Annotated in this window: 88 protein-coding genes and 1 tRNA gene (1 of these 89 cut by a window edge); 60 read left to right on the forward strand and 29 right to left on the reverse strand. The window is 36.3% G+C overall.

The genetic code is table 11. From position 1 onward, the window contains the following. The 7 genes from OMO38_RS14450 to OMO38_RS14480 form a co-directional block, all read right to left on the reverse strand. On the reverse strand, positions 1–42 hold the beginning of the coding sequence (locus tag OMO38_RS14450) for a hypothetical protein (RefSeq protein WP_264750901.1). The gene continues 417 nt to the left of window position 1, outside the view; only the first 42 of its 459 coding nucleotides appear in the window; it begins with the start codon at positions 40–42; its stop codon lies beyond the left edge, outside the window. Next, positions 39–650, reverse strand: coding sequence for a DUF4254 domain-containing protein (locus tag OMO38_RS14455; RefSeq protein ID WP_264750902.1), 612 nt, complete (start codon positions 648–650; stop codon positions 39–41). Before OMO38_RS14455 ends, OMO38_RS14450 begins: the two co-directional genes overlap by 4 nt. Positions 651–663: 13 nt before the next feature. Further along, a complete protein-coding gene (locus OMO38_RS14460; RefSeq protein ID WP_264750903.1) occupies positions 664–876 on the reverse strand; it encodes a twin-arginine translocase TatA/TatE family subunit in 213 nt (70 codons plus the stop codon). A gap of 29 nt (positions 877–905) precedes the next feature. Next, a complete protein-coding gene (locus OMO38_RS14465) occupies positions 906–2,459 on the reverse strand; it encodes a peptidoglycan DD-metalloendopeptidase family protein (protein WP_264750904.1) in 1,554 nt (517 codons plus the stop codon). Beyond that, a complete protein-coding gene (locus tag OMO38_RS14470) occupies positions 2,456–3,301 on the reverse strand; it encodes a DUF4292 domain-containing protein (RefSeq protein WP_264750905.1) in 846 nt (281 codons plus the stop codon). Before OMO38_RS14470 ends, OMO38_RS14465 begins: the two co-directional genes overlap by 4 nt. Positions 3,302–3,389: 88 nt before the next feature. Beyond that, positions 3,390–4,409 carry a sugar phosphate nucleotidyltransferase gene (locus OMO38_RS14475; RefSeq protein ID WP_264750906.1) on the reverse strand — a complete coding sequence of 340 codons (1,020 nt, stop codon included), beginning with the start codon at positions 4,407–4,409 and terminating at the stop codon, positions 3,390–3,392. Positions 4,410–4,425: 16 nt separating this feature from the next. Beyond that, complete coding sequence (locus tag OMO38_RS14480) at positions 4,426–5,880, reverse strand: lipopolysaccharide biosynthesis protein (RefSeq protein WP_264750907.1); 1,455 nt, start codon at positions 5,878–5,880, stop codon at positions 4,426–4,428. Between the two features lie 122 nt (positions 5,881–6,002). Here OMO38_RS14480 and OMO38_RS14485 point away from each other — a divergent pair, with 122 nt between their 5' ends. Beyond that, positions 6,003–7,340, forward strand: a complete 1,338-nt coding sequence (locus OMO38_RS14485; RefSeq protein ID WP_264750908.1) for a dihydroorotase — start codon at positions 6,003–6,005, stop codon at positions 7,338–7,340. Between the two features lie 183 nt (positions 7,341–7,523). On the opposite strand, the gene OMO38_RS14490 is transcribed toward OMO38_RS14485, so the two are convergent. After that, positions 7,524–8,126: an FMN-dependent NADH-azoreductase gene (locus OMO38_RS14490; protein ID WP_264750909.1), complete on the reverse strand. Its 603-nt coding sequence runs from the start codon at positions 8,124–8,126 to the stop codon at positions 7,524–7,526. Positions 8,127–8,235: 109 nt separating this feature from the next. Here OMO38_RS14490 and OMO38_RS14495 point away from each other — a divergent pair, with 109 nt between their 5' ends. Continuing rightward, positions 8,236–8,613, forward strand: a complete 378-nt coding sequence (locus OMO38_RS14495; RefSeq protein ID WP_264750910.1) for a winged helix-turn-helix transcriptional regulator — start codon at positions 8,236–8,238, stop codon at positions 8,611–8,613. Positions 8,614–8,753: 140 nt separating this feature from the next. On the opposite strand, the gene OMO38_RS14500 is transcribed toward OMO38_RS14495, so the two are convergent. From OMO38_RS14500 to OMO38_RS14510, 3 genes are all read right to left on the reverse strand, one after another. Continuing rightward, positions 8,754–11,051, reverse strand: coding sequence for a GH92 family glycosyl hydrolase (locus OMO38_RS14500; RefSeq protein ID WP_264750911.1), 2,298 nt, complete (start codon positions 11,049–11,051; stop codon positions 8,754–8,756). Positions 11,052–11,143: 92 nt separating this feature from the next. Beyond that, on the reverse strand, positions 11,144–11,824 hold the full coding sequence (locus tag OMO38_RS14505; protein ID WP_264750912.1) for a response regulator transcription factor: 681 nt from the start codon (positions 11,822–11,824) through the stop codon (positions 11,144–11,146). A gap of 18 nt (positions 11,825–11,842) precedes the next feature. Beyond that, on the reverse strand, positions 11,843–13,090 hold the full coding sequence (locus tag OMO38_RS14510) for a sensor histidine kinase (RefSeq protein WP_264750913.1): 1,248 nt from the start codon (positions 13,088–13,090) through the stop codon (positions 11,843–11,845). A gap of 172 nt (positions 13,091–13,262) precedes the next feature. Here OMO38_RS14510 and OMO38_RS14515 point away from each other — a divergent pair, with 172 nt between their 5' ends. The 8 genes from OMO38_RS14515 (at position 13,263) to OMO38_RS14550 (ending at position 19,431) form a co-directional block, all read left to right on the forward strand. Beyond that, on the forward strand, positions 13,263–13,676 hold the full coding sequence (locus tag OMO38_RS14515; RefSeq protein ID WP_264750914.1) for a DUF1573 domain-containing protein: 414 nt from the start codon (positions 13,263–13,265) through the stop codon (positions 13,674–13,676). 152 nt (positions 13,677–13,828) lie between these two features. Continuing rightward, entirely contained in the window at positions 13,829–14,710 is an 882-nt protein-coding gene (locus OMO38_RS14520; protein WP_264750915.1) for an SDR family oxidoreductase, read from the forward strand. A gap of 169 nt (positions 14,711–14,879) precedes the next feature. Continuing rightward, positions 14,880–15,764, forward strand: a complete 885-nt coding sequence (locus tag OMO38_RS14525) for a DUF2589 domain-containing protein (RefSeq protein ID WP_264750916.1) — start codon at positions 14,880–14,882, stop codon at positions 15,762–15,764. 18 nt (positions 15,765–15,782) lie between these two features. Next, positions 15,783–16,481, forward strand: coding sequence for a hypothetical protein (locus tag OMO38_RS14530; protein ID WP_264750917.1), 699 nt, complete (start codon positions 15,783–15,785; stop codon positions 16,479–16,481). Next, positions 16,481–17,059 carry a hypothetical protein gene (locus tag OMO38_RS14535; RefSeq protein WP_264750918.1) on the forward strand — a complete coding sequence of 193 codons (579 nt, stop codon included), beginning with the start codon at positions 16,481–16,483 and terminating at the stop codon, positions 17,057–17,059. The genes OMO38_RS14530 and OMO38_RS14535 overlap by 1 nt, the downstream gene beginning before the upstream one ends. Positions 17,060–17,070: 11 nt before the next feature. After that, on the forward strand, positions 17,071–18,327 hold the full coding sequence (locus OMO38_RS14540; protein ID WP_264750919.1) for a S8 family peptidase: 1,257 nt from the start codon (positions 17,071–17,073) through the stop codon (positions 18,325–18,327). 3 nt (positions 18,328–18,330) lie between these two features. Further along, complete coding sequence (locus OMO38_RS14545; protein WP_264750920.1) at positions 18,331–18,534, forward strand: hypothetical protein; 204 nt, start codon at positions 18,331–18,333, stop codon at positions 18,532–18,534. A gap of 69 nt (positions 18,535–18,603) precedes the next feature. Continuing rightward, positions 18,604–19,431, forward strand: a complete 828-nt coding sequence (locus OMO38_RS14550) for an endonuclease/exonuclease/phosphatase family protein (protein ID WP_264750921.1) — start codon at positions 18,604–18,606, stop codon at positions 19,429–19,431. A gap of 51 nt (positions 19,432–19,482) precedes the next feature. Here OMO38_RS14550 and OMO38_RS14555 read toward each other — a convergent pair whose 3' ends face one another. After that, complete coding sequence (locus OMO38_RS14555; RefSeq protein ID WP_264750922.1) at positions 19,483–20,286, reverse strand: DUF1835 domain-containing protein; 804 nt, start codon at positions 20,284–20,286, stop codon at positions 19,483–19,485. Between the two features lie 121 nt (positions 20,287–20,407). Here OMO38_RS14555 and OMO38_RS14560 point away from each other — a divergent pair, with 121 nt between their 5' ends. Together OMO38_RS14560 and OMO38_RS14565 are read left to right on the forward strand one after the other, a co-directional pair. Then, complete coding sequence (locus tag OMO38_RS14560) at positions 20,408–22,270, forward strand: M1 family metallopeptidase (protein WP_264750923.1); 1,863 nt, start codon at positions 20,408–20,410, stop codon at positions 22,268–22,270. Between the two features lie 91 nt (positions 22,271–22,361). Further along, positions 22,362–23,066: an FKBP-type peptidyl-prolyl cis-trans isomerase gene (locus tag OMO38_RS14565; RefSeq protein WP_264750924.1), complete on the forward strand. Its 705-nt coding sequence runs from the start codon at positions 22,362–22,364 to the stop codon at positions 23,064–23,066. A 113-nt stretch (positions 23,067–23,179) separates the two neighbouring features. On the opposite strand, the gene OMO38_RS14570 is transcribed toward OMO38_RS14565, so the two are convergent. The 5 genes from OMO38_RS14570 to clpB all read right to left on the reverse strand — a co-directional run bounded on the left by OMO38_RS14570 (position 23,180) and on the right by clpB (position 28,521). Further along, complete coding sequence (locus OMO38_RS14570; RefSeq protein WP_264750925.1) at positions 23,180–23,824, reverse strand: response regulator transcription factor; 645 nt, start codon at positions 23,822–23,824, stop codon at positions 23,180–23,182. Continuing rightward, a complete protein-coding gene (locus OMO38_RS14575; RefSeq protein WP_264750926.1) occupies positions 23,821–24,606 on the reverse strand; it encodes a sensor histidine kinase in 786 nt (261 codons plus the stop codon). Before OMO38_RS14575 ends, OMO38_RS14570 begins: the two co-directional genes overlap by 4 nt. After that, a complete protein-coding gene (locus OMO38_RS14580) occupies positions 24,582–25,235 on the reverse strand; it encodes a hypothetical protein (RefSeq protein WP_264750927.1) in 654 nt (217 codons plus the stop codon). Before OMO38_RS14580 ends, OMO38_RS14575 begins: the two co-directional genes overlap by 25 nt. 9 nt (positions 25,236–25,244) lie before the next feature. After that, on the reverse strand, positions 25,245–25,751 hold the full coding sequence (locus OMO38_RS14585) for a hypothetical protein (RefSeq protein WP_264750928.1): 507 nt from the start codon (positions 25,749–25,751) through the stop codon (positions 25,245–25,247). A 175-nt stretch (positions 25,752–25,926) separates the two neighbouring features. Beyond that, entirely contained in the window at positions 25,927–28,521 is a 2,595-nt protein-coding gene (gene clpB, locus OMO38_RS14590; protein ID WP_264750929.1) for an ATP-dependent chaperone ClpB, read from the reverse strand. 360 nt (positions 28,522–28,881) lie between these two features. On the opposite strand from clpB, the gene OMO38_RS14595 reads away from it, so the two are divergent. From OMO38_RS14595 to OMO38_RS14690, 20 genes are all read left to right on the forward strand, one after another. After that, a complete protein-coding gene (locus tag OMO38_RS14595) occupies positions 28,882–29,457 on the forward strand; it encodes a TetR/AcrR family transcriptional regulator (protein ID WP_264750930.1) in 576 nt (191 codons plus the stop codon). A gap of 242 nt (positions 29,458–29,699) precedes the next feature. Beyond that, positions 29,700–31,019 carry a phenylacetate--CoA ligase family protein gene (locus OMO38_RS14600; RefSeq protein ID WP_264750931.1) on the forward strand — a complete coding sequence of 440 codons (1,320 nt, stop codon included), beginning with the start codon at positions 29,700–29,702 and terminating at the stop codon, positions 31,017–31,019. Beyond that, the gene (locus tag OMO38_RS14605; RefSeq protein WP_056076329.1) at positions 31,016–32,101 is read left to right on the forward strand and encodes a 2Fe-2S iron-sulfur cluster-binding protein; all 1,086 of its coding nucleotides are present in this window, start codon (positions 31,016–31,018) and stop codon (positions 32,099–32,101) included. The genes OMO38_RS14600 and OMO38_RS14605 overlap by 4 nt, the downstream gene beginning before the upstream one ends. Positions 32,102–32,188: 87 nt before the next feature. Further along, positions 32,189–33,127, forward strand: coding sequence for a 1,2-phenylacetyl-CoA epoxidase subunit PaaA (gene paaA, locus OMO38_RS14610; protein ID WP_264750932.1), 939 nt, complete (start codon positions 32,189–32,191; stop codon positions 33,125–33,127). Positions 33,128–33,249: 122 nt separating this feature from the next. Continuing rightward, positions 33,250–33,531 (forward strand): 1,2-phenylacetyl-CoA epoxidase subunit PaaB, encoded by a 282-nt coding sequence (gene paaB, locus OMO38_RS14615; RefSeq protein WP_034679196.1) that lies wholly within the window; start codon positions 33,250–33,252, stop codon positions 33,529–33,531. A 12-nt stretch (positions 33,532–33,543) separates the two neighbouring features. Beyond that, positions 33,544–34,350, forward strand: a complete 807-nt coding sequence (gene paaC, locus OMO38_RS14620) for a 1,2-phenylacetyl-CoA epoxidase subunit PaaC (RefSeq protein WP_264750982.1) — start codon at positions 33,544–33,546, stop codon at positions 34,348–34,350. A gap of 94 nt (positions 34,351–34,444) precedes the next feature. Further along, positions 34,445–34,909, forward strand: coding sequence for a 1,2-phenylacetyl-CoA epoxidase subunit PaaD (paaD, locus tag OMO38_RS14625; RefSeq protein WP_047446914.1), 465 nt, complete (start codon positions 34,445–34,447; stop codon positions 34,907–34,909). 94 nt (positions 34,910–35,003) lie between these two features. Continuing rightward, on the forward strand, positions 35,004–35,804 hold the full coding sequence (locus OMO38_RS14630) for an enoyl-CoA hydratase/isomerase family protein (RefSeq protein ID WP_264750933.1): 801 nt from the start codon (positions 35,004–35,006) through the stop codon (positions 35,802–35,804). An 81-nt stretch (positions 35,805–35,885) separates the two neighbouring features. Then, positions 35,886–37,022 carry a 3-hydroxyacyl-CoA dehydrogenase NAD-binding domain-containing protein gene (locus OMO38_RS14635; RefSeq protein WP_264750983.1) on the forward strand — a complete coding sequence of 379 codons (1,137 nt, stop codon included), beginning with the start codon at positions 35,886–35,888 and terminating at the stop codon, positions 37,020–37,022. Positions 37,023–37,111: 89 nt separating this feature from the next. Further along, positions 37,112–37,531 (forward strand): hydroxyphenylacetyl-CoA thioesterase PaaI, encoded by a 420-nt coding sequence (gene paaI, locus OMO38_RS14640; RefSeq protein WP_264750934.1) that lies wholly within the window; start codon positions 37,112–37,114, stop codon positions 37,529–37,531. 92 nt (positions 37,532–37,623) lie between these two features. Continuing rightward, positions 37,624–38,832, forward strand: a complete 1,209-nt coding sequence (pcaF, locus tag OMO38_RS14645; protein WP_264750935.1) for a 3-oxoadipyl-CoA thiolase — start codon at positions 37,624–37,626, stop codon at positions 38,830–38,832. Positions 38,833–38,949: 117 nt separating this feature from the next. Continuing rightward, entirely contained in the window at positions 38,950–39,543 is a 594-nt protein-coding gene (locus OMO38_RS14650) for an acyltransferase (protein WP_264750936.1), read from the forward strand. 73 nt (positions 39,544–39,616) lie between these two features. Beyond that, positions 39,617–40,195: a transposase gene (locus OMO38_RS14655; protein WP_264750937.1), complete on the forward strand. Its 579-nt coding sequence runs from the start codon at positions 39,617–39,619 to the stop codon at positions 40,193–40,195. Between the two features lie 100 nt (positions 40,196–40,295). After that, on the forward strand, positions 40,296–41,123 hold the full coding sequence (locus OMO38_RS14660; RefSeq protein ID WP_264750938.1) for an alpha/beta hydrolase: 828 nt from the start codon (positions 40,296–40,298) through the stop codon (positions 41,121–41,123). 27 nt (positions 41,124–41,150) lie between these two features. Further along, positions 41,151–41,981, forward strand: a complete 831-nt coding sequence (locus OMO38_RS14665) for an alpha/beta hydrolase (RefSeq protein WP_264750939.1) — start codon at positions 41,151–41,153, stop codon at positions 41,979–41,981. A gap of 74 nt (positions 41,982–42,055) precedes the next feature. Next, on the forward strand, positions 42,056–44,551 hold the full coding sequence (paaZ, locus tag OMO38_RS14670; protein ID WP_264750940.1) for a phenylacetic acid degradation bifunctional protein PaaZ: 2,496 nt from the start codon (positions 42,056–42,058) through the stop codon (positions 44,549–44,551). A gap of 343 nt (positions 44,552–44,894) precedes the next feature. Beyond that, positions 44,895–45,431 carry an SMI1/KNR4 family protein gene (locus tag OMO38_RS14675; RefSeq protein ID WP_264750941.1) on the forward strand — a complete coding sequence of 179 codons (537 nt, stop codon included), beginning with the start codon at positions 44,895–44,897 and terminating at the stop codon, positions 45,429–45,431. 39 nt (positions 45,432–45,470) lie between these two features. After that, positions 45,471–46,205 (forward strand): DUF4241 domain-containing protein, encoded by a 735-nt coding sequence (locus tag OMO38_RS14680; RefSeq protein WP_264750942.1) that lies wholly within the window; start codon positions 45,471–45,473, stop codon positions 46,203–46,205. Continuing rightward, positions 46,206–46,910, forward strand: coding sequence for an SMUG2 DNA glycosylase family protein (locus OMO38_RS14685; RefSeq protein ID WP_264750943.1), 705 nt, complete (start codon positions 46,206–46,208; stop codon positions 46,908–46,910). 75 nt (positions 46,911–46,985) lie between these two features. Further along, the gene (locus OMO38_RS14690; RefSeq protein WP_264750944.1) at positions 46,986–47,750 is read left to right on the forward strand and encodes a methyltransferase domain-containing protein; all 765 of its coding nucleotides are present in this window, start codon (positions 46,986–46,988) and stop codon (positions 47,748–47,750) included. Between the two features lie 281 nt (positions 47,751–48,031). On the opposite strand, the gene OMO38_RS14695 is transcribed toward OMO38_RS14690, so the two are convergent. From OMO38_RS14695 to OMO38_RS14705, 3 genes are read right to left on the reverse strand one after another with little or no spacing between them, the layout of a single operon-like run. Next, a complete protein-coding gene (locus OMO38_RS14695) occupies positions 48,032–48,712 on the reverse strand; it encodes a response regulator transcription factor (protein ID WP_264750945.1) in 681 nt (226 codons plus the stop codon). Beyond that, the gene (locus OMO38_RS14700) at positions 48,709–49,428 is read right to left on the reverse strand and encodes a sensor histidine kinase (protein WP_264750946.1); all 720 of its coding nucleotides are present in this window, start codon (positions 49,426–49,428) and stop codon (positions 48,709–48,711) included. The genes OMO38_RS14695 and OMO38_RS14700 overlap by 4 nt, the downstream gene beginning before the upstream one ends. A 38-nt stretch (positions 49,429–49,466) precedes the next feature. Beyond that, positions 49,467–50,087 (reverse strand): hypothetical protein, encoded by a 621-nt coding sequence (locus OMO38_RS14705; RefSeq protein ID WP_264750947.1) that lies wholly within the window; start codon positions 50,085–50,087, stop codon positions 49,467–49,469. A gap of 282 nt (positions 50,088–50,369) precedes the next feature. On the opposite strand from OMO38_RS14705, the gene OMO38_RS14710 reads away from it, so the two are divergent. Continuing rightward, positions 50,370–51,134, forward strand: a complete 765-nt coding sequence (locus OMO38_RS14710) for an enoyl-CoA hydratase/isomerase family protein (protein ID WP_264750948.1) — start codon at positions 50,370–50,372, stop codon at positions 51,132–51,134. 135 nt (positions 51,135–51,269) lie between these two features. Further along, complete coding sequence (locus OMO38_RS14715; RefSeq protein ID WP_264750949.1) at positions 51,270–52,001, forward strand: hypothetical protein; 732 nt, start codon at positions 51,270–51,272, stop codon at positions 51,999–52,001. Positions 52,002–52,138: 137 nt separating this feature from the next. Here the strand turns inward: OMO38_RS14715 and OMO38_RS14720 are convergent, their stop codons facing one another. Together OMO38_RS14720 and OMO38_RS14725 are read right to left on the reverse strand one after the other, a co-directional pair. Continuing rightward, positions 52,139–52,681: a GNAT family N-acetyltransferase gene (locus OMO38_RS14720; RefSeq protein WP_264750950.1), complete on the reverse strand. Its 543-nt coding sequence runs from the start codon at positions 52,679–52,681 to the stop codon at positions 52,139–52,141. A 222-nt stretch (positions 52,682–52,903) separates the two neighbouring features. Further along, the gene (locus OMO38_RS14725) at positions 52,904–54,505 is read right to left on the reverse strand and encodes a class I SAM-dependent methyltransferase (protein WP_264750951.1); all 1,602 of its coding nucleotides are present in this window, start codon (positions 54,503–54,505) and stop codon (positions 52,904–52,906) included. Between the two features lie 101 nt (positions 54,506–54,606). Here OMO38_RS14725 and OMO38_RS14730 point away from each other — a divergent pair, with 101 nt between their 5' ends. The 13 genes from OMO38_RS14730 (at position 54,607) to OMO38_RS14785 (ending at position 61,599) form a co-directional block, all read left to right on the forward strand. Next, the gene (locus OMO38_RS14730) at positions 54,607–55,224 is read left to right on the forward strand and encodes a hypothetical protein (protein ID WP_264750952.1); all 618 of its coding nucleotides are present in this window, start codon (positions 54,607–54,609) and stop codon (positions 55,222–55,224) included. 85 nt (positions 55,225–55,309) lie between these two features. Further along, positions 55,310–55,693, forward strand: coding sequence for a hypothetical protein (locus OMO38_RS14735; RefSeq protein ID WP_264750953.1), 384 nt, complete (start codon positions 55,310–55,312; stop codon positions 55,691–55,693). Positions 55,694–55,708: 15 nt separating this feature from the next. Then, positions 55,709–55,999 (forward strand): winged helix-turn-helix domain-containing protein, encoded by a 291-nt coding sequence (locus OMO38_RS14740; RefSeq protein ID WP_056076403.1) that lies wholly within the window; start codon positions 55,709–55,711, stop codon positions 55,997–55,999. Between the two features lie 66 nt (positions 56,000–56,065). Beyond that, entirely contained in the window at positions 56,066–56,356 is a 291-nt protein-coding gene (locus tag OMO38_RS14745) for a hypothetical protein (RefSeq protein WP_264750954.1), read from the forward strand. A gap of 198 nt (positions 56,357–56,554) precedes the next feature. After that, the gene (locus OMO38_RS14750) at positions 56,555–57,403 is read left to right on the forward strand and encodes a metallophosphoesterase (protein ID WP_264750955.1); all 849 of its coding nucleotides are present in this window, start codon (positions 56,555–56,557) and stop codon (positions 57,401–57,403) included. Continuing rightward, entirely contained in the window at positions 57,390–57,680 is a 291-nt protein-coding gene (locus OMO38_RS14755) for a hypothetical protein (RefSeq protein WP_264750956.1), read from the forward strand. Before OMO38_RS14750 ends, OMO38_RS14755 begins: the two co-directional genes overlap by 14 nt. A 10-nt stretch (positions 57,681–57,690) precedes the next feature. Beyond that, positions 57,691–57,990: a hypothetical protein gene (locus OMO38_RS14760; protein WP_264750957.1), complete on the forward strand. Its 300-nt coding sequence runs from the start codon at positions 57,691–57,693 to the stop codon at positions 57,988–57,990. Positions 57,991–58,142: 152 nt separating this feature from the next. Next, the gene (locus tag OMO38_RS14765; RefSeq protein WP_264750958.1) at positions 58,143–58,532 is read left to right on the forward strand and encodes a hypothetical protein; all 390 of its coding nucleotides are present in this window, start codon (positions 58,143–58,145) and stop codon (positions 58,530–58,532) included. Positions 58,533–58,543: 11 nt separating this feature from the next. Continuing rightward, positions 58,544–59,029, forward strand: coding sequence for a ubiquinone biosynthesis protein COQ4 (locus OMO38_RS14770; protein ID WP_264750959.1), 486 nt, complete (start codon positions 58,544–58,546; stop codon positions 59,027–59,029). Positions 59,030–59,074: 45 nt separating this feature from the next. After that, positions 59,075–59,983 (forward strand): DUF4153 domain-containing protein, encoded by a 909-nt coding sequence (locus OMO38_RS14775; protein WP_319804251.1) that lies wholly within the window; start codon positions 59,075–59,077, stop codon positions 59,981–59,983. A gap of 56 nt (positions 59,984–60,039) precedes the next feature. Then, on the forward strand, positions 60,040–60,450 hold the full coding sequence (locus OMO38_RS20280; protein WP_319804252.1) for a DUF4153 domain-containing protein: 411 nt from the start codon (positions 60,040–60,042) through the stop codon (positions 60,448–60,450). 46 nt (positions 60,451–60,496) lie between these two features. Then, on the forward strand, positions 60,497–61,039 hold the full coding sequence (locus OMO38_RS14780; RefSeq protein ID WP_264750960.1) for a hypothetical protein: 543 nt from the start codon (positions 60,497–60,499) through the stop codon (positions 61,037–61,039). A 44-nt stretch (positions 61,040–61,083) separates the two neighbouring features. Then, on the forward strand, positions 61,084–61,599 hold the full coding sequence (locus tag OMO38_RS14785; protein WP_264750961.1) for a hypothetical protein: 516 nt from the start codon (positions 61,084–61,086) through the stop codon (positions 61,597–61,599). A 78-nt stretch (positions 61,600–61,677) separates the two neighbouring features. On the opposite strand, the gene OMO38_RS14790 is transcribed toward OMO38_RS14785, so the two are convergent. The 3 genes from OMO38_RS14790 to OMO38_RS14800 all read right to left on the reverse strand — a co-directional run bounded on the left by OMO38_RS14790 (position 61,678) and on the right by OMO38_RS14800 (position 63,695). After that, on the reverse strand, positions 61,678–62,565 hold the full coding sequence (locus OMO38_RS14790) for a hypothetical protein (protein ID WP_264750962.1): 888 nt from the start codon (positions 62,563–62,565) through the stop codon (positions 61,678–61,680). Positions 62,566–62,786: 221 nt separating this feature from the next. Next, entirely contained in the window at positions 62,787–63,236 is a 450-nt protein-coding gene (gene dtd / locus OMO38_RS14795; RefSeq protein ID WP_264750963.1) for a D-aminoacyl-tRNA deacylase, read from the reverse strand. Continuing rightward, positions 63,237–63,695: a hypothetical protein gene (locus OMO38_RS14800; RefSeq protein ID WP_264750964.1), complete on the reverse strand. Its 459-nt coding sequence runs from the start codon at positions 63,693–63,695 to the stop codon at positions 63,237–63,239. It abuts the gene before it with no gap. A gap of 108 nt (positions 63,696–63,803) precedes the next feature. Here OMO38_RS14800 and greA point away from each other — a divergent pair, with 108 nt between their 5' ends. The 6 genes from greA to OMO38_RS14830 all read left to right on the forward strand — a co-directional run bounded on the left by greA (position 63,804) and on the right by OMO38_RS14830 (position 69,715). Continuing rightward, on the forward strand, positions 63,804–64,277 hold the full coding sequence (greA, locus tag OMO38_RS14805; RefSeq protein ID WP_047446862.1) for a transcription elongation factor GreA: 474 nt from the start codon (positions 63,804–63,806) through the stop codon (positions 64,275–64,277). Positions 64,278–64,306: 29 nt separating this feature from the next. Further along, positions 64,307–64,696, forward strand: coding sequence for an HIT family protein (locus OMO38_RS14810; RefSeq protein ID WP_264750965.1), 390 nt, complete (start codon positions 64,307–64,309; stop codon positions 64,694–64,696). A gap of 63 nt (positions 64,697–64,759) precedes the next feature. Further along, the gene (clpX, locus tag OMO38_RS14815; protein ID WP_264750966.1) at positions 64,760–65,947 is read left to right on the forward strand and encodes an ATP-dependent Clp protease ATP-binding subunit ClpX; all 1,188 of its coding nucleotides are present in this window, start codon (positions 64,760–64,762) and stop codon (positions 65,945–65,947) included. 74 nt (positions 65,948–66,021) lie between these two features. Next, entirely contained in the window at positions 66,022–68,034 is a 2,013-nt protein-coding gene (locus tag OMO38_RS14820; protein ID WP_264750967.1) for a T9SS type A sorting domain-containing protein, read from the forward strand. A 279-nt stretch (positions 68,035–68,313) separates the two neighbouring features. Next, positions 68,314–69,597: a TlpA family protein disulfide reductase gene (locus tag OMO38_RS14825; RefSeq protein ID WP_264750968.1), complete on the forward strand. Its 1,284-nt coding sequence runs from the start codon at positions 68,314–68,316 to the stop codon at positions 69,595–69,597. A gap of 44 nt (positions 69,598–69,641) precedes the next feature. Continuing rightward, positions 69,642–69,715: transfer RNA gene (locus tag OMO38_RS14830), tRNA-Met, on the forward strand. A gap of 668 nt (positions 69,716–70,383) precedes the next feature. Here OMO38_RS14830 and OMO38_RS14835 read toward each other — a convergent pair. The 4 genes from OMO38_RS14835 to OMO38_RS14850 form a co-directional block, all read right to left on the reverse strand. Beyond that, positions 70,384–71,367 carry a DUF3810 domain-containing protein gene (locus tag OMO38_RS14835; RefSeq protein WP_264750969.1) on the reverse strand — a complete coding sequence of 328 codons (984 nt, stop codon included), beginning with the start codon at positions 71,365–71,367 and terminating at the stop codon, positions 70,384–70,386. Between the two features lie 61 nt (positions 71,368–71,428). Further along, entirely contained in the window at positions 71,429–73,198 is a 1,770-nt protein-coding gene (locus OMO38_RS14840) for an MFS transporter (protein WP_264750970.1), read from the reverse strand. Positions 73,199–73,246: 48 nt separating this feature from the next. Then, positions 73,247–73,972, reverse strand: a complete 726-nt coding sequence (locus OMO38_RS14845) for a lysophospholipid acyltransferase family protein (protein WP_264750971.1) — start codon at positions 73,970–73,972, stop codon at positions 73,247–73,249. A 3-nt stretch (positions 73,973–73,975) separates the two neighbouring features. Then, positions 73,976–74,434 carry a GtrA family protein gene (locus tag OMO38_RS14850; RefSeq protein ID WP_264750972.1) on the reverse strand — a complete coding sequence of 153 codons (459 nt, stop codon included), beginning with the start codon at positions 74,432–74,434 and terminating at the stop codon, positions 73,976–73,978. Between the two features lie 230 nt (positions 74,435–74,664). Here OMO38_RS14850 and OMO38_RS14855 point away from each other — a divergent pair, with 230 nt between their 5' ends. The 7 genes from OMO38_RS14855 (at position 74,665) to OMO38_RS14885 (ending at position 87,120) form a co-directional block, all read left to right on the forward strand. Then, a complete protein-coding gene (locus OMO38_RS14855) occupies positions 74,665–74,928 on the forward strand; it encodes a hypothetical protein (RefSeq protein ID WP_264750973.1) in 264 nt (87 codons plus the stop codon). Between the two features lie 86 nt (positions 74,929–75,014). Beyond that, positions 75,015–75,866, forward strand: a complete 852-nt coding sequence (locus tag OMO38_RS14860) for a BadF/BadG/BcrA/BcrD ATPase family protein (protein WP_264750974.1) — start codon at positions 75,015–75,017, stop codon at positions 75,864–75,866. A gap of 14 nt (positions 75,867–75,880) precedes the next feature. Continuing rightward, the gene (locus tag OMO38_RS14865) at positions 75,881–78,169 is read left to right on the forward strand and encodes an NADP-dependent malic enzyme (protein ID WP_264750975.1); all 2,289 of its coding nucleotides are present in this window, start codon (positions 75,881–75,883) and stop codon (positions 78,167–78,169) included. A 282-nt stretch (positions 78,170–78,451) separates the two neighbouring features. Continuing rightward, positions 78,452–79,036: a Holliday junction branch migration protein RuvA gene (gene ruvA / locus OMO38_RS14870; RefSeq protein ID WP_264750976.1), complete on the forward strand. Its 585-nt coding sequence runs from the start codon at positions 78,452–78,454 to the stop codon at positions 79,034–79,036. 6 nt (positions 79,037–79,042) lie between these two features. After that, positions 79,043–86,131, forward strand: a complete 7,089-nt coding sequence (sov, locus tag OMO38_RS14875) for a T9SS outer membrane translocon Sov/SprA (protein ID WP_264750977.1) — start codon at positions 79,043–79,045, stop codon at positions 86,129–86,131. A 259-nt stretch (positions 86,132–86,390) separates the two neighbouring features. After that, entirely contained in the window at positions 86,391–86,768 is a 378-nt protein-coding gene (gene gcvH, locus OMO38_RS14880) for a glycine cleavage system protein GcvH (RefSeq protein WP_264750978.1), read from the forward strand. Continuing rightward, positions 86,761–87,120, forward strand: coding sequence for a VanZ family protein (locus OMO38_RS14885; RefSeq protein ID WP_264750979.1), 360 nt, complete (start codon positions 86,761–86,763; stop codon positions 87,118–87,120). Before gcvH ends, OMO38_RS14885 begins: the two co-directional genes overlap by 8 nt. Positions 87,121–87,381: the final 261 nt, after the last annotated feature.

Consider the following 87,381-nt stretch of genomic DNA (forward strand, 5'->3'; position numbering starts at 1 on the left):
AATAGTTAATATGAGTAATCCGAAAAAATATTGTCGTTTCATTTTTGCTCCTTTTGATAAAGGATTGGGTTAAGACTTTCATCATTGTACATTTTCATCTGTTTGTACACTTTCATCTTAACATCACCGTTTTCAATATCAGTAAGCAATTGGCTTATCGAGGTAGATAAATCCTGCTTCTGATCTAAAAGTACATCTAATTTTTTTTGACAATTAAAACGATGCTCTTCAGAAGCCGATTCTCTGTTGGCTTCCAATGACATATGGTAAACTTTGAGCGCAAGTATAGATAATCTGTCGACTGCCCATGCAGGAGTTTCAGTATTTATTTTTGCGTCAGTTTTTGGAGTAATATGGTTATATTTATCTAGAAACCAACTGTCTATATACTCTACCAGATCTGTTCTCTGTTGATTAGAAGCATCAATTCTTCTTTTCAGTTTAAGAGCTTCCACCGGATCTATATTTTCATCTCTTATAATATCTTCAAAATGCCATTGAACGGTATCAATCCAGTTTTTAGCATACAAAATTCGTTCCAAACTGTCAGTTGGGAAAGCGTTATTTATTGGGGTATCAACATTGTCTAAAACGTGGTAGTCTTCAATTGATGTATTGAAGACTTTCCATGCAGTTTCGGTAAAACTCATACTTTTCTAAGAATTAGTTGCCTGTATTATTTGTTGTTGAAGATTGATTGTCGGTTTTTGGAGCCGGCTTATCTTCTTCTTTTACAGCATCTTTAAATTCTTTGATCCCAGAGCCCATACCTCTCATCAGTTCCGGAATTTTTTTTCCGCCAAAAAGAAGGAGAAGGATAATCGCAACGATCAAAATGTGTTGCCAAGATAATGACAGTATTGTAAGTGTGTACATTTTAAAAAATTTTTACAAAGTTAATATTTTTAATTTGAAACCCAACCTAATGGATCTACCGGTGTGTCTCCTCTCCAAATCTGGAAGTCTAAGGTAAAAGTACCGTCAAAATCCTGAGCTACAGTACCAACGGTTGTTCCAGCTGAAACCTGCTGCCCTTTAGAAACTGTGTTGCTACTTAGGTTTGAATAAATAGAGAAATAATCTCCATGTTTTATTAAAACTGTTTTCGTGCCATCCGCAGCTGGCATCACCTGCGATACCACACCAGGAAAAACGGCTTTTGCGTTAGTTCCTTTTGCTACAGAGATTTTAATTCCGTTGTTTTCTTCAACAATATTTTTAAATACTGGATGTGGCTGTCTTCCAAAACGGTGGGTAATTGTACCGTAAGCAGGCATTGCCAATCTTCCTTTATTTGCAGCGAAATTATTTCCTGCCGATGTAGAAACTCCATAATTTGTCATGGCTTTTGTTTCTGCAGCTTTTTTATCTTCGCCTGTTCTCTTTTCTAATGCTGCCTCAGCTGCCCTTGCGGCTGCTAACTTCGCAGTAGCTTCTCTCGATCTTAATGCAGCTTCATCTGAAGCTTTTTTAGCAGCGATTTTTCTGGCTTCATCTTTAGCGCTAGCTTCATTTTTTGCTGCTTCTTCATTACGTTTTCTTTCATCTTCAGCTCTTTTAGCTGCAAATTCTGCAGCCTTTTTAGCTTCAGCTTCAGCTAATTTTCTTTCTCTTTCAAGGGCCTCTGCTCTTGCTTTATTTTCAGCGTCAATTCTAGCTTTTTCTCTCTCAGCAGCTATTTTAGCCAAACGAATTTTTTCTGCTTCAGCTTTTCTTCGAGATTCCTCTTCAGCCTTAGCTTTTCTGATTTCCTCTGCAATGATCGATCTAATCTGTCCTTCAAGGGCTTTAGACTGTGTTTGTTTCTGTCTTAATTCTCCGGCAAGTTTGGTTTCGTTCTTTTTAAACTCATTTACTAACTGCTCCTTCTGCGCTCTTTCAGCACTAATTGTTGTAAGATCTTTCTGCTGATTAACCAACAAGTTATCTTTTTCGATCGCAGATTTTCGTTTCTTATCTACAGATTTTTTTAACTCTACTGCAGCGTTGGTAATTTCAGCTGCTTTTTTATCCTGGTAGTCAGAATACTGTTTGAGATACTGAACCCTTCTTAAAGCTTCTCCAAAACCTTTGGAAGAGAGAATAAATGTAACTTTATTCTGTACTCCTTTGTTCTTGTACGCATTGACCAAGACCTGAGCGTAGTTTTTTCTTAACACAGACAGCTCACGGTTTTGTCTGTTGATTTCGAGCTGACGAAGATAAATTTCGTCTTCTATAAATCTTTTTTCTTTCTGAGTGTTATTATAAACCTTTTCTCTTAAGGCCAGCTTCTGATTAACACTTGTGAGATAAGAAATTGAAAGTTTAGATTCATTTCTTGTTTTTGCTAAATCAGAATTTATTTTTGCAATTTGTTTTTTAAGCTCGGCATTTTGTTGCTGTAACTGCTCTTTCTTTTGCCCAAAGTGCAACGAGAACAGCAAAATTCCTATTAAAAAGCTAAATTTTTTAATCATTTAATCTCAATTTTCTTATAATTGGCTGGAACTGAATAAGGTGTTTCCATTTTAGTGAAGCCAAATTTCGTGTTTTCTAGCACAATCTGACTCGTTTTTGAACCTTTTATAATTATTTTAACATTTTGTGGCAATCTGAGATTATTGTCGAAGCTCTCCCATTGATCATATACGATTTCTACAGCATCATCGGATTTCACATCCTGCAATTTAACGTAAATTAAATCATAATCGTTAGAATAACGCATATTGAGTTTATATTCTCGCTCAACTCCGTTGGTTACTATTTTTTGTTTAGTGATCGATGAGAGCTGATATCCATCTTCATTTTTTTTGATCTCAGAGTTTCTGTTACTAACTAAAAGAAACGTCCTTCCTAATAAGATTTTTTCTAAAGTTTTATAATCAATGAAATTAATATTGAGTAAATTATTTAAATATTCGAAATCAGAATCTATGTAATTTTTATTGTATTTATCAACGGCTTTAATACCTTCAGGTGTTATAATGGCTCTCGCAGCATTGAAAAAAAGAAAATTAATGTTTGACCATATTTTTTTGTCGCTTTCAATGTAGATCGTTGCATCCAAGGGGCTTACCCTGAGATTATCTGCGGTAATTTTGCTGTTGATTTTCATCTGATTAAATTCCGGATGTATATAGATATTTTCGTAAAAAGTCAATCGGTCTGAAATGTTTTTTCCATCATCTGTTTTATCCTGATCACCTGCGTTTTCTATTTTGATACTGTCATTGTCAGAAGCGTTTTGCATCGCATTTTTTCTGGTTTTACAGGATAGTATAACCGTAGTGACCAGCAATAACGAGATCCATTTTTTCATAAATTCTTTTATATATACTTTACAATATTAACGCCAAACCACACAAAACATTTTGTGTGGTCTGAAGTCAGTTTATTTGTTAATGCAATTAATCTTTATTAAGGAAATCCAAAACAGAGTAATCTCCCAGTGAAATTTCTCTTGCCACACCAAAATACTGTGCAGAATTTCCAATCATTGAGTTGGAGAGATTTCCGTGATTGATCTTTGTATTTTCCTGAATTAATGAGTTTTCAATATTTGAATTGATAATCACCGTATTATTTCCAACAGAAACTCCCGGGCCGATTTTCGAATTCATAATCTTTACATTTTCACCTATAAAGCATGGTGGAATGATTAATGAATTTTCTACAACAGCAGTTGATGCGAAATGAGACATTTCTTCGGTTTCGTACGCAAGGATTTTGCAATTGGTTTCTACCGTAGCATTTTTATTTCCGCAGTCCATCCAGTCATTTACTTGTCCGGAACTGAATTTTGCTCCTTTGGCTTTTAGGTTTTCAAGTGCGAGCGTCAATTGATATTCCCCACCATTTTTGATGTCATTTGAGATGATGTAATTAATTTCATCCATCAATTTCTCAGCACTGTTGAAATAGTAGATACCAATAATCGCTAAATCCGAAACAAAAGTTTCCGGTTTTTCAATAAAATCTGTAATAAAACCTTTTTCATCTAACTTTACAACCCCAAAAGCAGATGGATCTTCAACGCTTTTTACCCAGATAACACCATCGGACTCTTTATCTAAAACGAAATCTGCACGAAACAGTGTATCAGCAAATGCGACAACAACATTTCCTTGCATAGATTCTTCAGCACATTTTATAGCATGAGCAGTTCCAAGAGGCTCCAATTGATGATAAATACTTCCTTTCGCGCCTAATCTTTCTGCGATCTGCAACAATGATTTTTCTACCTCATCACCGAAATCACCAATAATAAAAGCAACTTCCTCTATTTCCTCTCCGGCAACTTTAGCAATATCTTCTACCAGTCTCTGAACAATTGGTTTTCCTGCAATAGGAATCAATGGTTTTGGAACTGTTAAAGTATGTGGACGTAATCTGGAACCACGCCCAGCCATTGGAACAATAATTTTCATATATAGTTTAATTAAATTATGATTTTCTAAGAATTTTATTGATCATCGTTCTTTCGTTGTAGACTAAAAATGCGATGAACAGTATAAACATTCCGTTTCCTATTAAGTAATTGTGTCTGAAACAATAAAACGAAATCATGGAAATAGCGATCGATAATACCAAATATACTGCGATCTTTTTTATGTTGTAATGAATGGGATATTGTATTTTCCCCCAAATATAGGAGATTATCATCATACTTGTGTAAGTAATTAAAGCTGCAAAGGCACTTGCCCAATATCCGTAAACAGGAATAAAAGTAAAGTTAATGAATATCGTAATTGCCGCTCCAATCAGTGAAATGTATAAGCCAACTCTTGTCTGATCTGATAACTTGTACCAGATTGAAAGATTGAGATAAATTCCTAAAAATAAAGCTCCGAGCATGACGAAAGGAATAATTTCAATTCCTTCAAAATAGAGTGGGTTTTTTAAATATTTTTCTGAAATCCACTGCAGATTAACCATCAATCCGATGTAGATTAAACAGTTGCAGATGACAAAAACATCCATTAAAACAGCATACGTTTTGTGATTGCTCTTGTCTTTGAAACTTGAGAAAAAATACGGTTCGATTCCAAGTTGATAAGCCTGTCGAAAGACCGTAATAAACGTTGCGATCTTATAAACTGCACCATAGACTCCAATCTGATGTTTGGCTTCTTCTTTGGGAAGTAAGTATTTTAAAAACTGTCGGTCCAGTGTCTGATTAATAATTCCAGCCAATCCAGCAATCATGACCGGCCATGAGTAACTCATTATTCTTTTCCAAAGTTTAAAATCAAATCTCCGGATGCTGAAATTCACAAATTCTTTTCCTACAATTGCTAATGTGATGATGCTCTGTACCAAATTGGCAATGAAAACATATCCGACCCCGATTCCGGGATCATATTTAAGTCCAAAAATGCCTTCGGGATAATGAGGAAGCCATTTGATGAAAAAGACAACCAAGAAATAATATACTAATGATCCTATTACTTTAGAAAGCATGTATGTTACCGGTTTTCCTTCTAATCTCAAAACGGCTGAAGGAATGGTTGCAAATGCATCAAAAGATAGTATAAAAAGGAAAATTACAAGATAGTTAACCTGATCCGGTGTTTCAAAGGCGTTGGCAAGATCCTGTCTGAAGACGTAGCCTAAGATAAGATAAATAAAACCGATCCCTAAAATGCTGAGTGCCGAAGTAGAAACTAAAGTTTTTTTATCTATATCACCTTCCTGAGCAAAACGGAAAAAGGAAGTTTCCATTCCGTGGGTAAGAAAAACGGTAATAACTCCCGCAATAGAATACCAATCCACAAAAGGTGAGGATGCAGAAGGTCCGAATGCCTTGGTAACGATTGGTGCAATAAGGAAAGGGAAGATCCTCACCAATACTGAACTCAAACCATAAACAGCGGTTTGCCCTAATAATTTCTTGTACAAATTAATTTTTTTAAAGTGCAAATGTAAATATTAGAATTCACAATTTTCTGATTGATGTCTAAAAATCATTGTTGAAAATATTAAATTTGTGCAATACAAATCTTTATTTCTAAAAAATAAAAATGAAAATTCTTATAAAAAATGTAAAAATCGTTAACGAAGGACAGATTGTCGAAAGCGATATTCTTATTGAAAATGATTTGATTTCTAAAATAGAAGCTCATATTTCTGAGGAAGCAGATCAGATCATCGATGGTTCAGGAAAATATCTTCTGCCGGGCGTCATTGATGATCAGGTTCATTTCCGCGATCCGGGTTTGACTCATAAAGGTGATATCGAAACCGAATCAAGAGCTGCAATTGCCGGTGGAATTACAAGCTTTATCGACCAGCCCAATACAGTGCCTAATGCGGTGACTCAGGAGTTATTGGCTGATAAATATGAAATTGGCTCTCAAAAAGCTTATGCCAACTACGGCTTCATGATGGGAGGAACTAATGATAATTTAGATGAAGTTTTAAAAACAAATCCAAGAAATGTTCCCGGAATTAAACTGTTTTTAGGTTCTTCCACAGGAAATATGTTGGTCGACAATCCTGAAACTCTGGAAAATATTTTCAGCAATACCAAAATGCTGATCGCTGTTCATTGCGAAGATGAAGCAACAATTAAAGCAAATACTCAAAAATATGTTGATCAATACGGCGAAGATATTCCAGTAAAATTTCACCATTTGATCAGAAGTGAGGAAGCCTGTTATACATCTTCTTCAAAAGCAGTTGAGCTGGCTAAAAAAACAGGGGCAAGACTTCATGTATTTCATTTGTCAACTGCAAAAGAAATGGAACTGTTCACAAATGAGATTCCTTTAAAAGATAAAAAAATCACAGCAGAAGTCTGTGTCCATCACTTGACTTTCACTAACGAAGACTACGGTACAAAAGGCGGATTGATCAAATGGAATCCGGCAGTAAAAACTCAAAAAGATAAAGATGGACTTTGGGAAGCGCTTTTAGATGACAGAATAGATGTGATTGCAACAGATCATGCACCTCATACATGGGAAGAAAAGCAGAATGTGTATACAAAATGTCCGTCAGGGGCACCTTTAGTTCAGCATTCTTTAGTGGTGATGTTGGAAAATTACATCAACGGGAAAATTTCTTTGGAAAAGATCGTTGAAAAAATGGCTCACAATCCTGCAATTCTTTTCAGAGTTGAAAAAAGAGGTTTTGTGAGAGAAGGGTACAAAGCTGATTTGGTTTTGGTTGATTTAAATGAAAACTGGACGGTCGCCAAAGAAAATATTCTGTACAAGTGTGGCTGGAGTCCTTTAGAAGGGACGAATTTTCACTCTAAAGTCACGCATACTTTTGTTAATGGAAATCTAGTGTACGACAACGGAAAAATTAACGAAGAAAAATTCGGGGAGCGATTGCTTTTTGAAGTTCAGGAATAAATTATTACGAAATAAATTAATAATAGGAACGGGCTTTAGCCCGTTTTATTATTTTAAGAATTAATCTTGTCTTTAGCCAAAATTTAAATCTCGCTGATTGTGCAGATGAAGCAGATTTTAAACATATCTATCCACAAAATTTGCTCAATCCGCGAGAGTAAATTATCTAACAATCATCAAAAATTAATCAATCACAATACTTTCAATCCCTTTTTCCAAAGCATTTTCCATTACTCCCGGAATCGATAAACCTTCTGCGCGGAAAACGCTCACGTCGGTAACTCCATAAAATCCAAAAACATTTTTCACATAAGGAACATTGGAGTCGTAAGCCTGATACGGACCTTCAGAATAAATGTTACCTGAAGAAAATGCAATATATAATTTCTTGTTTTTCAGCAATCCTTCAGGACCTTTTTCGCTGTACTGAAAAGTATAGCCTGCTCTTGACGTATAATCAAAATAGGCGCGGAGAGTTGCAGGAACGGAAAAGTTATACATCGGAGATTCAATAATGATAATGTCAGCTTCCTGTAATTCTGAAATTAATCCTTCGGAATACTGGTTGATAGTTTCCTGTTCAGGCGAGCGGCTTTCTGCTGGTGTAAAGAAGGAATTGATATGAACGTCTTCCAAAAGCGGAACCAGATTTTTTGTCAAATCGCGTTCTTTAACCACGCTATCAGGATATTTCTCCTGAATCTTTTCAAGAACAGAATTTCCTAATTTTCTACTGGCTGACACTTCTATTCTCGGACTTGAGATAATGTGCAAAATTTGTTTCATTTTTTTAAATTTTAAATTCTCTGACAAAATTATGTACATTTGCTTGTGAAAAGTTAGTAGTGAACAAAAGGTTAGTAGTAACCTTTATATTAGTTATAAATTTAAAATAATGGAAAAATGTACTGATTTTGAAGAGCCTTTTACAGCTCAACGGTGTTCTCAAAGTCTTTCGTCGGTTGAAGATGCACTTTATGTGATCGGTGGCAAATGGAAGCTGAAGATCATTATTGCTTTGCAGGAACATGGAAATATCCGGTTTAATGAGCTTCAAAGAATTGTTGCCGGAATATCTGCAAGGGTACTTTCGAACGAGTTGAAAGATTTGGAATTAAATGGTTTTGTTAAAAGAATTGTTCACGCTGAGCAAACTCCCGTCGTAGTCGAATATATTTCAACTGATTACAGCAAAACTCTGAAAACCGTTATCATGTCACTTTCCGAATGGGGAAGGACACACAAACGTAATATCAGAGAAGATGTGTTTTAGAATTTAAGCTGAAAACAGTTTTTAAAGGAAAAAATAGGCGACATCTGCAAGAGATTTCCTGTCCTATATTTGTTTTTTCGAAGGAATCTCAACAGAGCAGACATCTAATTTAGATTCTTTCAGAATGACAGACTGTATGTTTATTTTTTAGGTTTAGCACTCATGTGAAAAATCAATTTTCCGCCATTCATAATCTCTGAATGTTTTAAAGTAAAATTCTTAATTTCTTTTCCATTCAAAATAATTTTCTCAACATATACATTTTTTGGACTTTGGTTGATGACTTCAATTTCAAAAGTTTTCCCGTTTTCTAAATTTAAAACTGCGTTGTCAATTGCAGGACTTCCAATCGCATAATCTTCCGAACCTGGAGCGACAGGATAAAAGCCAAGTGAACTCAAAATATACCATGCACTCATTTGGCCGGCATCATCGTTTCCGCCTAATCCATCGGGAGTAGCTTTATACTGCATTTCTAAAATTCGTCTGATCTGTGCCTGTGTTTTCCATGGTTGTCCCGCCCAATTATAAAAATAGGCAACATGGTGAGCAGGCTCGTTGCCGTGTACATAACCACCAATTATTCCTTCTCTCGTAATATCTTCAGTATCTGCGAAAAATTCATCGGGTAAATGCATCGTAAATAATTCGTCCAGTTTTGAAGCAAATTTTTTCTTTCCGCCCATCTGTTGAATCAACTCATCAGGATTTTGTGGAACGAAGAAACTGTAATTCCAAGAATTTCCTTCGATGAAACCCTGTCCATGAGTACTGAGCGCATTAAAATCTTTTTTAAAACTTCCGTCAGCCAGACGTGGGCGCATAAATCCTACAGTTTTATCAAAATTATTTTTCCAGTTGCCTGAACGTTTGATAAATTGACTGTAAATTTCGGTTTCTCCTAAATGTTTTGCCAATTGAGCAATGGCCCAGTCATCATAAGCATATTCCAAAGTATTGGAAACCGAAGTTCCACTTTTCTCCGCGGGAATAAATCCTTTGTCAATGTACAATCCGATTCCTTCGTAATCTCTTTTGTTGGCAGTTTCTACACAGGCCAGCAGCGCTGCTTTTGCATCTCCGTTATAATTACCTTTAATAATTGCATCTGCAACCACGCTTACACCGTGATATCCGCTCATACACCAATTATCATTTGCATAATGTGACCAAATAGGTAACATTTTCATCGAAAACTGATTATAATGTGCCATCATTGATTTCACCATGTCATTATTTCTTTTCGGCTGAATGATATTAAAAAATGGGTGAAGTGCACGGTAAGTGTCCCAAATTGAGAATGTGGTGTAATTGGTGAAACCTTCCGCTTTATGAACGTTTTGATCTAAACCTTTAAACTCTCCGTTGACGTCTGTGTAAGTTGTCGGGCTGATAAAAGTGTGATACATTGCGGTGTAAAAATTTGTTTTTTCAGTTTCAGATCCTTTTACGACAATTTTATTTAATTCTTTGTTCCAGATTTCCTGAGTCTGTGTTCTTACTTGGTCAAAAGATAAATTGCCGGTTTCGGTTTCCAGATTTTCTAAGGCATTGGTCTGACTTACCGGTGAAATAGCGAGTTTTACTTCAATCGTTTCGTTTTCAGCGGTGTCAAAATCAAAATACATTTTCAGATTTTTTCCTGCGATCTCGGGAAAGTTTTTTGTTTGGTCAAATTTTCTCCAGAATCCATTGTAAAACTGTTTCCCGTCATAATTTTTCTGACCGTAAGATTTAAAAGGCTTTGAAAATTTCATTGCAAAATAAACTGTTCTGGTTCTTGCCCAACCGTTGGTCTGCCGGTATCCTGTAATGGTGTTTCCGTTTTCTACACGAACATACGTCCAAACGTTTTTACCATCATAATTGTAAATTCCTGCCATTAAATCTAAAATAATGTGCGCCTGATCTGATTTTGGAAAAGTGTAACGGTGAACGCCAACTCTTGTTGTCGCCGTAAGTTCCGCTAAAATATTGTGGTCATCGAGTTTCACTTTGTAATATCCAGCCTCCGCTTTTTCATTTTGGTGCGAGAATCTACTTCTGTATCCACTTTCAGGATTGGAAGCTGTTCCTGGATTCAACTGCAATTTTCCCACGGTCGGCATCACAAGAAAATCACCTAGATCTGAATGTCCTGTTCCGCTGAAGTGTGTAGAGCTGAAGCCTACAATTGTTTTGTCTTCGTATCGGTAACCCGCACAATATTTATAGACTTCACCATTATATTTTCCGTTCAGTTCATAAGAAATGGTATCTGTTTCTGGGCTCAACTGAATGGCTCCGAAAGGGGCAGTTGCTCCGGGATACGTATGTCCCATTTTTTCGGTACCGATTAGAGGGTTGACGTATTGCACTAATTTTTCAGACTGTTGAGCTTTACCGTTTAAACTGAAAAATATTGCAATGATCAAAAATGAAATTCCCGGGTTCTTCATGAAGGATAGATTTTGAAAACGATAAATTTAATCAAAATCAAAAGATATTTGTTGATCAGAAAATTTTAATAAAAGATTATTGTGAAATCTGTTTATTTCTCAGAAAACCGAAAACCAATTCCATGGATGTTTTCAATGACGATATTTTCCTCATTTGCAAATACTTTACGCAATCGGGAAATGAAAACATCCAGACTTCTTCCCATAAAATAATCATCATCTCCCCAGATGGCTTTCAGAATATCCTGTCTTTTTAAGACTGAATTTTTATGACGGATGAAGTATAAGAGCAGTTCAGATTCTCTCTGAGTAAGTGTTGTTGTATTTCCGGAGTCCTGCAGAGTGTAATTTTTAGGATCGAAATGATATTTTCCGATTTTATATTTTGGTGATGAGGATTCTGTTTTTTTAGAACGTTTTAAGAATACTTCAATTTTCAGAATCAGTTCTTCAATGCTGAAAGGTTTTACCAAGTAATCATCGGCTCCGATTTTTAAGCCTTTAATTCTATCTTCTTTTAAAGCTTTAGCAGAAATAAAGATAATGGGAATTTCTGTGTTTTTACTGCGGATTTTTTCAGCAAGATCAAAACCATTCATTTCGGGCATCATAATGTCTAAAAGGCAAATGTCGAAATTTTTACAGTCAAAGGCTTCAAGTGCAGATTTTCCGTCACCATAATGTTCAATTTCATAATATGCTTCAAGGCTGTCCTGAATAAGAAAAGCGATTGTTTTATCATCTTCGGCATATAAAATTTTAGATTTTTCCATTATTTACACTTATTAAATTTAAAACGGAAAAAACAGAGTTGTGGTAATTCCTGCATCTTTATTGTTCTCAACAGATATTTTCCAGTGATGTTGCTGAACGATTTTTTTTACATAAAAAAGTCCTAACCCAAAACCGTTGATTTCATCGCTTTTATTGGTATTGACTCTGTAAAATTTATCAAAAATATAAGGTATACTTTTAGCGGGAATTCCCATTCCGTTGTCTTTAAACTTTAAATATAATCCTTTTGAATCTTTTTCTGTCGAAATAATGATGTGCGGTTTCGTTTCGCAATACTTGATTGAGTTGTCTAAGATGTTGTAAATGATGTTGGTAAAGTGAAAATGATCTGCAATCACAGAAGTATTCGGTTCAATATTGATTTCGATTTTGAGGTTTTCATTTTTCTGCTTCATATTCTCGGCAATTTCTTCAACGAACTGCAGCAGCATGATTTTTTCGGTTTTTAAAGAAAGTCCGGCCGAATCATTTTTAGCGATATTCAAAATCTTTTCGATGTGATTGTTAAGCTTATGACTTTGGTCAATAATAATCGATGTATAGGTTTGCAGTTTGGAATTCTGCTGAACGATTTCCTGCTTGTTCAGCGACTCTGTTGCCAAAAGAATAGAAGACAGAGGAGTCTTAAACTCATGGGTCATATTGTTGATGAAATCCCGCTGCAGTTCAGAAAACTTTTTCTGCTGAATAATGGTATAAATAGAGTATACGTACACCAGTAAAATAATAATGAGCGCAAATGTAAGAACATACCAAAAACGAAGTGAGCTAATCAGATAAGTAGTTTTGTCGGGAAAGCGAATGGAAAAATAGTAAGTGAGATTTTTATGTTTAGGAAATTTGATCACTTTTTCGCTGGGTTCTTCCTGATGACTGCTCATGTATTTTCCGTAGATCATTTGATCGCTGTGGCAGTTGTACAAAGCGTAGACATAATCTGTATTGATCTGAAATCTTGTAAATTCTGTCTTGAGATAATGCTCAAGAACGGTAGGGTGAAATTCATTATTAATATTGACGACATAGTAATCGTTAGCAACAATTTGCACAGGGTTTTCTGTAAAAGAAGTTTTTCCTTCAGACATTTTGTCGACAACCTCCATCAGGGCGATGTTAACTTTTTGGTTAAACTTGGTGTCCTCTAATTTATATGCCTGTCTGGTCCATAAAAGCTGAGCTATTAATATTCCGATAATAGCCACCAGACCAAGAGTAATAATAATATTGAGTTTCTTTATTTCCATTTACAGGAGCAATATTATCCAAAAATATCTATTTATCTTTGATTATTAACAACTCGTTAACAAATGTTTGATAGCAGTTAACAATTTGTTTGGCTAATCGGGTTTACCTTTGAATTATCAAAAAAGGAACGGTAAGTTTCTCTACATTTTATTTAACATTAAAATTATATTCATGAAAAATTTAAAAATTACAGCGTTGTTGGCAGTGATGGCATTTTCACCATTTTATGCAAATGTTTTTCCAGTTGAAGGAACTACATTGGTAAAGGCAGTTGCAGAAGCAATCAAATGGAAATCAGAATCTATTGACGTTGGAAACATTCCTCAGGGGAAAGCTAAATTAATCAGATTCGAATTCACCAATACATCTGCTAAACCAATAATTATCGAAAACGTAGCACCATCTTGTGGATGTACTACAGCAGATTATACAAAAACTCCAATTCAGCCTGGTAAAAAAGGATTTGTTGAAGCGAGCTACAATGCAGCAAATGCAGGTGCTTTTGTGAAAACTGTAAATGTTACTACAAGCGACAGCAAAACTCCAAAAACTCTTTCTTTCAAAGGAACAGTTCTTGCGTCATAATTAGATTTACATAAATAAAAAAGCAGTCAATATTAATTTATTGGCTGCTTTTTTTTGATCTGAACTAAAGAATAGTATTTGTAACATTATTTATCATTAAATTTTCAATCTTATCCATTTAATATTTATTATTTTTAGGAAAAATAAAACATATGAATCAGTATACTCAACCAATGTTGCGGGAAGATGCCCTGAAAGGTAAAGTTGCAATTGTAACCGGCGGCGGAAGCGGTCTTGGAAAAGCAATGACCAAATATTTTCTTCAGTTGGGCGCAAAAGTGGTGATTACTTCAAGAAATTTAGAAAAACTTTATGGGACAGCAAAAGAACTGGAAGATCAAACCGGCGGACGAGTACTTTGTGTTGCCTGTGATGTGAGAAATTGGGATGAGGTAGAGGCCATGAAGGAAGCAACCCTGAAAGAATTTGGTAGAATTGATATTTTATTAAACAATGCTGCGGGAAATTTTATTTCTCCAACAGAAAGGTTGACGCACTCTGCATTTGATTCTATTCTGGACATTGTTTTAAAAGGAACAAAAAACTGCACACTTTCCATCGGAAAACACTGGATTGATACAAAAACACCGGGAACGGTTTTAAACATTGTGACTACTTACGCCTGGACAGGCTCTGCATACGTCGTTCCGTCAGCCTGTGCTAAAGCCGGAGTTTTGGCAATGACCAGATCTCTGGCCGTGGAGTGGGGGAAATATAATATTCGTTTTAATGCAATTGCACCGGGGCCATTTCCTACTAAGGGTGCCTGGGACAGACTGTTGCCCGGAGATATGAAAGATCAGTTTGATTTAGCTAAAAAGAATCCGCTTAAAAGAGTAGGGGAACATCAGGAATTGGCAAATCTTGCCGCTTATCTGGTTTCAGATTTTTCATCTTTTGTAAACGGTGAAGTCGTTACAATCGACGGAGGAGAATGGCTTCAGGGAGCAGGAGAATTTAATATGCTGGAAGATATTCCGCAGGAAATGTGGGATGCTTTGGAAGCAATGATTAAGGCTAAGAAATCGAACTAAAGAAATCAAGTAAATTTATAAAATATAGAAGTAGGTTTTCCACAGGGAGAATCTGCTTTTTTATTTAGGGTGATTTCACCTTTTGTTATTAGTGTAATTCCTGTAATATTTTCATAATTAGTGATATAGATTTGTATTGCAAATTATTATTAACCAAAAACAAAATCAAATGGAAACATTAAAATCGGTATTGGAAGCTAACCATACCAAGAAAACAAAAAGTGAACTGATCGACCTTTTATCAGGAGTAGAAAAAGTGCTTAGCCCAAACGTCTATGACAAGATCTCGGGAATACAGATTTCTGAACTTGATAAGCTTCAGGAAAATGAACTTCTTGCCATTGTAGAGCAATTTAAGAAAAGCTATAATCAAAAATGGGAAAAATCTTTGGTAAGCGCATCAGCTGAGGTTCTCAAAATGCTTTCTCTAAAAATGGCAGCAGACGATGAGATTTTCAAAACTTCTGATGCAGCCAATGCAGATTTCGCAGCAGAGTTGGGCAGTATAGATTTTGCAACCATTATCGGCGGACCTTTGGATGCCTGTGTGAAAGCACAGTCGAACGCTTCAATCGCGACTGTAAGTTTTATCAACGAAGTTGGTTTTGAGCTTTCTGATCCTAATGATCCAGCAAGTGCAAAAAAACTGAGAATGGCAGATTTTAAATACAAAAAAAATGCGCCGAATCCTGATTACATTAATGAAACTGAAACTCCGGACGAAGAACCGATGATTCCCACAGATGTAGAACTTTCTGTTCCTTTTATCGCTTTGCTCAATGTTCCGAGTTTTAGAATAGAATCTTGTGAAGTTGATTTCAATGTTAAACTAAATTCTACTTATACCAAAAATGTAAGTGATGAATTTGGTTTGAAAGTTGGCGCTTCAGGTGGTTGGGGACCCGTGAAACTGAGTGTTGATGTTTCTTACAAAAGATCTTCAAGCACCGGAATTAAAGTTGAAAAAGAATATTCTCTGGGAGTGAAAGTAAGAGCAACCAATGACGAAATGCCAGCCGGACTGGAGAAAGTTTTAGGAATATTGGCTCAGTAAATTCCAAATTTTACGATCATGATTAAATTATCAGATTACCTGGATTATCTCAACAATGAGATAATTCAGGCTCGTAAAAAAGCAGACGAAAATGCAGTAGCGATCGCAAAAGAATATGCCAAGCATCCATATCTTAAATATTTTACAGCTCCAAGATATGCTTTGCCCAGCGTAAAAATGGACATTCCTCTCAAGATTACCGATATAGATTCTGATTCGAAATATAATTTTAAATTTAATGAAGATCAGCTGGTTGGTGAGTTGAATGACAGAATTCGTTTGGTCAACAGAGAAAAGAAACTGAATATTGCTGAGATTACAAAGAAGCAGATTCAAAATAATGATTTTAAAACACTGTTTCAAAAACTGGAGTCTAATGATCAGAAATTTGGAAAACTTCCTACGACCGAAGTCATTAAGATTGATTTGAAAACCAAAATTCAGACTTTAAATTCAGGGATTTTCAGACCTCAGGACGGAACTACGGATGCAGAAGTCGATGAGCTGAAGGATATTTTTTCTACTGTTTTGCTGAATAATTATAAGCTCGTCAATGCCAAGCTGAATAACATCTACATTGATCCCAACACTACAGCTGCAGAAGATAAAGACAAGCTTTTCATCAATCTGCATGTGTCGATGGAAGCAGAAGGCATAAAAATCATGTCGTACAAAGACAAAGATGGAAACGAGGTTGAACAGATAACTTTTGAGTAATGCAGGAACTTGTACACCACAGCAGGCAGACTTTAGAGTTGCATTTAGATCAACTCAATAAAGTTCAGGAGTTGTATCTGTCTAAATCTTTTGATTTTGATGCTCATTTCGACGCCTTCCTTCACAGTCTCTTAGATTATTTTAAAGCAAAAGGAAATACGACTTACGAATCTGAAGTTCTGAAGATTATGAGCATGATTTCAACAGTAAAGCGTGGTTTTAATCCTGTGAAACTAGAGAAAGTGAACTTCGGTAAAAGAGATCTTGTGTCTGGCTTTTCCTTCAGCGGAATTGAAAATATTCATGGTTTGCTTACTGATCTGCTTTCGAAAGAACAGAGGAAATTGGACGAGGCCGAAGAATTGCTTTCCGGTTTGATGATTTCAATGTACCAGAACGGAATCTTAGACGATGCAAAGATAAAAGATCTCAATTCAATCGTAAAAATTGAGACGTTTTGGAACCAACTGCTTCCGCAGAACACTACAATTGCCGGAATCAATAAAAAGCTGAGACTTACCCTTTTGGGAGAAGATATTTATCTGATTCTCGAAAAAATATACACCAAACTTTTATAAACTCAATTATCATGAAAAAAGAAAGATACATCGTCCTGCTTAGAAATCAGGAGGAAACATCAGTTAAAAAAGTAGAAAAAGAACTTCAGGTAAACGTTACTTCATCAGAATTTCTGTCAAAAGATAACCGTTCTTTTCAGGTTATCGATCAGGATAACGCAGTTTTGTATAAAAATCTGGGGGTAATTGTGGTAGAAAATACCGATGAAGATCAGCTTAACAAAGCGGTGAAAAACGATTCAAACCCAATCATTTATTTTGAAAAAGAGCGCGATTTTTTTCCGGCAGATGAAATGAAAATCATCAGTGAACTAAAGAAGCAGTCTGCTGAAATTTCAGATAAAATCAATGAACTTGAGCAGTACCTCAACAACAAACCCATCCCGCCTAAAAATTTTCTGGAAATGGAATGGGGAATGAAAGCCATCGGAATGGGAAAAGCTCTGTACACCGGAAAAGGTATTGATGTCTGTATTTTAGATACAGGTTTGGAAATCACACATCCTGATTTTGCTTCCAGGGAGATTGAAGGTAAATCATTCATCGAAGGAGAAGACTGGAATAAAGATCCCAACGGCCACGGAACACATTGCGCGGGTGTATCCACAGGAAATTTGAGAGCCGACACCGGAAAGAGATATGGAATTGCCAAAGACTGCAATCTCAAAATCGCCAAAGTGCTTTCTAACAAAGGAAAAGGTACAACGAGCAGCGTTATTGATGCCATTGATTGGGCGATTTCAAAACAGTTTAAAATATTATCACTTTCTTTGGCAGCGCCTGTAGAACTCAACGAAAAACCTTCAGTGCTTTTTGAAACTGTAGGAATGAGAGCACTTGAAAATAACTGTCTGATTATCGCAGCAGCGGGAAATGACAGCAGCAGACCTTCTATTCCGAAACCTGTTTCTGCGCCGGCAAATTCTCCGTCAATAATGGCTGTTGCTGCAATCGACGGACAAATGAGAATTGCTGCTTTTTCAAATGCGGGTTTAAATCCATCCACAGGAGGAAATATCAATGTCTGCGCTCCGGGAGTTGATGTTTTCAGCAGCTATCCGAAAAACACAAAAAACAAAAATAATTATTACGCATTAAGCGGAACCAGTATGGCAACTCCGCACGTTTCCGGACTTGCCGCTTTATACATGGAACAGTTTCCTGATAAGAATGCAAAAGAAATTTGGGAAATGATAGAGACGCATGCAAAACCTATTGAAGGTATGAAGTACAGAGATATCGGAAGCGGTTTAATTCAAATAATTTAAAATATGAAAATCTATCTGGCTGTTCTGAAAAATGATGTTGATTTAGAAAAATTTAAAAAGATTCTCAAGGAGAAAAAAATTAAATTTCTGGAGCATTATAAAAGTTTAGGGATTGTAAAATTGCAAAGTGAAAAGAAAATTTCAGAAAAAGATTTTGAAGAATTTTGTGCAAGCATTGAACAAGATAAAGATAATTTAACAATATAATCATCACAATAAAGCTTTTCTGTAAGGGAGAAGTTTTATTTTTGTTTTTTTAAGTTTAAATAAAATAGAATGAGTTTCAGATTTTCAATCGTATTGATGATGTTTTTTGCATTAGGCTTATCTCAGGATCTTAAAGTAATGAGTTTCAACATCAGACTGAATGTAGATTCAGATAAAGAAAATGCGTGGCCCAAGAGAACACAGGATGTTGCAGATTTGTTGACTTATTATCATCCGGATTTCTTCGGAGTGCAGGAAGCGCTTCCTGAGCAGATGAAAGATATTAAAACAGGTTTAAAAAATTACGATTACGTCGGAGTCGGACGAGATGACGGTAAAGAAAAAGGCGAGTTTTCTGCGATATTTTATGACACTCAAAAACTTCAGATTGTAAAATCAGGGACGTTCTGGCTTTCTGAAACTCCGGAAAAACCATCAAAAGGTTGGGATGCTGCTCTAAACCGAATCTGTACTTATGCTGTTTTTAAAGACAAAAAATCGAAGAAAGAATTTCTGGCAATGAATATTCATTTTGATCACGTTGGAAATGTAGCAAGAGTAAAATCGTCTGAATTGATTCTGAAAAAAGCGAAAGAGATAAATCCTAAAAACCTGCCTTTGGTCTTAACTGGAGATTTTAATTTAACTGAAGATTCTGAACCGGTAAAAATTCTCTCAGAAAATTTAGACGACACTTTTTACAAGTCAGAGAAAAAACATTATGGTCCGGTGGCGACATTTACAGGATTTAATGTGAATGAAGTTCCGAAAGACAGAATTGACTATATTTTCACAAAAGGTTTTAAGATAAAATCTCACAGACACATCAATGACAGACGCGAAAATCTGCTTTATCCATCAGATCATTTTCCAGTATTGGCTGATTTGCAGTTTTAAATTTCTATTTGAAATAAAAAAGATAGCAAGCTTCGTTCATTGGGATGAAGCTTATTTTTTTCTTATTTCTAAATCGCGCATTGTTATCTGATTGCCACGTTTTTCAAGTAAATTTTGCTTAATTAAAATTTGAATTCGATACCACAAAAAATGATCACCAACTGTAGATTTCTGCTGTGCCATTGTTTCACCAATCACTTTTGAAGCGGTCTTAAAATCTGAACTGCAGTTATCAATAACTGCCTGATCGTAGTAGTTTTCTTCAACAGAAATCACTTTCCCATCGCGGAAAATTCTTACTGATTTTTGATCGTCTTTCAATCTTTCCCATTCCTGAGCGTAAATATGTTTTTTTGTGTCTTCTATTTTTTTGATAAGCTTAAAAATGCCATTCAGATGTTCGGGATTTCTTGTCGCTAAAGAATTGCTATTATATTCTTCCTGCGAAATAACTGGCCATTCATCAAGATTGATCTCATATAAATCTCTGTTTAAAAGCGCGCAGTAGCGGTACAGCATAATTTTTTCGTGAGTGTCACTGCCATGCCAGATAATGAGTGGTTTTTCTTGAGGAAAATTAATTGTAAACTCTTCAAAAAATCCTGAAGGTGTAGCAAAGCTTTTATCAGAGGGCTGGTTTTCATAGGCAGTCTCCTCAACAGTTCTCCAGTAATCTGCATATGCATCGTAGTCTGTGGAAAACGTACAGTCATTCAGAGGTCCAACAGATAAATCATCGTAAATACTGTGGCTTTCTATCTCGTCTTCAGGATAGTCTGTTTTAAAATATTGATGCAAAATGCCTCGCGCCGAGTCTCTTGCGACTAAATGAATTGCTTTTTTAAAATCAATCATTTTTCTCTTTTTTTGGGATTTGTGAATGGATATTGAAAAGATAAAGATTTTTATTTTAAAATAATATCAATATGATTTGTTACTTTTAACTCAAATTAAATACTGATTGAAAAATAGTATAATGAAAAGGATATTTTTAATTGTAGCTTCAGTCTTGTCATGTCAGATTTCCGCTCAGGAACTGTATATGCCGAGAAATATTAAAAAAGCCTACGAAAACGGAACACGCGATATTTCCGGAGCACCGGGAAAAAACTACTGGCAGAACAAAGGAATTTATAATGTTGACGTAAAGGTAGATGCCAAAACGAAAATCGTTTCCGGAAAAGAAACAATAGTTTACAGCAACAACAGTCCCAATGATTTAAATGAATTGGCGATACGCTTCGTCAATAATCTCCACAAACCGGAATCTCCACGCTCTGGCACTGTATCAAAAGATTTTTTATCTTCAGGATTAAAGATTAAATCTTTCACCGTAGATGGATTGGTATATAACATCAACAGCGAAAATTGGGGAACGGTTGAAAAGGTAAAATTAAGTAAAGCTTTAAAATCGAAATCAAAAGCTGAAGTAAAGATCGAATGGGAATATCCTCTGTCTGTGGAAAGCGGAAGAGAAGGCCAGATTGATGCTGAAACTTTCTACGTCGCCTATTCTTTCCCAAGAATTTCTGTGTATGATGATTACAATGGCTGGGACATGATTCCGCATTCTGACCGACAGGAATTTTATAATGATTTTAATGATTATTCTTTTGCGATTTCTGCTCCGAAAGATTATGTCGTTTGGTCAACAGGTGAATTTCTGAATCCTGAAGAAGTGCTGCAACCGGAATATTTAAATAGATTTAAAGCTTCATTAAAAAGTGATAAGGTAATTCATATCGCCAACGAATCGGAAATGAAATCCGGCAAAGTCACGAAAAATAATCAGTGGAATGTCTGGAAATTTAAAGCCAACAATATTACAGATTTCTGTTTTGCGTTAAGCAATCATTATGTGTGGGATGGCTCAAGCGTTCAGCTAAAAACCAAAAGAGCAAGTGTACAGGCCGGTTATAAAGTTGGTGCAAAAGATTTTGAACATTATGTAGAATGGATGCGGTACAATCTTGACTGGTTTTCAAAAAACTGGCCGGGCGTAGAATATCCATATCCTGTGATGACGGCAATTCAGGGTTACGCTGATATGGAATATCCAATGATGATCAACGACACAAGTATTCCTGATGATTTGCAGGATGCAAGACTCACAGCAGATCACGAGATTGCACATACTTACTTTCCCTTTTACATGGGTATCAACGAAACGCGGTATGCCTTTATGGATGAAGGCTGGGCAACAACTTTGGAATATCTGATCGGTATTGACGAAAACGGCGAAGAAGCTGCCAAAAAATTCTATCAGAACTTCAGAGTTAAAAGGTGGATCAATGATCCGTCTACTGAACAGGATCAGCCAATTATCACAATGAGTACACAGGTAAGCGGAGCAGGGTACGGAAATAATTCTTATGTAAAATCATCCCTGTCGTATTTAGCATTAAAAGATTATTTGGGAGATGATTTGTTTAAAAAAGCACTGCATCATTACATGGATAACTGGAATGGGAAACACCCGATTCCGTGGGATTATTTTTACTCGATGAATACAGGATCAGGCAAGAATCTGAACTGGTTTTTTAACAATTGGTTTTACACTAATAATTTTATTGACTTAAAGATCGCTAATGCAGGGCAGCAAAAAGATAAGCTCACACTGAGCGTCGATAATGTAGGAGGTTTCGCTGTTCCTTTTGATGTCGTTGTCACATATGAAGATCAGTCGATTGAAAAAACTCATTTTACTCCGCAGATATGGGAAAATGATCAGAAAAAAACGGTGATTTCGCTCTCAGCAAAAAAGAAAGTTAAATCTGTTGTTTTAGATGGCGGACTTTTTATGGATTATACTCCGGAAGATAATTTGAAAAATTTATAAGACAAAATTCCGGTACAGCAGGAAAGTTTATATAATTAATGATAGATTTGCAGCGATTTAAATCGCTATTCGTAAACAATAAAATTATCAAATGAAAAAACAGACTATAGCATTATTTTGCATAGCCATATTAAGCATTTCATGTTCTGAGAAAAATGATTCAAAAGAGGACAGCAAATATACTGATGACCAGAAAGCTTCTTATTACATTGGTCTGAATATGGCCCAAAATATGAAGCAGGAAGGTTTTAAAGTAGATGCAGATCTTTTGGCTCAGGCTATTAAAGAGGAAATGGAAGGAAAAGAAAAGCTGATGCCTGCTGAAGAAATGAATACCTTTATGCAGGAATTTATGCAGAAGCAGAGTGAGAAAAAACAATCTGCTGCAGGATTACAGGCTGAAGAAAATAAGAAAAAAGGTCTCGATTTTCTGACAAAAAATAAGAGCAATCCAAAGGTGAAAACTACGGCTTCTGGTTTACAGTATGAGGTGTTGCAGGAGGGTGATGGTAAAACAAAACCAAAAGCATCAGATGTTGTACAGGTAAAATATACCGGAAAACTGATGGACGGAACTGTTTTCGATTCTACTGATAAAAACGGAGGAGCTCCTATGGATATCAATTTGAGTGGTGTTATCAAAGGATGGACAGAAGGAATTCAATTAATGAGTACAGGATCTAAATACAGATTTTACATTCCTTCAGATTTAGCATACGGAGATCAGGGAGCTGGAGGTGCAATTCCTGCCGGAGCAACCATTATCTTCGATGTGGAATTAGTAAGCATAAAGTAAGTTTAAAATATATTTAAACAAAAAAAGAAGCCAAAAGGCTTCTTTTTTTATGTTTAATCTGTTGATTACCAATTTTTAAAATATTCTTTCCGGCATTATGAAAGATGATTGCATTATGATGCTGCAAAACCGTTTTTTAAAGCAAAAACAGCCAGTCCGACTCTTGTTTTAAGTTCTAACTTGTCACAGAGCTGATCTCTGTAACTTTCCACTGTTCTTGGGCTGCAGCACATTTTTTCTGCAATTTCTTTGTAACTAAGTTCTGTTACAGTGTAGGTGAGGAATTCTTTTTCACGTTCAGAAATTCTTACCGCTTTCTCACCATTTTTCTCACTGTTGATGCTGGAGAAAATAATTTTCGAAGCCCATTCAGGATAGAAAAAACCATCGTCTTTCAGTTTTATCAAAGCTTCTTCGAGATCTCTTGGGTGAGTGTTTTTTAAAAGGTAGCCTTTGGCGCCGTTTTTTATCATTTTAATCACGCTGCTGTCGTCCCCCTGCATACTCAATGCCATCACTTTGATATTGGGATGGTTGTTTTTAAGCCAAAGAACAGTTTCAAACCCATCCATAATCGGCATGCTGATATCCAGCAGAATAATTTCAGGTATTTCATGACTGGTTTTAAACTTATCAATAAGATCCTGCCCATTTTCTGCCACATAAATGACCTGAAAATCGGTGAAATTATCAATTATACTCTCGAGTGCTTTAGCAATAAGCAGGTGGTCATCAACGATTACTATGGTTTTTTTCATGGCTTATTTTTAAATCTGATATTGAGCTGCGTTCCACCGTTTATTTTACTTTCAAAAATGAAATCGGCACCGATGATCTTTGCCCTGTTTTTCATGTTCGTAAGCCCGATCCCGTTACTAAGTTTTTTTGAACTGTCAAAGCCTACACCGTCATCTTTAATACAAAGTTCCCAGAGATTTTCCTCAGAGGTATTTAGCTCAATAAAAATATTTTTGCATTGAGAGTGTTTGATGCTGTTCTGTATAAATTCCTGAATGATCCTTAACAGTACATTTTTATGCACAAATTCTAACTCTAGCTGTTCAAAATTATGTTCAAAAAAAACCTCGCATTTCTTAAAAGCATTGGTGTTATCAACTTCTTCCTGAATGAGTGTGATGATTTCTTTCTGACTGATGTTGTCATCTGTCAGGGTTTTAGAGAGGCTCCGTAAATCCTGAAGAGACTGGTTAATAATTTGGGAAACCTGATCTATTCTATCACTCACCTCAGGAACTTTATTTTCATAAAGCATCTGTTGGGTATATAGGCTTACGAGGGTTAATTTTTGCCCGATGTTATCGTGAAGTTCCCGCCCGATCTGCTGCATCGTCGCCTGCTGAATTTCAAGTTGTGTTGCCAGTAATTCTTTTTGATGAATTTCGTTTTTGATCTGAATCTCGCTTAAATATTCCACCTTTCTCTGTTTGTACTTTCGGATGTAGATCATCACTGCTACGACAAACATGACGAAGAAGATATTGAATAAAAAAAGCGTTAAGAATAATTCTGTTTTCCCCATATAAATGAACCTGCAAATAACAGATACATCATGATTCCTGAAAATCGGAAATATACAAGATACATATCCCAGACCTCTCTGTAATCTGATAATAGCTGTAAGTAAAAAGTCCAGAACGGTAAAGTTCCTATATAAAACAAAGTTACACCAAGATTGATATAAAACATTTTGTTTTTTGCGAAATTGAGAATATTTTCCGAATTAATTTGCTTATAATATTCCATAATAACCAATAACGTTAGCAAAAGACTCCCGAAAGTATAATTGAATGAAAAAATATGTTTGTTTTTTACAAAATACAGTTCATTGGGAATGTACGCCAGCAAAAAAATCACACTGAAACCGAGGAATAATTTTTTATTTTGTAGAGACTGATATCCGTAAAGCCAATAAAAAAATATAAATTCTGAAGGTATGATCAGGTAATTAAAGAATAAATTTTTAGGAAAGGAAATATAATTTCCGATAAAAGTCGCAAACATTTCACTGCAGAAAATAAAGATAAGGTAAATCGCAAAATAGAGGTATGGGCTACTTTTGATTTTCTTAAAAAAGAGAATTGCCGTAAATGCAGCAATACCTTCAGAAACCGTCATCGCAGTTTGTAAAACGAAATTAAAATCAATCATTAAATAAAATTAGTAAGACTCTACAATAGAATTATTTGGCGGGATGAGAGCTCCGTGATTTTGACCTAATGCACCTGGTGTTAACGCCAATGCCTGTTCATTATCAGAATTTTTATCTTCAAAAGGATTAAAATCGAAGTTGAGCATATCTCCTCCTTCAGCCTCTTTTAATTTTGTAGGAATCATAACGATAGTATGTCTTTTTCCATAATCCTGTGGGATGGGTTGAGAGGGAGTTTCAGAATAGGCGCCGTAGTATAAACGAATTCCCAGATCTTTCGTTTGACAGTGTGGATCAATGCGTAAGGCTTCAGATTCGATCTCTGCAATGAATTTTTTAATCGTCTGCAGATCAAACCAGATAGAATGTGCATCTTGCATCCCTAAGTTTGCATCTATATAGCTCAATTGCTTGTTACGGTACTGATCTACCAGATCCTGAATAAACTCGGTTGGCAAAACGGCAGCATCCATACTGAAGTTCTGCTTCCCGCCAGTAGTTACATCTGTTTCCATGATATAAGTGTTTTGAAATTAGTTTTTTACAAATTAATGAAAAAAAAGTATAATACAACAGCGTGTTTTTACGGATACAGAGAATGTGTTTTTTACGGATGCTCAAAAACAGAAATATCCACAGACAAAGTCTGCGGATATTCCCTTTAAAAATAACATATATGAAAAAAACTACTTACTTTTCTGTCGGTCTGAAAACCAAACCTGTTTCCTCAAAATAATCCAAGGTGATTCTATCGCCGTCATTCACGGTTCCTGCGAGAATTTCTTTTGATAATTTATTCAAAACTTCCTGCTGAATGACTCTTTTTAAAGGTCTTGCGCCGAAAACTGGGTCGTAACCTTTGTTGGTCAGGTAATCCAAAGCATCCTGCGTTGCGGTCATCATAATATTTCTTTTCAATAACATATCATTGAAACCTCTCAACTGATACTGAACAATTTTTCCGATTTCTTTTTTTCTTAAAGGCTGGAACAACACGGTTTCATCAATCCTGTTCAGGAATTCGGGACGAAGCGTCTGTTTCAACAAATCAAAAACCTGAATTTTTGTTTTATCAACAATTTCATCCTGATTTTCCTCGATAATATTTTCAAAATTCTCCTGAATAATATGCGAACCGAGATTTGAAGTCATAATGATAATGGAGTTTTTGAAATTAACCACACGACCTTTGTTATCCGTCAATCTTCCGTCATCCAAAACCTGTAATAAGGTGTTGAAAACATCCGGATGTGCTTTTTCAATTTCATCCAAAAGCACGACTGAATAAGGTCTTCTTCTCACAGCTTCCGTCAATTGTCCACCTTCGTCATAACCCACATATCCCGGAGGCGCACCAACCAAACGAGAAACCGAATGTCTTTCCTGATATTCACTCATATCAATTCTCGTCATATTGTTTTCATCATCGAATAAAAACTCAGCTAAAGCCTTTGCGAGCTCCGTTTTACCAACTCCAGTTGTTCCTAAAAATAGAAAACTTCCAATCGGTTTTTTCTCGTCACTCAATCCTGCTCTGTTTCTTCTGATGGCGTCTGCAACAGCTTCGATGGCTTCTTCCTGACCGACAACTCTGTGATGAAGTTCGGTTTCAAGGTGCAATAATTTTTCTCTTTCAGATTGAAGGAGTTTGGTCACAGGAATTCCTGTCCATTTTCCAATCACTTCTGAAATGTTATCAGCCGTTACTTCTTCCTTAATCAATTCATTCTGATGGTTTTGCATTTCCAGTTCGAGTTTCTGCAAAGCATCTTCTTTCTCCTTGATTTTCCCGTACTGAATTTCAGCGACTTTTGCGTAATCTCCAGCTCTCGAAGCTCTTTCAGCCTCAAGTTTCAGAGACTCAATATCTTTTTTAATCGAAGTTAAATCTTCAGATTTTTGTTTTTCTTTCAGCCATTTGGCGTTGATTTCATTTCTTTCCTCAGAAATTTTCGAAATATCTTCTTTCAAATGGTCGATTTTAGTCTGGCTTCCTTCTCTTGAAATGGCCGCCAGTTCAATTTCCATCTGCATCAATTTTCTGTCAAGAACATCGAGTTCTTCTGGTTTCGAATTGATTTCCATTCTCAGTTTAGCTGAAGCTTCATCAATCAAATCAATCGCTTTGTCCGGTAAAAAACGGTCTGAAATATATCGTTGAGACATTTCAACTGCCGCAATAATCGCTTCATCTTTGATTCTTACTTTATGGTGCGCTTCATATTTATCTTTAATTCCACGCAAAATCGAAATTGCCGATTCGGTATCCGGTTCTTCCACCATCACTTTCTGGAAACGTCTTTCTAAGGCTTTATCTTTTTCAAAATATTTTTGATATTCATTTAAAGTCGTTGCACCGATGGCTCTCAATTCTCCTCTTGCCAAAGCTGGTTTCAGAATATTGGCAGCATCCATCGCACCTTCACCACCTCCGGCTCCCACCAAGGTGTGGATTTCATCGATGAAAAGAATAATTTGTCCGTCTGATTTAATGACTTCATTCACAACAGATTTCAAACGCTCTTCAAACTCACCTTTGTATTTGGCACCGGCAATCAAAGCACCCATATCCAAAGAGTACAAAGTTTTATCCTGCAAGTTTTCAGGAATATCACCACTGATAATTCGGTGTGCAATTCCTTCTGCAATCGCCGTTTTACCAACGCCTGGTTCACCGATTAAAATTGGATTGTTTTTAGTTCTTCTCGAGAGAATCTGCAAAACTCTTCTGATTTCTTCATCACGGCCAATGACCGGGTCGAGTTTTCCTTCGGCAGCGAGTTCGTTGAAGTTTTTAGCATATTTATTTAAGGATTGATACGTCTCTTCTGAACTTGCAGAAGTGGCTTTCGAACCTTTTCTTAATTCTTTGATTCCGCCTTCCAGAAGACTTTTGGTCACGCCCATATCTTTCAGAGTTTTAGAAACTTCTGAATTGGTTTCCAAAAGTGACAGCCAAAGATGTTCGATGGTCACGAATTCATCACCCATTTTTTTAGCTATGTTCGGTGCGTCCAACAAAACTTTGTTTGCTGAATTTGAAAGATAAATATTCCCTCCCTGTACTTTTGGAAGTCTTTCTAAATTTTCTCTGTTTCGCTCTCTTACCAAAGTGGCATCTGCTTCAGATTTCTTGAGTAAAAAAGGCGATATATTTTCATCCACTTGAAAGATTCCTTCCAGTAAATGTTGTGGTTCTATCTGTTGATTGCCAAATTCCATTGCCACTTGCTGAGCGGCCTGGATGGCTTCCTGTGATTTTACGGTATATTGGTTTAAGTTCATATGATGTGTATTTTGATTCTTTAATTTCTACCTATCAATTTTAAGATTTTAAACATCAGATTTCAGACCAGAGGTTTTTGATAAGTGCTAATTTTCAAAGTGATTGTTCTAATTTCTGATGTTCTAAATCTTATTTAGTCATTTAATTCGGTTAGCTTATCGCAAAAAGTATTCTATTATTGAATTTATAAATTTTGAAGACAAATTTTCCGAATATTATATTGTTGGAATTCGTTTTATTGCCAAATTTTCCGATATGTGCTTTTTAATTTAAATTTCAGATGTACATTTTGACCTTTTAATATTTTGAAGCTGTTGAATTGAGATTTAAAACAGAATAATTACTTTTGCACTCACATCATGGAGCTTAAAGAAAAACAGAAAAAAATATTAGACGTTGCGGTAGAACTTTTCAAAGAGAAAGGCTATATGGGCAGCTCAGTAAGAGATTTGGCAACAAAACTTAATATCAAAGCGGCTTCTTTGTATGCGCACATACGTTCGAAGGAAGAAATTCTTGAATGGATTTGTTTTGGAATTGCACACGAGTTTTTCGCTCAGCTTCAGGAAATTAAAAACACCAATCTTCCTCCAAAAGAAAAATTAAACCTGTTTATCGACAAACATTTGTCTGTCGTTCTCAATAACCGCGATGTGACCCACATTTATTCTAACGAGTGGAAGCATTTAGACGGACGGCTCCCTGAATTTGTCGAGATGAGAAAAAACTATCAGCTGGAGGTCGAGCAGTTATTGCTTGAAATCTATAAGGCCGAAAACTGGGAACTGAAATCTCCGACTTTCACCACAAGATTTATCCTTCATACTTTGAACAACTCGTATTTTTGGTTTAAAAGAAATACAGAATCTTCAGTTGACATTAAGGAGGAAATCAGAGATAAAATACTTTTCGGCTTGCTGGGAAACCAGAAATAGTATATTAATCCTGTTAGATTTAAAAAAAATTGCAGTGTATAACCAGCGTGTTTGTAATTTTGAAGAAGTCTAATATGAACGGAAAGGTTTAGATTCAACAAAACCTCATAGTTACCTTCCATACGTCCTAAAACCTTCGATTCAAAATTATTTAGAATCATTCAAAATATGATAAAAGTCAGTTATTTTTTTGCCATCTGAAAATTTCTTTTTAATTTTACCTAACAAATGTTAGTTAGTTTATGGATTTTGCAGTTGAATATTTAAAACTTGACCAATTGAGAGCTCTTCAGTCCGAGAGATTGAAGGATTTGGTGGTTTATCTTGAAGAGAAGTCAGATTTTTACAAAGGAAAATTTGACGAATTAGGAATTTCAAATCAGGATATCAGGACCATTGAAGATATTTCCAAGCTTCCTATCACTTACAAACAGGATTTAAGAGACAATTATCCGTTCGGATTGTTTACAGTTCCGAAAAATGAACTGCAGAGAATTCACTGTTCAAGCGGAACAACAGGAAAACCGACAGTCGTTGGCTATACTGAAGAAGACGTTGATCTTTTCAGCGAAGTGGTGGCGAGATCATTAAATGCAGCCGGAGCAAAACCGGGGATGCAGTTACATAACGCTTACGGTTATGGAATTTTCACCGGTGGACTCGGACTTCATTACGGTGCAGAAAAATTAGGAATGAGCGTTCTTCCAATCTCGGGAGGAATGACTTCAAGACAGGTTGATCTCATTATCGATTTTCAGCCGGAAGTTCTTTGTTGCTCGCCTTCTTACGCATTAACCATCGCTGATGAATTTGCCAAAAGAGGAATCTCGGCAGACGAAATCAGTTTAAAATATGCCGTTTTAGGTTCAGAACCCTGGACGGAAATTATAAGACATCATATCGAAGAAAGACTGGGCGTTCATGCAACCAATATTTATGGTTTAAGTGAAATTATCGGTCCTGGAGTTTCGATGGAAGATTTTGAGGAGAAAGGAGGCTCTTACATTTGGGAAGATCATTTTTATCCTGAAATTTTAGATCCTATTACCAGAGAACCGCTTCCATACGGTGAAGAAGGTGTATTGGTGATTACAACTTTAACTAAAAAAGCGATGCCGCTTCTCCGTTACTGGACGAATGATATTACAAGTCTGTACTACGACGAAAATGCCAAAAGAACCATGGTTAAAATGAAACCAATTCTGGGCAGAGCCGATGATATGCTGATTGTAAGAGGCGTAAATGTGTATCCAAGCCAGATTGAGGAGGCTTTTTCCCATGTAAAAGGAGTGGTTCCGAATTATTATCTGACTCCGATTGAGAAAGAACAGATGTGTGTGGCACTCGACATCGACGTAGAAATTGATGATGAATTGGTGACCTCAGAAAATTTAAATATAAATTCAGATGAATATCTTATTTTCGCAGGAAATTTTGGGAAAAGCATCGAAAACGAAATAAAAAAGAGGGTAGGAATTACCACGAAAGTGAAAATTCATGCTCAGGACAGCTTACCGAAATGCGAAGGTGGAAAAATTAACAGAATACTAAAGACAAAATGAATTCATTTTATAAATTAAAAACTGTAAAAGTTCAGAAAGATACCAATGATGCGGTAAACGTTGCGTTGGAAATTCCTGAGGAGCTGAAGGATAAATTCAGGTTCAAACAGGGGCAGTATCTGAATTTTAAACTGATGGTTAACGGTAATGAAGAGCGCCGTTCTTATTCTATCTGCAATGCGCCGAGCGAAAAAAGCAACACGCTTGAAGTTTTGGTGAAGCTTTTGGAAGGCGGAAGAGTTTCCGGATATTTCAATGAGCATCTGCACATGGATGAGGTTTTGGAAGTGATGCCTCCGATGGGCGGTTTTAATACTTCTTATCATCCGACCAACACAAAAACCTATGTTGGATTGGCTGCAGGAAGCGGAATCAGCCCTATTCTTTCTAATTTGAAGGAAAGTCTTTATCAGGAACCGAATTCCAACGCATATCTTTTCTACAGCAACAGAAGTATGAATCATGTGATGAAAAAAGCTGAGATTGATAAGTTGGTAGAGCAGTTTAACGGTAGACTGAAAGTGGTTTATCTGGTAAGCCGTGAAAAACACGCTGACCCAATTTTTGAGGGAAGAATTTCTCCTGAAAAACTGGATCATTTATTTGAAAGGTATACAGACATCGACGTGAAGGAAGCTACTTATTTTATTTGTGGGCCTTCGGAGATGATTAAAGGGATTTCTGATTATTTAAAGAAAGACAAAAAAGTTCCTGCGATTCAGGTTCTGTTTGAATATTTCTCGGCTCCGGATGAAGAAGATTCTGCGGAAATGAGCGATGAATTCAAGGCCATTGCCAATATTGAAAGTATGGTAACGGTGATTATCGATGATGATGAATACTCGTTCCATTTGAATTCAAAAAAAGAGAGTATCTTAGATAAAGCATTGAAAGACAATCTTCCAGTGCCTTTTGCCTGCAAAGGAGGAGTTTGCTGTACGTGTAAAGCGGAAGTTCTCGAAGGAGAAGTTTTCATGGAGAAAAATTTCGCATTAACGGAAGACGAAGTAGCCAGAGGTTTTGTTCTGACTTGCCAGTGTCACCCGACAACGAATGTGGTGATGCTAAATTATGATGTGTAATTAAATTAATGTAACAATATATTAATTTACCAATGTAACAATCATTGGTACATTGTTAGACTGATACATTGTTAAATTGGAAAAATTATGGACTTAGAAAAATTCGTACAATACGTACACGACGAAAATAAAGTAGAACCAAAAGATGTAATGCCTGATGATTACAGAAAATTATTGGTTCGTCAGATTTCACAGCACGCACATTCTGAGATTGTCGGGATGTTGCCGGAAGCTAACTGGGTTTCGAGAGCACCTTCACTGAGAAGAAAAATGGCTCTTTTGGCTAAAGTTCAGGATGAAGCAGGTCACGGTTTATACCTTTATTCTGCCACCGAAACTTTAGGAAACGGAACCATCAGAGCCGACAGAGATGCTACCTACGAAGATATGTTGGAAGGAAAAGCAAAATATTCAAGTATCTTCAATTATCCAACTTTAAGCTGGGCAGATATCGGTGCCATCGGTTGGTTGGTTGATGGAGCAGCGATTATGAATCAGGTGATGTTGATGGGGAATTCTTATGGTCCTTACTCAAGAGCGATGGTGAAAATCTGTAAAGAAGAATCTTTCCACCAAAGACAGGGTTACGAGATTTTAATGGCGCTTTGCCGTGGTACAAAACAGCAGAAAGAAATGGCTCAGGCTTCGTTAAACCGTTTCTGGTGGCCGGCTTTAATGATGTTTGGTCCGAATGACGACAGTTCGCCCAACTCTAAAATCTCTATGAACTACAGAGTGAAAAGAGAAAGCAACGACAGTCTACGTCAGAGATTTATCGACGTTACGGTTTCTCAGGCTGAATTTTTAGGCTTAACTGTTCCAGATAAAGATTTAAAATGGAATGAAGAAAGACAGCATTATGATTTCGGAGAACTTCCATGGGATGAATTTATGGAAATCTTAAAAGGAAACGGCCCTGCAAACAAAAAAAGACTGCAGACTAAAGTAAAAGCGCAGCAGGAGAACCTTTGGGTAAAGGAAGCGGCGAAAGCTTTTGCTGAAAAGCAGAACGAAAGAGTAATATAATTTGAAAATGTGCTAATTTGAAAATTTGAAAATGAGTTAAACGACTTTATTATTCTCAAATTTTCATTTACGACACTTAATCAATTTTCAAATTAACTCATTTTCAAATTTTCAAATTAATTATGGCAAATTTAGATATGTGGGAAGTGTTTATTCAGACTAAACCAGGATTATCTCACAAACACGTTGGAATTGTACAGGCACCAACAGCAGAAATGGCTTTGCAGAACGCAAGAGACGTTTATACAAGAAGAAAAGAAGGAACTTCTGTGTGGGTAGTTCCAAGTAAATATATCGTAACTTCAGAAGGAATCGACAAAGAAGCATTTTTTGATCCTGCTGACGATAAATTGTACCGTCACCCGACATTCTACGATATTCCAAACGATGTGAAAAATATGTAAAACAGCGCTTGGCTGTTAGCTGCTGGCAATTGGCCAAAAGCTAGACGCCAAAAGCCAAAAGCTAAAATAATGAACCCATTATATAATTATTTATTAAAACTAGCAGACGACAGTTTCATTATGGGACAGCGTCTGTCTGCGTGGTGCGGTGAAGGTCCTTATCTGGAGGAAGATATTGCTTTGACAAACATTGCTTTGGATGAGCTTGGACAAGCCAACAACTTTTACGTGTACGCTTCAAGAGTGATCGATAACGGTAAAAGTGAAGATGATTTGGCTTTCCTGAGATACGAGCACGAATATCTGAATGCACACTGGACCGAACTTCCCAACGAAGATTACGCTCAGACCATTTTGAAAGTGTATGTTTTCTCAGTGTATCAAAAGTTGATGTATGAAGCTTTGTCGAATTCTACGAATGAAGAACTTTCGGCTATCGCTCAGAAATCTCTGAAAGAAGTAAGATATCATTACACACACGCTGCTTCGTGGATGAAAATTTTCGGACACGGAACTGAAGAAAGCAAAATGCGTCTTGAAAGATCCATCGAAAATATCTGGGAATACACCAAAGGTTTATTTGCAAAAACAGAAGGCGAAGATGATTTAATTGCTTTAAACATCGCTCCGAATGTTGATGCTTTGTATGAAAATTTTGTAGCGATTACCACCAAAGATTTTGCAGATTTCGGTTTGGAATATCCTGCCAATCCTTTTATGCAGCCAAAATCAAGAACAGGTTATCACACGGAATACTTTGGATTTATCCTTTGCGAATTGCAGTATATGCAGAGAGCATATCCGGGATGTACGTGGTAAAAATCAATGAGTTAATTTGAAAATTAAAGAATTTGAAAATTACTAGCGACGCATCATTTTCAAATTAGCACATTTTCAAATTTTCAAATTAATTATGAAAAATCCTTTAGAAATATTAGAATTAGTTCCCGATCCGGAAATTCCGGTAATCAATATCGTGGAATTGGGTATTGTAAGAGAAGCGAAAGTTACAAGCGAAAATTCTTGCGAAGTGACGATTACGCCGACTTACTCTGCCTGTCCCGCTATGTTTACCATTGAGGAAGACATCATCAAGATCATGAAGGAAAACGGTTGGGACGCTAAAGTGGTCACCAAAATGTTTCCAATCTGGACAACAGACTGGTTGACGGATGAAGCGAGAGAAAAACTCCGTGTTTACGGAATTACACCTCCCGAAAAAGGAGCCGACGAAAACCACATCGGGAAACCTAAGAAATGTCCACGTTGCGGCTCGATGAATTCAAAACAGATCAGTAGATTCGGGTCTACTTTATGTAAGGCTTCGTATCAATGTTTAGACTGTCTGGAGCCGTTTGATTATTTTAAATGTCATTAAATAATTTGAAAATGTGCTAATTTGAAAATGAGTAAATTAGTACTGAAATCAGAATTTTCAAATTGACTAATTTTCAAATTAAAAAATTAAAACTATGTATACACAACTCGATATTGAATCGCATTTTGACGGAAAATTAAAAATTGCTTACCTCAATCAGCCTGATACGATGAATGCTTTAACGAAGCCATCATTGGCAGACCTGAAAGATTTTGTAAAGGAATGCAGCAATGACCCAACGGTTAGATGTGTGGCGATTTCAGGAAGAGGAAGAGCATTCTGTTCCGGTCAGAATCTTGACGATGCTTTTGTTCAGGGAAATGACCATCATGATGACGATATTATCAGAAGAATTGTGACCGATTATTACAATCCTCTGGTACTGGAAATTACGCGTTGCAAAAAACCTGTCGTCGCTTTAGTTAACGGTCCTGCAGTGGGAGCCGGTGCGATGTTGGCACTGATTTGCGACTTCGTTTTGGCGAATGACAAAGCTTATTTTGCCCAGGCATTTTCCAATATCGGATTGATTCCTGATACAGGCGGAACCTATTTCTTACCTAAATTGTTGGGAAGACAATTGGCGAATTATTTAGCATTTACAGGCAAAAAGTTATCTGCTGAAGAATCAAAATCATACGGTTTGGTAGCTGAGGTTTTCACTGAGGAGGAATTTAATTCAAAGTCAATGGAAATTTTAGAAAAAGTTTCGAATATGCCGACCGTTGGTTTAAAATTAACCAAGAAAGCTTTCGCCGCTTCTTATAATAATTCATTGAAAGATCAATTGGAATTAGAAGGCGATTTGCAACAGGAAGCCGCAGAAACAGAAGATTTCAAAGAGGGCGTACAGGCATTTTTACAAAAAAGAAAACCTGAATATAAAGGAAAGTAAAAAACTTGTATCATGTAAGAAAGTAAAATGTACAACGTACTTTAAAATACTTTTTACGTGATACATTTTACATTATACAACATGAGAAATGTAGGAATTATCGGTGCCGGAACGATGGGCATTGGCATCGCACAAGTAGCCGCAACCAACGGATGCAAAGTTTGGGTCTATGACGCCAACGCAAAACAGGTAGAAACGGCGACCGTAGGTTTGGAAAAAACATTGACCAAATTGGTTGGCAAACAGAAGATTTCATCAGAAAAAATGGTTGAAATTTTATCCAATATTTCCATCGCTACAGAACTGAAGGACTTCAAAGATTGCGAACTTGTTATCGAAGCCATCATCGAAAATAAAGAAATCAAAACAAAAGTTTTCACGGAATTAGAGAAGCATGTTTCTGAAAGCTGTGTAATTGCTTCCAACACATCATCCATTTCCATCACCTCTCTCGGTGCAGAACTGCAAAAACCGGAGCGTTTCATCGGAATTCACTTTTTCAATCCGGCTCCCCTGATGCCTTTGGTGGAAATTATTCCGTCATTACTCACAGATAAATCTTTAGCCAAAAAAATGTACAGCCTCATGAAAGAGTGGGGTAAAGTTCCTGTGATTGCCAAAGATATTCCTGGATTTATCGTCAACAGAATCGCCCGTCCTTTTTATGGAGAAGGTTTGAGAATCGTTGAAGAAAATATCGCAACGGTAGAACAGGTTGATGATGCCATGAAAACAGTAGGGAACTTTAAAATGGGACCTTTTGAGCTGATGGATTTAATTGGTGTTGATGTCAATTTCTCCGTAACAAAAACAGTTTACAACGAGTATTTCTACGATCCGAAATACAAGCCTTCGCTTCTTCAGCAGAGAATGTCTGAAGCCAAACTTCACGGAAGAAAAACCGGAAAAGGATTTTACGATTACAAAGAAGGAGCCGTAAAAACTGAACCAACGAAAGATGAAGCACTGTATCAGCAAATATTTTTAAGAATTATTTCAATGCTCATCAATGAAGCAGTTGAAGCGAAAAGATTAGGCATTGCGAATGATGAAGATTTGGAATTAGCCATGCAGAAAGGTGTCAATTATCCAAAAGGACTATTGGCTTGGGGAAAAGAAATAGGATATAAAAAAATCTCTGAAACCTTACAGAATCTTTACGAAGAATATCAGGAAGAGAGATACAGACAAAGCCCGTTGCTGCGTAAATTAAATTAGATAATTTGAAAATGAGCAAATTTGAAAATGGATTACACACTTATTTTATTTTCAAATTCTCAAAATTGACTAATTCTCAAATTAAAATTATGAATCCAAGACAGGTTGTAGATTATATGATGGAGAAAGATTATTTCTCCCAATTTTTAGGAATAAAAATCATTGATATTAAAGAGAATTACGCTTTAATTGAAATGGAAATCACTAAACAGATGCTCAACGGCCTGGGAACAGTTCACGGCGGAGTTACCTTCGCTTTCGCTGATTCAGCGTTTGCTTTTTCCTCCAACAACGATGGAAATGCAGCTGTCGCATTGAGCGTAACCATCAATTTCACCAAAGCCGGACGAGAAGGCGATATTTTCAGAGCAGAAAGTGTTTTGATAAATGATACCAGAAAAACAGCCATCTACGATATTAAAATTAGCAACCAGAATAATGATTTGGTTGCAAAATTTGTCGGAACGGTTTATAAGATCGGAAAAAAAGTAACAGAATTATTAATTTGAAAATTTGAAAATGAGTCAATTTGAAAATTATTTTGAATGTCTTTATTTTCATTTCCAAATTCTTAAATTAACACATTTTCAAATTAAATAAAATGAACAACGTATATATCATAGATTACATCAGAACACCAATTTCAAAACTATCCGGTGGTCTTTCAGAAGTTCGTGCCGATGATTTGGCGGCAATCGTTCTTAAAGAAATCGTAGCGAGAAATCCTGAAGTTCCTGTTGAGGAAATTGAGGATGTTATTTTCGGATGTGCTAATCAGGCAGGTGAAGATAACAGAAACGTTGCCAGAATGGGACTTTTATTAGCAGGACTTCCTTATAAAATCGGAGGCGAAACAGTTAACAGATTGTGTGCTTCGGGAATGTCGGCGGTGGCAAATGCTTTCCGTTCGATCGCTTCCGGAGAGGGCGAAATTTATATTGCAGGTGGCGTTGAGCACATGACGCGCTCGCCTTATGTAATGTCAAAACCAAGTACCGCTTTTGGGAGAGACAGTCAAATGTTTGATACCACTTTCGGATGGAGATTTGTGAATCCCAAAATGAAAGAAATGTACGGTGTAGACACGATGGGAGACACCGCTGAAAATTTGGCAGAAATGCACAACATCAGCCGTGAAGATCAGGATAAATTTGCCCTTTGGTCTCAACAAAAAGCGACTAAAGCTCAGGAAAGCGGAAGACTGGCGGAAGAAATTGTAAAAGTTGAAATTCCACAGAGAAAAGGCGAACCGAAAATCTTCGATACAGACGAATTTATCAAGCCAACCTCTTCAATGGAAGGCTTAGGAAAACTTCGTCCTGCTTTCAGAAAAGATGGCGGAACAGTAACTGCTGGAAACGCTTCTGGAATGAACGACGGAGCTGCTGCTTTAATTTTAGCAAGCGAAGAAGCGGTGAAAAAATATGGTTTAAAACCGAAGGCGAAAATCTTAGGATCATCCGTTGCCGGTGTTGAGCCAAGAATTATGGGAATCGGTCCGGTTGAAGCGACTCAGAAATTGTTGAAAAGATTAAATCTTTCATTAGACGACATGGATGTTATCGAATTAAACGAAGCTTTTGCTGCTCAATCTTTGGCTGTAACCAGAAGTTTAGGTTTAAAAGATGATGATTCAAGAGTGAATCCGAACGGAGGCGCAATTGCTATCGGTCATCCACTTGGAGTTTCCGGAGCCAGAATTATCGGTTCTGCAGCTTTAGAGCTTCAGAAACAAAATAAAAAATATGCGTTGTGTACGCTTTGTATCGGTGTCGGACAAGGGTATGCGATGGTGATTGAAAAGGTTTAATTTGAAAATGTGCTAATTTGAGACTTTGAAAATGCTATTTAGAACAGCTGTAATTCTTAAATTAATATATCTCACAATTTTCAAATTAATTCATTCTCAAATTCTCAAATTAAAATTATGAATATCTACTCATATCACGGAATTCGTCCAATAATAAAACCTTCTGCTTACGTTCATCCGCAGGCGGTGATTATTGGAAATGTGGAAATCGGCGAAGAGGTTTATATCGGTCCTAATGCGGTGATTCGTGGCGACTGGGGTAAAATTATTGTGAAAGACGGTGCGAATGTTCAGGAAAACTGTACTCTTCACGTTTTCCCAGGAATTGAAACCATTTTGGAAGAATCTGCTCACATCGGTCACGGAGCGATTATCCATTCCGGACATATCGGTAGAAATTGTCTGGTTGGAATGAATGCTGTTGTCATGGACAAAGCCGTTATCGGTGACGAGTGCATCATCGGTGCGCTGGCTTTTGTTCCTGCAAATTTCAGATGTGATGCGAGAAAACTGATCGTTGGAAGTCCGGCAAAAATTATCCGTGATGTTTCTGACGAAATGATCAAGTGGAAAACAGAAGGGACAAAACTCTATCAGGAATTGGCGAGAGAAGGGAAGGATGCGATTCAACTGTGTGAACCTTTTACGGAATATGTTCAGCAAATTCCTACGAAGGCTGTTGATTATGGGATTTGGGATGATGTGAAATAATTTAAAAAGTGTGGTCAAACCTAATGGGTTTTCGAAACCCGTTAGGTTTATAAAATTGATTTTTAAGACATAGATGATTAACACAGAAAATTTTGAATTTGATTCCGTGTATCACATTTTTTCTCATGTGAATGGGAGAGAGTTGATTTACCGAGAAGAAACAAATTATCAATTTTTTCTAAAGCAGTTAGATAAATACATTATCCAAATTGCAGATATTTATGCATATTGTTTGTTGCCGAACCATTTTCATTTACTGCTAAGATTTAAAAATAGTGAAAATGTAAATGTTGAAGATGAACATCAGTTTTTAATGAAGAATTTTGGTAATTTTCTTAATTCTTACGCAAAAGCATTTAATAAGAAGTATAACCGAAAAGGTGCGCTTTTCCTCAATGCAGTAAAACGAAAGAAGATTACAGATGAGATATATTTACTAAAAGTTTTGCATTACATTCATAATAATCCCGTAAATCACGGGCTCACAAGTGAAATTAATTTATGGAAGTACTCATCGTATAATTCATATTTAAATAATATAAAAGCAAGTAGATTGAATAGAACTGAGATTATGCAATATTTCGATTCATTGGAAATCTTTAAAAATTATCATCACTCAAATGTTGAATATGATTTCTTAAATATAGAATAGTTGTTGATAAACCGCAGCCAAACCTAACGGGTTTTTAAAACCCGTTAGGTTTAAACAAATTATTGCTAATAAATAAAAAATTAAAATTTCAGAATAAGAAATGATTAAAAAACTCCTCATCTTCGTCAGCTTTTTATTTACATTCCAATTCACGGTTTCTGCCCAGAATGGAACCGTAAAACCATTGACGATTGGGGAAATCAGAACACTAAAATCTGAAATCTTAAAAGAAGAAAGAACTCTGAATATTTATCTTCCGCAGAATTTCGATAAAACAAAATCCTATCCGATCATTTATCTTTTGGACGGAAGTATGAATGAAGATTTTATTCATGTAGCAGGGTTGGTGCAATTCTTTAATCAGATGTACGCAATGCCGGAAACGATTGTGGTTGGAATTGGAAATGTCGACAGAAAAAGAGACTTCACTTTTCATACGGATTTAAAAGATTTACAGAAAGAATATCCGACAACAGGACATTCAGACAAGTTTATTGGCTTTCTTGAAAAAGAGTTAAAACCGTACATCGAAAATCAGTTTAAAACTACTGACACTTATCTATTTGGACAGTCTTTGGGTGCACTTTTAGCAACAGAAATTCTGCTGAAAAAACCTGAAATGTTCAATAACTATTTTATCATTAGCCCGAGTTTGTGGTGGGATGATGAAAGTCTTTTGAAACAGGCACCGCAGCTATTAGCGAAAATTAAGGATACCAATAAATTTGTTTACATTTCTGTCGGAAAAGGTGAGCATAAAGTGATGGTAAAAGATGCAGAAGATTTCTATACTGTTCTTCAAAATTCAAACAAGAAAAACTGGACGGTAGAATATAAAATGATGGAAACAGATATTCATGCAACAATTCTTCACAGAAGTTTGTATGAAGGTTTGGTGAAACTGTTTCCGTATCAGGAACCGAAGTAACCGATTTACATAAATAATATTTTCAAAATGAAATTTAGTTTCTGCATATTTTTTATAATGGTTTTGATTGTAAGTAGTTGTAAATCTACAGCTGTCTATAAAGATATTCCGTTCACTCAAAACACTGCAGGAACTGATATTAAACTCAATATTTTTACACCAAAGAAGGTTGGTGAAAATAATTATCCGGTCATAATTTTTGTACACGGTGGAAACTGGAACACAGGAAATAAGAAAACCTATACTCTGATGGGTAAAAACTTTGCACGAAAAAATATTATTGCTGTAATTCCTGATTATACGTTGAGCCCGAATGCTGATGTCGATCAAATGACCAAAGAAATAGCTGCAGCGATACAATTTACAAAAGAAAATGCTCAGAAATATAACGGAGATTCCCGAAAAATATTTGTTTCAGGACACTCAGCGGGCGGTCAGTTGGCGGCTTCTGCAGTGATGAATCCGAAATACCAGATTCCGGAAAATACAGTTTCGGGGATTATTTTAATTGATGCGGCGGGAATAGATATGAAAAATTATCTCGAAAAAAATCCACCGACATCAGAAAGTAATTATGATGTTACGTGGAGTACGGATCCGCAAAAATGGAAAGAGGCATCTCCAATCTATTTTATTAACGAAAAGACACCGCCTTTTTTAATGTATGTAGGTGAAAAAACGTATCCTTCAATCAAAGTGGCGAATGAGAATTTTTTGAAAGCGCTTCATCCTTTCCAACCCAATTTAAAATCTGTTTTCATCAATAAAAAACACATTCCAATGGTTATACAGTACTTTTTCCCCTGGAGCAAAAGATTTGATGAAACTTTGGAATTTATAAATAAATTGGAAAACTAAAATTTAAAACAAATCTAAAAATGTATCAGCAATTGGTAAACCGTTAAATTGATACATTGTTAAATTAAAATTATATGGAAAAATTAAAAAACTATATTCACGGCGAATGGGTTGAAGGCACCGGAAACGGAATTCCTTTATACAATGCTGTGACGGGAGAGCAGGTTGCCATTTCAGATACCGAAGGGCTGAATTTTGAACAGGCTCTCGATTTCGGAAGAACAGTCGGCTATAAAAATCTTTCATCAATGACATTCTACGATCGTGGTGAAATGTTGAAAAAAGTAGCACTGTATCTTTTGGAAAGAAAGAAAAAATATTACGATTTATCCTATAAAACCGGTGCAACGCATGCAGATTCATGGGTTGATATTGAAGGTGGTTTTGGTACTTTCTTCACGTATTCAGGATTGGCAAAGAGAATGCTTCCGAATACGCCGTTTTGGGTAGATGGGGAAACTCAGAAAATTTCTGCTAACGGAACTTTTCTCGGAACTCACATTTTAACTCCAAGTGAAGGAGTTTCTGTACAAATCAACGCCTATAATTTTCCGGTCTGGGGAATGTTGGAAAAACTGTCGACTTCTTTGTTGGCGGGTGTTCCTTCAATTGTGAAGCCTTCGCCTTACGGTTCTTATTTAACGAACGCTGTTTTTCAGGATATGATTGAAAGTGGCGTTCTTCCGGAAGGTGCTTTACAATTGGTTTGTGGTGAACCAGGAAATATTTTGGATTATGTTCAGGATGGAGATTCCGTATTGTTTACAGGTTCCGCGACGACGGGTAGAAAATTAAAATCTTTACCATCCGTTTCTGGAAATTCTGTCCGTTTCAACATGGAAGCTGATTCACTGAACTGTTCAATCCTTGGATTGGATGCTAAACCGGGAACGCCGGAATTTGATTTATTCATCAAAGAAGTTCGTACCGAAATGACGACTAAAGCCGGACAGAAATGTACAGCGATCAGAAGAATTTTGGTTCCTGAAAACTTAATTGGTGATGTTCAGAATGCTCTGTCTAAAGCTTTGGATCAGACAAAAATTGGAAATCCGTTAAGCAGAGAAACGAGAATGGGTTCTTTGGTTGGAAAACAGCAGTATGACGAGGTTTTAAGAAAGGTAGATATTCTGAAAACTGAAAACGAACTGATTTATGACGGAAAGCATGAGCTTGTAGATGCAGATTATGACAGTGGCGCATTTATGTCTCCGAAATTGTTTTTAAATGATTCTCCATTTACCAAAAATATCTCTCACGATGTCGAAGCTTTCGGTCCGGTTTCTACGTTGATGCCTTACAAAGATGCAGAAGAAGCTGCAGCTTTGGCTAAAAGAGGAAAAGGAAGTTTAGTAGGGTCGATTATTTCTCACGACGAAAAATTTGTAGCCGAAACTTCTTGGAAAATGGCTTCTCAGCACGGAAGAATTTTCGTTTTAAACAGAGACAATGCAAAAGAAAGTACAGGTCACGGTTCTCCGCTTCCGACTTTAATGCACGGTGGTCCGGGAAGAGCCGGTGGTGGCGAGGAAATGGGCGGGCTGAACGGTCTTCATTTCTTCCTTCAAAAAACGGCCATTCAGGGTTCACCGGATATTTTGACGGCGATTACAAAAGTGTATCAGCAGGGAGCTGAGAAAAAATATTCAGACAAACATCCTTTCCAGAAATATTTTGAAGAAGTTGAGGTTGGGGATTCTCTGGAAACAGCAGGAAGAACGGTTACGGATGCAGATATTGTGAACTTCTCCAATGTTTCATGGGATCATTTCTACGCTCATACAGATGCGACAAGCTTATCAGGAACGATTTTCGATAAAACGGTGGCTCACGGATACTTCATTCTTTCTGCAGCAGCAGGATTGTTTGTTTCAGGTAAAAAAGGTCCTGTTATCGCCAATTACGGATTGGAAAACTGTTCGTTCTTCAAACCTGTTTATGCAGGAGATACGATTACCGTTTATCTCACTGCAAAAGAAAAAATAAACCGAGGTGTGAAAGGAAGAAATATTCCTTCAGGCGTGGTAAAATGGTTGGTTGAAGTAGTAAACCAAAGAGATGAGGTGGTTTGTGTAGCGACAATTTTAACATTAGTGGCAAAACATTCTCCATTTATCGATTTTAAAGTTCAGAATATTCAGAAAAAACTGAATGCACTGACTGAAAATACGCAACCCATTTTTGGAAATTTCACCCCGCAATTGATGGTTGAACATTTGGAAGAGGTCCTAAGAAATGGATTCGGCGATCTGAAGCCGGAAGATTTTGATGAAATTCCGGAAGAAAAATTAGAAAAACTTCAGGATTGGCTGTACACCGATAAAAAGATCCGTCCGGGAGCACAATATCCTTTATGGAAAGAAGGCGAAGTTCCACAGAATAAAAATAAAAATCTGGATGCTGCTAAAACTCAGCTGGTAGAAACACTGAAAGAGTTTACCGTCTATTTCAAAGAAAATCCTTTTGTGGAACATTATAATCCGAGATTCGGACATTTAAATAAAGAGATGATGGAGCTTTTCCAGAGAAAGCATTTTACGCATCATTTTGAGCAGTTTGGATTGGTTTAAAATTCAGAATTTAAGTTTTAAAAGAAATAGCAGTTTATTAATAAACTGCTATTTCCTTTTGTGAAATCTGCCGAATGATATGAAATTGATTCTCATCAAAATTTGACATTAATTTTGATCTTGTCATTACTGAATTTTTTCCCTAAATTAATCATTCAAAAATGATTTATAAGTCCTCCGCTTTTTTTTGAAGCTTAGTTTTATTATTATGTTAATAAATAATTAAACTTTTTAAAATAAAATAATTCACACATCTTTTTATTGATTTTGATTGATTTTTTCAAATAAATTAAGGATATTTGGGGAAGCTTTAGATAACCCATTTTTTTACAAAAAAAATATTATGATAACAGAATTTTTCAAAGATTTCGACTTCAAGAATTTTTGGAGCGAATGCAGTTACTCTGCAAGAGACTATATCAGCGTCTTAGCTGATGATGAGATGATTGATTCTGTTGAAAAAGAATTGGGGTACAAACTTCCCGGCTCTTATATCCAGATGATGAAGTCTCAAAATGGTGGATTGGCAAACAAATCTGTTTTTCCTACTGCAGAAGCCAATTCTTGGGCAGACGATCATGTTGCCATTACAGGAATTATGGGGATTGGAAGAGAAAGAACGTATTCGCTTTGCGGTGAGCGTGGAAGTCAGTTTATGATTGACGAATGGGGATATCCTGCAATCGGAGTATACTTTGCAGACTGCCCTTCTGCAGGGCATGATATGATTTTATTTGATTATTCGAACTGTGGTAAAGACGGCGAACCGGAAATCGTCCATATAGACCAGGAAAATGATTTTAAGAAAACTTTTTTAGCTAAAGATTTTGAAACTTTCATCAGAGGTTTGAAGGCTGAAGAAGCTTTTGAGGAAGAATAAAACTGTTTTTAATTATAATAAATCAAATCACCAATCAACATGAACGAAAACTGGCTGCAAAAATGGGAAGAAGTAAAAGATATTCTGGTTTGTCCTACAGACCTTGAAACTTATTTTATTTCAAATGAAATTCTCGGACAGAAAATGGAGACGATGAAAATCGGAAATGTTTCTCTTCCTTCAGGGAAAATAGTGGTGAGAGATCCGCTGGTTTATCTGAGTTCAGATGAAAAACCGTACTTTATTCAGGCTCCCAAAGGTAATTTTCCGGTGACGGTTGCTGTGGTCAAATCTGAAGACTGGGGCGACAGGTATGCGGTCGTAAAAGTTGAGTTTACCAAAGAAAAACCTGTTGTTTATCGTGAAGCTTTAATTGGGATCGAAGATTTAAAGGATGTTACCGAGGACGACTTTTTCGGATTCAGCGTCGATGCCGGTTTGGGATGTATTACCGATGCAGAAGTTCTACCTTTTGTAGATCAGTTTGTTGCAGAAACTGAGGTTGACAATGTTTACGATGATTATTTTGCTGATATTTTTGCGCAGAGCTACAGAGATTTCCCAGATAATCAAAGAGATGCCGGAGACTGGATTAATTGGACGGTTCCCAACACAGACTATCAGATCCCGATGTTCGCAAGCGGATTTGGTGACGGCAGTTATCCTGTATATTTTGCTTATGATGCAAATAATGAAATTTGTGGGCTGTACATTCAGTTTATCGATATAGAATTGGCTCTGAGTGAAGATGGAGACGATGAAGATGTAGAATAAATGTCAAATAAAACTTTTGCAGATCAGGTAGTTGAATTTAATAAGAAATTAAATTTCAAGGGAAATCTTCCTCAAGATTTTCACGTTCTGAATCCGTATTTGGATAACCCGGAAACGCTGGTGGTGATGCAGAAGTTTTATCAGAAATATTATGATGATTCCAATCAGAGAAAATTTATGATTGGAATTAATCCTAGCCGTCATGGAGCAGGAGTTACCGGAGTTCCGTTCACCGATACGAAACGGCTGGATGGAGTTTGCGGAATCAAAATGCAATCTGCACACACTCATGAAATTTCTTCTGTTTTTATATATGATATGATTGCGGCATACGGCGGTCCCAACGGGTTTTACGGAGATTTTTACATTAACTCACCATTTCCTCTGGCTATCGTAAGAAAGTCAAAAGGAAAATGGGTTAATGCCAATTATTATGACGATCAAGGGCTTTTCCGGGATGTGAAAGATTTTATGATTGATTCTTTAAAAAAGCACATAAGTTTTGGTCTCGATACCTCGGAGGTTTTTGTTTTAGGAAAAAAGAATGCGAATTTTATTTTTAAATTAAACCAGGAAGCGGAACTGTTTGGTGAAATGACGGTGTTGGATCATCCCCGATACATTCAGCAATATAAATCGAAAGAAAAAGATTTGTATATTGATCAATATATTTTAGCGTTAAAAAAAGGAGAAACTCAGACTTAACTCAGAAAACATCCTGGAGAATTGGCAATTGAGAATTGTTTGAGGAAAATAGATCAAATTTAAATCGAAAAAATTATGCCCTGGAATCCCGATATTTACAATCAATTTAAAAACATCCGTTATCAGCCATTTTTTGATCTGATGAATTTAATCTCATCTGAAAATCTTAAAAAAGCAATTGATGTAGGTTGCGGAACCGGCGAACAGACTCATGTTCTCTCTGAAAAATTTGAACATGCAGAATTTTTGGGAATCGATTCTTCTGTAGAAATGCTTGCTGAGGCTGTTCAGTTCCAAAATGAAAATTTGCGTTTCATTAAGATGCCTGTTGAAGATCTCATCAGATCTGATGAAAAATATGATTTAATATTCAGCAATGCGGCTTTGCAATGGTCAGACGATCATCAGGTTTTGTTTCCTGAATTATTATCATTGTTAAGTGAAAAGGGACAGTTTGCTGTACAAATGCCTGTGCAGTCTGAAAATATTCTGAATAAAATTTTGTTTCAATTGGCTTCTGAAGAGCCTTTCCGAACACAGCTCGGTAGCTGGAACAGGGTTTCGCCTGTGTTGAGTATTGATGAATATGCACAGATCTTGTTTGATGCCGGCTTAAAAGATTTGAATATTTCCGTAAAAGTTTATCCGATCATTGCTGATGATTATGAAAAGCTTTATCAGTTTATTTCCGGTTCGGCTTTGATTCCGTATGTTGAAAAATTGGATGATGTCGATAAAGAGAAATTTATTACAGAATATAAAAAGAGAATAAGCGAACAGTTCAATAGTTTTCCGGCAATCTATGCTTTCAAGCGTCTGTTGTTGTACGGAACAAAATAAACTCAGTTTTGTAGCAAAAAACAAAAACCTTCGAGGGAAATTCAAAGGTTTAATCATTCATGTAATAGAATCATAGGATGAAAACTATTTGATTTAAGTTTTCGCGGCTGATAGTTTTTAATTGACCAACTAAAAATATTTCAATTTTCAATCTTCTTCTATGATTAAAAGGTTCTGTCATCACTTAGTCTCATTTAATCATATCACAAAGAAACAATATAAGTGGTGATAAATAATCAGTATAAAATACCAATTTGCGGATTGCGTATTTATACGTAACGCTACGATTTTAATCTGAGTGGGAGATCGTAGATGCCGTTTACCACTGCATAGATAACGAGACCTACGGTGTTTTTTGCGCCAATTTTATCCAAAATTCTTTGTCGGTGACTTTCAATAGTTCGTGGGCTGAGAGATAGTTTTTCAGCAATTTCCTGGTTGGTCAGTTCCCTGCAGATCAGTTTCACAACATCTTTTTCTCGTTCAGAAAGTTCATCTCTGATGTCAAAAAGTCCCTTATTGTTTTTGCTGTCATTTAAATAAGAAAGAAGCATTCTGTGGTCTTCGTTTGTGAAGTAAAGTCCATTTTTATCAACCTGAGTAATAGCTTCAATAAAAGTTTTCTTATCTGAGTTTTTTGGAAGAAATGCAGACACGCCCAATTTCACCATATATCCTAGGACGCTGGTTTTGTAATGGGATGAAAGAATAATGATTTTAAGTTCAGGATATTTCTGTCTGAGAATTCCAACCAGTTCAAACCCGTCCATCGGTTGCATCTGAATGTCTACCAAAGCAATCTGAGGGAAGTTGTCGGAATGAAGATCCTGTAGACTTTCCAGAAAATCTGATCCGTTACTGGATGTCACAGTCACAGAAATGCTTTTCTCTATGGACAGAAGAAGTTTCACACCTTCTAAAATCAGCTGTTCATCATCTACTATGGCAATTTTTATACTCATGAAATTTTTATTTGTGGAATTTTAATAATGAGCTGAGTTCTTTGTCCGATTTTATTTTTCCATTTAAAACGGGCATCAAGCGACTGTATGCGCGATTCTATATTTTTAATTCCCATTCCTTTACTGACTTGGTCGTAAACGAAGCCATTTCCGTTGTCCATGATGATGACTGAGATGTTATCAGGGTTATCTTTTATATAAATCGTGATTTCTGTTGCTGTAGAATGTTTGATTACATTGGTGGTAAACTCCTGAATGATTCTGTATAACTGAACCTCTGTGAAGATGTCTTTTTGTGTGAAATCAGAATGAACATCCATATTAATTTTAATAGTTTGAGAAAGATTGGTAATCAGTTCTTCAATATATAATATAAGACCCAGTTTCTCAAGATTCACAGGATATAACGAGTGTGAAATATTTCTCGCAGAATCGATCAGTTCTGAGATTTGTTTTGTTATTATCTCTTCTGTGGCCTCTTTATTTTGAGCATCCAGATTATGAACCCAAAGTGAAAGAATATTCAATCGGTTGCCAATATCATCGTGGATGAGAATTGCCATTCTTTTTCTCTCCTCTTCCTGAATTTTCGTACTCTCTAAAGCTAAATCTTTCTGATGCTGAATCTCGGCCTCAAACTGACTGTTTTTTTCTCTGATAATCCTGTCTGTGAAAAATTTATACGACAACAGCACAAACGAGACGATGATAGTCATGGCGATAATCAGAATGATAAAAAAGCTTGTATGTAGAGTTATTTCTTTAATTTTAAAAATGTATAGATGAATGTAAAATAAAGAACACACGTCAGGATATTATTCATACCCCAAATAGTATAGGCACTGTTTAACTCCATATTCCCCAGTTTACTGTGGAGAACAAATATAAATGCAGATACCGAATAGTATAGGAAAATGAATGCATCAACCCACAAAAATCTGTTATCACTCTTAGTTTTCCTGAGTTCCTGCAAGAGGCTTAAGCCTGCAAGGCAAAAAATGATGATATTTGAAATGACCTTGATATAGTCATGGTTGAAAAGATCTGTAAAGCGATGGACAATCAGATAAATAATCCCTAAAGCCAGAAGAATAATCAGCCATATCTTTGATGTCGTTAATTTCTTAAGATAAATAAAAGAAAGAATGCAGAAAATTCCGCCGATGTAGAAAGGATAAACAAAAGAAGTTTGTTGTTTCTGTAAATATTCTGTGAAGACAAGAACTGTTGCCTCAATGAAAAAAGTGTAGATCAGATAAAACACGTAGCCCTTTTCATACTTTTTTAGATATGAATACTTCAAAATGCCGGTCATCAGAGCTGCCAGCAGAAAAAAGTAACTCAGATAAATTGTTGAGTAGAAAAAATACTCCATAAAGTTAGATGATTAATGGGTATTTGCAGGAAATTACTTCTTCTCGTTTTATGAAGATAAAATTTTTATTGCAACGTATAAAATTATACATTTCCAATGCATAAAACAAGCGAATAAAGTGATTATTGTAGATGTGTGGTATATATTGTGATGATTATTTGTTTATTTAATCATTAATATAGAATTATTAATATTTAATTAATAATAATTTTGGCAAAGTCGGTTTTTAAGAAGATTAAACTATTTTTGTAATAATTAAATCTCAAATTATACAGTAAAAAAATGAGTGATTTTGTAACATCAGAAATTAAAAACAATATTGCCGAAATTACCTTCGGAACTCAAAAAAGTAATGCGCTTCCCGGAGCAATTCTTGAAAAATTAGCCGAAACGATTTTGGAAGAAGGTTCAAAACAGGAAGTAAAAGCAATTTTAGTAAAAAGCGAAGGTGAAAAAGCATTCTGTGCAGGAGCAAGCTTTGATGAACTTTTGGCGATTGAAGAACTGGAAGCTTCTACAAAATTCTTCGGAGGTTTTGCCAAAGTTTTAAATGCCATGAGAAATTGCGGTAAGATAGTTGTCGTGAGAGTTCAGGGAAAAACAACTGGTGGTGGAGTAGGATTGGCTTGCGGCGCAGATTACTGTTTTGCAACAAAAGATTCTGCATTGGCTTTAACGGAAATTAATTTAGGAATCGGCCCTTTCGTTATCGGTCCTTACGTGGAAAGAAAAATCGGTAAATCTCAGTTTTCAGCAATGGCAATTGATGCAGATTTCAGATCGGCAGACTGGGCAGAACAGCACAATATATATCATTCAGTTTCAGAAACCATTGCAGAAATGGATTCGAAATTAGAGAAATTCTTAAACACTTTGTCATCCAGAAGCGAAGATGCTTTAGCATTAATTAAGAAAGTTTCTTGGGAAGGTACAGAGCATTTTAATGAACTGATGCCTGCGAGAATCCACATGAGCGCAAGTCTGATCTTGGAAGAATCTGCCAAGAAAAATATCGAAGCCATCAAAGAGAGATTAAGAGCAAAATAAATTCTATGGTTTTTAAATAATAACCAAATCAATGCATAAACAAGAAAACCACTCTGTAAAAAGGGTGGTTTTCCTGTATAAAACGGCGGTCGGGCGAGGTAGTTTTGTATCAAATAATTTATAAAACTTTTTATTATGAAATCAAGACTTTTTTTATGCCTGATGTCTATCGCCACTTTAGTTGTAAGCTGCAAGAATGACGATGACGAAGTTGTGCCACAGCCGGAAGCGTTTACTTACGGTACTGTAACCGGAATGAGCACTGGAAGTACGTCTGTTGCCGGAAATTCTTCTCCTGCCGGTTACAGCTGGAGCGAAGTAAAAACGCCCCAAAGTACCTGGGGACTGAATGGTACGATTACAGACCGTATGTTGGCTGAAGATTTTCAGATTCCTGCAGGTGAGAAATGGAGTATCCAAAACTTCTACTTTTATGCCTACCAAACCGGTTTTTCCGGTGCGTCACTGCCGGTCAGCGAGTTCTATTTTGAAATATACTCTTCTGATCCTTCAGTTGCAGGAGCTGTGAAAGTGTATGGAGATATTACCACCAATCGGTATGCTTCCTCAGAAGAAACAAAATGGTACAGAATATTGCAGGGACAGACAGACAACACGACCCGAAAAATTTATAAGATGAAGATCAATGCGCCAGACCTGAATCTTACCTCTGGAACCTATTGGATCAAATGGGGTTCAAAAACGTCTACAGGAACTCATTTCTATCCACAATTTCCTCATAATGCCAATGTAGTAAACAACGCCCAACAGTTTGTGGTGTTAAATTCTACTTGGGTGAATTTAGATGACGGCGGACAAAGAGTAAGTTTCCCATTCGAAATTTCCGGAACAAAGCTTCCTAATTAAGATTTTTTTTAAAAAAAACTAAGACCAAAACCAAATCACAAAGAAACCATTCTGACTTTCAGAATGGTTTTTGTGTATAAATTAAAAACGATAGGGTAGAAATCTATTCCTAAAAGTTGTTATTTAAAAAGGAACCATCACTTCTTTTTAAATTCTGACTTCAGTAAAGAATACAGGACGGAATCTTCAAATATTCCGTCAACCAGATAATGACCACGAAGATTCCCTTCGCGTGTAAAACCAAAATGCTCTAACAGCTTTTTTGATGGAGTATTATTTTCATCAATTAAACCTTCAATTCTATTCAGCTCCATTTCCTGAAAACCAAATTCGATCACTTTTTCAAGAGCTTCCTTCATGTAGCCTTTATTTTTAAATTCATCGGAGTTTAATGCATAACCAATTTCCGCACGGTGATGTTGAGGATTCCACGTATGAAAACCACAGTTACCGATGATGGTATTGCTTTGCTTTTCCACGATTTTAAAATTCATCATGCTTTGATTGTAAGATTCGTAACCGTGTTGATTGATTTTTTTCTGCCGTACCAGCTCTTCGTCATCAACTCCAAGAATTTTCTTTATTTCCTGGTCATTATTAAGTTTAAAAATCGTCCTCATCGTTTTTGGATCAAGTTTCTGAAGGATGAGACGGTCTGTTTCTATTGTTTCAAATGTCATTTTTTTATTTTTTTTCTCGCTGACTGTGCAGATTTAGCAGATTCAATTGCGTGGAAATAATCTGCTTAATCCCTAAAATCTGCGTAAGATTTAGATTCTAATTATTTCGATTTAAAGTTTTTCTTATTCGCCTACCTTTTTTCCCCTTTTGCATAACTAATTTTCCGTCTGATCTTATTTGATTATGACTTCGTCGAATCTTCGATTTGTGGTAAAAAAAAATCAGCTTTTTAGTAAATTAATCGAAACCGTCGCCAAATCAGAATTCGGAAATTTCCTGAATAATTCTTTGTCAATCTGCAGTCCTGTTTCCAGACAAATCTTTTTAAAGACATCCACTTCAAGAATATACTGATCAGAAAAACCGTGCGTCGCTTCATAAGCCGTTGCGGGAGTTTTTCCCAAATTTTCAGCTGTCAGTTTCGAATCCAAAGCGTGAAGCTCGATGATAAGCAATCCGTTCTTTCTGATGTAAGGCAACCAAAGCTCGAGATGCTCTTTTAAACTTTCTTCAACTAGATTATTAGGTAATCTCTTTCCACGGTGGGCAAAGGCCCCGGTCGAAGTACTTATTCTTTCAGGCTGACTGTTTTCCGGTGCTTTCCAGACTCTGTTGTGATCTAAAAATGTTCTGATATTCAACAAATCTGATAGTTCAATTTCATAATTTTCCTGTAAATCATCAGCCAGTTGTTTCGGATTTCCGATGTCGCCCCAGATTACTTTTGCCCAGATATCATTGTTGATGAGGTTGGCTCTCGTTACCTTCAAAGCGGCTTGATTATAATCTGCACCTACCAAAAAAAGTGGATGTTCTTCCAGCATTTTCCCCCGTAGCGTATATCTTTCAATCGTTTCAAAAATATGCTGAATAAAGGCGCCGTTTCCGCAACCCATATCCAGAACACCTTTCGGCTGAAGATGGATAGGCTGATTAAAAATCTGAATAATAAAATCATTTGCCACTTTGAAATAGTTGGAATGCGAACCGCCGCTTCCCCAAACATTCATCGCACGGTCTACATGAATTTCATCTTCACCTTCGGAAATTTCTCTGATTTTTGAAGCGTTACCAAACAGGAGATCATCCATTTTATTCAGCAACGGAAGGTAGGAAACTGTCACTCCATAAGATGCGGCTCTCTTGGCAAAATAAATTCCCGTTTCGGTAAATTTATAATTTTCTCCGGTCTTTTTAAACCAGTTTAGATAGGTTAGAAAGTCCAAAATCACATCAAAATTCTCTGAGTTTTTATGAAATTCTGCCGCCTGGAAAGAAGTTTCCATAAAATATTTGTGAAACATTCCGGTCATGCCGAGATACACAATCACGGGACCGATGATGCAGCCTTCGATATGTTTTAAAATCTGTTCTTGCACAGTTTTTTCATCGAAATCATCTGAAAGCTGGATCCCAAAGTGATCTTTTACAGAATCACTTAACTGCGTAAATTCTTCAATAAATGAACTTTCATTGATCTGATTTTTTATATCTGTCGAATGTTTCAAAAACGGAATTACTTTTAAATAGAGCAGACTGTATTTCTGAAGAAATTGAGTCTTTATATTTGAAGAAATCGTAATGATATCATTCTCATTATCGACACTGTAATCCAAAAATCCCTGTGATGCAATTGCCCGAACAGCTACGTTCAGATAACCTTCGTTGGCTTTAAACTCGTCCGTAAGCTCACTCAAAACTATTTGTTCATGTTGAATGATGAAGGCTATAATTTCTTTTTTCAGCAGTGAAGCGACGATGGGCGCAGTGACAACGCCATCCAGATGTCTGAAAATCTCTGACCGCAGAATTTCTTTGTCCATAATTATGTTTTTTTTAAAGATAAGAATTTGGACAAATTATTTAAATAAAAATTTTGCGGTTTAAAAATAAAATATAACTTTGCAATTCAAAGTTCTTTTATATGGAATCAAAAAACTATCACGAAGACTTATTACACATCCGTTCTATGATGGAGCGGTCGTCGCGTTTTATTTCACTGAGTGGCCTGTCGGGAGTAGTGGCTGGTTTAGCGGCAATCATTGGTGCAGCTTATGTTTTTTTTGTTTTTAAAAGAGAGGGAATCGATTATTTTGATGGCGACAGAAATATTTTCAGCAAAGCTTTGGTGCAGGAACTTGTCGTGATCGGAGCAGTAATTCTCGTTGTTGCGATTGCAAGCGGATACGTTTTTACAGCTAACAAAAGCAAAAAGAAGGGATTGAAAATCTGGGATGCAACGACAAAAAGACTTCTCGTAACCTTTGCTGTTCCACTGGTAGCAGGCGGGTTATTCTGTCTGATTCTTTTATACCATCACCTATTTGTGCTGGTTGCTCCGGCAACATTGATTTTTTACGGTTTGGCTTTGGTTAGTGCCGAGAGATATACTTTGACAGACATAAAATATTTAGGATACTGCCAGATTGTTTTGGGATTACTTTCCTTCCTGTTTTTAGGTTGGGGACTGGTCGCATGGACGGTTGGTTTCGGTGTGCTGCATATTGTATATGGCTTGATTATGCATAAGAAGTACAAATGAAATGGTTGCCTTTTTTATCTTTTTTATTGCTGTTTTTGTTTTCAGTATATCAGCCGTATTACTTAAAAAGAAAAAGAAGAAATTTTTGATAAGTGGAATTATAGCTGTAGTTCTTACTCCCTTAATTTATTTTGCATTTGTTATTTATATCATTTATGCATTGACAACAGAAAAGCGTCGGGAATTTCATAGAGAAGAGTGGATTCTTGTGGGTGAAGATATCAATAAAAGGTTAAGCAGATTCGAAATGATTGACGATCTGATTGACAGCAAAATTTTAGTTAAAAAAGATAGTTTAGAGGTAATCAAAATCCTGGGAGCACCCGACTCGAGAGATAAAGAAAATAATAAATGGACCTATGAAGCTGGTACGGGTGGAGGTTTCGGTTTTGTAGATCATTATCTGGATATTTACTACAATAAAGATAATGAAATTGTTAAAGCTGAACACCGGAGAATCAAAGACTAAACTGAATTAAATATAATGATTAACATTTCAAAACTCAACAAAGAATTCGAAAGCCGTGTAAGATTGGGCATTATGTCCGTTCTTATGGTCAACGACTGGGTTGATTTTTCTGAAATGAAAAACCTTTTGGAAATCACAGACGGAAATATGGCAAGTCACAGCAACGCCCTTGAAAAAGCCAATTACATTGAAGTGAAGAAGGAATTTGTCGGCAAAAAGCCGAAAACTTCTTACCGTGTAACCCAATCCGGTAGAACAGCTTTCACACAACATTTAGATGCACTGGAAAAATTAATAGGAAGATAAACTTTATATTTTTTTGAAAATTAACTTTGAAACACAAAGTACTTTAATAAATTAAAATTAAAAATTATGATGACAAAACAACAAAAAACAGCACTCATTTTCGCCATTCCATCTCTGTTGATGGTAGCAGCTTTCATTTCAAATCATTTTGTGGAAGGCTTCAACTGGACGGGTTCAGACTTTCTGATTGCCGCAATTTTACTTTTCGGTACGGCTTCATTTATTTACATGATTGTGAGTTCAAAACTTTCAGTAAGAGCAAAAACCATTATTTCCGTCGTCATTATTCTTCTCCTCATGATTATCTGGGTTGAAATGGCGGTGGGTCTTTTCGGATCACCGATCGCAGGGAGTTGATTCGATTTTGTTTAGAGCTCTAATAGCAAACAAAAAGGCTTCGAAAGGCTCAGTCTGAAGGTGTGAAATCGATCAGTTAGTATTAGAGATGTCACGCTGAGCTTGTCGAAGCGTATTGCGAAGATTGAGTCATCAGATAAAATTAGATTGACTTGAAATACGAATTAGAAAATAGCAGATAATTTCAAAACTTTCAATATGACCCGAAAACATTTTCTCAAAAGATTTTTGCAGCTTTCCGCAGTCGGCACACTTCCGTTTTTGTATTCATGGCAGATCGAACCGTTTTGGGTGGAGTTTGTCGAAAGAAAACTCCCCATAAAAAACCTTCCGTCTGAGCTGGAAGGGAAAATCCTCATGCAGATTTCAGATTTGCACGTCGGCGACCGCTTCGACTGGAATTTCCTCATTGAATCTTTCCGGAAAGCCAAAAACTTCAATCCCGATTTTGTGGTGTACACCGGCGATTACGTCAATCACGGAACTCCCGAAGATCATGAAAGCCTCAAAAAAGTAATGGCAGAAGCGGTCTACGGTAGTCTGGGCACTTTCGGAATTCTCGGAAATCACGATTACGGAGTACAGTTCAAGGATGTCGGAACTTCAGAAATCATCTGCCAAATTCTTGAAGATAACGGTGTTACAATGATCAACAATCTCCAGAAAGAAAGTCACGGATTAAACTTTATCGGCTTCGACGATTTATGGTCACCCAATTTCGATCCGATGAAAGTGATGAAAGATTATGATCCCTCGAAAGCCAATTTAGTCCTCTGCCACAATCCCGATGTCTGCGACAAAGACGTCTGGAACGGATACCAGGGCTGGATTTTAAGCGGCCATACCCATGGCGGACAGTGCAGAATTCCGGGAATTATTACTCCGATTCTTCCGGTAACTAACAGAAAATATGTTTCCGGAGAAATCGATCTGCAGGATGGAAGAATGCTCTACATCAACCGCGCCATCGGGCATTCCTATCAGGTAAGATTTATGGTGCGGCCGGAGATTACGGTTTTTAAATTGGAACGTGATGGAAGCATTTAAAATCAATTCGGCTGCGGCTCTTTATTTCTGTGCAAGTTGGCTGGTTGGACTAATAATTCTAATGGCATATCTGGCAGGAGCTTTAAATGAAGTAGTTGTTTTTCTTCTTGTCATTTCGATCCTCAATATCATAGTCAATGCAATTTTAATTATTGTTCTACTTTTACTTTACTATGTATTTTCAGAAAACAGGATAGAGTTCAGAAATTCCGCTGTTTTATTGCTTTTCAACTTTCCTGATATATTGTTACTGTACTTCATTATTTCAATCATTTAAATCAAAAATTATGAAAGATTCAACCATCAAAAACATTGGAAATTACACATTTTGGCTCTGTTTCATTCTCGGCAACATCTGCCTTTTCGGGAATATCATTACAAAAAATGTTGACTTTGCGCTCTGCGGTTATGTTTTGCTATATCTAGCGTCGGCGCTCAATCTGCTGATTATTTTTGGATTATTGTTTTACGGTTTTTTTCGTCGCAGCCAGCTTCCAAACTGTTTTTCTGCATCCGCAATTCTCTGCATCAACATCCCAATCGCAGCTCTTTATGCCTATATCGGAATCACTTTAAATTCTATATAATTTATTTGGGCGCCTGTATCCGCCCTCCACTCCCGCTTTTTTGTGCCTTGGTTTTCCCATCGCTTACAAAAAGAGCTCCGTTCAGGTCGGGGCGCGTGCAATTCACCGTTCAAACAAAATGTATTTATTTAACAAAGAAAAAACCTTACCCGATGGAAACCGAAAATTCAAATCTCACCAACTCACAGATTAGAAAATGGTGGAGCGAAAGAAGACTACTCTATAATTTTGGATTGGTAGTTTCTGGAATAACTGCTTTTATTCTGTATATAATTTTAGGTGTAACGCTTATTATGCCTCATGATCCCGAATTTGAAATCACTTTTTTCACAATATTCTTTCAGGGAATCGGCTATGTGGTCATAATGGTTTTTGCCAATTTATTCTATTTTTTAGGTGCGAACCATGACTTTAATTTTAATAAAGAAAATTCTCATAAGTTCAGAATTAATCTTTTTAATCTTGGCTTTTGGTTTTCAGTTTCCCTGCCATTTTTAGTTCCTCTGATGATTGTTATCTCATATTTTTTAAACTATTACTAAATATATCAATTATGAAAAAACTACGCGTAAAATTCCTGCTTTTCGTTTACGACAAAACACAAAAACTCTACAGAAAATACTTCAAAAAGAAGAAAAGACAGTGGCAGTTCAATGAAAAACAGCTTTTGGAATTTGAAAAAGATTCCTTAGGCAGAACACTCGGTGAATTCTACAAAAAACACGGCTTCACCATGATCCCGAAAATGGAAAACCACGACGTGCATCATCTCATCACCGGTTGCGGAACCAACTTCGAAGACGAGATCGCCATGCAGTTTCTCCTCCTCGGAAACGGAAAACTCAATGCCCATCTTTTGGCCGCAATAATTTTGGGAAGCATCATTCTGCCCGAATATTATAAGATTTACAGAAATGCATACCAAAAAGGAAAATCAATGCGTGCCTTTCACCACGTCGATTTTGAAGAACTTCTCTGGCAGAATTTCGAAAATGTTAAAGATTTTTTCAGACAAAAAGAAACACAGGTTTTATTTTAATATCCATCATCCATTATCCAACATCTAACATCTAGCCTCACCCTCATGAAAACACATCACTATATATTTCTTACTACTCTAATTTTCGTCATCGTATTTTACAACGAAGACATTGGTCTCAACCTCGGAATTGTAGGAATCGCCTATGCGGTTTTGGCACTTTACAAAACCCCTGAACAAAACAGAACCAGAGAATTTCTGATTATTTTTGTCACCAGCATACTTTCAAGTATTGCATTTGCATGGTACGGAGATTTTGCCTCATTCCTTGCGGTATTAAGTTCGCATCTGCTACTTGCTTACCGCTCCAGAAACAGGAAGATGAAAATTCTCCTGCTGATACCGGTTTTCGTTACCAACGGTTTTACTTTTATCTGCCGGTTATTCAACTTTGATAAATGGTTACCAAAAACCAATACCTCAGGCTTGCTGCAGAAAGTCATCGCTTTTGTCCTCATCCCTTTGATTTTAGTGGCGATCTTTTTCGGGATCTATGCTGCCGGAAGTTCGCATTTCGCAGATCTTTTCAGCAAGTACGAATGGGATATCAATATCTGGCAACTCATTGTTATTACCGTTTTAGGATTTTTTATCGCCTTCAACTACTGGAATTTTGCTGTCGAGAAGCTGATTTACAGACAAAACCATATTCTGGATAATGAGTTTGGTGAAGACGCGAAAATTCAAAAGCCAACCTATTCATTTTTAGATTTAAATTCTGAAAGAATGAGCGGTGTCATTTCACTTTTTTGCCTCAATATTTTGTTGGCGGTGTTTATTTTTACCTTTAATTATGAACAGTTTGTAGAGGTTCAGAAAACTACTATTCAGCTTGGCGAAGAAACCCACGAAAGAGTAAATGCCGTTATTTTATCAATCATCATGGCGATTTTGGTTATTATGATGTATTTTAAGGGTGGATTCAACTTCGATGAAAAGGCTAAAAATCTTTAAAGATCCTGGCTAAAGTTTGGATCTTCTTAAATGTCATTTTAATCATCTCAGCATTTATAAAAAATACAGAGTACATCATCGATATGGGCTTCACGTATAAAAAACTGGGAGTGTATGCTTTTCTTATTTTATCGCTGATTGGTTTAATCCTTACTTTTATCAAAATTCACACGCAGAAAACAAATGCATATCTTTTCAATTCAGTGGTTTGGGCTGTTTATGGAACAGTTTTAGCATGTTCTTTCATCAATTGGGGCGGAATTATCACTTCTCAAAACATGAAAAGGAACGATTTTGCAATTAATTATCATTTGATTTCTATCAGTTTCAGTGAAAAATATCTGCTGAAATATGCTAAAGAAAGACAAAATACGCAATTGAGAAAAGAAGTTTTAGATAAGGTTCGGGAAGAAAAGGCCAGAACATTTCTTTCTAAAATTTTATTTTATGAGACCGTGCAGGAATGAGATGATGAAATCTTTCATTTCAAATAAACCATTAAAAATATGCATTATGAAAAAATCAGTTTTATTATTGATTCCGTTAATTATTCTATCATGTAAAAAAGAGGCGGCAGTGTCAGAATCTGCAGATAAAGATTCTATCATTGTAAGCGAGCAGCCAGCGCCACAGTCTACAGTTGATTCTGTTGATTTGCGTGCAAGAGATTCTGTAATCAATAATGCTCCCGCAACAAAAGAAGTTCTTAGAACTGGAGTAATGCGTGAGGAAAAAGACAGAGTGATTGTGAGAATGGCCGATGGTGAGCGCCTTCCTTTCACTATTGGTGAAGAGTTTACAGATAAACATGACAAACTGATTTTGAAGATAGGCAATTTTAAAAATCAAAAAATAACTGCAAAAATTGCAACAAAACAGCAGGATTTCAATATTAGATTTAATCAGATCAAACTACCTGACGGAAAAATGGATGGTCCGTTTATGAGAGAAATTACTTATAACGTGCCGACTCCGGGAGAGGTGTGGTTGATTATCGGTAAAAATAATATGGCGGATGGTAAAACTACCGGAAGCTTTTCTGTAACAGTAGAATAAAATTGGTATAGTTTATGTAAATCAAAAATTTAAAAGTTAAACAAATGAAAAATATATTTTCAACAGCAATAGTTGCCTCAGCACTGCTGGTAAGTTGTGGAACTGTGCAGTCTGTTATTCAGAACACATTTCCGTACACGGCAAATGTTTTAGTTTCTACGGGAGTTCCTGCAAACAAGGAAGTTTCTTCTACAGCGACAGCAACAAATGTTCAGACGTGGTTTGGCGGTAATAATAACGCTCAGATCAAAGATGTAAGAATATCTGACGCTAAAATATCAGTCGTTTCTCCGGCAGGCGGAAATTTGAGTGCTTTAAAATCTATAAAAGTTTACATTTCCTCTAACGGAACCAATGAAAGATTAGTAGCGTCAAGATCAGATATGTCGTCGAGCTCATCAAGTTTAAATTTAGATTTAAACAGTGATACAGGTTACCTGGATGAGGTAGTAAAAAGCACAGGTTTAACTGTAAGAACTGTGTATGAACTGAAAAATCAAACAACATCAGATATGAACCTGAAAGTAGCACTGAATTTCAGCAGTGTACCGGTAAGATAAATCGTCTTGAATTTAAAAGTAAAAAAGCTTTCTCGTAAATATGAGAAAGCTTTTTTTTCTAAAATTAATATTAGAAATTTATTTAATCTTGTAGATAGATAGTTCAGTTGATTTGTCAGTTACAAGTCCAAGATTTAAGCCTCCCTGGACAATTCCGAATCTCAAAATGTCTCCAGCCTTTAATTTATAGATATGGCTTATTTGCCCTTGAGAGATAGTAATGTTAGCAACTACCAGGTTTAAACCAATTACACCTCCAAGATCCAAAAGGCTTATGCTGCCGAAATACCGGTAATCAAGTGCTGTAGTTGTTCCAGCGGTTGTTTTGGTGATAATGAGACCGGGTCGAGCACCAGTTAGTAGTTCTGCTGAAACACCTTGTCCCGTTCTAAAGCTGTAATTAATTTGATATATACCGTCCGAAGGAACGTTATATGCTGAATTACTAACTTGTGGAGAAGGTATCTCTACATTATAGATTGTATTTGATGTATTTGTAAGAGCAATATAGTTCACATTGGAACCTAAAAGGTTAAGAGATAAACTAAGGAGAGAAACATTGCCCGCCGCTCTAGCAGCATATGTTCCGCTTATTTCTGAAGGATCGTTTGAAGGCACTTTATTCCAAATACCCTGCGTGCTGTTAGGATGCGTATAGAAAGCATCATACACGAAGAATCCTGTGCTCCCCACATCCTGAGTTTTTGGTTCTGTTGTAGGATTGGGATTTGTTACAGCACTTGTGACGTATACAATGGCTCCATTTTGATCAGGCCCATATGCAGCTGACTTGGAACGTAATAAATCACCACTCAGCCTTGGAGGTATAATTCCGTCCGTAGCCGTAGTTTCCGGTCTTCCTTCTACGTGCAAAGTAGATTTTGGACTAGTGGTATTAATTCCCACTTGCGCGCTAATTCCATATCCCATCATTAATAGGAAAGGTAATAAATAATTTTTTTTCATAACTTCTATTAGTTTTGGTTTGTTAAATTTAACTAATTAATTATGATTAAAACAATTATATTAATTTTATTTTGATAAAAATATTACATAATCAAATTTATGTTGATAAAATCGAATGTTACTTTTTGTAACTACTGTGTGATATATGATCTCAATCATACACGGTTTCGCACAATCAGAAGTTGACTGTGCGTTATTTTTTCCGAAAAACGTCGTGGGTTTTAGATTTTGCTGATAGAGTCCATCACAATGGTCACCGGACCGTCATTAATTAATGAGACTTTCATGTCCGCACCGAAGATTCCGCTTTCAGTTTTCAATCCTGATTTAGCTATTTCTTCTTTAAAATATTCGAATAGGGGAATTGCTTTATCAGGCTTTGCAGCTTTGATAAATGAGGGGCGGTTTCCTTTTTTGTAATCGGCAATAAGGGTAAACTGACTGATGCAGAGAATTTCTCCCGAAATATCTTTTATAGAAAGATTGAGTTTTTCATTTTCATCCCTGAAAATTCTGAGGTTTAAAATTTTCTGAATCAACCAGTCGGCATCTGTCTTTTCGTCCTGTTCGTCGATTCCAATCAGGAGCATAAGTCCTTTTTTTATTTGTCCAACGGTATTTCCTTCAACTTGGACGCTTGCTTCCGCAACTCTTTGGATAACAGCTTTCACTTAGTTGTAAAGATTTAAGTTTTTAGTTGCAGCGTCGTAACTCCAGAAATAAGTCTTTGGCTGTACTGAGGAAATAGCTGTTGGTTGACCTGTAATCAAAATCCAGGTGGCATTGTCTTTTGGGCAGATAATACTGATGTTATCTTTTATTTCCAGGGTTGTATTGTTTTCCGGGCAAAGGTGCGGTGCGTTTCTGTCATATACTTTAAATGAGGCTGGAACATCAGCCGTTCTGACAACTATAAGGCCACGTGTTCCGGACTGTTGCTCGTCAATGTATACGGGCTGTCCTACGTAGTTTAAATTATTGTATGTTGCAAGATTTAGGTTTAGATTGACACTGATTTGAGAGTCCGGAAAACAGCTTACTGTGTCTTCCTGACTTCCGCATGAGTTTATATTTAATAAACTGAAAGTCAATAAGATGAAAAATGATATGATTGAGAAAGTTTTTTTCATTTCAATATAAATTTTTATATATTTGTAAAACAATAACGATTAACACGCAAAAACATTGTCCGACAAATGTCGGATTATTTTTTTATACTAAAAACAAAATTTAAGATTATGGCGAGCTATGTAACTAAGGAAGGATTAGAGAAAATGAAAGCCGAGCTTGAGCAATTGGAAAAGATAGAGAGACCAAAGATTACTCAACAGATTGCAGAAGCAAGAGATAAAGGAGATTTGTCTGAAAATGCAGAATACGATGCAGCCAAAGAAGCACAGGGAATGTTGGAAATGAGAATTTCTAAACTGAAAGATATTGTTACGACTTCTAAAGTGATTGATGAAACTCAACTTGATACTTCAAAAGTTTCAATCCTGACAACAGTGCGACTAATGAATAACGATACTAAAAAAGAACAGGTATTTAAATTGGTTCCTGATAACGAAAGTGATTTGAAGACGGGGAAAATATCTGTGAATACACCTATTGCAAAAGGTTTATTAGGAAAAGTGATTGGCGAAACAGCTGAGATCGTTTTACCAAACGGTAACAAACTGTCTTTTGAAGTTCTTGAAATCACCCTTGACTAAACTCAAAAATTAAAATTCATATCAGAAATATGAGCTCAATATTTACAAAAATCATTAACGGAGAAATTACTGCTTACAAAATTGCAGAAGACGATGATTTTATTGCTTTTTTAGATGCAATGCCATTGGTGAAAGGACATACTTTGGTAGTTCCAAAAAAGGAAGTCGATCTGATTTTTGATCTGGAAAGTGAAGCATATAAAAATCTCTGGAGCTTTGCTCAGGAGGTGGCTAAAAAAGTAAAAGATGCAGTTCCCTGCGTTAGAGTAGGAGTTGCTGTGGTGGGGCTTGAAGTTCCTCATGCTCATATTCATTTAATTCCTCTGAATAAAGTCGAGGATATGAACTTTAAAAATGAGCGCTTGAAATTATCTGTAGAAGAATATACAGAAATTCAAAATTCAATAATTAATTCTTAACAAAACAGGAGGGTCGTAAAAAAGAAATTTTTTACGATTTTCTTTAATTATATTTAAATCAAAATGAATGCAAACCAATGTTCTTTCTGTGGCAAGAAAAGAAATGAAGTGCAGATGCTGATCTCTGGACAGAACGGATTTATATGCGAAAACTGCATAGAGCAGGCACATTCTATTGTGAAAGATACCGTATCACCGACAGGATATTCTCCTGCAGAGACTATCGATGAGCTGAAAAAGCCAAAACAAATAAAAGAATTTCTTGATCAGTATGTGATTGGCCAGGATCAGGCGAAGAAACAGCTGTCAATTGCGGTATATAACCATTATAAGAGATTGCTTCACGCCAAAGATGAAAACCGGGAGGTAGAACTGGAGAAGTCAAATATCATTATGATCGGTGAAACCGGTACCGGAAAAACCTTATTGGCAAAAACCATCGCTAAAGAACTGAATGTTCCTTTCTGTATCGTTGATGCAACCATTTTAACAGAGGCAGGATATGTCGGCGAAGATGTTGAAAGTATACTATCCAGACTTTTGATGGTTGCAGATTATGATGTTGAAAAGGCAGAAAAAGGAATTGTCTTTATTGACGAAATTGATAAGATTGCGAGAAAATCTGACAACCCAAGTATTACAAGAGATGTTTCGGGAGAAGGTGTTCAACAAGGTTTATTAAAACTTTTGGAAGGCAGTATTGTAAATGTACCGCCACAGGGAGGTAGAAAACATCCTGATCAGAAATATATTCAGGTGAATACTCAAAACATTCTTTTTATTGCTGGTGGAGCTTTTGACGGAATCAAAGAGATTATTGAGAGGAGAATGAACAAACAGGCAATTGGATTCAGTTCGGAGAAAATCAATAAAGTGGGAGAGGATGATTATGTATTAACAAATATTAATGCAATAGATCTCCGTACTTTTGGATTAATTCCTGAACTTCTCGGTAGATTTCCAATCATTACCTATTTAGAGAAACTGACAAAAGAAACCATGGTAAGAATCATGACTGAGCCTAAGAATTCAATCACGAATCAATTTGTTGAACTTTTCAAGATGGATGGGACGAAATTGGTCTTTACTGAGAGTTCAATTGAGAAAATTGTCGACGAAACTATGGAAAAAGGATTAGGCGCAAGAGGCTTAAGAGGAACTACCGAGAAAGTATTGGAAGACTACATGTTCTCTATTGGCGAAGATGAGGAAATCATATTAAAAGATGATAATATTTTGATTACTAAGTAATTTTAACATTTTTTCTGAAAAATAATTATATCTTTGCAAGTGAAAGATTGTATTAACACAAAAAATATTATACAATGAAAAAAAATTTATTAACTGTTGGACTTTTAGCAATCGTTGCCTCTTCTGCTAATTCGCAGACCGTTCTAATGCATGTAGATGCAGGTGCTAAAATGTATGTAAGCAAAGGTACTCTTGTATACAATGGAGGAGGATTACAGACAAAAGGCTCTGGAATAAATATCCCGAGTATTGAAAATCATGGAAACTTCATGATTGTAGGCAATACTACTTCAGATGTGTTTAGGAATTTGAATGATGGTGGTGCTGAAGTTGCTGACGGTATTTCCGGAACATTTCTTAACAAACTTAATGAAGCAGGTGCATACGCATCTGTTAATCCTGACAGAAATCCTGATACCCCAGGAGTAGTTCCCATTCCTGTTTACACTTATGGGCAGCTTTTTATTGATGGTATTGCACAAGGTAACATCAAAGGAGTAGTAAATCAAGAGTTTAGACAACCAGCACATGGTTCTTATCAACAAATGGGATTCCCTTTCCATGATAAAACTGTTTCTAGTTTAAGTGGGGCATCAGCTTTAGGTAAAACTTTTAATAATACCCGATATTCTGGTAACGAAATTCTTTATTGGAACAATACAAATGTTGTTTCAGCTAACTTGCCAAATGGTTTAAACACCAAATTAGGTGTTGATTTGAGCCCATTTTCCTACTTTATTGTTGGTGGAGCAGGATTAGATGTAAGTAACCAAACCAGAACGCTAGTAGGGAAACCTGTAGCGACGACTTCTGCACAATTATCATTACAGCTTAGTGGAGCAGGAGCAAATGTTAATTTTGGAACAAATGGTTTTGCTGTTAATCAATATAATGAATATTATAATACCTATCTGCAAGATTCTTTTGATGCTTCGGCCGGGGTTTGGCAAGGGAGTTTTGGTAAAAATATTTACCAGTTTGGAAATCCATATATGACTAATCTAGATTTGTCACAAATAGCTACCGCTGAAGCTAATGGCGATGGAAATAATTTGAGCAATATTTATGGAGTAAGGCTTGAGGTACAGGGAGTACAGTATTCCAGCTCTGGAGGTGGTGGATCTACAAGTTTTAAAATACTAACTTTCGCAAGTGGAGTTCCAACTGGTGATGTAGCTTATGCAATGGTGCGTCCTATGGGTACATTTGTTGTAAAATTGAAATCTAATTTAACAACACCTGAAACACTTAATTTCGCAACTCTAAGAAGGTTTAATTATTACAGAAGATTAGCTGGAACGGCATATAGTGTCACTGCAGGAAAAAACACGCTTTCAGGTACAGTAAAACAATTAGGAGTCATAGGATTAGATGCAAATGGGAATGAGGTTGACAGAACTTACTATGTAGTTTCTCCAAATACTGTTTCCGGACATACCGCAAATCCTACTGTGCAAGTAACTGCTTCTAACTCTTTTGGAACTTATGAAGAAAATGCGATTAGCGGTGGATATGATCCTAATTATTTTTCATATTGGTTATATATTAACGAAGCAAATGAAGTTAATTTCAAGGGCAAAAACATCAAATTAGTAAATTACAATCCAAACATTGTATCGTTCAAATTTGAAATTCGTGAAAATGCACAGGAGATAGCTAGTGGTGCGCATCTTCTTTCGTCAGGAGAAGGTTTCTATTATAAAAAAGGAACAGATACCTCGGTTTCTCCAGCAATTCAGGGTTCCGTAATTGCAAGTCAGGCAGGTACAAATAGTGGTATTGAGTACGATCTGTATTATGGTATGCCTAATAATGTAGTATTGGGTACTAACGATATTAAAAAACCAAGTAGAACTTTAGTGGTTTATAATTCTGAAATAGATGGTTATTTTGTGAGATTTGATCCTTCTTGGAAAAAGGCGACAGTTGAAGTTTTTGATCTGAGTGGTAAGTTAGTACTATCTAAAAAAGAAGTTGATGCTTCTAAAGATTATGTGCTAGACTTAGCGAAAGATTTAAAAATTGGTTACTTAGTAACAATTATTTCTGACAAAGGGGAAAAAGTTACATCAAAAATTGTAAAATAAACACTATGGAAAAAACTAAAAAAATAATATTGCTTTTAATAGTTCTATTTTCGACTTTCACATTTGCTCAGACTCCAAGTTGTCCCACATGCGGAACTGGGGGGACAACGCCAGGTAAACAGTCTGTGCCTATCGACATGTACATCTACGTTTTAGCAATCGCTGCAATCTTAATGATTGTGTATTTTGCTAAAAAGTACAAGACGCAAAAAATATAAAAATTATATTAAAATATTTCAAACTCTCTGATTACTCAGAGAGTTTTTTTATTTTTACATTATGAAAAAGATATTTGTATTATCGGGAGTGTTATTGGCATTCTCTCTGCACGCACAGTTTTCTGTCAACATTCAGACTCCAGCAGATTTTAAAGATAAAGAAGCGATTTTATATACGCTCAGTGGTTCTAAAGATATCATCGTTACCAAAGAACAAAGCAAGAACAACTCATGGACTTTTAAGTATCCTAAAAACTATTCTGGGATGATGAAAGTCTATTTTCCCAATACCAACAATAATATCAGCTTTATTTCTGAGAATAAAAATGTAAATATTAAGCTGGAGACTGAAGGAAACAAAATTAAAAATGTGATTTATCAGGACGAGGCTAATGAGTTAATGAACAGCATTCAGGAATACTCACAAAAGAAAGAGCTTATTCTTCCGGCTTTAGCACAGATAAAAGAATATTACAAAGATAATACAGACTTCGGAAAGGCGCTGATTACAGAGATTGGTAAACTTTCCGGAAACAGCACAGTAGATCAGACGAAACATCCGTTTGTGTATTACTATAATACCAACTACGCGAAATTCCTGTCTAATGATTCTGCAAAAAAGGTTAGTCAGGATGAGGTAGTTGACTTCTTTGATAAGTCTAATGATATGCTGGAGTCATCGTCTTTAGTAAGACCTATTTTAGTGGCTTATCTCAACAATGGCGGCAATACGAATGTAGGACAGTCTGTAGATAAATTATTAGACAGACTTAAGGTGGAAACGCCTCGCGGACAGACCGTGTTGTCTGAGTTGATCGATATTTTTGATGTCTATGAAATGACAGATCTCAAAAATAAGTATTTAACGCTTGCCAAAAACCTTAAATGTACGATTACAGATAGACTGGCTTCAACTCTGAAAGCGAATGCGAATGTTGAAATTGGTGCAGTATTTCCAAACTATAAGTTTCAGTCGCCGGTAAATACGACTGCCAAATCAATCGCGGAAGTAAAGGCAGATAAAAAAGTAGTGGTATTTTGGTCATCCACGTGCTCACACTGTGAAACTGAACTTCCAAAACTATTGGAAAAGTATAATGAACTTAAAGCCAAAAATATTCAGATTATAGGACTGTCTCTGGATTCTGATAAAGATTCTTACACGAAGAAGATTGTTGCTTTTCCATGGATTAACGATTCGGAATTAAGAGGTTGGAATAGTTCGTACGCAGAAACATATAATGTGCATGCTACTCCGAGCTATTTTATTTTGGATGCTAACAATAAGATTATCAGTAAACCAGAGCATGTAGGCGATGTTTTATCAAATTTAAATTTAAAATAATTTTGGTGAATGTCAAATATTTTATATATTTGCACCACCAAAACGGCGAGGTAGCTCAGTTGGTTAGAGCGCAGGATTCATAACCCTGAGGTCACGGGTTCAATTCCCGTCTTCGCTACAAAAAAACCCCTAGTAATAGGGGTTTTGTCGTTTTAGAACTTTTCTTTAAGATTCTTATTAATTCTAATCTTAACTTCAGATTATTTATTAAAAAAAAATTATCTGATTGAATGATATCTTATTCTAAAAGTTAGCAAAAAGTTTATCCTAAATTTAGGATAAAATCTTTGTTAAATAAAGTGATGCTGCAACTGTAGAATGTCATTTTGAAGCAATGAAGTCATTATTCGTAACAAAAAATGATACGTTTGAACTCTATATAGTAAAAATGTAGTCATTCATCTTAGGAATTCGCTGTATAATGAAAAGATGCTTTACAGATTATGGAAAAATAAACTCATTTTAGGATGATGAATTTAAAATAAAAATAGCTGCATACTGGTAGTAAATTAATAATTATTTCATCAAAAATTCATAAATTATTAAGGATAAAGTGAAAAATCAATTAATAAGTAAATCATTTAGAGGAGATTAATAGAAAATATGAACTTAAGAAATCATAAAGTTTTCTTAAAGTTTAATTAAAGTGTTACGTAAGATTTTGAATATTAAAATATTGTCGTATTTTTACAAAGCCTTGAATGAGGGAACAAGTCAAGGTAATAAATTTTTTTTCATCATTTGTGTTTTTAGAATCGTATCGCCTGATACGATTCTTTTTTTGTTTTACTTTTCGTAGCGAACTAGCAAATCAATGAAATAGGAGTACGTGACGGAACCTTCCTGCTGGTTACTCTTTAAAAAAAGATTGTTGGTAAAACCAAAAAAGTCGTTCAGCCAACCCTGATGCTTTAAAACAAATTGCCTCTCGTAAGCGCGGTCTCTTTTCATTCCCAACGAATAGTCTTTAAGCACAGTCTCCACAAACTTTTCATCTTCATAGACGATAGAATTCAGAAGGCTTTTTAAAGTAAAATATTCTGTACTGTATCTAAGTTCAATATTTCCGGAATTTACTCCAATCAGATATCCTATAAAATTAGCTTCTTGTTCACGCGCATATCCGAGCTGATGCGAGCTTTCGTGAGCCAAAGTAAAAGGAAGATAGGAAGCTGGCAATTTAGCGTTAAATTGAGCTTCAGCTGTAAAGGGATTATAGTACCCCAGGATTCCAGTAAAACTCATGAAATCATCAAATAAACTTGGTTTAAATGAATTGATCTCATCAGAATTTTTAGATGAAATAAATGCCGGCAATTTTGTTTGGCGATTTAAAATCTCTGACTGAATTTTACTAATGTCTGAAACAACGAAAATTCCCTGCTGATTTTCTTTCACAAGCATTCTTGTCTGCCTGCATTTTTCCAGATATTTTAGAGCTAAAGACTTCCTTTTTTCTAATGTAATTTCTGTCTCAGGCAGTTTGGATATAATAGGCTTTTGGAAATACAGCATTCCCCAAAAAATTTGGTAGGTAAAATAAATGATGTTAGCAAGAACCAATATTTTTAAAATTGATGAATTTCTGGTTTTAGTCTTAAAACATGAGATAATTAGATAAACCAAAAAAGCCCCTAATAGAATGTACAAGACATCTCCGATGGAAAACGGAATCCATGAGAATAACAGCTGATGAATTTTTTTCTGAAATTCAAAAAAACTTTCAAACGACGAAACTACTATTTTCAGTTTTGAAAATGTATAGAACAAAAGAATTTGGACAACTAAAATAGCTGCCCAAAATCTTTTTTTATAATATGTAGTTAACCTATTAATGCGCACCTTCAGATTCTAAAACGTCAACATTAATTCCCTGACTGCTCAGAGCTTTTCTTGCCATATAAGCAAACACTGTGATGTAAGCAAAGCATAATACAGGAATGATATATGAACTGTGAATTCCGATAATATCAGAAAGTTTACCCTGAAGCGGCGGAATAATTCCTCCACCCAAAATCATCATTACTAAGAATGCAGAACCCTGTGCCGTGTATTTTCCTAATCCTGTAATCGCCAGAGTAAAGATTGACGGCCACATAATACTACACGCCAAACCACCTGAAAGGAAAGCATAAATTGCTACATTACCTGTGGTAAGTAGACCGATAATCATTGCTGTTACCCCAAACAATCCAAAAATGATCAGTGTTAATGCCGGTTTGTTTTTACTGACTAAGAACAAGATTACCTGAATGACAATACAAATCGCATAGTAGTATAGATGCGACATGTCTTTCTGGGCAATCACGTTAATTCCTATAATCACAAAAAATGCAATAAACGGAACGACAATCGTTGCGATCATCTGCTGTTGTTTATTTAAATTAAAAACACTGATGGCGCCTGTCCATCTACCAATCATTAAACTTCCCCAATACATCGAAATGTAAGGAGCAAGATCTGAAGACTGATGGCCTCCAAATTCAGGTAGGCTTAAAAGTTCTCCCAGATTACTTCCAATTGCTACTTCAACTCCCACGTAAGCAAGGATAGCAAGCATACCCAAAACAAGTTGAGGATATTTCATAGCTCCCCATCCTTCAGGATTTTTCTTAGAGCTTGTGTTCGCGTATACAAGACATAAAACTACCGCGAGCAAAGCACCGCCTAAGTAATACATTCTGGTTTTTTCCAAAGGATGTTTAACTTCCTGTAATTCTACTTTTTTAGTGTCAATATTTTTTTGAATAGTTTCTATTTTAGCAACATCAGTTTCTGTTTCTTTACTTTTATCTAAAACGGTAAGTTCATTATTTATAACTTCAATCTTTTTAGCAGCATCAGAATTGTAACTTGCAAATACAGGAATGAAGCAAAGGATCACCAAAACCGTCATAGCAATCAGATTCTTTCTTGCTTTTCCTGCTTTTTCCATCGGTTCGGTAGAAATTCCGGCAGGCAGTTTTTTAGAAAAATGAAAAATTCCGGCAGCGATTAAAAATAAAGCTCCGACTGCTGTATAAAGCAAAATAACTTTATCTAAAGCCAAATGTTTAATCTGATTATCATCTACCGTAGCAGTTGTTCCAAAAAGGGCAAGACCTACGATAATAGGACCGATAGATGTACCGAAAGAGTTTACACCTCCAGCTAAGTTCTGTCGGCTTGTTCCTGTTTTAGGATCTCCTAAAAGAACAGCAAAAGGATTCGCAGCAGTCTGCTGGATAGAAAAACCTAATGCCACTACAAACAGACCAATCAGCATTCCGTAATATACATTACTTTTTACCGCAATAATCATAATCGCAGCACCGACGGCTGAAAGGAGCAGGCCGTAGACAATACTTTTTTTATAGCCCCATTTTCCGATGATGTCTATGCCTTTTATTGTACTTCCAATAAAAAGTAATAATGCACCGAGAAAATATGCGGTGTAGAAGGCGAAATCAATCAGCTGAGACTGAAATTGGTCGAGGGAAAAATAGTTTTTACAGAATGGGATGAAAATACTGTTCCCTGCTGCGATAAAACCCCAGAAAAAAAACACCAATATAAGTGTATAAAGTGCTGGGTAATTAGTTGGTTGAGTTGTTTTAGACATATTTGTTTTTAAAAAAATCTTAACAACAAATATAATTTTTTTCTTTGATTAACTGAGTTCCATTAAAGTTTTTTTTATTGTCTCAAATGAAGACAATTTTAAATCTTTCGGGGAGTCAGTTGGCTCCAGAATATCGTTAAAGTAAACTTTCACTTTTCCGGGGAAACCTTTTGAATTATCGAATGGAAACATTTCCTTTAAACCGATAAATGTAAACACGGCAATCGGTGAATGATGTTTAGATGATAATGTGAACGCACCGTCTTTAAACTGGTCTAAAACTATAGAAGTGTCATCGGGAACACCACCTTCCGGGAAAAGTACAATGCTGTTGCCTTCCTCCATTTTTTCTGCACATCTTCGGTAGACATCGGCGCGGCTTCTCGGGCTGCTGCGGTCAACCATTACACAGATTCTTTTGTATATCGTTCCGAAGATCGGAATTTTCACCAATTCTTTTTTTCCAACATAGCAAAGTGGATGATTCGGAAACAAAATACACGGAAGCATAATATCCATTATTGATGTGTGATTTGAGATCACAACGTACTGCGTGTTTTTATCTATTTTTTTATCGGTAAGATTGATGAGTTCATATCTCATTCCCATTCCGTAGAAAACTCCGTAGCACCAGATTCTTATGAAAATATAGGCGTATTTGTATGTTTTTTTATTAAGAGAAAAGAGATATACGGGTAAACCTAATAGGATTGTCAGCAAAAATGCCAACACCACTAACCAAAATCTCCATAGATAATTTAAAATCTTTACCACAAATTAACCGTTAAAAATTACTTTTTTCTTCACCGAATAGTTCAGAATGGAAACTAATAGAATCGCAGCGATTTTACTGATCATTTCCGGACTCAAGGTATAAAAAATTAAATCAATATTATCTTTAAAAATATAACTGTAAAATATCTGGAAGAAAAATAAGCTTAATAATGTAGAAACAAAAGAAACTCCCATAAAATAAACAAACTCTCTTTTTTTAGAATGCTTTCCTCTTTCAAAAACAAACCAGATACTGAGAAAATAGTTGGATAGAATTCCACAGCTCGTTGAGAAAATATTACTGAAGGGAAAATGCACACCGTGAAAATTCTGCTCCTGAGAGAATATCTGTGGGAGGTAAGTGCTGAAAATCTTAAAACTCCCAATTTCTACAATGGCACTCAGTCCGCCTGCGATGATAAAAAACAAGACCTGTTTGTGTCGCAGTAATAGTTCTCTCATATTTTTTAGTAATGTGCAAATTTATAACTATATGTTAAACAGTGAAAAAAGATGTTAATTTTTTTTTTCGTTTCAAAATAATTTCTAAATTTAATTTTCAGAAAGAAACAGAATCTACCTGATACTAAATTCATTTTCAACTCATTTCTGTTGATGGCTTTTCTATCTTGTACCAAGTGATTGAGACAGTTTGCTCAAACTTTACACATTAAAAAAAATCAAATATTTGTATGAAATCTCAAAACAAATACAGGAAATTTCAGCTTCAGCAAAAAAATATTGAAGCTTTGGAAAAGGAAAATACACGTTTCAAAAGAGTGTATTCAGAGTACGAAAATATGTCAGATGAACTTTGGAATTTAGAAAATAAAGAAGGAGAAGCAATTCCCGACGACTTTATCAATGCCATGGTGATGCAGACCTCTTATCTTGAAAAGGAGATAGAAGACTGGCTCATACAGTTTAACCAAAATAAATCTGAAATCAAAAGCTGAGCTTAATCATTAAGCGGGTTTCCTTGTCTGTTTTTAAGAGCTATTTAAAGATTAATTCATAATTTAGCACTCTTAAAATAAGAATTATGATTGCTATTGTTGATAGTGGTTCTACAAAATCAGACTGGGTAATTTTAGACGAATTCAAAAATGTTTTTCTAAAAACTGAAACCATTGGTTTTAACCCCAATTTTATCAGCAGAGAACTTATTGTTCCCGAAATTGAAAAAAATACAAGCCTAAATACGGTTAAAAATTCTATTACCAAGATTTATTTCTACGGTTCGGGTTGTGGTGTGAAACAAAACTGCGATACCATTGAACACGAAGTTGGCAGAGTGTTTACCAATGCAAAAATCACGGTAAAAGAAGATTTGGCAGCGGCAGCATATGCAGCTTATAACGGTAAGCCGGCAATTGTCTGTATTATGGGGACGGGTTCTAACTCGTGCTATTTTGACGGCGAAAATTTAAAAATAAAACTTCCGTCACTTGGTATTCTTATCGGTGACGAAGGCAGTGGAAGTGCCATTGGTAAACAATTGGTGCGAAGATTTTTTATGCAGAAACTTCCGCAGGATCTTCATGAAGAATTTGAAAACACTTATCACTTGACGATTGATGAGGCATTGAAAAATATGTACCACAGCACAAGACCCAACGCTTTTCTGGCAGATTTCAATAAATTTGTAGTAGAGAGAAAAGATCATCCTTATTTTATACAAATGGTTTCAGAAGAGATGAAAAATTTCTTCGAATATCAGGTTATTCCTTACGAAGAGTCAAAAGAATCCGAGATTAATTTCATCGGATCAATTGCATATTATTACGAAAATATTCTACGTTCTGTAGCTTCAGAACTTCATTTGAATGTGGGACACGTTGTACAAAAACCTATTGAAAGTTTAGTCAACTACCATATTAAATATATACTATAAAAAAAGAAAATTCTATGTCGAATAAAACACACCGCGACGAAAAAAATTTCAATCAGGCCGCGTTAGATTATCATAAAGCTGAACCGAAAGGGAAAATTGAAGTCATTCCTTCAAAACCACACTCTTCGCAGAGAGATTTGTCACTGGCATATTCTCCGGGAGTTGCCGTGCCTTGTATGGAAATTCACCATCATCCGGAAACAGTTTATGATTATACAGGAAAAGGAAATTTGGTAGCCGTAATCTCAAACGGAACAGCAGTTCTTGGTTTGGGTGATATCGGAGCCGAAGCTTCAAAACCGGTAATGGAGGGGAAAGGTCTTTTGTTTAAAATCTTCGCAGACATCAATGTTTTTGATATTGAAATCGACGAAAAAGATCCTGATAAATTTATTCAGATTGTAAAAGGTATTGCGCCAACTTTTGGCGGAATAAACCTTGAAGATATTAAAGCTCCGGAAGCTTTTTATATTGAACAGAGATTGAAAGAGGAATTGGATATTCCTCTGATGCACGATGATCAGCACGGTACAGCGATCATTTCTGCAGCAGCGTTGATTAATGCACTTCAGATCGCCAACAAAAATATCGAAGAGGTAAAAATGGTGGTGAACGGAGCAGGAGCTGCTGCTGTTGCCTGTACCAACCTTTATATTTCTTTAGGATTAAAAAGAGAAAATGTTTTGATGTGCGACAGTAAAGGAGTCATCAATCACAAAAGAGAAAACCTTACGCCGGAAAAAATCGATTTCGTTATTCAGACCGATCTTGAAACTTTGGAAGATGCGGTGAAGGGTTCAGATGTTTTCATCGGTTTGTCTAAAGGAAATGTGATGACGCCTGAAATGTTGAGCAGCATGTCAGAGAATCCAATCGTTTTTGCACTGTCAAATCCTGATCCTGAGATCGCTTATGATTTGGCACTTTCAACAAGAAAGGACGTGATTATGGCGACAGGAAGAAGTGACTATCCTAACCAGGTGAACAACGTTCTTGGTTTCCCATATATTTTCCGTGGGGCATTGGATGTTCAGGCAAAAGGGATTAATGAAGAAATGAAACTTGCTGCCGTTCATGCAATTGCCAATTTGGCGAAAGAACCGGTTCCTGAAGCAGTAATTTTAGCATATAATGTTCAGAATCTACAGTTTGGAAGAGAATATTTTATTCCGAAACCTTTCGATAACAGATTAATTACCAAGGTTTCAAGTGCTGTAGCTAAAGCAGCGATTGACAGTGGAATTGCGAGAAAAACGATCACAGATTTTGACGAATATGAAACTCAGCTTCTCGACAGAATGGGAAGAGATGAGAAATTGGTGAGAATGATGCAGAACCGTGCTAAGGCTAATCCTAAAAGAATCACATTAGGAAATGCTGAAGAATATAATGTTCTGAAAGCAGCTCAGATTTTATACGAAGAAGGAATTGCATATCCAAGTCTTTTAGGGGATAAAAAATACGTTAAAGAACAGATGGAGCGTTTCGGGATCAATATTGATGTTCCGATTATCGATCCAAGTGATGACGACCAGAAAGAAAACAGAAAAAAATACAGAGAAACACTTTGGAAACTTCGTCAGCGAAAAGGGATGAACGAGTACAAAGCGAAAAGATATGTTCGTCAGAGAGATTATTTCGGACCTTTAATGTTGAAACATGGAGACACCGACGGATTGATTGTTGGTTTTTCTAAAAATTATGTTTCGACTTTAAGACCTGTTCTGGAAGTTATAGAGAAAGAAAAAGGTGTCGAAAAAGTGGCGGCAATGATGATGATTCTGTCTGAAAAGAAACCGATTTTCTTCGCAGATACTTCGATCAATCAAAATCCTAGTGCTGAAGATTTGGTGAATATTGCTAAAATGGCAGAGCACACCGTAAAATCTTTTGCGATTGAACCAAGAATTGCAATGTTAGGTTTTGAAAATTTTGCAGCAATTTCTGATACTTCGAAGAAAGTAGCAAAAGCGGTAAGTATTCTTCACGAAAAATTCCCGAAAATGATTGTTGACGGAGAGATTCAGCCGGATTTTGCGATGAATGCTGATCATTTAAGTGATTACCCATTCTCAAAATTAGGAACAACTCCAGCCAACACATTTGTCTTCCCGAATCTGGAATCAGCCAATTTATCTTACAAAATCATCAGAGGAATGAAGGTTGCGCAGGTAATCGGACCGATTTTGATGGGACTGAAGCAGCCTGTCCACGTTTTACAAATGCGTTCAAGCGTCGATGAGATTGTGAACTTGGCAACTGTTGCAGTTTTGGATGCTCAGAGAAGAGAAGCGAAGAAATAATTATGTTAATAAATTATTATGAAAGTCCCAAAGGGACGGTCTAATAAAGGATAGGATAAAATCCTATCAACTAAATTGAGAAAGCGATCAGAATTCTATGAATTCTGATCGCTTTTTCAATTTAGTTGATATATTTTAAGAATTAATTTTTTTTTGAAGTTTCTTCTTTTTAAGCCAAATCATTGCCTCCACAATTACAAAAAAAGTTAAATATCATTCTTGTGTTAAATGAATTTATTACTTAGTTTAAATTACTATATTTGGAAGTTATAAAAATTAATAATGATATTTTCTTTACAAGGAATTGTTCAGGAGCTTACACCGACTTATGTGGTAGTCAATGTCAATGGCGTTGGGTACTATGTGGGCATCAGTTTAATGACTTCACAAACCCTGACTTTGAATCAGGAAACCATGCTATTTATCCAACAGATTATACGCGAAGACGCCAATTTGCTGTTCGGTTTTAAGACCCGTTCTGAAAAAGAAATGTTTAATCTCCTAATAAGTGTGAACGGTGTGGGTGCGGTATCTGCACTGATTTTACTGTCAACTTTAAGCCTTTCTGAGATTGCTACAGCTATACTTTCCAAAAATAGTGCCGTAATTCAGAAAGCAAAAGGTTTGGGAACAAAAACCGCTGAAAGAATCATCGTAGATCTGAAAGATAAAGTACAGAAATTCGGTACTGCAGAAGAAAATAATTCTGTACTGGCAAATAATAAAAGCAAGGATGAGGCGTTATCTGCATTAGAAGTTTTAGGAATTTCTAAGAGGATGAGTGAGAAGATTGCTGATCGTATCATCAAGCAGGATCCGGAGATTTCTGTTGAAGAATTGGTAAAACAAATTTTAAAAAATATTTAACTTTTGGTGGAAAATAATAAGTTTCTCAAGATATATTCATTCCTGTCATTTTTATTCTTATCAATAAATCTATTTGGGCAGGTAAATCCGGAAGCATTTTCAATAAAAAAGGATTATAAAGTTACAGATCCTACATATTACGAAGGCTACTACGATATCAAAACCGGGATGTACTATGTATATCCTAAAATAGGAAATACCGTGACCGGTCAGCCCACTGCCATGTCTCCCGAAGACTATAAAGAATTTATGGCAGCTCAGCAGGCTAGAGCATACTACAAAGATAAATCTGAACGTTACAGTCTGCTTTTCAGAAAAGATACCTCTGAAGCTCAGAGAAGAGGTTTGATTCCTTCTCTTACTATTAACAACAGACTTTTTGAGAGCATTTTCGGAAGTAATAAAATTGAAATTATTCCTTCAGGATATGCCTCTTTTGATTTTGCAGGTTTGTACCAAAAGATTGACAACCCATTAATTTTACCACAAAACAGAACAAGTTTTACCTTTGATATCGACCAGAGAATTCAGTTGGGTTTAATTGGAAAAGTAGGAGAGAACCTTCAGTTAAAAGCTAATTACGACACACAGAGTGGTTTTGCGTTCGAGAACCGAATGAATTTGGTTTGGCAGGCAAAGGGCACCTGGAAAGATCTTCAGACCAAAGGTTTGGGAGACGTCAACAAGCCAAATGCCGGAGGTGAAGATAAGATCATTAAAAGAGTTGAATTTGGTAACGTAAATATGCCGCTTTCAACAAGTTTAATACGGGGTTCAGAATCACTTTTTGGGGTGAAAACTGAATTTCAGTTAGGGAAAACCTACGGAACTGTTGTCTTATCGCAACAGCAAGGTGAAGCAAGAAACATCGTTGTACAGGGTGGTGGCGTAATGAATACTTTTAAAGTAAACGCTATCGACTATGAAGACAATCAGCACTACTTTATCGGTCATTATTTTCTTAATAATTATGACAATGCGTTGCTGAATTATCCACAGATCAATTCTAAAATCAATATCAGCAGAATGGAAGTTTGGGTTCTCGATCAGGGGAATTCAAATTTGTCATATCAGAAAAGTATTGTCGGTGTACGAGATTTGGGAGACGGACCTTCAGGGCTGCCGGATAATTCACAAAACGGAATTTATGCTGCAGTTACAGGTTTGGGAACAGGTTTGCGTGATGCCAACTCTGCTTACAATACCATTGCAGGGCAGGTTCTTCCCAACGCTTCAGGTGGTACCGAAGCATACACAGACGGTGAACAGTTTATCTTCAACAGAAAAGCAAGAAGATTGACAAGCTCTGAGTTTACTTTTCATCCACAGTTAGGTTATATTTCATTAAACCAGAGATTGAACGATAATCAGCTTTTAGCAGTATCATATTCTTACACGGTTAACGGAACCAACCAGGTTTATAAAGTGGGAGAATTTTCTGAGGAAAGTCCGGTTTTGGTAACAAAGGTTCTGAAACCAAACACGACAGTTAAAACTACATCACCAATGTGGAGATTGATGATGAAGAATATTTATGCTTTGGATGCCGGTCAGGTTGATCAGGATGGCTTTATTTTAAATATTTATTACAGAGATGCACAGACCGGAGGTAAGGTGAATTACCTACCAAATACGCCTGTCGAAAATACCAATTTATTAAAATTGTTAAACTGGGACCGACTGAATGTGAATGGAGATTTACAGAATAACGGTGGTGTTTTAGGTGACGGAATTTTCGATTTTGTAATCGGTATTACAATACGGCCAGAGTTAGGAAAATTAATTTATACCAAAGTAGAACCTTTTGGAAGCTATATGGCTGGTCTTGTGGGTAACGATCCTCAGTATGTGTTTTCAGATCTATATTCTCAGCAGAAGCAGGTGGCAACATCCAGCAATCTGGCTCAGCGATATACCATGGAAGGCCGTTATAAAGGTGCGCAGGGACAGGGAATTTCTCTAGGAGCAGTGAACGTTCCTCAGGGTTCTGTCAAAGTTGCAGCCAATGGCGTACAGTTGACCGAAGGGGTTGACTATACCGTAGATTATATGTTGGGAACGGTAACAATTATCAATGAAAACGTAAAACAGTCCGGACAAGCAATTAATATTTCCTTAGAAAACCAGCTGACCTTTAATACGCAGAGAAAAAGATTTTTAGGCGTAAATTTAGAAAGAAGAGTCAGTGAAAACTTTATTTTCGGAGGAACCGTTGTCAATTATTCTGAATCTCCGCTGACCCAAAAAGTAAATTACGGTCAGGAAGCCGTTAACAATACAATGGCAGGCATCAATATGATGTACAATAATCAGCTTCCTTTCCTTACGAGATTAACAGATAAAATCCCTGGAATCAATACAGAAGCACCATCCAATTTAAACTTTAAAATGGAGGGAGCGTATTTACTTCCTGGAATCAATAAAGGAACAAATGATCAGTCTTACATTGATGATTTTGAACAGACGACTTCGAAAATTTCATTAAAAGAACCTGCAGCATGGAGCTTAGCTTCAAAACCGGAAAAGAATCAGGCGAACCCGATTTTCGCAGGAGCAGGTGTTAACGATAATGTAACGAACGGTTACGGTAGAGGTTTGCTGTCATGGTATAATATCGACCCGAGATTCTGGGGAGTAGGAGGAAGAGCTCCTGCAGGAATTACGGCACAGTCGGTTTCCAATCACGCTTCAAGAAGAGTTCAGTTTTCTGAGATCTTTAATAACAGAGATTTCGTAGCTGGTGAGCAGACGTTTACCAATACGTTTGATATTTCTTATTATCCGACAGAAAAAGGACCTTATAACGTCAATCCAAATTCAGAAACGCCGCTTCAAAGATGGGCAGGAATTATGAGACCGATTCAGGTTTCCAACTTTGTCAATTCGAACATTGAATATGTAGAATTCTGGATGATGGATCCTTACGCTGATGGAAATAACTTAGGAACAAATCCTAAACTTTTACTGCAGTTAGGAAATGTAAGTGAAGATATTTTGAAAGACGGGCTAATGCAGTACGAAAATGGATTACCGACGCCAGCACAGACGTCTTCAACCTCCAGTTCAAATTGGGGAACCCAGCCAAAACAGCCGCCGATCCTGTATGCATTTTCCAGTGAAGGTGAAGACCGTGCGATTCAGGATGCAGGTTATGATGGTTTAAATTCAAGCCAGGAAGGTTTAAAATTCCCGACGAGTACATTTGTAAACCCTGTTTTGAATCTTACTGACCCTGCAGTTGATGATTTCGTATTTTATATGTCTGAAAAATTCACAGGAAGTCAGGCAGCTTCAATCGTTCAGCGATACAAATATTTCAGAGGTCCTGAAGGCAACTCTCAAAGCAACTCTTTGGAAGTAGCTTCACAGACTCCGGATGCTGAAGATATCAACAGAGACTACAACTTAGATCAGAGTGAAAATTACAATGAATACGCAGTTAGTCTTGCACAGGGAAATTTAACTATCGGTCAGAATAATATTGTAGATGTAAAAACAGTTACCGCTACTTTCCAAAATGGTCAGTCAGATGATGTAAAATGGTACTTATTCAGAATACCCATTAATAAATTAGATACTTCTTTAGGAGGAGATCAGGATCCTTCGGTTCTTAATAATGTTAGATTCGCACGATTGTTAATGACAGGATTTGAGCAGGCATCTACTTTAAGATTCGGAACTTTAGATTTGGTAAGATCAGACTGGAGAAGATATCCTAAAAATATTGCGAAATTTATCAATACAGCAGCAGTGCCTCCAGTACCGGAAACACCAGATCCCGCTACTGATGAAGGAACAATTAATGATACTAACATTGATAACTTCGAGGTAGGAAGTGTAAATATTGAAGAGAATGCTTTAAACCAGCCACCTTATGTGCTTCCTCCGGGAATTGACAGACAGGTATTGAGCGGAAATGCCGGCGCACAAAGACAGAATGAGGCATCCCTTTACCTAAAAACTAATGTTCTTCCTGCTAATGAAGCAAAAGGGGTATTTAAAAATACAACGTTAGATATGAGAAGATACAAAAAGCTGAAACTTTTTGTTCATGCTCAGGATCCAAATAATTCTGATTTAAATGTTGGACGAATTGATGAAAAAACAAAATTCTTCATTCGTTTTGGAAGTGATGCCACAGATAACTACTATGAATATGAAGCATCATTAAAACTAACATCGAAGTCGGCTACGGCGCCAATGGATATCTGGCCTTTTGAAAATGAAGTTGATTTCGAAATACAGAATTTTGTTGATGCAAAACTGAGAAGAGATAAAAAATCTCCGACTGAGATCGTCAAGAGATCAGAAGATTCTGAATTCGGTGGTGGAGAGACTTTCAAGAAGATCTATATTAAAGGTAGACCAAGCTTAGGTAATATCACCACAATTATGGTGGGGATACGAAATGCTCCCGACAGAGGATCAGCTGCAATCAGCAGAATTCTTTGGGTCAACGAAATTCGTCTCTCTGAAATTGAAAACGATGGCGGTTATGCAGGAAATGCAAGTTTGAATTTCAACCTTGGTGATTTTGCCGTGGTGAATGCAAGCGGTTCCTACACTTCGGTAGGTTTCGGAAATATAGATTCTAAACCGGCAGAAAGAAATCAGTCTACACAGTCAGCTTTCAGTGTGAATACTCAGGTGAATGTAGACAAATTCTTACCTGAAAAAACAGGAGTGAAAATTCCGGTGAACTATTCTTACTCGCAAACTATTGAAGATCCGAAATACAATCCTTTGGATACCGATGTTGAATTCAGCAAAGCCAATAATAAAGAAGAACTGAAAAAAGTAGCAAGAACCTACACGCAGCAAAGAAGTTTAGGTGTTGTCAATATGCACAAGGAGCGTGTGAAAGAAAACAGCAAACCTAAATTCTATGATGTGGAAAACCTGTCTCTTACTGCGGTTTATAATGACGATTTTTACAGAGATATTTATACCAAAAGAAATTACAGACAGTACTTTAGAGGGTTCCTGGATTACAATTATACATTCAAGCCTTGGGTAGTCAAGCCATTCAATAAAATGATCAGCGATACCGCACAGTCAACTAAATATCTGAGATGGATCAAAGATTTTAATTTCAATCCTGTTCCTACAAGAATATCTTTCAGAACAGAATTAGACAGAAATTACAACGAGCTTGAATTTAGAAATATCGACGCTATTTTAAGTGGAAATTTAGGAGACGATTTTGCAGCTATCAAAAACAGAAATTTCTATTTTGGATGGCAGTATGGTTTAGGATTTAATTTTACTAAATCTTTAAAACTGGAGATCAACTCTCTTACAAGAACCTTAAATGATAATATCGATGTCAACACAATGGATAATTCTTCCATTTTCGGGAATATGTTCAGAGCAGGAAGACCGGTTTTATACAACCACAGAGTTCAGTTAAATTACAAACTGCCGTTCCAGCTTATCCCATACTTAGACTTTATCGATGCCGAACTTCAGTACGGTTTCACCTACAACTGGAATGCAAGGTCGACGGCTCTATTGGCAAGTCCGGATGGAAGTTTAGGATCTATTGGTCAGAATACCAATATCATCCAGGCTACGGCTACGGCAGATATTCCGAAGTTTTTTGGTCAGTTTGGATATTTCAAGAGAATGTCATCCACACTTCAGAAACGCAGACAGGAAATGGATTCCCTAAACAATGCTTACACTCAGGCATGGGACAAAAACAGATATAAATTTAAAAGCTATAAATTTAAAAACAAGTTGTCTATTCTTCAGAGTGCAGCATTTGTTCTGACTTCATTCAAACAGTTAGACGTTAATTATTCTGAGAATAATGGGACCGTTCTTCCGGGATTATTATCTGCACCAAACGGATATGGTTACGGACAGACTTTAGGCGGACCAACAGTCGGTTTCCTATTAGGTTCTCAGGCAGACATCAGACGTACCGTAATTGAAAACGGCTGGGTGAGTGATTCTGAATTTATGATTGATCCTTATGTGAAAATGTCAACGAGGGAACTCAGGGCAAATTTACAGATGATGCCGGTGAATGATTTTAGAATTGACTTTAATGTTCTACAGACTTACAACCGAAACTTCTCTCAGACAGGATTCAATTTCCGGGATGATAATGGTTTCTCAAACCCGAATCTTACATTTGCCAATGATTTGGTGAGTTACTCCAACTCAGTGATTCTTGTAAACACAGCTTTCCAAAACGGACAGGCAGTGTACGAGTCAATCAGACAGAACGCAAGAATGATTTCACAACAGTTGGGAGGTGCACTGGAAACCGACGGATTTACCGATGGGAACAGTATTTCAAATGCCTATGTATTAATTCCTGCATTCCGCGCAGCTGTTGAAGGAAAAGGTGCCAAAGCAATCGGAAACCCAAAGAAAGCAGGGCTTCCACTTCCAAACTGGAGAATTATTTACTCAGGTTTAAAAAATATTCCGATGATCAGTGGGCAGTTCACGAAGTTTGATATCTTGCATAGTTACAATGCAACATACACTGCAACCGGAATTCAGTCAAGTATTGATTATTTCAACAGCAGTCAGGGAGCAAGAGATGTGAATGACGATTACATCAATCCATACACCTTTGCACAGGTAGGTTATGTAGAAGCATTTGCACCGCTTGTCGGGATCGATGTTACCATGAGAAACAATATGCAGTTTGGATTACAGTACAACAGGATGAGAACGCTGCTATTAGGATTGGTAAACCATACGTTGACGGAAGATTCAAATACAGAATATGTAGTAAGATTAGGATACATTGTAAGAAACTTCAGATTGGGTAATATGACCAATACGAGAGGCGGACGAGGAAAAGGAAGTGATCTTAACATCAGAGGAGATATCTCACTTCGTGACAGCCGTACGAGTATCATGAATATTCTGTTGGATGATTCGCAGGTAACCGGAGGTCAGAAATTAATGAATATTAAATTATCTGCCGATTACAATGTTTCAGAAAACTTAAACTTAAGAGTATTCTACGAGCAGATGACTTCAAAGTATAAGATTTCGACAGCCTTCCCGCTGTCAACCATCAGAGCAGGTCTTTCAGCAACCTTCACTTTTGGCGAGTCAGGAGGCTTTTAAAAAAAGATAAATAATACAATCCCTTTCTTGTTTTGGAAAGGGATTTTTTATTAAAAACCTAAATCAGTGGTTTCAAAAAAAAATGATAAGATTTCCGAATGCTGATTTGATTGAACTTTATCACCACTCCGATACAGATTACAAACCACACAAACTTCCGTCTCCCATCCATAAACTTCCAGCGCATCAAATAATCATTTATTTTCTTTGAGCATATCTCTATTTTGAATAAATTTGTCACTATAAATAAAAAATTAAAATGAATACACCATCAGAATTAAAGTACACTAAAGATCACGAGTGGGTAAAGATCGAAGGTAACATCGCTACGATTGGGATTACAGACTTTGCACAGGGAGAGTTGGGAGACATCGTTTACGTAGATGTAGATACAGTAGATGATGATATCAATGGAGGAGACGTTTTCGGAAGTGTAGAAGCTGTAAAAACAGTTTCAGATCTGTTCTTGCCAATTTCTGGAAAAGTGATTGAATTCAACGCTGCTTTAGAAGATCAGCCGGAATTGCTAAACACTGAGCCTTACGGAAACGGTTGGATCATCAAATTAGAGATCGCTGACGGTGCAGATCAGTCAGAATTGCTTTCTGCAGAAGAATATCAGGCAATCCTTGGATAAGATTTCAAACATATTTTTAAAGATACTGCCCATTTATTGGGCATTTCTTACTTATATGCTTCTCCGTCCCGGCGTAGAAAATCACGAGTATTTCTTTATGTTCGACGGAATTGATAAAGTTCTACACTTAGGAATTTTCGCAATGCTCGGTTTCTCATTCATGGCCGCTTTCCCCAGAATCAAATTCTCCTACTTCTTTCAGATCATCCTGATTTACGCATTCCTCACAGAAATTTTACAGGAAGAAATGGGTCTCGGCAGATCTATGGAAACTTTAGACATCGTTGCAGACACGATCGGCTGTCTCATCGGATACTATATATATAAGGTACTAGTCAAAAGATTTTTCTGACAAATCATTCCACTTTCATCAGACGTTTGTCTTTACAATTTCGTTTTTTTCTTTTTCAGGAGCTTAATCCCGCTATCCACTATATCTTTTTTTGATTACTGCTGCTTTGCATCGGCAATCAAAAAAAGGATGCCGTTTCTATGGTAAGTTTGCATGAAGCAAAATAGATTAATAACTTGGTTAAAAAAATTAACCAAAAGAGCAAAAGCAGCAGGATAAAGACAGACGTTTCTTTGATACTTAGATATCGCCCCTGATATT

It is taken from the genome of Chryseobacterium kimseyorum (genome assembly GCF_025971945.1).
Classification (GTDB): domain Bacteria; phylum Bacteroidota; class Bacteroidia; order Flavobacteriales; family Weeksellaceae; genus Chryseobacterium; species Chryseobacterium kimseyorum.

Bases quoted from the DNA above. Each gene is read 5' to 3' on its own strand.
- OMO38_RS14700 (WP_264750946.1), bottom strand. From the start codon at position 49,428: ATGACTATCATCGTCTCGTTTGTGCTGTTGTCGTATAAATTTTTCACA.
- OMO38_RS14780 (WP_264750960.1), top strand. From the start codon at position 60,497: ATGAAAAAATCAGTTTTATTATTGATTCCGTTAATTATTCTATCATGT.
- OMO38_RS14555 (WP_264750922.1), bottom strand. From the start codon at position 20,286: ATGATTGATTTTAAAAAAGCAATTCATTTAGTCGCAAGAGACTCGGCG.
- OMO38_RS14750 (WP_264750955.1), top strand. From the start codon at position 56,555: ATGACCCGAAAACATTTTCTCAAAAGATTTTTGCAGCTTTCCGCAGTC.
- OMO38_RS14585 (WP_264750928.1), bottom strand. From the start codon at position 25,751: ATGGAAACAGATGTAACTACTGGCGGGAAGCAGAACTTCAGTATGGAT.
- OMO38_RS14800 (WP_264750964.1), bottom strand. From the start codon at position 63,695: ATGAAAAAAACTTTCTCAATCATATCATTTTTCATCTTATTGACTTTC.
- OMO38_RS14505 (WP_264750912.1), bottom strand. From the start codon at position 11,824: ATGGAAAAATCTAAAATTTTATATGCCGAAGATGATAAAACAATCGCT.
- OMO38_RS14865 (WP_264750975.1), top strand. From the start codon at position 75,881: ATGTCGAATAAAACACACCGCGACGAAAAAAATTTCAATCAGGCCGCG.
- OMO38_RS14520 (WP_264750915.1), top strand. From the start codon at position 13,829: ATGAATCAGTATACTCAACCAATGTTGCGGGAAGATGCCCTGAAAGGT.
- OMO38_RS14550 (WP_264750921.1), top strand. From the start codon at position 18,604: ATGAGTTTCAGATTTTCAATCGTATTGATGATGTTTTTTGCATTAGGC.
- OMO38_RS14720 (WP_264750950.1), bottom strand. From the start codon at position 52,681: ATGACATTTGAAACAATAGAAACAGACCGTCTCATCCTTCAGAAACTT.
- OMO38_RS14525 (WP_264750916.1), top strand. From the start codon at position 14,880: ATGGAAACATTAAAATCGGTATTGGAAGCTAACCATACCAAGAAAACA.
- OMO38_RS14685 (WP_264750943.1), top strand. From the start codon at position 46,206: ATGTCAAATAAAACTTTTGCAGATCAGGTAGTTGAATTTAATAAGAAA.
- OMO38_RS14785 (WP_264750961.1), top strand. From the start codon at position 61,084: ATGAAAAATATATTTTCAACAGCAATAGTTGCCTCAGCACTGCTGGTA.
- paaA (WP_264750932.1), top strand. From the start codon at position 32,189: ATGGACTTAGAAAAATTCGTACAATACGTACACGACGAAAATAAAGTA.
- paaI (WP_264750934.1), top strand. From the start codon at position 37,112: ATGAATCCAAGACAGGTTGTAGATTATATGATGGAGAAAGATTATTTC.
- OMO38_RS14580 (WP_264750927.1), bottom strand. From the start codon at position 25,235: ATGATTGATTTTAATTTCGTTTTACAAACTGCGATGACGGTTTCTGAA.
- OMO38_RS14775 (WP_319804251.1), top strand. From the start codon at position 59,075: ATGAAAACACATCACTATATATTTCTTACTACTCTAATTTTCGTCATC.
- OMO38_RS14600 (WP_264750931.1), top strand. From the start codon at position 29,700: ATGGATTTTGCAGTTGAATATTTAAAACTTGACCAATTGAGAGCTCTT.
- OMO38_RS14630 (WP_264750933.1), top strand. From the start codon at position 35,004: ATGTATACACAACTCGATATTGAATCGCATTTTGACGGAAAATTAAAA.
- OMO38_RS14760 (WP_264750957.1), top strand. From the start codon at position 57,691: ATGAAAGATTCAACCATCAAAAACATTGGAAATTACACATTTTGGCTC.
- OMO38_RS14675 (WP_264750941.1), top strand. From the start codon at position 44,895: ATGATAACAGAATTTTTCAAAGATTTCGACTTCAAGAATTTTTGGAGC.
- OMO38_RS14500 (WP_264750911.1), bottom strand. From the start codon at position 11,051: ATGAAGAACCCGGGAATTTCATTTTTGATCATTGCAATATTTTTCAGT.
- OMO38_RS14725 (WP_264750951.1), bottom strand. From the start codon at position 54,505: ATGGACAAAGAAATTCTGCGGTCAGAGATTTTCAGACATCTGGATGGC.
- OMO38_RS14660 (WP_264750938.1), top strand. From the start codon at position 40,296: ATGATTAAAAAACTCCTCATCTTCGTCAGCTTTTTATTTACATTCCAA.
- OMO38_RS14710 (WP_264750948.1), top strand. From the start codon at position 50,370: ATGAGTGATTTTGTAACATCAGAAATTAAAAACAATATTGCCGAAATT.
- OMO38_RS14820 (WP_264750967.1), top strand. From the start codon at position 66,022: ATGAAAAAAAATTTATTAACTGTTGGACTTTTAGCAATCGTTGCCTCT.
- OMO38_RS14740 (WP_056076403.1), top strand. From the start codon at position 55,709: ATGATTAACATTTCAAAACTCAACAAAGAATTCGAAAGCCGTGTAAGA.
- OMO38_RS14730 (WP_264750952.1), top strand. From the start codon at position 54,607: ATGGAATCAAAAAACTATCACGAAGACTTATTACACATCCGTTCTATG.
- OMO38_RS14855 (WP_264750973.1), top strand. From the start codon at position 74,665: ATGAAATCTCAAAACAAATACAGGAAATTTCAGCTTCAGCAAAAAAAT.
- OMO38_RS14790 (WP_264750962.1), bottom strand. From the start codon at position 62,565: ATGAAAAAAAATTATTTATTACCTTTCCTATTAATGATGGGATATGGA.
- OMO38_RS14810 (WP_264750965.1), top strand. From the start codon at position 64,307: ATGAGCTCAATATTTACAAAAATCATTAACGGAGAAATTACTGCTTAC.
- OMO38_RS14635 (WP_264750983.1), top strand. From the start codon at position 35,886: ATGAGAAATGTAGGAATTATCGGTGCCGGAACGATGGGCATTGGCATC.
- OMO38_RS14460 (WP_264750903.1), bottom strand. From the start codon at position 876: ATGTACACACTTACAATACTGTCATTATCTTGGCAACACATTTTGATC.
- OMO38_RS14595 (WP_264750930.1), top strand. From the start codon at position 28,882: ATGGAGCTTAAAGAAAAACAGAAAAAAATATTAGACGTTGCGGTAGAA.
- OMO38_RS14485 (WP_264750908.1), top strand. From the start codon at position 6,003: ATGAAAATTCTTATAAAAAATGTAAAAATCGTTAACGAAGGACAGATT.
- clpX (WP_264750966.1), top strand. From the start codon at position 64,760: ATGAATGCAAACCAATGTTCTTTCTGTGGCAAGAAAAGAAATGAAGTG.
- gcvH (WP_264750978.1), top strand. From the start codon at position 86,391: ATGAATACACCATCAGAATTAAAGTACACTAAAGATCACGAGTGGGTA.
- ruvA (WP_264750976.1), top strand. From the start codon at position 78,452: ATGATATTTTCTTTACAAGGAATTGTTCAGGAGCTTACACCGACTTAT.
- OMO38_RS14515 (WP_264750914.1), top strand. From the start codon at position 13,263: ATGAAAAATTTAAAAATTACAGCGTTGTTGGCAGTGATGGCATTTTCA.
- clpB (WP_264750929.1), bottom strand. From the start codon at position 28,521: ATGAACTTAAACCAATATACCGTAAAATCACAGGAAGCCATCCAGGCC.
- OMO38_RS14570 (WP_264750925.1), bottom strand. From the start codon at position 23,824: ATGAAAAAAACCATAGTAATCGTTGATGACCACCTGCTTATTGCTAAA.
- pcaF (WP_264750935.1), top strand. From the start codon at position 37,624: ATGAACAACGTATATATCATAGATTACATCAGAACACCAATTTCAAAA.
- paaD (WP_047446914.1), top strand. From the start codon at position 34,445: ATGAAAAATCCTTTAGAAATATTAGAATTAGTTCCCGATCCGGAAATT.
- OMO38_RS14545 (WP_264750920.1), top strand. From the start codon at position 18,331: ATGAAAATCTATCTGGCTGTTCTGAAAAATGATGTTGATTTAGAAAAA.
- OMO38_RS14575 (WP_264750926.1), bottom strand. From the start codon at position 24,606: ATGGGGAAAACAGAATTATTCTTAACGCTTTTTTTATTCAATATCTTC.
- OMO38_RS14715 (WP_264750949.1), top strand. From the start codon at position 51,270: ATGAAATCAAGACTTTTTTTATGCCTGATGTCTATCGCCACTTTAGTT.
- paaZ (WP_264750940.1), top strand. From the start codon at position 42,056: ATGGAAAAATTAAAAAACTATATTCACGGCGAATGGGTTGAAGGCACC.
- OMO38_RS14755 (WP_264750956.1), top strand. From the start codon at position 57,390: ATGGAAGCATTTAAAATCAATTCGGCTGCGGCTCTTTATTTCTGTGCA.
- OMO38_RS14510 (WP_264750913.1), bottom strand. From the start codon at position 13,090: ATGGAAATAAAGAAACTCAATATTATTATTACTCTTGGTCTGGTGGCT.
- OMO38_RS14745 (WP_264750954.1), top strand. From the start codon at position 56,066: ATGATGACAAAACAACAAAAAACAGCACTCATTTTCGCCATTCCATCT.
- OMO38_RS14605 (WP_056076329.1), top strand. From the start codon at position 31,016: ATGAATTCATTTTATAAATTAAAAACTGTAAAAGTTCAGAAAGATACC.
- greA (WP_047446862.1), top strand. From the start codon at position 63,804: ATGGCGAGCTATGTAACTAAGGAAGGATTAGAGAAAATGAAAGCCGAG.
- OMO38_RS14765 (WP_264750958.1), top strand. From the start codon at position 58,143: ATGGAAACCGAAAATTCAAATCTCACCAACTCACAGATTAGAAAATGG.
- OMO38_RS14455 (WP_264750902.1), bottom strand. From the start codon at position 650: ATGAGTTTTACCGAAACTGCATGGAAAGTCTTCAATACATCAATTGAA.
- paaB (WP_034679196.1), top strand. From the start codon at position 33,250: ATGGCAAATTTAGATATGTGGGAAGTGTTTATTCAGACTAAACCAGGA.
- OMO38_RS14825 (WP_264750968.1), top strand. From the start codon at position 68,314: ATGAAAAAGATATTTGTATTATCGGGAGTGTTATTGGCATTCTCTCTG.
- OMO38_RS14665 (WP_264750939.1), top strand. From the start codon at position 41,151: ATGAAATTTAGTTTCTGCATATTTTTTATAATGGTTTTGATTGTAAGT.
- OMO38_RS14690 (WP_264750944.1), top strand. From the start codon at position 46,986: ATGCCCTGGAATCCCGATATTTACAATCAATTTAAAAACATCCGTTAT.
- OMO38_RS14840 (WP_264750970.1), bottom strand. From the start codon at position 73,198: ATGTCTAAAACAACTCAACCAACTAATTACCCAGCACTTTATACACTT.
- OMO38_RS14470 (WP_264750905.1), bottom strand. From the start codon at position 3,301: ATGAAAAAATGGATCTCGTTATTGCTGGTCACTACGGTTATACTATCC.
- OMO38_RS14560 (WP_264750923.1), top strand. From the start codon at position 20,408: ATGAAAAGGATATTTTTAATTGTAGCTTCAGTCTTGTCATGTCAGATT.
- OMO38_RS14680 (WP_264750942.1), top strand. From the start codon at position 45,471: ATGAACGAAAACTGGCTGCAAAAATGGGAAGAAGTAAAAGATATTCTG.
- OMO38_RS14565 (WP_264750924.1), top strand. From the start codon at position 22,362: ATGAAAAAACAGACTATAGCATTATTTTGCATAGCCATATTAAGCATT.
- OMO38_RS14530 (WP_264750917.1), top strand. From the start codon at position 15,783: ATGATTAAATTATCAGATTACCTGGATTATCTCAACAATGAGATAATT.
- OMO38_RS14650 (WP_264750936.1), top strand. From the start codon at position 38,950: ATGAATATCTACTCATATCACGGAATTCGTCCAATAATAAAACCTTCT.
- OMO38_RS14705 (WP_264750947.1), bottom strand. From the start codon at position 50,087: ATGGAGTATTTTTTCTACTCAACAATTTATCTGAGTTACTTTTTTCTG.
- OMO38_RS14860 (WP_264750974.1), top strand. From the start codon at position 75,015: ATGATTGCTATTGTTGATAGTGGTTCTACAAAATCAGACTGGGTAATT.
- OMO38_RS14475 (WP_264750906.1), bottom strand. From the start codon at position 4,409: ATGAAAATTATTGTTCCAATGGCTGGGCGTGGTTCCAGATTACGTCCA.
- OMO38_RS14695 (WP_264750945.1), bottom strand. From the start codon at position 48,712: ATGAGTATAAAAATTGCCATAGTAGATGATGAACAGCTGATTTTAGAA.
- OMO38_RS14770 (WP_264750959.1), top strand. From the start codon at position 58,544: ATGAAAAAACTACGCGTAAAATTCCTGCTTTTCGTTTACGACAAAACA.
- OMO38_RS14495 (WP_264750910.1), top strand. From the start codon at position 8,236: ATGGAAAAATGTACTGATTTTGAAGAGCCTTTTACAGCTCAACGGTGT.
- OMO38_RS14535 (WP_264750918.1), top strand. From the start codon at position 16,481: ATGCAGGAACTTGTACACCACAGCAGGCAGACTTTAGAGTTGCATTTA.
- OMO38_RS14850 (WP_264750972.1), bottom strand. From the start codon at position 74,434: ATGAGAGAACTATTACTGCGACACAAACAGGTCTTGTTTTTTATCATC.
- OMO38_RS14655 (WP_264750937.1), top strand. From the start codon at position 39,617: ATGATTAACACAGAAAATTTTGAATTTGATTCCGTGTATCACATTTTT.
- OMO38_RS14465 (WP_264750904.1), bottom strand. From the start codon at position 2,459: ATGATTAAAAAATTTAGCTTTTTAATAGGAATTTTGCTGTTCTCGTTG.
- OMO38_RS14540 (WP_264750919.1), top strand. From the start codon at position 17,071: ATGAAAAAAGAAAGATACATCGTCCTGCTTAGAAATCAGGAGGAAACA.
- OMO38_RS14490 (WP_264750909.1), bottom strand. From the start codon at position 8,126: ATGAAACAAATTTTGCACATTATCTCAAGTCCGAGAATAGAAGTGTCA.